The sequence below is a fragment of the Kitasatospora sp. NPDC034023 genome, from assembly GCF_055575795.1.
Genome location: NZ_JBVIRY010000029.1, coordinates 1 through 115,343, shown reverse-complemented (window position 1 = coordinate 115,343; position 115,343 = coordinate 1). Strand labels below are relative to the sequence as shown.

Sequence of the window (115,343 nt, the reverse complement as noted above, 5' to 3'; positions counted from 1 at the left end):
ATCGCCCACCGCAGTACGGAAGCCATGGCGACCTCCTCACCGCCGAGCGTTCGGAGCCCTCCCGCCCCACGGCGGGCGGCCCGACGCCGAACAACCTTGACACCGAGCCACTGAAGCTCTACGAGTGAGGGAGAGGGGTTTGGCCCAGGAATCCGCTCGTGCGGGAGGAGGCCCCGCGATGGCTCGCTCCGTCGGTATCGATCTGGGCACCACGAACTCCGTCGTCTGTGTCCTGGAGGGCGGCGAGCCCACCGTCATCCCCAACGCGGAAGGGGCGCGCACCACCCCGTCAGTCGTGGCGTTCGCCAAGGGCGGCGACGTGCTGGTCGGCGAAGTCGCCAAACGCCAGGCCGTCACGAACGTGGACCGCACCGCCCGCTCCGTCAAACGCCACGTGGGCGACCCGCACTGGCGCTTCCCCGACACCGGCGACGTCGAGGGGAAGCGGTACACCGCGCAGGAGATCTCCGCCCGTGTACTGCAGAAGCTCAAGCGCGACGCCGAGGCCTACCTCGGCGAGGACGTCACCGACGCCGTCGTCACCGTCCCCGCCTACTTCAACGACTCCCAGCGCACCGCCACCAAGGAGGCCGGGGAGATCGCCGGCCTGAAGGTGCTGCGCATCGTCAACGAGCCGACCGCCGCGGCCCTCGCGTACGGGCTGGACAAGGAGAGTGACCAGACGATCCTGGTCTTCGACCTCGGCGGCGGCACCTTCGACGTCTCCCTGCTGGAGATCGGCGAGGGCGTGGTGGAGGTGAAGGCCACCAACGGTGACACCCACCTCGGCGGCGACGACTGGGACCAGAAGATCGTCGACCATCTCGTCCAGCAGTTCAAGAACGGTTACGGCATCGACCTGTCGAAGGACAAGATGGCCGTGCAGCGGCTGCGTGAGGCCGCCGAGAGGGCCAAGATCGAGCTGTCCGCGACGAGCGAGACGACGATCAATCTGCCGTACGTCACGGCCTCCGCCGAGGGCCCGCTGCACCTGGACGAGAAGCTCACCCGCGCCCAGTTCCAGCAGCTCACCGCCGATCTGCTGGAACGCTGCAAGACCCCGTTCCACCAGGCGGTGAAGGACGCCGGGATCAAGGTGTCCGGCATCGACCACGTCATCCTCGTCGGCGGCTCGACCCGTATGCCGGCCGTCACCGGCCTGGTGAAGGAGCTGACCGGCAAGGACCCGCACAAGGGCGTCAACCCGGACGAGGTCGTCGCCATCGGCGCCTCCCTGCAGGCCGGTGTCCTCAAGGGCGAGGTCAAGGACGTCCTGCTGCTCGACGTCACCCCGCTGTCCCTCGGCATCGAGACCAAGGGCGGCATCATGACCAAGCTGATCGAGCGCAACACCACGATCCCCACCCGGCGCTCCGAGATCTTCACGACGGCCGAGGACAACCAGCCGTCCGTGCAGATCCAGGTCTTCCAGGGCGAGCGCGAGATCGCGGCGTACAACAAGAAGCTCGGCATGTTCGAGCTGACCGGCCTGCCGCCGGCGCCGCGCGGCCTGCCGCAGATCGAGGTCACCTTCGACATCGACGCCAACGGCATCATGCACGTCGCCGCCAAGGACCTCGGCACCGGGAAGGAGCAGAGGATGACCGTCACCGGTGGCTCCTCCCTGCCCAAGCAGGACATCGAGCGCATGATGCGCGAGGCCGAGCAGCACGCCGAGGAGGACCGCCGCCGCAAGGAGGCCGCCGAGACCCGCAACCAGGCCGAACACCTCGTCTACTCCACCGAGAAGCTCCTCCAGGACAACCCGGACAAGATCCCCTCAGACGTCACGTCCGAGGTCAACGAAGCCCTGGCGGACCTGAAGGACAAGCTCAAGGGCGAGGACACCACGGCCATCCGCACCTCGATGGAGCGCGCGGCCACCGTCGCACAGAAGATCGGTACCGCCCTCTACGCCCAGGCCGGCGGCCCGCAAGCCGCGGCCGGCACCGGCCCGACGCAGAGCGGCGATGAGGAGGAGGTCGTCGATGCGGAGATCGTCGACGACCAGACACCGAAAGGAGCCACCGGATGAGCCGGCCCGCCGACCCGGGCCGGGGCGACCGCCCTGGGGGGCGTCATACGTGACAGCGGCCACCCTCCAGCCGCGACGACCCGGCCCCGCTCCGACAGGCCCGCAGCGAGATGTGGTGCATGACGTCGGCGAACGGGACGATCAGGCGCAGTCCCGGCTCGCGTGCTCCGGTGATCCGGCCGAACCGGAAGACGACCCCCTTCTCGTACTGGCGGACGATACGGATCGACATCGCGAGCCCGATCAGGACCAGGATGACCAGCACCACCAGGACTGCGATCACGGCAGTCCTTTCGGCTTCCTTCGACTGCGGACCTGCGTCGACAGCCAGGTCCGGGAAACGCGTCGCCGCGAGCAGAGCGACCGGGAGGCGCGGGACCGGTTTTCGGTCCTACCGTGAGCCTTCCCCGCATCCGGTGCCGTTGACAGGGCCGAACGGGCCTGCTCCTGTCGTGACCGGCCGCCCAAGTGCAGGATCCTCTGCACCGACAGGTTGGCGATGGCGCCCCCAGGACGCAGCCGTCGCCGCAATGCGGACCGGATCGGGGCGGGCCGACGAACGCGAGTAGCCGTCGCCTCGCCCACAACCACACCCGGGGGCGACCATCCGCAGGCAACGCGTCGCACCCGAGTGGGGAGTACACAGCATCCATCCACCCCCCGGCTCGTGCCGATGCCCCGCCGCTGCGCCACTCGGCGTGGCACGACGGAGAGAAGCGGCGGCTCCGGCTTCTCCGGCATCGCAGCCGAGCACCGGGTCCGCCCGCGGACCACGAATCCCATCGAGACACCGCCCGCCACGGTACGGTTCGAACACGGACCGATGTCCTACCCGCTGTTCACCGGCATCCGTCGGACTGGCCGGCGTACTGGTCGTGCTCCGCCGTCCGGTTCCGGCACGGGGGCCGGTGCGCGCACCCCGCGCGACCGGGGCGAACCGCCGCCGACGGCCTGCGGTTCGCCCGGAGCGGATCGTCGTCAGTACTCGGAGCCGCTTCGCAGGTAGGTGCCCGCGGCCTGGAGCCATGCCCCGGGGCTGAAGCAGGCCTCGATCCGGTGGGGCGTGTCCTCGAAGACCCGCAGGACGCGCAGCGCACCACTCGGGTGCAGGTCGTACTCGAAGGTGACGCCGCTGTCCGTGTCGTCCTCGTACTGCAGGTCCAGCGGTCCCTTCGACGGCTCCGCCGGCGCGCGGGCGTCGGCCGAGAGCTTCACGTAGACGGACATCTCTGCGTCCCGCCTTCCTGTCCGCCCGAGGAGCCCGGCCCATGAGGGGCGTGCCTCAGGACTCTTCGCGCCCGGGACCGATGCCGGTGGCGACGAGGATCTGCCGTGCCGAGTCGGTTCCGTCGGCCTCGACCGCGCGGGCCATCGCAGCCAGGGCCGTCTCCTGGCCGCCGGGGACGACGAGCAGGATGAAGTGGTCGCGGTCGCCCCGCGTGACGATCACCGTGTCGTCACCGGTACCGGTCGATGTGCACCGACCGGCCCTCGACGACCAGCCGGGCCGGCGCGTCGTCCCAGGCTTCCGCGTCCAGCCCGACGCTCGCCGCGGGCCGGAGTGTTCAGTCAACGCCCTGACCAGACCGGGGAGTTCGGCGCCGACGTCCCGTGACCGCGGCCACCATGCGCCGTCGAGCACACCCTCGCGCGACTGTGTGGGCTCCAGACGCAGCAGGACGGTCCCCGGCTTCGCGGCCTGCCGGAACCGGTCCGGCAGAAGTCCCGGGAACACGGCACCGGTTTCGTCCGACATGGCGCGCCACCTGTCCGTGGACGCACGCCGGCCCCGCCGGGCGAGGGCCGACCAAGGGAACGGCGGCCGGGCCGCCCCATATCCCCACGGTACCCCGCCCGTACCCCGCCGACCCGGCCGGTGGGGACAGCCCGCGCGGGGTGCCGGCCTCTCAACGCCATTCGATCGCGAACAGGGCGGCATCGTCGCTCGTGCGACCCGCTGCTCGATGAGCGGTCCCGGAGACGTGAGCCCATATCCACGGCGAGGAGCGGAGCCCCGGCGTCTAGGAAGCAGGCTCGCCCCAGTTGACGCGTTCTACGGCATGAGGCGGGAACGACACCCGAGATCCGTCCGCCTGAGTGACGTGCACCCATCCGCGCTCGTCGATGCGAACTATGCCCTTGACCGACTCGCCCAGCGCGACGCCGGGGCTGACATATCCCGCCTCGTGGGCCAGATGCACCGTCCCGGGGTTCGCTTCGAGGCTTGCCATGACCCGATTGTCCAGGTCCGATCCCGGGTCCGCCACCGGAGCCCTGTCGTGCCGCGCACCCGTCCGACCCTCACGGCCCGCCCCCAGGGGACCCGGTGCCCACCCCCGTGCCCTGGTCAGGCCGGGCCGCCGTCCGGTGCGCCCGACCGCATCCGAGCGGAGCGCTGCGGATGCGTCGGTGCCGGTGCGGGCATTGGCCGGGTCGGGCGCCGCGGTCATCAGCCACTCGGCGGCGGCCGAGGCCCCGTCCTCGGGGGAATTACCAGGAGCTCCAGGCGGAGCGGGACGAAGGAGCACACCATCACCTCGTCCGCGTCCTGCTCCTGCTCGAACCATCCGACGTGGATGACGTGGCCTTCGACGGGACCCGCCGGGGGATGACCAGCCGATGTGTCGGATTCACGGTGACAGGTGTGATCTCCCCCCATGTGGGGCCAGTGCTGCCGCCAGCGGGGGGAGTTCGTGCAGGAGGTCGTGCGAGCGGGGCCGCCGGGCGCCGTCCAGTCGTCCCGGGGTGGCTCCTTCCGGTGTCAGTGAGAGGCGCACCGGCGGTTCCGGCCCCGGTGGCTGGGCAGCGGTGGGATCGGAGGCCGCCCGGTCATACCGAACACCCGTCCTGGACTCGTTGTTGTGGACGGCCTGGTGCGGGCGCCTGGCACCGCAGGAATCGCGCAGGTCGTCGACGGTGAGTCCTTCCACCGTCGGCTCCCTGCCTTGCCTCAAGATGGACCGGCGAACGTCTCACCAGCACCTCCCCTGTCCCGGCATGGCGCCGGCCCTGACCCGCGGCACTTCAGCCAGGCAGGATCTTGCCGCTGTCGGGTGCGGCCCAAGGTATTTATCGGATGACGGTCAAACATGAGCGTGCGGTAATTTTTGAAAAAGAATTCATGTGCAAGAGGTGCTCGGATTCCAGCAGCGCGGAGTATTCTGGAAAGTGCCGGGAGAAGTAACCGGTGGGACGATCGCGAGGAGGCGAATATGTGGATCAATGAGGCAGGATTCCTGGATCCGCGACTCGTGATCTCGCGAGTGTCTGCCCTTTCGGCGGGAAGATCATAGGGTTGCGGGGGCGTGGATTCAGATCCTGTTGTCCCGGCCGGTGTTACGTTTGCGCAGGCCGGAAAGGTCACCTCCGCAGCAATGCGGGGGCGGCCTTTTTTGTGGGGCGGTCGAGTGTAATGGTCTGCGTGGGAGGCCGGTGGCTCCCGTCACTACTGCCTGTCGGTGGACGATGCAGAATTCCTTGATCTGGAGGCCGACCGTCGCGGCCGCGCTGTTCCGAAGAGCGACATCGGGGGCTCTGGAGCGGAGGAAGTCTCATTGTCCTGGGTGAGCGGATCACTTTCGATCTCCCGCTCGCGTGCTGGCTCTCACGCGCTTCTCACGGATTGGGTGTCATGGGGTGGCATCAGGCGTCATGGAGGTTGGACGTGAAGGGCCCTGACCTGCGAGGCTTGGACTGGTGGACATTGGTCGGACATCCGTCCGACCGCTGGGGGTCAAGGGGTCGCAGGGTTCAAATCCTGTCGTCCCGACTGTAAAGTCGCAGGTCAGAGGCGGTTTACTCGCGTAGAGTAAGCCGCCTTTTGGCGGTTTTCGGACGCGGCATATCGGGCAATTGCCGCTATTGCCATCCTTCGATTGCTGGGATGTATCGCTGTTTTTCCTGTGGTGCGAAGGTATCAATCCCTTTCTGGAACGAATGCATGAACTCGGGCGCTGTGGCGCACTTGACCGCCCGAAAAGCGGGGTCAAGTGGGTAACGCACCCCTGAATGGGGCACGTTGACGGTTGATCAGCTGGGGGTGCTTTGGCGAGCGAAGGCGTCTTCCCGAGGGACTTGGATGCGCTCCGTTACCAGTGGCCGGGGATCTTCCCGGCGGCGCGGAGCTGCTCGGCGAGGTGCTTGGTGAACGCTTCGCCAGCCTTGGTGAGTTCGCGGAGGTCGGGGTGGAGGTAGCGCTGGGTGGTGGTGCTGTCCTTGTGGCCGGCGATCTGCTGGAGCATCGAAGGCAGGATTCCGGCGTCGGCCATCCAGGTCAGGCCGGTGTGGCGCAGGTCGTGGTGGCTCAGGTGCTCGTAGCCGAGGTTGCGGGTGACGTCGTTCCGGTGGGTGGCGTCGCGCAGGACGGCGGTGCTGATGCGGCCACCGCGGGGGCCGGTGTAGAGGCGGGCGTTCGGATTGCCGGGTCGCTTCGAGGCGGCAGATGATCAGTGGGCGCAGTGGTTCGATGATCGGGATGTAGCGGGCGGTCTTGCCTTTGGTGTGTTTGTCGACGAGGCCGCCGGGTGCGGGGGTGGTCTGCCGTCGGCAGGTGAGGAGCCAGGTGCGGACGTTGATGTCGCAGGCTCGGACTCCTGAGACCTCGCCGATGCGGGTGGCGGTGCAGGCGCCGTGGATGACGACGTCGCCCCAGCCGCGGTAGTCGCCCCAGCCGCGGTAGTGGTTGTAGGAGGCGTCGATCAGGGCTTCGGCGAGTTCGGTGAGGGCATCCCAGTCCCGCAGGGCGAGAAGGCGGGGGTCCAGCAGTTCGTCCTCGGCCTGCTGGTACTTCTGCTGCCAGCCTTTGACGTGGGCGGGCGCGTGCTCGATGAGGCCGTCCATGACGGCCTGCCCGAGGATGCGGTAGAGCATGGCGAGGGTGTTCTTGATCGTTGAGCGGCCGCAGCCCTCCGAAATCCAGCTGTCGACCGCGTTGGCGATCGTGCTGGTGGTGACCAGGCTGACCGGAAGGTGCCCGAGGTCGGGCTCGATCCGGTGGTGCCATCCGGCCAGGTAGGGGATATGGGTCGTGGTCTCAAGGTCGGCCAGGATGGCCGGGAGGCGGCGGTCGACGTACTCCGCCAGCGGCATCGAGGGCAGGGATGGGAGCAGCGGGCTGCCGGTGGCGTCGGCCAGAATGGTCAGCCATTGGGTGACCAGCGCCGGGTCGAGCCCGTTGCGGACGGCCTGCGCCAGGAAGTCGGCCCAGGCGTGCGTCTGGGCCGGGGCGACCGATGGCGGGGGCGTTGGCATCGGCCGGGGCATGGGTGCCTGGGTGAGGCGCGCGGTGCGCGACGGCCGGGCGGACTGCGGGGTCGGTTCTCGGGCGGGCGCCTTCGGTGGTGATGTCGATGTACTCATATGGCATAGTCGCGCTGAACCTGGCTTGACTGCTTGATGCCGTCATGGTGTCATCGCGGCATGCTGTACCAGACACCGGCGCTGCAGGAAGCCGATCAAGCCGTTCTGGACGAGATCGCGCAGATGCGCGACCGTCTGCGCCTGCACCTGCGCACACCCCGGCGCTGGGAAGGCCAGCTGAGGCGTAACCTCACGGCGCGGGCCATCGCCGGGTCGAACACGATCGAGGGCTACGCGGCGAGCGTGTCGGACGTCGAGGACATCATGGTCGGCGAGGCACCGATCGATGCGAACGACACCGTCGCGGTCGAGATCGAGGGCTGCCGCCAGGCGATGACCTACATCCAACGCCTGGCCGACGCCAGCGAGGACTTCGAGTACAGCAAGGGGTTGCTGAACGCGCTGCACTTCATGATGCAGGGCCACCACCTGCTCAAGCGGCCCGGCTGGTGGCGCACCGGCCCGGTCTACGTGACCTCGGCCGAGGACCCGACCATCGCCGCCTACACCGCACCTGGCGCCGATCAGGTGCCGGAGCTGACCGCCGAACTGGTGGACTGGCTCAACGAGGGCGACCTTGAGACCCCTGGTCTCGTGCGAGCGTCGATGGCACACCTGAACCTGGTCGCGATCCACCCATGGCCGGACGGCAACGGGCGGATGTCCCGCGCCCTGCACACCCTGGTCCTCGCCAGAGAAGGGATCATGGCGCCCGAGTTCTCCAGCATCGAGGAATGGCTCGGCCGCGCCCGCAACACCTACCGCTACTACGACGTCCTCGCTGAGGTCGGCGGCCCCGTCTGGACCCCCGACCGCGACACCCTGCCCTGGGTCAGGTTCTGCCTGCGCGCCCACCACCAGCAGGCCCAGAGCGTCGAGCGGCAGGTCAACACCACCCGAGACGTCTGGACCGCCCTCGACGAAGCGATCGAGCAGCGCGGCTGGCCCGACCGCATGCTCTACGCCCTCTACCCCGCTGCCATGGGCAACCGCCTGCGCCGCGCCACATACCAGGCCGATGCCGAAATCAGCGAACAGCAGGCCCAACGCGACATCCGTGAACTCGTCCGCGCCAGCTGGCTCACCGCCAAGGGCGAGGCCCAGGGCCGCTACTACACCGCCGGCCCGGACCTGCCCGAGGAAATCACGCGCGGAGTTCGTGAGCCCAGGCCGCTGCGTGACCCCTACGCGTGACTCAGCAGGTGCGGGGGACGCTCGAGCTCACCAGCGTCGGCCTCGGATCTTTCCGTTGCCGGGCCGGTACGCATCCTTAACGATCTGTGCGAGGTCGTCCTCGCTGAACATGCGGTGGCTGCCGATCTGCCGGTGAGGGATGCGGCCGGCGGCGGACTCCGAACGAAGCCAGGCGACGCCCACGCCCAGGCGCTTCGCGGCTTCCGTGACGGAGTGCAGCAGGGGTTCGTCGCTCTTGGGCGTGTCGTTGGCTGAGGGACCTGTGGGCTTGTGCTTGGGCTCGGGCAGTCCGGTGTGCACGTTGAGCGCGGCAGCCTCCGCGGCGGCGAGGAGCACGCCGAGTCCGCGCAGGCGAGCCGCGTCGCCGATTCCGTCGTTGGGCCCGGGCAGGCCCAGGGCGCGGCGGGCCTGTGTGGCCGGATCGTCGGAGGGCAGCAGAAGGGAGGCGAGTCGATAGTCCTCCTCGGTCATCGGAGCGTTGGCCTCGAATGCCTTGAAGAGTCGTAGTCGTTCGGTCTGCAGCGCGCCCTTGTCCAGGCTTCGGATACTCTCGCGCAGTTCTTCCCAGCCCGTGTGGGCCTGTACGGCGGCCAGAGCGTAAGAGGTCACATCCGTGCCCGGGTTGGCCTTCACCCGGCGGTGCTGGTAACAGACGTCCATCCCTGACTCGACCGGGACCTTGCATGGGAAGCCGTAGAACGAAGCGACCGGTTCGGGACAGCGCGGCCTGTCACGGGCGAGTGAACGGTCTGTTCCTGCCCGGATCTGGCGGATCTGCTCCGCCGCGTTCTTCAACGCCGGATTGGGGACACCCCACGCCTTCGCGGCCTCCAAGGGGCTGAGGTGATCCAGCCTGCGCATGCGCTCCATCGGCGTTCCTGCATCGCCCATGGGCCGTCCTCCGTGGTTGTCAGAGGTCGTATCGTTCCCGTCGCGTGATGCTGCCGTCCGGAGCTGACCGAGCTTGGTCGGCATATGCGTGAGGGCGCCTGCTCATAGTTCGTGTTGGTTCGTTCTCCAGCGAACCCTGCTCGTGGCGTGGGCAGCGGTGCACCGGCAACGACGCACTGGCCGAGCGATCACGTTCTGTGGCTGATGGGTGGTTGACCGTCGATGGCGTTGCGATAGCTCAGACGCATAGAGGGCCCCGCCTCCGCTTCCACGCTCAGGGCGCTACGGGTTCGGCCCACGCGCCCGTCGCCCAGCGCGCCGACGGCAACCACCGGTCGGTGACCGTCCATGTCTCGGACAACCAGGTCGACAGGCCGGTCCATGGTCCAGTTGTCGAGACCGATCCAGCGTTCGAAGCAGCGGACGCGAGTGCTGCCGTCGGGTACGGTGATCGGCAGAGCCGGGTCCGGGCCGCCGACAGCATTGGCGGAACCAGCCACGGTAGATACTTTCCCCGCCTTCCGGGGGCGCGTCAGTAGCGTGCCCACCAGCGGAACTCCACACCTGCCGCGAGCCCAAACGACCTTCTCCACTCCACGCTCAGGGTTCTCGCCAATGAGGCGCTGGCTCATGACCCGCCGACTCATCGGCGAGAGCACACCGACCTGGCACGGAAGATGAACCTCGGAATCAGGGTGAAACGCCCAGTGAGCCTCGCCGCCGTCGACGGTCCCACCACGTCGGCATCCGGCCCGGGGATGCTGCCGTTCATCACCAGAGGCTCTGCAGATCGGCCTGGAGCGACCCGCGTGCCGTTGTCCGGCGGGTGCCCGAGTGCGCCCGGAAAGCGACCCGAAGCCGCCCGGGCGGGGTGGTTGGATGGGAGGGCGGATCCAGCTTGTCGCCGCCGTCGGCGCGGTGCGATCCTCTCCGACATGCTGCACAGCGACCTGCCGGACCACGCGTCAGTTCTCAGGGAGGTGCGGGAATTGCGGCGAGTCGGCCTGGTGCGGCTGCGTGAGCTGGAGCTCCCGGCGCTGGCCCGGGCCGCAGACATGATTGACCTGCCGGCCGGGCGGGAGTCGCGGCCCGCCTCTGTGGAGCGGCTGCTGCGGCTGGCGGTGACGCGAATCGATCCCGGCAACCTTCACACGGCCGCCGAGTACAGCCTCGGCCTGGCCCAGGGCACTCGCGACTGGCCGCCCGCCGACCGTCGGAAGCATGCCGCGGGCGTGTACGGGGTGAGCGTGGAGCGATTCCGCAAGCACCACGAGGCGCTGGTGCTGGGTGAGGTCGCCGAGTAGGTGATTCGGATGGCCGCACGGGCGGGGCAGCCGGGTCGGGCAGCGCTGTCGCGCCAGGCGGACCAGGCGGGGGAGGCGGTGGACGTTGGGCCGCTCTCGCCCGCGTCGTCGGGTCACCGGTCGCTGCGGGTCCGGGTGGGCGATCGGACCGCGCTGGTGACGGTGCACGTCCACCCCGTCGATCTGTTGCGCGATGTGGACGTCGTTGTCTCGCCGACCAACACCTATCTGGCGCTGCCGGAGCCGTACAAGTCGTCGGTGTCGGCGTCGCTTCGGCGGGTGGGAGCGCTGCGCGGGTCGACCGGGGAGCTCGTCGAGGACCTGGTGCACGAGGAGTTGCGGAGGTGGGCCGTCCGGCACGGGGCGCCGGGCCGGGCGGTCCTGCCGGGAACCGTGGCGGCGGTCGGGGCGGGGGCGCTGGTGGAGCAGGGTGTTCGGCGGATCTATCACGCCGCGGTGGCGGTCCCGCGCCTCGGGACGAACGACTACGATGTGCTGCCGGCGGACGTGACCCGGGCGGTCGCCCGGGCGCTCGCCGTGCTTGCCGAGGAACACCGGCAGTTCGATCCTCCGCTGCGCTCGATCTGTCTTCCGTTGCTCGGTTCCGGCCGAGGCGGGCTGCCGTACGAGGTCAGTCTCGGCATGCTCTGGGCCGCGGTGGAGGCCGAACTGATCCGCGGTGCGAAGTGGGAGGTGCACCTCGTGGTGCGGCGGGCTGTCGCCGCAGATCTGATCGAACGTCAACTCATGGCCGTGAAGGCGGTCGACGGAAGGATCCGATGAACCCGTACCAGGTGCTTGCGGCCGCCGCCGCCGACTGGGACCGGTTGGCCGGCCTGCTGGAACCCGCGCCGGGCCGCCAACTGGAGTTGCGGCTGCAGGCGTTGAGATTTGCCGAGCAGAACGGGCCGGCCCGGCTGCAGGCGGCCGAGGAGGCGGCACGGCTGCTGCTGGAAGCGCTGCCGGACGCCGAGTCCGGACGGCTCGACGATGTGTCCGGTGCCCGGTTTGCCGGGGACCCGCAGGACCGGTCGTACCTCGGCTTCCAAGCGGACGACCTAGCCGTGCTGGTGCTCGACGGCCACCGCATGGTCGGCCCGGTGCTCGGTCCGATCCGGGTGAGGATCCTGGCCGTACCGGCGCTCGACCCCGACGAGGTGCGGCTGCTGGGCGGTGATCCAGGCGCTGCCGGGCTGCTGAGGTTGACCGGGCCCGGCGGGAGGCTGCGGCTGCCCGGCTTCCAGTTCGGCGTCGCGGGCACGCCGTTGCCGACGGTGGTGGAGGTCAACACCGTTCTGGACGCCGAACGCGACCCGTGGGGCGTCGCGGACTGGTGGCTGTCGGCCAATGCGTGGCTGGGCGGCAACCCCGCCGACCTGCTCGGCGCCGGGCGGGACGGCCAGCTCGTGGACGCGGCACGGTACCTGTCGGAGGAGGAGTAACCGGATGGCGAACACCAGGCCCCCGCGGGTGCTGCCGGGTACGCCCGCCAAGCTGACCCTGCCGGCCGGCACCCCGCTGTACCGGCTGCACGCGGCCCGCCACCCGGCGACCGCGTTCAATCCCGTACCCGCCCACTGCCTCTACGGCGGCGGCCGTTTCGACGCGACCAGGTGCGACCCGTTCGGCTATCTCTACGCCGGGCTCACCGCGGAGTCGGCGGTGTGCGAGTCGCTGCTGCGGTCGGTTCCGTTCGATCCGGGCGGGACGCCGCGGCTGGTGCCGAGGGTCGCGATGCGCGGCCGCCGGCTGTCCTTCCTGCGGCTGGCCGCAGAGCTGGACGTGGTGTCCCTGGTGACCGGCCGGGAGCTGGCGAGTGTCGCCCAGGACTCCTGGCTTGTCCAGGCGGAGGCCAACGAGTACCCGTTCACCCGTGACTGGGGTCATTGGATCCGTGAGCACACCGACCTGTGGGCGCAGGGCTTCCTCTGGCCGTCCAAGCGTGAGCCCGGCGACCGGGTGGTGGTCCTGTTCGGTGACCGCTGCGTGCCGGACGTGATCGAGGAGACGGGCGTCCCGCCGGTCGACTTCGACACCGCCGAGGGGGAGAGGCGGCTCAACTCCTTGCTGGAGCCCTACCACACGAGGATCGCCCCGTGACGCCGGAGCGGGCGATGGACCCGGACCCGGACCCAGACGAGGTCTCCGACGACGAACTGCGCGCCGAGCGGGACGAGTTGCTGGAGCAGCTGGCAGGTCTGCGGGCGGACGACCCACAGGTGCCGACGGCGTGGGCGGTCGCCGGGGACTTCAGCTACCAGCTCTTCCTGCGGCAGGCACGCCCGGAGGACCTGGACCTGGCGGACGAGGCGTTCGAGCGGGCCTTCGCCCGGCCCGGCGACGAGGGGATCGACGACGAGGAGATCTGGGACGCCTGGCGGATCCTCCGCGCTCGCGTGCTGCTGTTCCGGTACGACGGCTGGCCGCAACCCGAACTGCTCGACCGGGCCTGGGCGTTGCTGGTCGACGGCCTGGCCGAACCGGTCGCCGGGTCGTCGTTCGAGCACCTCAGGATGCTCGGCAGGTACCTGGTGGCCCGGCTCGCCCGGTTGCGGTGGGTGCAGGCCGACGACCGGCCCGCCCCGCAACGGGCGGCTCTGCTCTCCGAGGCGCTGCGCCGGTACGACGCCGCGCTCGACGACCACGCACCCGGCAGCCCGGAGGCCGCCGAACTGCACGGGGAGGCCGGTGCACTGCACCACGAGCGGTACCGGACCGGCGGTGACCTGCCCGACGCGCAGGCCTCCGTCCGGCATTTCCGCGCGGCTCTCGAGGCGGCCACGCCGGACAGCGACGTCCCGCTGCTGCGCTACGGACTCGCCACCGCCCAGATGGTGCACGGCCAGCGCGCCCGGGACCGGGAAATGCTGACGGAGGCCCGGACCCAGTTCGGCCGAGCGCTGGTCGAGGCGGGCGAGCCGCGAGATGCTGCACGAGACGCTCGGGCGGTGGCGCGAGACCCTGCTCGGCGACGACGAGGCCCGGGCCGCCCAGGTACGCCGGTGGCGTGCGGAGCTCGACAGCCTGCGCGCGCCGTCGGCCGCCGGCGAGTTCCCCCGGCTCTCGCAGGTGTCCCCGCAGTGGCCGCAGTTGGACGCCGTACTCGCCTCGGCCCGGGCCCAGCAGGCGATCTTCGCCAAGTACACCGCGATGATGGCGGGCGAGTCCGTCCCGTCCGAGCGGCTCGAGGACGCCATCGACGACATCCTGGACCGGTTGGTCTCGGAGTACGACAACGAGGAGCTGCCGCTCCGCCGCGACCTGGCGTTCAACCAGGCGGTGGTGGCGTGCGACGGCGACCTGGACGCCGCGAGGCACGCCGTGGACGTGGACTCCGCTTCGCTGGAGGAGACGCTCGACTACCTCACCATCCAGTCCACCGCGGCGCTCAACCCCTCGGCCATTGGTGCTTCGGCCTCCACCCAGCGGCTCGCCGTCGCCGCCTGCCACGAGTGGTTCGCGCAGGCCCACGCCGGCTTCAGCCGGGACTACCGGATGGCCGAACCGCCGGACGTCCACGCGGTGTTCGCCACCAGCCACACCTTCGGGGCCCAGGTCTTCAACCTGCCGCAGTGGGCGGGTTCGTTCAACACCCCGCTCCCAGCCCTGGAACAGTCGCTCGCCCAGCACTGGGACCAGCACACTGCCCCCTTCCTGGCCTCGCTGGCCTACCCGCTGACGCGCCAACTGGTCATGCTCGGCGGCGCGATCGCGCTGCTGCTGTTCGTCGTCGGCCCGATGAGCATCGCGGTCGCCCTCGGCCTGGCCGTCCTGGCCGGCAGTATCTGCGGACTGGTGCTGTACACCCGCTCCCAGGCCGCCCGGAAGGCCATGGAATCGGCCAAGCAGCTGCTGGCGCGCGCCAAGAACGACTCCATCCACCAACTGCGCGGCGCCTGCGCCGAGTACACGGACTGGAAGACCGCCTACCGGAACGCGGACCAGGTGGAGACCCGGACCCGCGAGTTCATCGGCTCACTGGCCGCCGCCGGCCACGCCCACAGCCCGTTCGACGGGCGCACCGTCCGACCCGCCGCCGCCACGCCGCAGTCCGGAGGAACGCCATGACCACGCCCTACCCCGCCCCGCCACCACCGCGTCGCCCCGCCGCCTCCCCGTGGGCGGCCAGCCCCAAGCCCACCACGGAGCGGGCCACCAGTCGGCTGCGCCGGATCGTCGAGGGCCTGCCGGACTGGGAACCGCTGCCGCCCGGCGAGGTGACGGTGCGCCGCCCCGGAAGCGGGCTGTGACACCGGCCTGGCGGCGGCGCGTGACACTGGCCAGGCAGCAGGCAGTGCGAACACCCGGACCACTCGGCGGCCCGTACCACGCCTGGGCCGACTTCCTGGAACGCTGGTCGGCGGGCGAGCCGGTCGACGACACCGGCCTGCCCGCACTCACGCCCACCGACTTCCCCGAGGACACCTGGCAGCGGCTCGGGGCGCGGATCAGGGAAGCGCTCCAACAGCGCCTCCAGGCATGGGCGGACGCGCTCGTCGCGGCTGTCAACGCGGCCGACGACGAGTTCGCCGCGGGCCGCGCCCTCACCCAGGCACGCACCGGGCTGCACCGGATCCGGGTGCTCGCCGGCCACCCGCAGCTCCCGGCCGACCTGAAGGAGAAGCTGACCGCGATCATCGACGAGCAGACCCGCCGGGCCCAGCAGGACTTGGAACGCGAGCTGGAGCGCCGGGCGTCGCGCGAGCACGACCGACAGGCCGTCGACGCCCGCCGCCGCACCCTGCGCGACAACCCGCTCACCGCCGTCATCACCGCCACGCCCCCGGCCGACCCGGGCGGCTGGTCCTACGACCCCGCCGACGGGCCGCGCCGCCGCATCGTGCCGGGCTGACCGCGTCTTCGACCCGCCGTCCTACCGCCGTCCCGCCGAACCGAGACCCGAGGCCCAGATGTCCAACTACGCCGAGAGCCGAGACGACCTCGACAACTACCTCACTGCCCGAGTACCGGTGATCGGCCTGCGTACCATCGAGCAGCAGCGGGCGCTGCGGCTGGTGAAGGAGGTGGCGACCCGGTCGCGCCGTAGCAGCCAGCCGTTCTGGATCTACACCAGGGCCACCGGCCTGCGCGACCTGCGCTCCAACGCCACCGTCCAGGACGACCGCTCCCTGACCGGTGCCATGGAGTTCGCCGCCGCCCAGTTCACCAGCCGCCCGCAGGCCACCCTGATCCTGGTCGACCCGGACGGGCTGGAGACCGACACCCACTTCACCCGGCACGTCGCCGAACTCGCCCGGCTGGCCGACGCCAACGCCGGCAGCATCGTCTTGATCACCGACAGCCCGATCTGGAGCGGACTGCAACGGCTCGGCATGAGCCTGCAGCTCGAACTGCCGGACGCAGACGAGATGTACGGCACCATCAAGAGCTTCCTCGACGACCACCACGGCGTGGTGCCGATCGAATGGAACGAGGACGACGCGCGCCGCGCCTCGGAGTTTCTGCTCGGCGTGACCGAGGCCGAAGCGGTCAACCTGATGGCCACCATCGTCGCCAAGGGATCGGTCCAGCGCGACGACGTCCTCGCGCTGGCCCGGGCCAAGGACCGGATCTTCAGCGACCTCGCCGGCCTCGAGCGGGTCCAGCTCAAGGCATCGGACTACTCCGTCGGGGGCCTGAGCAGCCTGCGGGGATGGCTCCAGCGCAAGCACGAACTGATGCACGCTGATCTGCGCGGCACCGACCTGCGGCCGCCGCGCGGCGTGCTGCTGGTCGGCGTGCCCGGCTGCGGCAAGTCGCTGTCCGCCAAGGCCATCGCCTCGCAGTGGCAACTTCCGCTCTACCGACTCGACATGGCGAGCATCCACGGCAAGTACCTCGGCGAGTCCGAGGGCCGGATGCGGGAAGCGCTGGAGACCGCCGACCGGGTGGCGCCGTGCATCCTGTGGATCGACGAGATCGAGAAGGGGCTGGCCGGCAGCCACGACATGTCCGGCGTGCCGCAGCGCATCATCGGCCAGTTCCTCTTCTGGCTCCAGGAGTCGGACTCCCGCGCGTTCGTCGTCGCCACCGCAAACGACGTCCGCAGCCTCCCGCCCGAGCTCCTCCGCAAGGGTCGCTTCGACGAACTCTTCTTCGTCGACCTCCCCGACGCACAGGACCGCAAGGAGATCATCGATCTCTACTACCGCAAGTACGTCAAGGTCGAGCCCGACCCGAACCAGGTGGACCGCCTCGTCGACCTCTCCGAGGGATTCGCCGGCTCCGACATCGAAGCCGCCCTCCACGAGGTCGGCGCCGAGGTACACCTCAACGGCGGAGCCGCCAAGCTGCTCCCGTCGTTCGTGCTCGACACCTTCGCCAACACCACGCCGCTCAGCCGGACCAACCCCGAACAGATCGAGGAGATCCGCACCTGGGGCCGCGACCGAGCCGTCCCGGCCGGCCGCACCACGACCACCACGACGTCCGGCACCTCCGGTACACCCCGCCGCGTCGTCTTCATGGGCGAGTAACCGACCGCCCATGCGTGCGCCAGGGGTCTGTACTTTGAAAGGCTCCGTCTCGTAATCGGTGGTAACCGTTTGTGATTCAGGCGAGGAGGATGCGGTGTCATAGCCAGGAAGTGGCCTTGTCGCTGCGCACCGCCCGCAGCGTGCCGATGAAGGCACCGGCGCCGGCTGCGAGGAACTTCTGGGCCCATCCCGTCATCTGGGGTGAAGTCCGGGGAGGCTCCCGAGGAACGGCAGGCGGCGAGCAAGGCCAGCGGGTTGCTGCGGGCCAGACTGCGCTGGGCGCCTGCACCGTTGAGCAACTTTACGGACCGACGCTCCTCGGCCCCGGCTTGGTTTCCGTCAGCCGTCGGGGCCCGACGGGAACGGCGGGGGCGCGACCCGCTGTACAGGTCCATGTAGAACATGTACTGCATCAGCTGTTGGAGCGTGTGGAAGGTACGGGCGAAGACGCCCTCACCGACCGTGACGGGCGGGGTGCATGACCTCGAACAGGTCGCTCAGCCAGTCGGCCGAAGGCGAGGATGAGATCCCGCTCGACGCAGTCCTCGTACCCGGCGTAGGTCGTCAGCGCGAGCTCCTCCTTCCTCGCCACCAGCCACTCCCGCAGGAACTCGCCACCGTGATGCGCCGGTCTTCGTACACCCCGCGCGGCTCACCGTCCAGCACCGCCTTCATCTCCCGGGCCGCCTCGGCGCGGGTGGCGACCCCCGCGCCGGCGGGTCTTCCGGTTCCCGTCCTCGGGGGCAAGTTCGGCACAGTACGTCCACTTGCCGTGCTTCAGATCCCCGGCCAGCCTCGGACACCACGGCCTCAACTGCCTCCCGGATCCGCCCGTACAACCACACCGCTGGTACACCCGACCACGCTGCGCACGCTGTCCCATGAGTTTCCCCTTCTCTCGGACTGAGTGGTGCCTCCGGGCAACAGCGGCTGTCGTGTCGGGTGTGGCGGCAGAGCGCGTTGGGCGGTGCGCGAAGCACATCAGAATCAACCGGCGAAGACACGCTCAAGACGCGCTCGGAAGATCACCATCCATGACCAGTGGGCAGGCGACCATGATCCGCCCGCAGGCCCGGCCCCGTGGGCCAGTGGGCGGCACCGGCGCAGGGGCAGTCGGGCTGGCGTGACGCCGCCTTCTGAAAGCCCGACAGATTTCGGTTACAGGCAGTACCTGCGGCGGGGTGGGTGGCCTGGGGAGCATTTTGGGACCACGCCAGATGAGCGCCCATGGACGCTGATGATCCGAAACGGACACTTATGCGCAAAGTAAACGCTGAGCCACGGTCAGCAGCTCGCGGCGCCGCTTCCATTGAGAAGTCACAACTCACCTGTATCTCATGGTAGTTGAATAACAAGAAAGACCGACACCTCAGGGTCTCGGCTTTCGACGCTAAGTCGACCCCTTGGCTGGGGGTCAAGGGGTCGCAGGTTCAAATCCTGTCGTCCCGACAGTGATGTCGGAGCCCCGCTGACTGGACGAAGGTCCAGGCCAGCGGGGCTTTTGCCGTTTCTGAGAGCAGGTCAGCGCACGAACCTCAGGTGGCGACCGGGGGTCTCCGGCGGGTGCGGGGGCCGATAAATCATCCGGCCTGCTCACGCGGCATGTCGGTACTCCTGCGGGGTTCCTCCGGGTCGGTCTCGTCGGCGGATCTGAAGGTGCCTGATCTGCGCTGGCACGTCGATCGGGTCGGGTAGGGGACGGAGCGGCGCGGCTTGCTTCAGTGCTCGGTGGGGCCGGTGCTCGTTGTCGTGGGTCTCGAACTCGCGGAGCGCGTGGAGGAGGTGGCGTTGGTGCCAGATCGAAGTGCGGTCCAGGGGCTCCCTGCGGCAGGTCTGTATCCAGCGCTCCATGACGGAGTTCATTCGCGGTATCCGGATGCCGGTGGTGACAACAGTGAGTCCGGCGTCGGTCAGCAGGGCGTCGAAGGCGGCGGTGAACTTGACGTCGCGGTCGCGGTCGCGGTCGCGGATCAGGAATCTGGCCCTGGCGCGGATGGAGCGGACGGTGGGCGGGCGCCCGCGACGCCTCGGTGCGCAGGTCGCGGCATGGCGCCGCTTGAGCAGGTCGCGGTGCCACCGCGGGACCGTGTCCGGGCGGACCAGCAGTAAGAGGTGCCGTAGCTGGCCAGACGCAGCAGCACGACAGATCATGATGCCGCTGGTGCCCTGTGCAGGTGAAGATGCCGGGGAAGCGCCGAGCGGATCCGAATATCGACGATCAAGGCCGCGACCTGCGCGGATGATGTATCGGCACCCGCAGTGTCGGGCGTGATGACCAGCGGACGTCGTGTCAGATGAGGTCTCCGACGGGGCGATACCGCTCGTGATGTCCCGTCAACTCTGGCGCTGCGGCGGATGCCGGCGGTGGGCTCCGGGCCCCTGGCGGGCGCCGTCGGCGCGGTGGGGGCCGGTGCGAAGACTTTCGGACAGTTCCCGGTGGCGCGATGCCCCTCCGCGGGGGGCGTTTGGGGCGGAATCGGGGGTGTGATCCACTGGATTTCCGCCGATTTTCCGGGAATTTCGCGCACTTTCTCGGCAAGGGAATGTTTGGCATGCCGGATTTCTGGGTAATGGCGATCTTGTCGCGTGTGTCTGAAACCCTCCCCCCTGGCTCAAAGTCGCGTAAGGCGCATCATGATCAGGCGTGATTGGTCTTGATCGATTGATGTGGACAGGATGATCAGCTGGATCTAGTATCCGGGGTGGCCCGGGCCGGTGAGGCCTCGTCAGGCCCGTGAAAATTACCCGGCAACTCATCGTTGACAATCGGGGGAGTCAATATGCCCAACCCTGCCGTGTGGAACGTCGTCTTCGACGCCGGAAGTGACGCCGATATCGTGCTCGCCGCCGATTTCCCGGTGACCGGCCGCAACGAGGGCGGGTTCGCCGAGCTGGCGCCCGGTCTGAATCCGGACTTCTCGCTCTGGCAGACGGTCGCGCCGGTCCGCGCCCCCGAGACCGGCGCCTCGCCGGACGAGTACCTGGAGGGCTGGCTCTCCGAGATCGAGGCGTCCGGACGGACGGTCCGGGCGGTCATGGGCTACTGCGCGGGCTCGGTGTTCGCGGGCGCCCTGGCCGAGAAGGTCGCCGAGCGCCAGGCCGTCGCCCCCGCGGTGATCGTGTTCGACCCCGAGCTGGTCGACGTGCCCACCGCCCACCTCCAGTTCGGGCGGGTGGTCGGCAACATGACGACCATCCTGACCGAGGAGGAGATCGCCAACCTGTCCGGGACGGCGGAACTGCTCGCCGCCAAGCCCGGCATCGAGCCGGCCGAGTTCGCGGCCGAGCTGTACTCGGTGTTCACGCCGATCGGCCGGGGCGCCCTGCTCCGGGCCGGGCTGGCCGAGGACTACGCCGACGAACTGGTCGCCATGGTCGGCTCGTTCATGGCCTACCTGTGCGCCGCCTCCGGCCTCGACCCGCGGCCGGGCTGGGCTCGCGCCACGGTGGTCACCTCCGGCAGCGAGCGCAGCGGCCTGAACCGGATGCGCACCACGCCGGGCGTGGCGCCCATCGTCATCGCGGACGAGCACCGCTTCGAGGTCGAGCACCGCGACCTCCTGCGCACCCCCGCCGTCGCCGAGACCGTGGCCGGCCTGCTGGCCGCCCGGCCGGAGGGCGGCGCGTGAGCCCCGACATACCGGGCGGGGCCGTTCGCGCGTCCCGCAAGGAGACCACCCTGTGGCTGCTCGACGAGCTGGTCCCGGGCAGTGGTGCCAACAACCTGTCGCTCGGCCTGCGGGTGCACGGCCGCCTCGACGCCGCCGCGGCGGCGAAGGCCACCCAGCTCCTGCTGGAGCGCTTCGAGGTGCTGCGGACGGTCTTCCACCGCAAGGACGCCGAGCTCACCAGGTCCGTCCCGGCCTCCCTGGCCGTCGACCTGGAGGAGGCCGACCTCGGTGAGGGCGAGGAACTCGCCGCCCTGACCGCCTTCGTCGCCCGCCCCTTCCTCGCGGACGGCAGCCCGCTGGTGCGGGCCCTGCTGCTGCACGGCCCGGACCACGACGTGTACTGCCTGGCCCTGCACCACGCCGTGTCGGACGTCCAGTCCACGGCGATCCTGCGCGCCGAGTTCGTCACCCTGTACGAGGCGGTGCTCGCCGGCGGGCACCCCGAGCCCGTCGAGGTGCCCGCCTGGCACGAGCCCGAGGCGTCGGAGAAGAGCCGCCGCTACTGGGCGCAGACCATGGCCGGGTTCCGGTCCTCCGGGCTGGAGCTGTGGTGCGAGCGTGCCGAGCAGCCGGTCACCACGCTGCGGGGCGACGAGGTCACCCACGTGCTGTCGCCCGAGGCCCACGCGGTGGTGCGCCGCCTGCAGCGGGAGCTGCGGGCCCCGGAGTCGGTGGTCCTGCTCACCGCCTACGCGGTGCTCCTCGCCGCGCACGGCGCCGGCCCGGACCTGACCATCGGTTCGCCGGTGAACTCCCGCACCCGGGAGGCGATGGACGCGATCGGCTACCACAGCAACCTGGTCACGCTGCGCCTGATGCTCGACCGGGAGGCGAGTTTCCGGGATCTCGCGGCACTGGCCCGTCGTACCTTCCTGGAGGCGATGGCCCACCAGGACGTGTCCGCCGACGATCTGCTCGACGTCGTCGAACGGGACGGTTCCGGTTGGCGCAACGTGCTGTTCAAGCACGTTTTCAACTACGTTCCCTACGTCGAGGACCAGCGCGCTTTCACGATTGCCGGAACCGACGCCGAGCTCGTCGTCGTGGAGAACGGCTTCAGCCAGTTCGACCTCGAATTCTTCGTTTCCGCCAGCAAGGACAAGGCCACCGTGCGCGCGGTGTTCTACACCGGTGTGCTGGATCGATCCGACGTCGAACTGATGGTCAGCCGGTACGACGCCCTGCTGGTCGCGGTGGGCGCCGAACCGGACGCGCCGATCGCCTCGCTGCCGACCTGGTCGGAGCGGGACCACGCGGTCATCGACGCCGCCAACGCGACCGACCGCGCCGTCGAACCGCCGTCGGTGCTCGCGGGCTTCGCCCGGCGCGCCGCCGCCGAGCCGAAGGCCCTGGCCGTCCGGGACGGCGACAGCGCGGTGACGTACGGCGCGCTGTGGTCGGCCGCCGTCGACACGGCCGCCCGGCTGACCGAGGCCGGCGTGCGGCGCGGCGACGTCGTCGCCCTGCTGCTGCCGCGCGGCGCGGCCCTCGCGGCCGCGGTGTTCGGCACCTGGCTCGCGGGCGCGGCCTACCTGCCGCTCGACCCGAACCACCCCGAGGAGCGGCTGGCCCACCAGCTCGACGACGCGGGCGCCCGCACCGTGATCGTCGGCGCGGGGATCACCGCGCCGGACGGCCCCCGCGCGGTGGCCGCGCCCGACTGCGCCACGGCCCCCGAGGTGCCGGTCGACCCGGCCGCGGTGACCGTCGGGCCCGACGACCTGGCCTACCTGATCTACACCTCGGGCTCGACCGGCCGCCCCAAGGGCATCCCGATCCCGCACCGCAGCCTGGTCAACCACATCGTCGACTACGCCGAGCGGTTCGGCGTGGCCGGATCCCCCCGGCCGACCGGCTGGCTGAGCACGTACAGCTTCGACACGTCCTCGCTGGAACTGATGATGCCGCTGCTGCACGGCGGCCACACCGTGGTGCTCCCCGACGAGGCGCGCACCGACGGCGCCCTCCTCGCGGCGGCCGTCACCGCCCACGACATCGGCTTCCTCCAGGCCACCCCGACCACCTGGCGGCTGGTCGTACGGGAGGACGCCGACCTGACGGCCGGCCGGACCATCCTGACCGGCGGCGAGCCGCTGCCCGCCGAACTGGCCGACACGCTGCTCGCGGCCGGCGCCGACCTCTGGAACGTCTACGGCCCGACCGAGAGCACGATCTGGGCGACGGCCGGCCGGATGACCGCCGACCGCACCGGCCGGGTGGACGTCGGCGCGCCCGTCGCCAACACCCGGATCTTCATCGCCGACCCGCACGGCCGCCCGCTGCCGATCGGTCTGCGTGGCGAGCTCTGCGTGGCCGGGATCGGCGTCGCCGAGGGCTACCACCGGCGGCCCGAGCTGACCGGCGAGCGCTTCGGCGAGAACGCCGAGTACGGCCGCTTCCACCGCTCCGGGGACGTCGGCCGCTGGCGCCCGGACGGCCGGATCGACCTGTACGGCCGGACCGACCGCCAGGTCAAGCTGCGCGGCAACCGCGTGGAACTGGCCGAGGTGGAGGCCGTGCTGGTCGGCCATCCCGACGTCGAGGCGGCGGCCGTGGTCGTCGTCGGAGACCCCGGGGCGGACGGCTCGCTGGCGGCGTTCGTCCGGGTGCCCAACCGGCCCGAGGCCGTCGACGAACTCTGGGACCACGCACACAAGTTGCTCCCGCGCTCGGTGATCCCGCACCGGTTCGTCGCGGTGGACGCCTTCCCGCGCACCGGCAGCGACAAGGTCGACTACCTGGCCCTCGCGGCCCTCGCGGCGCAGGACCAGGGCCCGGCCGCCGCCGGCCCCGCCGCGGCCACGGACGACGAGCTGACCGGGACGATCACCGCGCTCTTCGCCGAGCTGCTGGAGCGTCAGGACCTGCACGCCGGGGCGAACTTCTTCGCCAACGGCGGGCACTCGCTGCTGGCGGTCGTGCTCGCCCAGCGGATCCGGGACCTCACCGGCGTCCGGCTCGCCCTCACCGACATGTTCGAAAACCCGACCCCCTCCGCGCTGGTCGACCGGCTGCGCCGGACCGCCTGACCGGACCTCGAAGGAGCCACAAACCCATGGAGATCCTCAAGCTGGCCGTCAGCGGCTGGTTCGCCCGCGCGCTGGCCGTCGCCGCCCGACTGGAGATCGCGGACATCCTCGCCGACGGGTCGATGACCGCGGCCGAGCTGGCCGAGCGCACCGAGACCGACCCCGACGTGCTGTACCGCCTGCTGCAGATGCTCACCGTGCCGGGCATCCTGGAGCGCGACGGCGAGAAGTTCAGGCTCGCCGAGGCCTACGCGCCGCTGCGGGCCGACCACCCGTTCACCCAGCGCCACTTCGCGATCCTCTCCGCCGAGCTGTACGACGACGCCTTCGCCGGCCTGATGCACACCGTCAAGACCGGCCGCTCCGGCTTCCAGGAGGTGTTCGGGGAGTCGCTGTACGAGTACCTGGAGACCCACCCGGAGACCGCCGAGCTGTTCGACCAGGGCATGATCGACCTGGCCGCGCCGGTCGCCCACTGCCTGGTCCAGCAGCACGACTTCACCGGTGCCAAGACCGTCGTCGACGTCGGCGGCGGCAGCGGCGGCCTGCTCCCGGGCATCCTCGCCGCCAACCCCGGGCTCAACGGCGTCGTCGCCGACCGGGCCAGCGTCTGCAGCCGCGGCACGGCCGCCCTCGGCCGGGTCCGCGACCAGGAGGTGCTCGACCGGATCAGCTACGTGCCGAGCGACTTCTTCGCGTCCGTCCCCGCCGGGGCCGACCGCTACCTGCTGAAGAACGTGCTGCACGACTGGACGTACGACAACTGCGTGCGCATCCTGCGGACCATCGCCACCGCGATGGCCGAGAGCCCGGCCGACGCCCGGCTGCTCGTGCTGGAGCCGCTGGTGGAGAACGACATCGACGGCTGGCGCGCGATGTTCCAGGCGGTGGCGTGCGACGAGGGCACCCTCGGCCTGGACGAGCCGGCGATGCGCCGGGCCCTGGAGGAGGGCGGCTTCACCGTCGAGTCGGTGACCCAGCTGCCCACCGGTCACAAGGTCCTCGAAGCCGCCCTGCGCGCCTCCTGACCATGCTCACACCGGTCTTCCTCTTCGCGGGTCAGGGCTCCCAGTACCACGGCATGGGCAAGTGGCTCTACGGGGCCGACGCCGTGTTCCGGGACACCCTCGACTCCCTGGACGCCGTCGTCCGCGACACCCGGGGCGACTCCGTGGTCGCCGCCATCCACGGCGGCGACCACGGGCCCGAGCGGCCGATGACGCGGCTGTCGCTGACCCAGCCGGCCATCTTCATGGTCGAGTACGCCCTGGCGCGGATGCTGCGCTCGTACGGCTTCGAGCCGGCGGCGGTGCTAGGCGCCAGTCTGGGCGAGGTCGCGGCGGCCGCGGTGGCCGGCATCGTCGACCCCGAGGAGTGCCTGACCTCCCTGCTGCGGCAGGTGGAGCTCTTCGAGGCGGAGTGCCCCCGCGGGGGCATGCTCGCGGTGCTCGCCGACGTCGGCCTCGCCCGACGGGACCCCGTCCTCGCCCGGGCGCACGTGGCCGCGGTGAACTCGCCGGAGAACTTCGTCCTCGCCTCGACGGCCGGGGAGCTGGACCGGATCGAGCGCCACCTCCAGGCCTCCGGCACGCTCTGCCAGCGGCTGCCCGTGCTCTACCCCTTCCACTCACCGCTGATCGACCCGATGGAGGGCGCCTTCAAGGACCTGGTCGGCTCGCTGACCACCAGGCCCGCGACGACGCCGCTGATCTCCGGAACCACCGGGACGGCCGTGCAGATGATCGACCCGACCCACCTGTGGCGGGTGCTGCGCGACCCGTTCGACCTGACGAGGGCGCTCGGCCCGCTGCTGGCCCGGGACGACCTGCTCTTCCTGGACCTCGGTCCGTCCGGCTCGATGGCCAACCTGGTGCGCGCGGCCCTGCCGAAGGGCAGCTCGTCCCGGGTCATGCCGCTGCTGTCCCCGTACGCCCGCGAGGAGGTGCTCCACCGGGCCGTGCTCGACACACGCCCCGCGCTCGCCACCCCCGCACGACGAACCGAGGTGACACCCGTGACCGCTCCGACGGCAGTGCCCGCCCGACCCGCCGGCGACGCGAAGCCGCTCGACGCCGACCCGGGGACACTCGACGTCTGGGTCTTCCCCGGACAGGGAGCGCAGGCCAAGGGCATGGGCCGGGAGGTGTTCGACCGGTTCCCCGACCTGGTGGCCCGGGCCGACGCCGTGCTCGGCTACTCCGTCCGTGAACTGTGCCTGGAGGACCCGGGCCGCAACCTGCGCGACACCCGCTACACCCAGCCCGCGCTGTACGTCGTCAACGCGCTCACCTGGCTGGCGGCCGTGCAGGAGGGCGGCCGGCTGCCCGACTACGTCCTCGGCCACAGCCTCGGGGAGTTCGTCGCCCTGTTCGCCGCGGGGGTGTACGACTTCGAGACCGGGCTGCGACTGGTCGCCGAGCGCGGCCGGCTGATGGGCGAGGTCACCGGCGGCACGATGGCCGCGGTCTCCGGCGTCGACGCCGGGCTCGTCCGGCAGGTGCTCCGGGACCACGCCCTCGACGAACTCGACCTCGCCAACGACAACGCGCCCACCCAGACGGTGATCGCCGGCCCGGTGGAGGCCGTCAACCGGGCGCTGCCGCTGCTGAAGGAGGCGGGCGCCCGCTGCGCACCGCTCAACGTCAGCGCGCCGTTCCACAGCCGCTACATGGCGCGGGCCGCCGAGGAGTTCGGACGGCTGCTGGACGCCACCACCTTCGCCGCGCCCAAGATCCCGGTGATCGGCAACGTCGAGGCCAGGCCCTACCGGGCGGGCGAGGTGGCCGCCACGCTCCGCCGGCAGATCGTCTCGCCGGTCCGCTGGACGGACAGCATCCGGCTGCTCATGGCTCTGGGCGGGTTCCGGGTGCGGGAGCTCGGCCCCGGGCAGGTGCTGACCAAGCTGATCGACCGGATCCGGACCGAGGCCACCCCGCTCCCGGCCGCGGAGCTCTCGGCCGCGGGGTTCCCGGCGGCAGGGCTCCCGAGCACGGGGTTCCCGGCCGCGGGGCTTCCGACCGCGGACGACCGGGCCGCAGGGCTGCCGGCCGCGACGGCGCAGGCCGTCCGGGGCCCCGGGGAGCTGGGGTCGGCGGCCTTCCGCCGTGACTACGGGGTCCGCCTCGCCTACGCCGCGGGCGGGATGCGCCTCGGCATCGGCTCGGTGGACCTGGTCGCCCGGATGGCGCGGGCCGGCCTGCTCTCCTTCTTCGGCGCCGCCGGACTCCCCGCGGCCGAGGTGGGCGCGGCGGTGGCCCGGATCCGGGACCTCACCCCGGCCGGCGCGCCGTTCGGCGTCAACGTCACGCACGACCCCTTCGACCCGGGAGCGGAGGACGAGCTGGTCGACGTGCTGATCCGGCACGACGTCCGGTTCGTGGAGGCCGCGACGCACGTCGAGGTGACGCCCGCCCTGGTGCGGCACCGCCTCACCGGCGCCCGGGTGCTGCCGGACGGCACCGTCCACGTGCCCCGCAAGCTACTGGCCAAGGTGACCCGCCCGGACGCGGCGCGCCTGTTCCTCTCGCCGCCGCCCGCCGCGCTCGCGCGGCAGCTGGTGGCCGAGGGGCTGCTCACCGCCGAGGAGGCGGCGGCCGGCGAGCGCGTCGCGCTGGCGGACGACGTCTGCGCGGTCGGCGACGCCGGCGACCACTCCGACCTGGCGGCGCTGTGGGCGCTGCTGCCCTCGCTGCGCCGACTGCGCTCGGAACTCGGGGGAGTCGCGCGGGCCGTGCGGATCGGCGCCGGCGGCGGCATCGGCGCACCGGAGTCGGCGGCCGCGGCCTTCGTCCTCGGCGCCGACTTCGTCCTCACCGGCTCGGTCAACCTGTGCACGGCCGAGAGCGGGATCAGCCCGGCGGCCAAGGACCTGCTGCAGCAGGCCGACGTGCACGACACGGCGTTCGCGCCGTACGGCGGCCTGTTCGAACTCGGCGGCCGTGCCCGGGTGTTCCGCCGCGGCGTGCTGTTCCACGCCAGGGCGACCAAGCTCTACGACCTGTGGCGCAACCACGACTCCTGGGACGCCGTGCCCGCCGCGGTGCGCGCCAAGGTGGAGCGCGACTACCTCGGCGCCCCGTTCGACGAGGTGTACGCGCGGCTCGGCCGCGCCGCCGAACCCGGCACCGACCCCAAGCGGCGGATGGCGCTGGTCTTCCGCTGGTACTGCGCGCAGGCCAGTGCCTGGGCCATCGAGGGCGCACCGGACCGGGTCGCCGACTACCAGATCCCCTGCGGCCCGGCGCTGGGCGCGTGCAACCGCTGGCTGGAGCACACCCCGCTGCGCGACTGGCGGGACCGCCACGCCGACGAACTGGCCGACCGCCTGATGGCCGAGGCCGCCGCCGTCGGCACCGACACCGCCGCGGCCGCCTGACCGGCCGCCATCCACCACGCCGCGCCGGTCGTCCGACCTGCCGCGCCGCCCCGGCCGCCTGCCCCGGCCCGATCGAAACGCTGAACGAGGAGCGAGCTGACCCCATGACCGACACCGCCGTGCCCGAGCACCCGCACGACGCCGACGAACCCGCCGGTACCAGCGGACCGGACCCGCTCGCCAGCGAGTTCGACCTGTCCGACCCGGCGTTCATCACCGACCCCGCGGCGGGGGAGCGCTGGCTCTCGGCCCCCCGCCCGGTCTGCCGCGGCAAGTTCGCCGACGGCAGCGACATCTGGGTGGCCACCGGCTACCAGGACGTCAGGAACGTCCTGGGCGAGCCGACCCTGCGCAGCCGCCCGCCGGGCGACTCGCACCGGCAGAGCATGCTCAGCCGGGGCGTCCCCGAGGACATCGTCGACATGTTCGACTCGACCCTGCTGACCATGGACGGCGCCGACCACATGCGGGTGCGCCGGCTCGTCACCCGGGCGCTGTCCGCGCGCCGGATGCAGGCGCTGTCCCCGGCGATCGCCCGCGTGGCCGAGCGCCTGCTGGACGGCCTGGCGGCCGAGCCCGAGCCCGACCTGATCGCGCACTACGCCCACCCGCTGGCCATCATCGTCATCTGCGAACTGCTCGGCGTGGACGAGGAGTACCGCGAGCAGTGGCGCGAGTGGAGCGAGACGCTGGCCCAGGCCCTGCGGCCCAACCCGGAGCAGTTCGCCCCGGCCGTGCGCGGCATGGCCGACGTGACCCGCAAGCTGATCGACGCCCGCCGGGCCGAGCCCAGGGACGACCTGATCTCCGAGCTCGTCGAGGCGCAGGAGGACGACAGCGAGCGGCTGAACGACGACGAGCTGGTGGCGCTGGCCATGGTCCTGGTGCAGGCCGGCCACGAGACCGTCCGCAACCTCATCGCGCTCGGCGCCCTCACCCTCCTCCAGCACCCCGACCAGCTGCGGCTGTTCAAGGAGAACCCCGGGATCGGCGACCGCGCGGTGGCCGAACTGGTGCGCCACACCGCGCCGGTGAAGCACACCTTCCGCCGCTTCGCCACCGAGCCGGTCGAGATCGGCGGGGTGACGGTGCAGCCGGGCGAGGCCATCCAGGTGGTGCTGGCGGCCGCCAACCGCGACCCGGAGGAGTTCGAGCACCCGGAGCGCCTGGACCTCACCCGCGAGCACAACCCGCACCTGGGCTTCGGCCGCGGTGCCCACTACTGCCTGGGGGGCAGCCTCGCCCTCATCGAGGGCGAGATCGCCCTGACCAGCCTGTTCGACCGGTTCCCCGATCTGCGGCCGGCCGTCGACCCGGCGGAGATCGCGCCGCGCTACCTGCTGGCCATGCAACGGTTCCCGGTGCTGCTGTCACCGGAGGAAGAGAAGTGATGAGCGACGCCACCCCCACCCCCATCCCCACCGTCGACGGCCATCCGATGCGCCGAGGCAGTTGTCCCTTCGACCCGGCCGTGGGGCTCGCGGAACTGCGCGCGGAGCACCCGATCGCCCGGATGGTGTTCCCGGACGGGCACATCGGCTGGCTGGTCACCGGCTACGACGAGGTCCGCCGACTGCTGACGGAGCGCCGGATGAGCTCGCGCGGGGAGATCCTGCGCTCGCCCATCCCGCTGCCGATGGCCTCCTCCCGCATGGCGATCCCGCCGGGCATGTTCACCGCGATGGACCCGCCGGAGCACACCCGCTACCGGCGCCAGGTCGCCTCGTGGTTCTCGGCCCGCCGCACCCGGACGCTGGAACCGTGGATGACCGAGCTGGTGGACCACCACCTCGACGCGATGGTCGCCCACGGGGGGCCGGTCGACCTGGTCGAGGCGTTCGCCGAGCCGGTGGCCGTCGCCGCGATCTGCGAGCTGCTCGGCGTGCCGGCCGACCAGCGCGAGGAGTTCGGCAAGGCCATCCAGGCGCTGTTCACCGTGCACTCCAGCGCCGAGGAGGCGATCGCGGGCTGGCAGAACATCGGCGCCGCGCTGGCCCGGCTGGTCCAGACGAAGCGCGCCGAGCCCGCCGACGACATGCTCGGCACGCTCGTCGCGGGGGGCGAGCTCAACGACGAGGAACTCGCCACGATCGGCAGCGTGCTGCTCGTCGCCGGTTACGACACCAGCCTCAACATGATCGGCCTGGGGACCTTCGCGCTGCTCGAACACCCGGAGCAGTACGCCGCGCTGGCCGCCGACCCGGAGGGGCTGGCCCCGAAGGCCGTCGAGGAACTGCTGCGCTACCTGACGGTCGTTCACGGGGGCTCGATCCGCGCGGCCGGCGAGGACCTGGAGTTCGACGGGCACCGGATGGCGGCCGGCGACGCGGTCTCGATGTCGCTCGCCGCGGCCAACCGCGACCCCGCGCTCTGCGCCGACCCGGACCGGCTGGACATCACCCGGGAGTCGGTGCCGCACCTGGCCTTCGGCTACGGCATCCACCAGTGTGTCGGGCAGCAGTTCGCCCGGCTGGAGCTGCGGATCGCCTTCGAGCGCCTCGCCGCCCGACTGCCGGAGCTGCGCCTCGCCGTCCCGGCCGAGGAGATCCGCACCCGCGCGGAGATGATCATCTACGGCGTCCACGAGCTGCCGGTGACCTGGTGAACGGGGAGACCATGCTGTTCCGCGAAATGCTCAAGTCCAAGATCCACCGAGCGACGGTGCGACAGGCGGACCTGCACTACGTCGGCTCGATCACCATCGACGCCACCCTGATGAAGGCCGCGAACCTCTGGCCCGGGGAGAAGGTCGACGTCGTCGACGTCGACAACGGCGCCCGCCTGAGCACCTACGTCATCGAGGGCGAGGCGGACAGCGGGATCATCGGCATCAACGGCGCCGCCGCCCGGCTCATCAGCCCCGGCGACACGGTCATCATCATCGCCTACGCCTCGATGACCGAGGAGCGCGCCCGCTCGTACGAACCCAGCGTCGTGTTCGTCGACGCGGACAACCGGCCCCTCACCACCGGCGGCGACCCGGCCGACGTGCCCGAGGGCTTCGGCCTGGTCCGCGGCGACACCGTCAGCGCGTGAGCGCCCCCGACCCGGCTCCCGGAGAACGCACATGACTGCCACTCCCGAGATCATGACCGCCTTCACCAGCGGCCTCAAGGACATCAACCTCGACGAGTCCAGCGCGCCCCGCCAGGGCGAGAAGGCCGCCGGGATGAAGAAGGCCAGCGCCACCATCTACGACATGGCCGCCACCCTCTCCGGTGAGGGCGACCTGTGGAACTGGGGCATGTACGACGCCAGGATCGCCGAGGAGATCCGGGCCCTGCTGCCCGGGTTCGGCGAGCCGTGGACCGACGGCTTCAGCGAGCAGCTGTACTTCCTCGCCCTGCGCGACCTCCCGGTCGAGCTCGACGACCTGGCCGGCCGGGACGTCCTGGAGGTCGGCTGCGGCATCGGGGCGGGCCTGAACTTCCTCTCCAGGATCGTCCCCGAGGCCCGGATGACCGGCCTCGACCTGTCGCCCAGGGCGATCACCCGGGCCAACGCCACCCTCGCCCGGGGGAGCGGCCTGCGGTTCGTCCACGGCGACGCCGAGGAACTCCCCTTCGAGGACGCCTCGGTGGACGTGCTCGTCAACATCGAGAGCTCGCACACCTACCCCGACCTCGGCAAGTTCCTGCGCGAGGTCGAGCGGGTGCTGCGCCCGGGCGGTCACCTCAGCCACATCGACGTGTTCACCCGCCAGCGGTACACGGCGATGCGCAAGACCGCCGCGGAGATCGACGGGCTGGAGTGGACCACCGACCACGACATCTCCGCCGAGGTCCGCGCGGCGGTGCGGCGGCGGATGGCGCAGGGCAGCCACTTCCGCAAGAAGCTGGAGCGCCAGCGGCTCAACCCGCTGATGCGCCAGATCGTGGCGCACAGCCAGATCCTGATGTTCGGCGGCATGTTCGCCGGCTACCAGCCGAACTCCACGATCCGGGCGCTCAGCCGGATCGGCGTGGTCCCGTGGATGAGCGGGCTGCCGATGGAGAGCTACCGCCACCAGATCGCCGTCCGCCGATGACACCGTCCGGCGGGGCGCCGGCTCCCGGCGCCCCGCCACCCGGACCGAGAGAGGGAGACGTGAACGCACGGCTGTTCGCCGTCGCCGCCGACACCGGGGACCGGCTCCGGGCGGTGCTGTTCGCCCACCGGGCCCGGATCCTGGACGGGCGCGACCTGCCACCGCTGGCCCACTACTGCCGGGACGCCGCGACCGGCTCCGCCGGCCCGTGCCGGGTCGCCTTCGCCGTCGAGTCGTACGAGGAACTCGCCGGGCAGCTCTCCGAGCGGCTCGACGGGTCGAGCACGGCGGAGGGCGGCGGGAGCCTCCCGGAGGCCGCCCCCGACCGGCCCTCCGGGCTGGTGTTCGTCTTCGCCGGCCAGGGCGCCCAGTGGTACGGGATGGGGTGCGAACTGCTCGCCACCGAACCGGTGTTCCGCGAGGCCCTGCACCGCTGCGACCGGGAGGTCCGGGAGTTCGCGGGCTTCTCCGTCGTGGAGCAGATCGGCCTGGACAACACGGCGTCCAGGCTGGGGGAGATCGACGTCCTGCAGCCGACCATGGTGTCCCTGCAGATCGCCCTGGTGGCGCTCTGGCGCAGCTGGGGCGTGACGCCGGACGCGGTGGTCGGCCACAGCATGGGGGAGATCGCCGCCGCGTACACCGCCGGGGCGCTGTCCCTGCGGGACACCCTGATGATCGCCTGCCGGCGCAGCGGACTGCTGCGGCGGATCGTCGGCAAGGGGGCGCTGGCGACCACCGAGCTGCCGCCCGCCGAGGCCCACGCGGTGGCCGCGGCCAGCGGCGGCCGGATCAGCGTCGCCGGGGAGAACAGCCCCCGCTCGACGGTCCTGGCCGGTGACGCGGACTCACTCGCCGCGCTGGTCGAGGAGTTGGAGCGGCGGGACGTCTACTGCCGGGTGATCAAGGGCACGGTGGCCTCGCACAGCCACTACGTCGACGAGCTGCGGGACGACCTGAGGGCCGCGCTGCGCTCGCTGCGGCCGGTTCCGACGCGGGTGCCGATGTACTCGACGGTCACGGCCGAGCCGGTGCCCGGCACCGAACTCGGCGCCGGCTACTGGATGCGCAACCTGCGGGAGCCGGTCCGGCTCGCCGCCGCGGTGGAGGGGCTCCACGCGGCCGGCCACGAGGTGTTCGTCGAGGTCAGCACCCACCCGGTGCTGCTCAGCCCGATCCGGCAGACGCTGGAGCACGGGGAGCGGGCCGGTCGCCTGCTGCCCTCCGGCCGTCGGCGGGCCGAGCGCCGCTCGGTGCTCGACTCGCTGGGCGCGCTCCACCAGTGCGGGTTCCGGCCGGACTGGTCGGCGCTGTTCCCGCCCGCCGGGTCCGCGTCGGCGCTGACGCCGTACCAGGCGGCCGTGCTGGATGCGGTGCGCCGGCCGAGGCCGGTGCCGGCCGGGATCTGAGGGGCCGGGCCCGCTCGACGGGCCCGGAGGGGAAAGAGGCGGAAGGCCCCGCGTTCCGGGTGCGGGGCCTTCCGCCGGTCTTCATCCGGCGCTGCCCACGGGGGCGGCGAGCCGGTAGCGGTTGGACTCACGGGCCAGCAGCCCGTCGTCGACGAGGGCGCGCCGCAGCGAGACGGCGTCCAGCACGCCACCCTCGCACCAGGGCTGCAGGCGGTCGGTCACCGCGCGCTCGTCGTAGTCGTCGCCGGCGGCGAAGGTGCTCCCGGCGATGTGCCCGAGCACCGCGAGCCTCGCGTCGTCCTGCTCCGGCACGTCGACCAGGATGCCGCCGCGGATGTGCCCGCGCAGCTGCGGGTCGGGCTGGTCGGCCGCCATCTCCTCGGCCACCCGCCGGGCGGCGGTCTCCGCGGCCTCGGCGAGGGAGGCCTCGTCCAGGGCCAGCGAGCCGCGGCCCTGGACGAGCAGCCCGCTGCGGACCAGCTGTCCGATGGCCTTGGCGGCCTGCGGTGCGGCGAGCCCCGAGGCGGAGAGGATCTCCGAGGAGGTCGTCGCGCCGAGGGCGAGCGCCGAGAACACCCGGCGCAGAACCGGATCGCCCAGGTCGATGGCGAGTTGTTCGGGTGTCATGAGAGAACGCATCCTTTCCGAAGCCTGCCGGCCCGTGCGCCCGGCACGGGCCGGTTCCCATCCGGGGGTCAGCGGCCCTTGCGCTTGACCTTGATCTTGGACAGGTCGGTGGAGACCGACCGGAGGTCCCGGTAGGTGCCCCCGAGCTTGTGGATGGCGGCCGCGGCCAGCTCCTCGGCCTGGCCCAGCACGAGGTCCTCGGTGTCGTCGTCGGTCGCCGGGATGAGGACGCGGAACGTGAAGGTGAGCAGGGCGGGCTCGTACGTGACGGTGCCCTCCTCGGTGAACCGGGCCTTGAACAGGTCGTGCTCGCCGGCCTGGGCGACCAGGGAAGCCCGCTGTTCGTCCGTGAGCTCGGCGAACTTGCCGTGGGTGATGACCTGGTAGGTCGTACCGCTCATAACTGTGCTTCTCCAGGTGTGGGTTCGGTCACCGGCCCGCGTTCCACGGGCCCGCGCGGTGGAGTTGATTGCGCGTCAGTCGGTGACAGGGCAGCAGGTCAGCCTAGCAGTCGGGGGCGAACACCCCTTCGGTCGCCGAGGCTCACGCCTGCTGCTTCTCCGGCCGGTGGGTCCGGTGCGGCAGCAGGAACAGCAGGCCGGTGACCAGCACCAGACCGCCGGCCGCCCAGTACAGCGCCTCGCTGTAGGTGGCGATGAAGGTCTTGGAGCGGATCTCGTTCAGGGTGCTGCCGACCGTCTTGGCGTCGGCGCCGGAACCGGCGTCCTGGCTGCTGCCCGAGCTGCTCGCGAGCAGCGTGGTGCAGCTCTCGGGCACCTTGGTCAGGTCGGGCTGGCCGAGCGAGTCGGTCGCGCAGGCGCGGATCGCCCCGGCCTGGGCCGGTGCCACCGCCTGGACGGTCGGGATGACCTTGTCGGCCTGCGGGCCCGCGTTGCTCGCCAGGGCGGAGAAGAAGACACCGCCGATGATCGCCACGCCGAGGGCCGCGCCGAGCTGGCCGGTCGCGTTGATGATGCCGGACGCCGCGCCGGCCTCCTGCGGCTTGACCTCGCGCAGGATCAGACCGGTCAGCGGGGCCATCAGCAGACCCATGCCGGAGCCGAGCAGGAGCATGGACGGGACGGCGTGCCAGGAGGTGATGCCGTCCCCGGCGTGGTTCGCGACCCAGGCGTAGGAGCCGACGCCGAGCATCATCGCCACGGCGCCCGCCACCAGGGTGTACCGGCCGTACCGGGGGTAGAGCGTGCGCACCGCGATGGTGCCGACGATCGGGACCCCGAGCGAGAACGGGATCGCGGTCAGACCGGTGTGCAGCGCCGACCAGCCCAGGCCGCCCTGGAGGTAGAGCGTCCAGCTGAGGAAGAAGCCCGCCGGCACGGCGCTGAAGAGCATCTGCGCCGCGACGCCGGCGCCGAACGCGCGGACCTGGAACAGCGAGAGGATCACCAGCGGGGACCCGTCCTTGCGGGTCTTGTACCGCTCGTAGAAGACGAAGCCGACGAGGACGGGCGCGGCGCCGAACAGGCAGGTGATGCTCCAGGCGGGCCAGTCGAGCTCACGGCCGAGCATGAGCGGCAGCATCAGCAGGAGCAGGCCGACGATCGCGAGCAGCATGCCGATCAGGTCCAGCCGCATCGCGTGCGGGGACTTCGACTCCCTCATCCACTTCGAGGCCCCGACCAGGGCGGCGATGCCGACCGGCAGGTTGACCACGAAGATGGCGCGCCATCCGAGGTCGAACGGGCTCCAGTCGACCAGGGCGCCGCCGAGGATCGGGGCGGCGACGATGGCCAGGCCGATCATGCCCGCGTACAGGCTGACGACGCGGCCGATCTCCTTCGGGTCGAAGGTGACGTGGATGACCGCCAGGACCTGCGGAACCATGATCGCGGCGGTCATGCCCTGGAGGATGCGGGCGACGACCAGCATCTCGGAGTTCTGCGCGGCCGCGCAGAGGGCGGAGGACACCACGAACCCGGCGACGCCGGTCATGAACATCCGCTTGCGGCCGAAGATGTCGCCGAGCCTGCCACCGGTGATCAGGATGGCCGCGAACGCCAGGGTGTAGCCGGCGGTCACCGCCTGGACGACGACGGCCGACGCGCCGAGGTCGCCCTGGATGGTCGGGATCGCCACGGTGACGATGTTGACGTCCAGCAGGTCCATGAAGGTGGCGACCAGCAGGACGGCCAGCGCGAGCCACCGCTTCGGGTCCGGCGCGGGGGCGTCGGAGGCGACAGGCGGTTCGGCGGTCGGCTGCGCCGCCTGCCCAGCCTTGCTGCTCATGGGTTCTTCTCCGGCTTCTCGATCGGTGGCGTCCGGCCCTTGTCGGTCGGACGCCCGGGGGACGGGCGGGAGGCTTCGTTGGCGGGCGCGGGGTTCCGGGCGAGCGCGCTCCACGAGCGCATCAGCAGTTCGATGGCGTTCGCGACGGTGTCGATGTCGCTGTCCTCGGGGGAGATCACGCGCTGGATGGACAGTCCGTCGCCCAACGAGTGCACGACGAGGGCCAGGAACTCGACCGGGGCCGGGGGGGCCACCGAGCGGTCGGCGAAGCCCTGTTCCAGCGCCTGGGCGAGCGCGGCGCGCGAACGCCGCTCGCGGTCGGCGAGCACCGGCAGGAGCTTCGGGTCGCGCAGGCCGTAGAGCCAGAGCTCGGTGCGCAGGGCGAGCCAGCTGCCGAGGGTCTCGTCGCGCCGGCGGTACCAGGAGCGCATGTGGTCCATCAGGTCGTCGAACGACCCGGCGTCGCGGCTGAGCTCCTGTATCTCCTCGAGCTCGCGCTGGGTGCGCTGCTCCAGCAGGGCCAGGACGAGCTCGTGCTTGCCCTCGAAGTTGCCGTAGAACGCGCCGCGGGTGTAGCCGGCGCGCTCGACGATCTGTTCGACCGAGGTGCCGCTGACACCGTGCTCGGCGAAGAGTTCGGCCGCGGCCTGCAGCAGCTGCTCGCGGGTGAGTTCCCGGCTCTGCTGCCGGGTGAGCCGCCTGGTGATGGTGATCGCCTCCTGATGCGCCGTCGGATACAAGACTGTATCCCAATACGGCTCTGTATCTGAAATGGATTCCGGAACGACGAAGGGCTGCCGTCGCCTCCCGGGGGAGGCGACGGCAGCCCGAGGGCGACCGGTGGGGCGAATCCCGAGGTCAGTGCACGAAACGGCGCATCAGCCGGTCCAGTTCCGCGGCCGGGTCGGCGGTGATGCCGCCGTGCACCGGGCTGGGCTGGACGATCGCGCTGCGCGGCGCGGTGAGCCAGCCGAAGCGGGTCCGGGCGGTGCCGCCGGCGGCGGGGCCGGCGGCCCGGTCGCCGGTGCAGATCGCGCGGATCGCCTCCAGGGCCCCCGCGACGGCCACGACGTCGACCTCGGGGTCGAGGGCGCGCAGCCGCGCCTCGTCGAGGTGGATCGCGGCGCCGAGGTAGTCGGCCTCCTTGCAGTACAGCAGCGCGCCGACGTTGATCCGCTCGCCGCGGTCGACGCGGGGAACGGCGTACAGCAGCGCGTAGTCGAATCCGATGGACGGGGTCGTCTCAGTGCTCATGCCGGCCACCAGCCGCGCTCGCCGGCGCAACGGGCCGTGAGGTAGTCGCAGTAGCGCTCCCGCAGCACGTCGGGTTCGAGGCCGTTCGCGGAGTTCATGCCCAGGAGGAAGTGGTCGGGCACCATCCCGACGACCTCCTCGACGGTCTCGCGGGTCACCAGGGCCGCCAGTTCTGCGTCCAGGTCCCGGAGCTTCGCGTCGGAGACCTCGGACACCGGCTCGCTCAGGACGTGCGAGTCCATCGGGTACTTGCGGTTGGCCCAGGCGTCCACGGCCGGCCACGAGTGCTGGAAGATCAGCGCGGCGCCGTGGTCGATCGCCCACAACTGCCGGTGCCAGATCAGCAGGTTGGGGTTGGACCAGGTGCGGTCCACGTTGGCCGTCAGCGCGTCCAGCCAGTAGATCCGGGCGGCCTCCTCGGCTGGCGGCTGCCACTTGATGCCGTCGTAGTTCACCGAGCCGGGCAGGAAGTCCATGCCCAGGTTCTGGCCGGTGCTCGCCAGCAACAGGGCCTGGACCTCCTGGTCCGCCTCGCGGCGGGCCAGTTCGGGGTCTATGTCGAGGAGGACCAGCTCGGGAACCCGGATGCCCAGGCGCCGTCCGAGCTCGCCGCACACGACCTCCGCGACCAGGGCCGCGCTGCCCTGACCGGCCCCCCTGAACTTGACCACATAGGTGCCGTCGTTGTCGGCCTCGACGATGCCGGGTAGTGAGCCGCCCTCGCGCAGGGCGGTCACATACTGCGTGCCTTTCACGTTCCGTAACATGCTGGGCACCCTACTGGGGGCGGTGGTGTGCTCCAAAGCGCCGGCCGAATCCTCGCCGTCGGCCCGGGAGTTCGCGGTCGCGGCGGCCGACCGGCCGACCCGTTCCCCGGTGAATTCCCGAGCCGGCGGGCGTGGCTGGATTGTTGTCCCCGTCGATGGTTTTCGGCCGATCTCCGGGCAGGGCCGGACGGACCCCTCCGACGACGGTGGCCGGGTGATCCGTTCCGACCGACACCGCGATCGGTCGTAAGGCGGGGTGAAATGACCGTGCATCAGCTGGTCAGCCATCAGAAACGCCTGGTGGGGGCCCTGATGGAGAAAGATCGAAATAACCGGAATGAAATCCGCCGATGTGGGGAAGGCCTTGTCCGGTCCACCTGTCGAACGGGTGTCCGTTCGGCGTGGCGTGCGGGCGCGTCGCCGACGACTCCCGTCGTGAACGAACTGACACCCCTTGCGGGTCGTGGACATGATCGTTCATGATGATCGGCGTCGGGGGGGCGAGACCACGGGGACGTGGGAGGCGCGATACGCCTCTACAGCCGCCGACTGTTCTTCTTCGACGGGTTCCACGAATCGTGCGCGGGCGGTTTGCCGCGCAGCCTCGGAGCCCGCGCGACGACACATCAGGGACGGGGGATGTGGTGAACCGGCGCTGCCGAGAGATGTCATGCGCATGTCCGGAGGTGGGAGTCGGCGGTACGGAGCCGGACCCCCTCCTGCCGCCCGTCCCGGCCACCGGGAGGCCGGCGTGCTGAGCCGGTCGGTCGTCCTGGGGCTCCCCTCGCTGTCCGTCGGCGGACTGTCGGAGAACTGGCTGCTGCGCGAGGCCGGCGACCTCCACTGGGAGCTGATCGGCAATCACTTCGGCAGCAAGGTCGCCGACCTGGCGGACGGCGACGGCACCAGACTGCTGCCCGCCTTCGTCCGGGTCCGGCTCACCGCCGCCGACTCCCTGCGGTTCTTCGCCGAGCACGACCGGGGGCAGCTCGACGGCACCCTCGCCAGGCTGGACGACCAGGCCTTCGTCAGCGACGTCCGGTTCGCCACCGCCACCTCGCACGTCGAGGCCCGGCTGCTCACCTCCTTCGTCCGCAGGGGCGCGGGCAACTGGCTCTCGCCCGGCGCCCCGCGCAACCCGGGGCGGGCGCCGGTGGCCCAGCCGACCGCCGAACACCTGGAGTTCCAGGCCGAGTTCCGCGCCAGGAACGGGCTCGGCCCCGGTGCCGGCCCCGGGTTGTTCCAGGACACCTACGAGCTCAACCCGTTCGCCGACGTCAACGCGGCCGGACTGCTCTACTTCGCCTCGTACCCGCACATCAACGACCGGGGCGAGCGCAAGTACCTGCAGTCGCTCGCGCCGGGAGGGGAGTGGGCCGTCGAGGCCTGCACCCTCAGCCGGGACATCCTCTACCTGGGCAACTGCGGCATCGAGGACTCGGTGCGCTACCGGCTGGACGAGTGCCGCTTCGAGTCGGACCACCGCGCCGTGCTCACCTCGACCCTGCTTCGGGAACGCGACGGCCGGCCGCTCGCCCGGATCGAGACCGTCAAGCGCCTCGTCCACCCCGGTGTCTTCGCCGGCCTCTGGGACGGCGGGACGGCCTGGACCGGGACCGCCGCACCGGCGCCGGCGCCGGCCCCGGCTCCGGCTCCGGCGCCCGCCGCGTCCGTCCCCGACGACCTGGAGGCCGACCTCCTGCCGCTGCTGGAGGACGTGCTCGCCCGGCCCGCCGGCTCGCTGACCGCCGAGGACGACCTGCGCCCGTTCGGGCTGGACAGCCTGGCGCTGTCGGAGCTCGCCGCCCGGGCCGAGGACGACCTCGGGCTCGAACTCGACCCCAGCACCATGTTCCAGGCGTTCACGGCCGCCGCCATGGCCCGCGTGCTGCGCGGCGAGCGACCGGCGGCCGCGACCGGCCCGGTGACCACCGCGCCCCGCGACCCGTCGGCGCCGATCGCCGTGGTCGGCATGGCCGGCCGGTTCCCCGGCGCGGAGAGCGTCACCGAGCTGTGGGACCTGCTCGGCCGGGACGTGGACGCCGTCCGCGACATCCCGCTCGACCGGTGGGACACCGCCGCCCACCCCGACGTGGTGGGCAGGGCGGCCCTGCTCGACGACATCCGCCGCTTCGACCACGAGTTCTTCGGCATCAGCCCGCGCGAGGCGGCGCTGATGGACCCCCAGCAGCGGCTGCTCCTGGAAACCGCCTGGGCCACCGCCGAGGACGCCGGCTGGGACCCGACCGCACTGGCCGGCACCCGCACCGGCGTCTACGCGGGCGTCTGCCACTCGGACTACGCCGCCGTCCTCGCCGAGCACGCCGGCCGCGACGAACCGCACCTGAGCGTCGCCGTGTCGCCGTCCCTGGTGGCCAACCGCGTCTCGTACGCCCTCGGGCTGCGCGGCCCCAGCGTCGCCGTGGACACCCTCTGCTCCTCCTCCCTGGTCGCCGTCGCCCAGGCCGTCGCCGCGCTGCGCGCCGGCGAGTGCGACCAGGCCTTCGTCGGCGGCGTCAACGTGCTGTGCGACCCGGCCCGGCAGAACGCCTACCAGCGCACCGGCGTGCTGAGCCCGCGCGGCCGCTGCCACACCTTCGACGACGACGCGGACGGCTACGTCCGGGGCGAGGGCGTGTGCGCCCTGCTGCTCAAGCCGCTGGACCGGGCCCTGGCCGACGGGGACCGCGTGCACGCGGTGATCCGCGGCGTGGCCGTCAACCACGGCGGACAGGCCCAGTCCTTCACCGCGCCCAACCCGGAGGCCCAGGCCGACCTGCTGGTCGCCGCGCACACCGAGGCGGGCGTCGACCCGGCGACGATCGGCTACCTGGAGGCGCACGGCACCGGCACGCGCCTCGGCGACCCGATCGAGGTCTCCGGGATGGTCGCCGCGTTCGAGCGCCTCTACGACGCCTGGGGTCACCCGGGCCCGGAGCGGCCGCACTGCGGCGTCGGCTCGCTCAAGACCAACATCGGCCACCTGGAGGCCGCCGCCGGGATCGCGGGCATGATCAAGGTGATCCTGGCCATGCGCCACCGCACGATTCCGGCCACCCGCAACATCACCCGGCCGAACCGGATGATCAAGGTCGAGGGTTCCCCGCTGCGGCTCCAGCGGGAGCGCGGCCCCTGGGAGGAGCCGACCGGCGGCGGCCCCCGCCGGGCCGGCGTCAGCTCCTTCGGCATGGGCGGCACCAACGCGCACGTCGTGCTGGAGGAGGCCCCCGCGGCGCCGGCCGACCGGCCGCTCGACGGCCCGGTGGTCGTCCCCGTCTCGGCCCGCACCCCGCAGGCGCTGCGCGCCGCCGTGGCCGCGCTGCTCGCCGTGGTGCGCTCGCCGGACGCCCCGCCGCTCGCCTCCATCGCCCGGACGATGCGCACCGGGCGTGCCGCCCTGGCGCACCGCGTCGCCGTGGAGGCCACCGACCTCGCCGGACTCGCCGAGGGGCTCGCCACCGTCTTCGACCGCGAGCCCGCCGCGGAGCGGGAGTCGACCACCCCGGACGCCCCGCCGGTCTCGCTGCCGACCTACCCGTTCAGCCGCGACCGGCACTGGGTGGCGCCCACGGCCGGCGCCGAGTTCCTCACCACCACCTGGGAGGACGCGCCCGCCCCGCCGACCGTCCCCGCCGGTCGCCTCCTGGCGGTGACCGCCGACCGGGAGCTCGCCCGCCGGGTGCTCGGCGAGCAGGCCGTCGTGCACGTCCCGGGGGAGCCGCTGACCGACCCGGCGGGCCTGGCCGGGATCGTCGACCTGGTCGACTGGAGCGAGCCCGGCACCCGGGTGACCGAACGGATCGCGCTGCTCCAGCAGGTACTCGCCGCCAACACCCGGTCCGGACTGCGCTGCGTCCACGTGAGCGGCGCCGAGCGGTCCGTCCTCGCCGGGTTCTACCGGGCCCTGTCCGGCGAGTTCCCGGCCGTCCACTCACGGACCGTCCGGGTGGACGGCGACGACGACGCCCTCGCCGCCGCCCTGGCCACCGAGACGGCCGCGGTCGACCGCGAGACCGAGCTGCGCCACACCGGCGGCCGGCGCCGCCGCCCGGTGGCCGGGTTCGCCCCGGCCGCCACCGGCGCCGACCCGCTCACCGGGCTGGACCGCGGCGCGACGGTGATCACCGGCGGCCTCGGCGGGATCGGCCTGCGCCTGGCGGCCCACCTGGCCGACCGCGGCGCCCGGCACCTCGTGCTGCTCGGCCGCTCCCGGATGCCCGCCCGCAACCGGTGGGCGTCCCTGCTCGCGGACCCGGCCACCGACCCGGTGCTGCGCGCCCGGCTCACCGCGCTGACCGCGCTGGTCGAGCGCGGGGTGACGCTGACCGTGCGCACCGACGCGCTCGACGACGCGGCCCGGCTGCGCCGGCTGTTCGGCCAGGTCAGGAAGCAGTCCGGGGAGATCGTCGCCGCCTTCCACTGCGCCGGCGTGATGGACCGTCCGACCTCCTTCCTGGCCCGCGGGGCCGAGGAGATCGCCCGGGTGCTGCGGCCCAAGACCGACGGACTGCGGGTGCTCCGGTCCGCCTTCGGCGGGCAGCCGCCGAAGCTCCTGGTGCTGTTCTCCTCGGTGGCGGCCGCCTCGCCGCGGCTGGCGGCGGGCTACCTGGACTACGCGGCGGCGAACACCGCGCTCGACGACTTCGCCGAGGCCCGGGCCGACGAGCCCGGCTGGGTGGTGCGCTCGCTGCGCTGGCCGCTGTGGCGCGAGGTGGGGATGGGGGCCGACCGCACCAGTGCCAGCGCCGCGCTCGGCGTCCCCGACGTGGACGGGACGGACGCGCTGCGGCTGTTCGACCTCGCCCTGCGGGTGCCCGACGGGGCGGTGCTGCTGCCGTGCCTCGTGGAGCGCTCGTCGGTGGCCACGGCGGAGCTGTACCTGGCGCCGCAGCCGGCCGCCCCCGCGCAGCCGGCCCAGGCCACGCCGGTCACCCCGGCGGCCCCTGCGGCCGCGCCGGACCTCGGCTGGCTGTTCGCCGTCGTGGCCCGGACGACCAGGGTCGACCCCGCGCTGCTGGGGCCCGACACGACGCTCGGCGACGTCGGCGTGGACTCGCTGCTGATGGCCGAACTGGTGCGGGCGCTCGAAGCCGAGCTCGGCGACGTGGTCGACCCGAGCCTGCTGCAGGAGCACCCGACCCTCGGCGGGCTCGCCGCCGCCCTCGGCGCTCCGGCCGCCGCTCCCGCCGCTGTCGCTCCGTCACCCGCCGCTGCCGCCCCGAGCGCGACCCTCGCGCTCGCCCCCGCTCCCGCTGTCGCTGCCGCACCCGTTCCCGCTGCGGCCACCGGGCGTCCGACGCCCATCGCCGTGATCGGCATGGGCTGCCGCCTGCCCGGCGCGAGCGACCCGGACGGGCTCTGGCAGGCCCTGCTGGCCGGCCGTGACCTCGTCACCGACGTCCCGGCCGACCGCTGGGACACCACCGGGCTCTACCACCCGGACGGCGGCCACGGGCGCAGCCAGAGCAAGTGGGGCGGGTTCCTCGACGACGCCGACCTGTTCGACCCCGGCTACTTCGGTTTCGACGACGAGACCGCACGGCACCTGGACCCGCTGGTGCGCAAGACCCTCGAGGTCTCGGTGGAGGCCGTCCGGGACGCCGGGTACACCGACGCCGAGCTGCGCGGGCGTCCGGTCGGCGTGTTCGTGGGCGCCCGCACCGGCAACCACCGCCTGCACCTCCAGCCGCCGAAGCGCGAGTACATCGTCGGCGTGAACCAGAACTTCGTGGCCGCGCACGTCTCGCACTTCCTCGACCTCACCGGCCCCAACCTCGTGGTCGACAGCGCCTGTTCGTCCTCGCTGGTGAGCATCCACCTGGCGGCCCAGAGCCTGGCCTCGGGCGAGTCGTCGATGGCCCTGGCCGGCGGGGTCGACCTCCTCTTCGACGAGGAGCCGTACCTCATGCTCAGCGCCGGCAAGGCGCTGTCCCCCAGCGGCCGCTGCCGCACCTTCGACGAGTCCGCCGACGGGCTGGTGCCCGGCGAGGGCGCCGGGATGGTGCTGCTGAAGCGGCTGGACGACGCGCTGCGCGACGGCGACCGGGTGCTCGCGGTGCTGGAGTCCTCGGGCGTCAACAACGACGGCCGGACGATGGGGTACACCACACCGAACGGCCGCGCCCAGCGCTCCCTGGTCTCCGACGTGCTCACCCGCGGCGGAATCGACGCCCGGACGATCGGGTACGTCGAGGCCCACGGCACCGGCACGATGATCGGTGACCCGATCGAGCTCCAGGCGCTCACCGCCGTCCACCGCGCCCACACCCAGGACCGCGGCTACTGCGGGATCGGCAGCATCAAGAGCTCGATGGGACACCTGCTCAGCGCCGCCGGCGTCGCCGGGTTCATCAAGGCCGTGCAGACCCTGCGGCACGGCACGCTCGTGCCCACCCTGCACTGCCACCGCCCGAACCCGCGGTTCGCCTTCGCCGAGTCGCCGTTCTTCCCGGTGACCGAGGTCGCGGACCTGCCCGCCGGAAGCCGGGTCGCGGTGAGCGCCTTCGGCTTCGGCGGGACCAACGCCCACGCCGTCCTCGGCGCCGGCACGCCCGGAGAGCCCGGGCGCCCCCCGCTGCCGCCCCCCGCCTACCGTCGCCGCCGGTTCTGGCACCGGCCCGCCGCCGCCGTGACCACCCCGGCCCCGCGCAGGTCTGCCCGGCTCGACCTGACGCTCACCTAATCCGGCGCGCCCGCCCGCCGCCCGCCGAGCCGAACCGCCGATCACCAGGAGAGAACACGTGGACCGACGGTCCGTACGCTGTGCCTTACACCTGAACAGGGACAACCCGATCGTCGACGACCACCGTGTGCACGGGGTGCGCACCCTGCCGGGAGTGACGTTCCTCGACATCGTCCAACGGCTGCTCGCGGCACACGACTTCCCGCTGGAGCGCACCGGCCTGAGCGACGTGCTGTTCGTCGAGCCCGTGGTGACCACCGAGGCCTTCGACCGGGAGCTGACCGTCGAGGCCGAACCCGACGGCGGCGTCTACCGGGTGACGGCGACCAGCCGGCGCACCCACGACGGCGGCCCGGTCGACGACACCGTGACCACCCACCTGCACGCCACCCTGCACACCGACCTGCCGCCGCTCACCGGCGCGCCCGACCCGGCGCCGGCCGGCGCCGCGCGCGACGTCGCCGAGGTGTACGCGACCGGGCGTTCGGCGGGCATCGAGCACCGGGCGTTCATGCGGGTCACCGGCACCCTGCGGGCCTCGGCGGACCGGGTCCGGTCCGAGATCGCGCTCGGCGAGGAGGCCCGCGCCACGGCCGAGGACTTCCTGCTCCACCCCGCCCTGCTCGACGGCTCCACCATGCAGGCGTACGCGCTCGCCTTCGCGGGCGAGGACGCCGACGGGCGCCCGCTGATCCCGCTGCACATCGGCGGGTTCCGGGCGGTCCGTCCGCTCGGCGAGGCCTGCACGGTGGACCTGCGGTTCACCCGGGTGGCGGCCGGCGCCGACGTGGTGAAGGCCGACATCGACCTGTACGACGGCTCTGGCGCGCCCGCCGCCCGGTTCACCGGCCTCACCTTCAAGCGGATCCGCTCCACGGCGTCGATCACCCGGCTCACCACGGTGGCCGCGGAGCCGGTGGCCGCCGCGCCGGAAGCCCTGCCGGCCCCCTCCGCCCCCTCCGCCCCCTCCGCCCCGCCCGTCCGGTCCGCTCCGTCCGCCCCGGCGGCCGCCGGTGACGGGCTGGGCGACCTCCGGGCGGAGGTCGCCGGGCTGGTCCGCCAGGCCGCCGGGGATCCCGCCCTGGCGGTCGACGGCGACCTCGGCTTCTACGACCTCGGGCTGGACTCGACCCACCTGCTCTCGCTGGTCCGCGCCTTCGAGGAGCGGTGGGACATCTCGCTGTACCCGACCCTGCTGTTCGAGTACCCCACGGTCGACGCGGTCGCCGCCCACCTGCTCGGCCTGCTGCCCGCCGACCGGCGCGCCCCGGCCGCCCCCGCGGTGGACGAGCCGGAGCCCGACGCCCCCGCCCGCACGCACTGCCTGACCGGCGTCTGGCAGTCGGCGCCCCGCCCGGCCGCGCCGGAGCAGGGCCCGCTGCTGGTGATCGGCGACCTCCGGGTTCACCCCGGGCAGATCACCGTCCGGCGCGGCGCGGCCTTCCGCCGGCTGGGGCCCGACGCGTACGAGCTCCGCGCCGACGAGGCCGGCGACCTCCGGCGGCTCCTGGCCGAGCTCGGCACCGCGCCCGAGCGGGTGCTGCACCTGGCCGCGCCCGCCGACGACCTCCCGGAGGCCGTCGAGACGGCCTGCCGCGAGCTGCTCGCCCTGGTGCAGGCGCTCGCGCCGCAACCGGTGTCCGTGGTGCACGCCGGGCCGGGGCCGGTCGCGGCCGCGGTGGCGGGGCTGGCCCGGACCGTCCGCCTGGAGCAGCCCAAGCTCGCCGTGACCGCCGTCGAGTGCGACGGCGACGCCGACCCGCGGGCCCTGCTCGCGGAGTTCGGCAACGGAGCCGAGACCTGGGTGCGGCACTCCCGGGGGCGCCGCGAGGTGCGCCGCTACCGCGACACGCCGCTCGACGCCGGGCAGCGGATCCGCCCCGGCGGCGTCTACCTGGTCACCGGCGGCGCGGGCGGCATCGGCCGGGAACTCGCCGCGCTGCTGGCCGAGCGGGGTGCCACGGCCGTGCTGGCCGGGCGGACGCCCCCGGCGGAGCCGGTCGCCGGCCGGTTCGTCCGCGCCGACGTGACGGTGCCCGCCGACGTAACGGCCCTGGTCGCCGACATCCTCGACCGGCACGGCCGGCTGGACGGCGTCGTGCACGCGGCCGGGGTGCTGCGGGACGCCATGCTGCCCGGAAAGTCCGCCGTGGACCTCGCCGCGGTGCTGGCACCCAAGGTGCGCGGCACGGTGCTGCTCCACCGGGCGACCCGTCATCTGAGCCTCGACTTCTTCGCGCTGTTCTCCTCGGTGACGGGCGTCGCCGGGAACGTCGGGCAGGTGGACTACGCCGCGGCCAGCGCCTTCCAGGACGCCTACGCCCGCGAGCACGGGCTGGTCTCCTTCGGCTGGCCGCTGTGGGCCGAGGGAGGGATGCGCACCGACGACGCGGCGCGTGCGCTGTTCCGCCGGCAGGGGCAGGTCCCGCTGCCGACTGCGGAGGGCCTGGCCGTGTTCGAGCGGGCGCTGTCGCTCACCGGCGCGGAGGTCGTGGTGCTGCACGGCGACCCCGAGCGCGCCCGTGAGGCGCTGGCCCTGGCCCCCGCCGACATCGCCGCCGACGCCCCCGCAGACGTCGCCGCGGTGACCGAGCCGGCCTGGGCCGAGGAGGCCGCGCCCGACCCGACCGGGGACATCGCGGTGATCGGCGTCGCCGGCCGCTACCCCATGGCCGAGGACCTCGACCGGTTCTGGACCAACCTGCGGACCGGACGCGACTGCGTCACCGAGATCCCCAAGGACCGCTGGGGGCCGGACGGCTTCTACGAGCCGCAGCGCGCCCCCGGTCGGTCGACCAGCAAGTGGGGCGGCTTCCTCGACGGCATCGACGAGTTCGACCCCGGCTTCTTCCGGATCACGCCGCGCGAGGCCGAGGGCATGGACCCGCAGGAGCGGCTGTTCCTGCAGACCTCCTGGCACGCCCTGGAGGACGCCGGCCTCACCCGCGCGGACGTCGCCGGGCGCCCGGTGGGCGTCTTCGCCGGGGTGATGTTCACCCAGTACCAGATGCTCGGCCTGGGCGCCGAGGAGCGGCTGCCGGTGCTGCCGACGTCCTTCGCCTCGGCCGTTGCCAACCGGGTCTCCTACTTCCTCGACCTGCGCGGGCCCAGCCTCGCGCTCGACACCATGTGCTCGTCGTCCCTCACCGCGCTGCACCTGGCGTGCGAGAGCCTGCGCTCCGGGGAGTGCGAGGTGGCGCTCGCCGGCGGCGTGAACGCGATCGTCCACCCGTACAAGTACCTGCACCTCAGCCAGGTCGGCTTCGTCTCCTCCGACGGACGCTGCCGGGCCTTCGGCAACGGAGGGGACGGCTACGTGCCCGGCGAGGGCGTCGGCGTCGTCGTGCTCAAGCCGCTGGCCCGCGCGCTGGAGGACGGCGACCGCGTCCTCGGCGTGATCAAGGGCAGCGCCGTCAACCACGGCGGGCGGGCGGGCGGCTTCTTCGTGCCCAACCCGGCCGCCCAGGCCGACGTGGTGCGCCGGGCGCTCGCGCGGGCGAACGTCGACCCGGCCTCGATCGGCTACGTCGAGGCGCACGGCACCGGGACCTCGCTCGGCGACCCGATCGAGATCTCCGCCCTGGACCGGGTCTTCGGCGGGACGACGACCCGGATCGGGTCCGTGAAGTCGTCGATCGGCCACCTGGAGTCCGCGGCCGGGATCGCCGGCCTGACCAAGATCCTCCTTCAGCTGCGCCACCGCACCCTCGCGCCCTCCCTGCACGCCGACCCGGCGAACCCCGCCATCGACTGGGACTCCGTCGGGCTGAACGTGCAGCGCCGGGCCGAGCCGTGGCCGGCCGGGGTCGGCACCCCGCGCCGGGCCGGACTGAGCGCGTTCGGCGCGGGCGGGGCCAACGCCCATGTCGTCGTCGAGGAGTTCCCGGAGCCGCCCGGACCGGACACCGGCCTCTGCGGGCCGCAGGCCGTCCTGCTCTCCGCCCGCACGGAGGAGGCGCTGCGCGAACTGGCGTACCGCTACACCGACCTGCCGGGCGCCGACCGGACCGCCGAGGTGGCGGAGCTGGCCGGGCTGGCGGGCGCCGACCCGGACACCGCCCTCGACGAACTCGGCCTGGACGCGGAGGACCTGCGCCGGCTGGCGCTGACCCTCGGCGAGCGCTTCCCCGGCCGGACCCCGCACGTCGACGCGCGCTCGACGCTGGCCGACCTCGCCGCGGCCGTGCCGGCCGGCACCGGAGCCGGCGTCCCGCTGGCGGACCTCGCCTACACCACGCAGACCGGGCGGGAGGCCATGGCCGAGCGGCTCGCCGTGGTCGTCTCCGGGCCGGACGAACTCCGCTCCGCCCTCCAGGCCTACCTGAACGGCTCGGCGCCGGCCAACTGCTATCGGGGCACCGCCGCCGGACCGGGCGGCGTCACCGCCCCGGACTCCCTCGACCCGCACGAGCTGGCCCGGGCCTGGGTGGCCGGCGCCGCCCCCGACTGGCGGGCGCTGCACCGGGACCGCAAGCCGCGCAAGGTGCGGCTTCCCGGCTACCCGTTCGCGCGGGTCCGCTGCTGGGTCGACAACACCCCGGCCGCCCCGGCCACCCGCCCGGCGGCGGCCCCGGCCCCGGTGGCGCTCCCGGCGGACGTCCCCGCGCAGGCCGCCGCGGACGTCCCGATGGACCTCCCGGTCTGGGAGCCGTGCGCGGTCCCCGCCGGGCGACCGACCCCCGACGGCCCGGTCGTGGTGCTGCACGCCCCCTCCCGGGCGGGCCTGGCGGCCGAGCTGGCGGACCGTCATGAGGGTGCCCTGGTCGTCGAGTTGGGTGGCCAGGTGACGGCCAGGCCGCGCCTGGTCTACGTCCTGACCGGCGCGACGGAGGCCGCCCCGAACGAGGTGGACCGGGTCGCCCGGGCCGAGGCGTCCGGCGTCCGGGCCCTGGCCCGGTACGCGCGGGAGTGGTCCCGGATCCGGGAGCTCGACTGGGTGATCGTCACCGCCGGTGCCGCCGCCGCCCCCGGGCGCGGTGTCACCGACCCGTACGCCGCCGGGGTCGTCGGCTTCGCCCGGGTGCTGGAGAACGAGCACCGCGGCTGGTCGGTCGCGACCGTCGACCTCGACCCGGCCCACCCGTCCGCCGCCCTGGTGGCACCGGCCCCCCGGGGCACCCGCCTCGCCTACACCGGCACGGTCTGCCACACCCAGGTGCTGCGCCCCGCCCCGGCGGGCGGCGGAGCCGTCCCGCTGCGCCGCGGCGGCCGGTACCTGGTCGTCGGCGGCGCGCAGGGGATCGGCCTGGCGCTCGCCCGCCGGCTGGTCGCCGAGTGGGACGCGCGGGTCGTGCTGGTCGGCCGCAGCGAACGGCCGGCCGACGGGCTCGGGGACGGCATCCGCTACGTCCGGGCCGACGCGACCGACGCCCGCCGGGTGGCGGCCCTCCTCGACGAGGCGGGGCCGGTGCACGGCGTCCTGCACGCCGCCCTGGTCCGCCGCGACCGGCTGACCCACCACCTCTCGGACACCGACCTGACCGAGAGCCTGGCCGCCAAGTCCGGCGTCGCGGCGGTCCTGGTCGACGCCCTGCGCGGACGGCACCTCGACTTCCTGGTGTTCTTCTCGTCCGCGCAGTCCTTCCTGGGCGACCCCGGCCTGGCCAACTACGCGGCCGGATCGACCTTCCTGGACGCCTACGCCCACGCCCTCGACGCCCGCCTGCCGTACCCGGTGCGGGCCGTCGACTGGGGCTACTGGGGCACCGTCGGAGCAGTGGCCGACGACACCCACCGCGACCGTCTGACCGCCGCCGGCTTCGCGTCCATCGAGCCCGGGAGCGGCTTCGCCGCGCTCGCCCGGGCCCTCGGACAGCCGGCGCCCCAGGTCGTCGTGGTACCCGGCAGCGCAGCCCTGCGCGATCGGATGGGAGCAGCGAGAACGGAGACGACGCAGATGGTGCCCACCGGCCGCCCACTGACCGCCGGAGACCGCCGGGTGGTGGACGACTTCCACGCCCTCGACCGCCGCATGACGACGATCGCGAGCGGCGCCCTGCTCGCCGTCCTCGACGACCTCGGCGCGTGGCACGGCTCCGACCCGGATGCCGACGAGGTCGCCCGCCGGGTGGGGGTCGTCCCCCGCTACGACCGGCTGCTGCGCACCCTGCTGACCATGATCATCGAGGAGGGCCTGGTCGAGCTCCGCGACGGGCGCCACCGGCCGGTGCCGGGCGCCCTGGCCGCGGCCCGGGCCGACGGACACCTGCGGCAGCTGGAGGACCTCGCCGCCGAGCACCCCGAGCACGCGGTGTTCGTCCGGCTGCTCGCGCACTGCCTGGCGCACTACGGCGAACTGCTGCGCGGCGAACTCCTCGCCACCGAGCTGCTGTTCCCCTCCTCCGGCACCTCGCTGATGGAGGGCATCTACCGGGGCAACCCGATCAGCGACCTCTACAACGACCTGCTGACGGACCGCCTCATGGCGCACGTCGAGCGGCGGGCGGCCGAGCTGCCGGCCGGCGGGACGGTCCGCGTCCTGGAGGTCGGCTCGGGCACCGGCGGCACCTCCGCCGGCCTGCTCCGCGCGCTGGACCGGTACGGCGACCGGGTGGAGTACTGGTACACCGACCTGTCCGTCACCTTCCTCGCGCACGGCCGGCGGGAGTTCGGCGGACGCCACCCGTTCACCCGGTTCAAGCGCCTCGACCTGGACACCGACCCGGTCACCCAGGGGTTCCCCGCGGGCGGCTTCGACCTGGTGGTCGGCGCGAACGTCCTGCACGCCACCTCCGACCTGGGCCGCGCCGTCCGCCACCTGCGCGCCGTGCTGCGCACCGGGGGCGAGCTGCTGCTCAACGAGCTGACGACGGTCACCCTGTGCGGGACCGTCACCTACGGCCTGTTCGACGGCTGGTGGACGCACCACGACACCGCGCTGCGCCTGCCCGGCTCGCCGCTGCTGGACGTGCCGGGCTGGACGGCGCTGCTCACCGGGGCCGGCTACGGCCCGGTGGCCGCGCTGCCGGGCACCGCGGAGACCGGCCGCAACTTCCAGCACGTCGTCGTCGCCACGGCGGCGCCCGGCACCGCCCAGGACGGCGTCGCCGCGCCGGCCGGCGCCACCGCCACGGCGGCCGCCGGCACCGCCACCGCCCCGACCGGGTACGACCCCGCCGCCGCGTTCACCGACGAGCTGCTGGTGCTCACCTCCGACGCCTCGGGCATCCCGCGCGAGGAGCTGGACCTCGACCGGGCGATCGGGGACTACGGCTTCGACTCCGTCAGCTACAGCCTGCTCGCCACCCGGCTGAACGACGAGTTCGGCTTCGACGTGACCCCCGCGCTGTTCTACGAGACGGCCACCCTGCGCGCCCTGGCCGAGCGCCTGGTCCGCGACCACGGGGACCGGCTGCGCACCCGGTACGCCGGGCCGGCCGGGAACACCGCGCCGGCCGGGAACACCGCGGTCGAACACCGACCGGAGCCGGCCGCCGAGCCCGCCGTCCCGGCCCCGCGGGACGCCGCCCGCCCCGCCGGCCCGGGCCCGATCGCGATCATCGGCCTGTCCGGGCGGATGCCCGGCAGCCGGGACCTGGACGACTTCTGGCGTCACCTCGCGGCCGGCGACGACCTCATCGGCGAGGTGCCGGCCGACCGCTGGGACTGGCGCACCCTCCCGGAGGGCGTGCACGCCCGGCGCGGCGGATTCGTCCACGACGTCGACATGTTCGACCCGCTGTTCTTCGGCATCTCGCCGCACGAGGCCGCCGGGATGGACCCGCAGCAGCGACTGGTGCTGCAGGGGGTGTGGACGGCGCTGGAGGACGCCGGCCTGGCACCCGGCACGCTCGCCGGATCCGACGTCGGCCTGTTCATCGGCGCCGGGTCGAACGACTACGACGAGATCCGGCAGGCCGCAGGCCACCCGGTCGACGCCCACGCCGCCACCGCCACCACCCACTCCATCCTGGTCAACCGCGTCTCCTACCTGCTCGACCTGCACGGGCCGAGCGAGCCGGTCAACACCGGCTGCTCCAGCTCCCTGGTCGCGATCCACCGGGCCGCCGAGGCGATCCGGTCGGGGGAGTGCGACATCGCGGTGGCCGGTGGCATCAACCTCATCCTGACGCCGCACAACCACGTGCTGCTGAGCAGCACCGGCATGCTCAGCCCCACCGGGCGGTGCCGCTCCTTCGACGCGGACGCGGACGGCTTCGTCCGCAGCGAGGGCTTCGGCCTGGTCGTGCTGACCAGCGCCGACCGGGCGCGCCGGCACACCGTCCGGGCCTGGCTGCGGGGCAGCGCCGTCAACCACGGCGGCCGGGCCCGCTCGCTGACCGCGCCCAACCCGGCCGCCCAGGCGGCGATGATCGTCCGGGCGCACGAGCGCGCGGACGTCGACCCGACCACGATCGGCTACCTGGAGACCCACGGCACCGGCACCGAACTCGGCGACCCGGTCGAGATCAACGGCCTGCGGATGGCCTTCGACGAACTGCGCCGTGGCCGGGGCCTTCCCCAGCCGGCCGAGCCCCACTGCGGGGTCGGCGCGGTGAAGGCCAACGCCGGCCACCTGGAGTCCGCCGCCGGCGCCGCCGGGGTGATCAAGGTGCTGTTGGCGATGGAGCACGGCGTGCTGCCGCCGGTGGCCGGCCTCACCGAGCCCAACCCGCACCTGCGGTTCGACGGGAGCCCGTTCCACCTGGTGCGGTCGGCGACCGCCTGGCCGCGCCCGGCCGACCACCCGCGCCGCGCGGGCGTCAGCTCCTTCGGCTACGGCGGGGTCAACGCCCACGTCGTGCTGGAGGAGGCGCAGCCGGGCCCGGCGCCGCGGCGTCCGGCCGGCCCCTGGGTCTTCCCGCTGTCGGCGCGCACGCCGCAGGCGCTGCGCCGCTACGCCGCCGCCCTGCGCGACGGCCTGGACCGGATCGCCGACCTGGCGGACGCGGCCCACACGCTGCAGCACGGCCGCGACGCGATGGCCGAGCGACTGGCCGTCACCGCCGCCGACCGCCGGACCCTCGCCGCCGCGCTCGCCGCCGCGGCCGAGGGAGCGGACCACCCCGCGCTGGCCCGGCCCGGTGGCACGGCCCCGGCCGACCGCTGGGTCGCCGGGGAGCCGGTGGAGTGGCCGGACGGCGGCGTGCTGGTGGCGCTGCCCACCTATCCGTTCGAGCGCCGGCGGTGCTGGGTCGGCGAGCACGAGCCGTCCGCCGAGGCGGCCGTGCCCGGGACCACCGCCCCGGCCGAGGCCGAGGCCGTTCCGGTGACCCCGGCCGCGGCCGGCACCGCTGCGGCAGGAGTCCGACCGCTCGCGCCGCAGGCGGGATTCGAGGCGCCGAGCCCGGTGCTCGGCCGACAGGAGGTTCAGGTGGCAGTCGCGGGCACGGAAGACCTCCTCGCGGGCACCGCCGCCCCGGCGGCCGGGACGGACCGGGAACAGGGCGCCGGCGCGGCCGACGATGCCTGGCAGGCCGCCGTGGCGGGCGAACTGCTGGCGCTCGTCCAGGAGGTGGCCGGGGTCCTGCCCGGTGAGCTCGCCGCGGACGAGCAGCTCAGCCGCTACGGCTTCGACTCGATCATGTACACCAGGCTCAGCCACCAGGTGAACACCCGCTGGGACCTCGACGTGACCCCGGCATCCTTCTTCGGGGTCGCCACCGTCGAGGACCTGGTGGCCAAGATCCTCCGTGACCACGGCCAGGCCATCCTCGCGCAGGATCCCGCGGTGGCCGCGGCCGCGGCAGCGCCGCTGGCGGCGCCGGTGGCCGCGTTCATGGCCGCGCTGGTCGCCGTGCCGGCCGCCGTCGCCGCGCCCGCCATGGTCGTCGCGCCGGTCGCGCCGGTCGCGCCCGTGGCCACGCCCGCCGTGCCGGTAGCCGCCGCGCCCACCGCCGTGGCCGCGTCGGTCGCCGCGCCGGTCGCCGCGCCGACCGTGGTCGCCGAGCCCACCACCGCCGCCGCCGTGCCGACGAGCGCCCCGGCGCCGGTCGCGGCCGCGCTCGACGGCGTCGCGATCGTCGGCATGGCCGGGGTGCTGCCGGAGTCCGACGACCTGGACGAGTTCTGGGAGCACCTGGTGGCGGGCGACGACCTCGTCCGCGAGATCCCGGCGGACCGCTGGGACTGGCGCCGCATCGACGGCGAGCCCGAGCCGGGCGAGTTCCGCACCAACGTCCGGTGGGGCGGGTTCATGCGCCGGGTCGACCTGTTCGACGCGCGGTTCTTCGGCATCTCGCCGACCGAGGCCGTCGCGATGGACCCGCAGCACCGGCTCGTCCTGGAGGCCACCTGGAGCGCGATCGAGAACGCGGGCATCCGGCCGTCCGCGCTGTCCGGCACGGACACCGGCGTCTTCATCGGGAGCAGCACCTACGACTACTTCGAGCTGCAGCACGCCCTCGGCGTCCCGCTCGACGGCTACAACTCGGCCGGCCGGGCCCACGCGATCCTGTCCAACCGGGTGTCCTACCTGCTGAACCTCCGCGGCCCCAGCGAGCCCGTCGACACCGCCTGCTCGTCCTCGCTGCTCGCCGTCCACAAGGCGGCCGAGGCGATCCGGCAGGGCGAGTGCGAGGTCGCGCTGGCCGGCGGCGTGAACGTCATCGCCTCGCCGACGCTGTTCGTCGACATGAGCCTGGGCGAGATGCTGAGCCCGGACGGCCGCTGCCGCACCTTCGACGCGCGGGCCAACGGCATCGCCCGGGCCGAGGGCGTCGGCATGGTGGTGCTCAAGCGCCTCGACGCGGCGGTGCGCGACGGCGACGTCATCCACGGCGTCCTGCGCGGCAGCGCGGTCAACCACGGCGGCCGCACCAACTCGCTGACCGCGCCCAACCCGGACGCGCAGGCCGCCTGCGTGGTCGCGGCCCACCGCCGTGCCGGAGTGGACCCCCGGACGGTCACCTACGTCGAGACGCACGGCACCGGCACCGAACTCGGCGACCCGATCGAGGTCGAGGGCCTGAAGACGGCCTTCACCCGGCTGTACGCCGACCACGGCGCCCAGTGGACCGAGCCGCACGTCGCGCTGGGGTCGGCGAAGCCCAGCACCGGCCACCTGGAGGCGGCCGCGGGCGTCACCGGCCTGATCAAGGCGCTGCTCTCGATGCGCCACCGGGAGATCCCGGGCAACGTGCACCTCGAAACCCTCAACCCGCACCTGCGGCTGGAGAACAGCCCGCTGCGGGTGGTGCGCGAGCGCGAGCCCTGGCTGCCGGTGCGCACCGCTACCGGGGCCGAGGCCCCGCTGCGTGCGGGGGTGAGCGCCTTCGGGCTGGGCGGGGTCAACGTCCACGCGGTGGTCGAGGAGTACCGCGAGGCGCCGGTCGCCGGGCCCGCCGGCGACCAGCTGTTCGTCCTGTCGGCGCGGGACGCCGAGCGGCTGCGCGATTACGCCGGGAACCTCGCCCGGTGGGCCCGGCGCCACGAGGACGTGGACCCGGCCGCGCTCGCCCACACCCTGCAGAGCGGGCGGGAGGAGTACGCCGAGCGCCTCGCCGTCGTCGCCGACTCGCCGTCCTCGCTCGCGGCGGTCCTGGAGGCCTGGCTGGCCGACGGCACCGAGCAGCGGGTGTTCACCGGAAGCGGCCGGGACGCCACCACGTCGCTCCTGCTGGAGGGGGCGGAGGGGCTCCACTACCTGCGGGCCGTCGTGGACGCCGGCCGGCTGGACAAGGTGGCCCGGCTCTGGGTCGGCGGCGCCCCGATCGACTGGGCGCAGCTGTGGCGGGGGGCGGCACCCCGGCGGGTGCCCGCGCCGACCTACCCGTTCGCCCGGGAGAGCTACTGGCTCACCCCCGGCGACCGGTTCGACCGGGTGCAGGCCGCGGGCTCGGGGCTGATCGCGGCCGAGGGCGCCGCCGTGGCGCCGGCCGGGCCCGTGCCGGCCGAGCCCGTCGTGGCCGAGCCCGTCGCGGCTCCGGCCCCCGCTCCGGCTCCGGTGGCGGCGGCCGCACCTGCGGCCGCACCCGTGGCCGCGCCCGCTCCGGCGCCTGCTCCGGTGCCTGCTCCGGCACCGGTGGTGCCCGCGCCCGCCGAGGCCGCCGCGCCCGCCGCGGTCCCGCCGGTCGGGCCGGCACCGGCCGACGGTGACCCGGAGGCCGCCGTCCGCGAGCACGTGCGCGCCCTGCTGGCCGCGCACCTGGGGATGCGGATCGAGCGGCTCACCGTGGACCTGGCGCTGTCCGAGGCGGGGGTGGACTCGCTGGGCCTGCGCCGACTGAGCCGGCGCCTGGGCGCCGACTACGGCGTGAACATCCCGACCCGCATGTTCTCCGTGCGGCAGACCGTCAGGTCGGCGGCGCAGGCGGTGTTCGAGGCCTACGGGCCGTTGCCCGCGTCGCAGCAGCCCGCACCGGCACCCGCACCCGCACCCGCACCCGTGACCGCACCGCCGTCCACACCCGCACCGGCACCCGTAACCGCAGCGGCACCCGTGACCGCGCCGCCGTCGGACGGCATCGCCGCGCTGCTGGCGGGCCTGCGCGACGGCAGCCTCGGCGTCGACGCCGCGCTGGCCGCACTGAAGGAAGGGGCGGGCCGATGAGCACCGCACTGCGCGAACTGCTGGCGGCGATCGCCGCCGGCGAGGTGTCGGAGGACGTGGCGGGGCCGCTGCTGCGCAGCCTGGTCGAGGCCGCCCCGGCCGCTGCCCCGGCCGCCGCCGCCCCGGCCGCCGCGACGGCGCCCGTACCGGCCCCGGCCGCGGTCCCCGCGCCGACGGCGTACGACCCGAACCCCTATCCGCTCACCCGCGGCCAGGCCGCGCTGTGGGCCATCCACGAGGGCCGGCCGGACGCCACCTCCTACAACCTCCCGCTCGGCCTCTGGCTCGGCGAGCAGGTCGACCCGGACCGGCTCGCCGAGGCGCTGATCGCCGCGGTGGAACGCAACCCGGACCTGCGCATCGCCGTCCGGCTGGACGCCACCGGCCCGGTGCAGGTGATCACCGACCGCCCGGTCGAGGTGCCCCGGCTGGACCTCGGGCACGTGACCGACGGCGAGTTCACGGCCCGCGTCAACACCCTCGTCCGGCAGCCGTTCGACCTGGAGCACGACCCGCTGCACCGGTCCTGGCTGATCACCACGCCCGGCGGCGGGACCCTGCTGCTGCTCGTGTTCCACCACCTGATCACCGACGGCGTCTCCAGCCACCTCCTGCTGCGCGACATCGTCGCCTGCTACGACGGGCTGACCTCCGGCCGCGGGCTGCCGCCGGTCGAACCGGCCACGCCGTACTCCGAGTTCGTGCGGTGGCAGCGGGAGATGCTGGCCGGCCCGCAGGCCGAGGAGTACCGGCGCTGGTGGCTCGACCGGCTGGGCGGCGCCTCGACCGCGCCCGTGCTCCAGGCGGTCGCCGACCGCCGCCGGGTCGGCCCCGCCTCGCACACCAGCGGGGCGATGGTGCAGCTCCGGCTGCCGGAGGCCACCTGGAGCGCCGTCCGGAGCACCGCCCGCGCGGCCGGGGTGACCACCTTCGGCGTGGTCTTCGGCGCCTTCGCCGCGCTGCTGCAGCGGCACTCCGGCCACCGCGACATCAGCGTGATGGTGCCGACCGACGGCCGCCCCGAGTACCGCTTCGACCGCACCGTCGGCTACCTGATCAACCCGGTCGTCCTGCGGGTGGACTGCGACCCGCAGCTGAGCTTCACCGAGCTGGCGAACGCCGTCCAGGACGAGATGGTCCGGGCCGAGGACTACGGCGGCTACCCGTTCGCCTCGGTCGTCGACGACCTGCGCCGCGGCCCGGACGCCGGCGCGGAGTTCGGCATCGGCTTCTACCTGCAGCAGGGCGTCGGCGGGGACCAGGACATGGCCGCCGGCCAGACCGTCTTCCGGGACGCCCTCGACCTCACCCAGGAGAGCGAGAACGACCTCGTCGTCGAGGTGGTCGTCCGCGACACCGAGGCCCTGCTGTACGTCAAGTACGACACCGAGCTGTTCGACCGCCCCACCGTCGAGCGGCTGGCCGAGCACTACCGGCTGCTGCTCGAAGCCGTGACGGCCGACCCGAACCGGCGCGTCGCCGACCTCGACCTGGGCACCCCCGACGAGCGGGGCACCCTGGAGCGGGTCAACGCCACCCGCGCCGAGCGGCCGCGCGACGTCAGCACGGCCCAGCTGGTGCTCGCCCGTGCCGAACGGCACCCGGAGCGCACCGCCGTGGTGGACGCCGAGGGCGCGCTGACGTACGCCGAGCTCGCGGGCCGGGTGCGCGCCCTCACCGGGGTGCTGCGCGCCCGCGGGGTGCAGCCGGGCGACCTGGTCGGCGTGCTGACGGACCGTCGCGCCGTGCTGATCGTCGCGCTGCTCGCCGTCCAGGCCGCCGGGGCCGCGTACGTCCCGCTGGACCCGGACTTCCCGGCCGCCAGGCTCGCCCACATCGGCTCCGACGCCGGGCTGGCCGCCGTCCTGCTCGAACCGGGCCTGGCCGACCGGCTGCCCGCGGACGTCCCGGGCGTTCGGATCCCCGTCGACGACCCGGGCGCCGCGGCGCCGGCCGAACCGGTCGCCCGCCGCGACGCCGACCTCGCCTACGTGCTCTACACCTCCGGTTCGACCGGACGGCCCAAGGGCGTCGAGGTCACCCACGGCAACCTGGTCAACCTGCTGACCGCGATGGCCGACCGGCCGGGCTGCACCGAGGACGACGTGCTGCTCGCCGTCACCACCGCCGGCTTCGACATCGCCGGACTGGAGCTGCTGCTGCCGCTCACCCGGGGCGCCACCGTGCGCATCGCGCCCGCGGACACCGTCCGGGACGGGCTGGCGCTGGCCGAGCTGCTGGACGGCTCGGGAGCGACGCTCGTCCAGGCCACCCCGGCCACCTGGCAGATGCTGCTGCACGCCGGCTGGACCGGACGGGTGCGTCGGCTGCTGTGCGGCGGGGAGCCGCTGACCGCCGAACTCGCCACCCAACTGCTCGACCGCTGCGACGAGTTGTGGAACATGTACGGCCCGACCGAGACGACCATCTGGTCCTCCGCGCTGCGGGTGCGCCGCAACCGGCCGGTCACCGTCGGCACCCCGATCGCCAACACCACCTTCCGGGTGGCCGGTCCGGACGGCGCCCCGGTGCCGTTCGGCGCCGTCGGGGAGCTGCTGATCGGCGGGGAGGGCGTCGCCCGGGGCTACCGCAACCGGCCCGAGCTGACCGCCGAGCGCTTCCCGCGCGACCCGGCGACCGGCGAGCGGCTCTACCGGACCGGGGACCTGGCGCGCTGGTCGGCCACCGGGGAGCTGCTGCTGCTCGGCCGGGCCGACCGGCAGGTGAAGCTGCGCGGCCACCGCATCGAGCTCGGCGAGGTCGAGTCCGCCGTCCGGCGGCACCTCGAGGCCGGGGACGTCCGGGTGGTCGTGCGCGAGGACCTGCCGGGCACCCCGCAGCTGGTCGCGTTCGTGACCGCCGCCCCCGACGCCGCGGCCGCGGCCCTCCGACGGGCCGGCGAGCTGCTGCCCGAGTACATGGTCCCGGCCCGGACGGTCGCGCTGACCCGGTTCCCGATGACCCCCAACGGGAAGGTCGACGTCGGCCCGTTGGCGGACCTCCCGCCGGCCGAACTGCTGAGCCGGTTCGGGCACCCGCAGGAGCGGACCGCACCGGGTGCGCCCGCCGCCCCGGCCGCCCCGGCCGCGGCGCGGCAGGCCGCGCCCGCCGGCGACCTGCTGGCCCGGCTGCGCGAAGCCACCGCGGGCGTCGCGGGGCGGCCCGCCGAGGAGGTCCCGGTCGACCGGCCCCTGGGCGAGGTGGGCTTCGACTCCGTCGGCTTCACCCAGCTGGCCGTGGTCCTGCGGGAGCGGCTCGGCATCGCCGTGCGGCCCACCGTCTTCTACTCCCACCCGGACCTCGCCTCGCTGGCGGCCCACCTGACCGCGACCCACCCCGAGGCGCTCGCCCCGGTCGCCCGGGCGTCCGCGACCCCGGTCGCCGGGCCGGCCCCGGCCGCCGGTGCGCCCGCGGCGGCCGTCGGCTACCCGCCGGTCGCGATCATCGGGGTCGGCGGCCGGCTGCCGTCCTCGGCGAGCCTGGAGGAGTTCTGGGGCCACCTCACGGCCGGCCGCGACCTGACCCGCCCGTACCCGCTGGAGCGCGGCTTCTCCGCCCGGTTGTTCCCGGAGAGCTACCGCGGCTCCTTCGTCGACGACGTGGACGCGTTCGACCCGTCGCTGTTCCGCATCTCGCCCCGCGAGGCGGCCCAGATGGACCCGCAGCACCGGCTGCTGCTGCACGCCGCGCACGAGGCCCTGCTGGACTCCGGGCACGTGCCCGCCGAGCTGGCCGGCAGCCGCACCGGTGTCTTCGTCGGGCTCAGCGGCGCGGACTACCTCAGCCTGCTCGGCCCCGGCTCCCCGGAGATGGGCGACCACTTCCTGATCGGCAACGTCGCCTCCATCGCGGCCAACCGCATCTCGTACGTCTACGACCTGAGCGGCCCGAGCGCGGTGTTCGACACCGCCTGCTCCAGCTCGCTGGTCGCGATCCACCGGGCGGCCCGCGCACTGCAGTACGGCGACTGCGAACTGGCCCTGGCCGGCGGGGCGAACCTGCTGCTGGCGCCGCACGGCTTCGCCGGGCTGCGCCGCGCCGGGATGCTCAGCCCCGACGGCCGCTGCAAGACCTTCGACGAGCGGGCGGACGGCTACGGACGCGGCGAGGGCGTGGTCCTGCTGGCGCTCAAGCTGCTCGACCGCGCGCTCGCGGACGGGGACCCGGTGCACGCCGTCCTGATCGGCTCGGCGGAGAACCACGGCGGGCACACCCACTCGCTGACGGTGCCCAACCCGCAGGCGCAGCGCGAGGTCGTGCTGGCCGCGCACCGCGCCGCCGGGATCTCGCCGGACACCGTCGGCTACATCGAGGCGCACGGCACCGGGACTCCGCTCGGCGACCCGATCGAGGTCGACGCGCTCAAGGAGGCGTTCACCCGCCTCTACGAGGACTGGGGGATCCCGGTCGTCCCGGGCCGGACCGGCGTCGGATCGGTCAAGACCAACATCGGTCACCTGGAGGCCGCGGCGGGCGTCGCGGGCATCGTGAAGGTCATGCTGGCGATGCGTCACCGCACGCTCCCCGGCCTCGTGGACCTTCGGACGCCCAACCCGATGCTCGACTTCGCGGACAGCCCGCTGCGGATCCAGTCCGCGGCGCAGGCGTGGGAAACACCCGACGGCGCGCCGGCCCGAGCCGGCGTCAGCTCGTTCGGCATGGGAGGCAGCAACGTGCACGTGGTAATGGAAGAGGCGGGGGAACGTTGATGGGTGGCACCACCGAGGACCGAGCCGCTCGGCTGATCGTGCTGTCGGCCGACGGCCGCGAGCAGCTCGACCGCTACCGGGCCGAGCTGGCGGCCTGGCTGGACGCCCACCCGGCTGCCTCCCTGGACCGGATCGCGTACACCCTGGGGACCGGCCGCGAGCAGCTGCGGGAGCGGCTCGCCGTGGTCGTCACCGGGGTCGCCGAGCTGGCCGCCCGGCTGCGGGACGGCGAGGGCGTGCACACCGGGACGGCCGCGCCCGGCGCCGCCGACGGCCCGGTGACCGTCGACGACCCGGCCGCGGCGGCCCTGCGCTGGACCACGGGCGGGACGCTGGAGTGGCCCCGCCCGGCGGGCCGCCGGCCGGCCCGGCTCTCGCTGCCGCAGCCGCCCCGGGCGACCCGCGGCTTCTGGATCGACCCGCCTGCGGCGTTGGCCGGGGCCGTCCCCGAACGACTGCTGACCGGCGGCGAGTTCTACCTGCGCGACCACGCCCTGGGCACGGTCCGGATCCTGCCCGCCGTCGCGGCGCTGGAGTTCGCGGTGGACGCCGCCGCCGAGCGCGGGCACGGCCGGGCCACCGGCATCGTGAACGTGCTCTGGGCCCGCCCCGTGCTGGTCCGGGACGAGCCGGTGCGGGTGCGCCTGCACCTCGAACCGGCCGCCGACGGCGGGGTCGCCTACGAGCTGCGGCGGGTCGACGGCACGGCCGACGGCGTGCTCTGCTCGACCGGCACCCTGCGCTTCGACGAGGCCGCGCCCGCGCCCCGGATCGACCTGGAGGTCATCCGCGCCCGCCTGCCCAGGACGTCCACGGCCGAGGACTGCTACGCGGTGTTCGCCGCGCTCGGCGGCGGCTACGGGCCGAGCCTCCAGGGCCTGGAGTCGGTGCGGCACACCCCGGGCGAGGCGCTGGCCCGGGTGGCCGTCCCGGCGGCCGCCGACGAGCCGTTCGACCGCTTCACCCTGCACCCGTCGCTGCTCGACGCCATGCTCCAGGCCTGCCTGTGGACCGACCAGGACCCGTCGGCCCCCCGGGCGCGCGAGCTGCCCTTCGCCCTGGACGGCGTCGACATCTTCGGGCCGCTGCCCGAGCGGGGCCACGTGCACGCCGTGGCGACCCCGGCCGGCCACGACGTGGTGCTCGCCGACGACGACGGCCGGGTGTCCGTGCGGCTGCGCGCCGTGGTCACCCGGGCCCTGGACGGCGCCGCCGCGCCGGACGGCCCGGCCGCCGCCCACCTGCTCGTCCAGCGGTGGCAGGACGCCCCCGCCGGAGCGGACGCCGCCCGGCCGACCCGGGTGCGGCTGCTCGGCGAGGGCGAGCTGCCCGGCGCCGAGCGGACCACCGAGGACGCCGTCCTGGCGGGCGACGAGGACCTGCTCGTCGTCCGCACCACCGACGGCGACCCGCTGCCCGGACTGCTGCGGCTGTTCCGCTCCTGGGCGGCGCGGCCGACCGGGCGCCCGGTCCGGGTGCTCCAGGTCCTGCGGCCGACCGGCGGCGCCGACGACGCGCGGGTGCACGCCCTGGACGGCTTCGCGCGCGCGCTCGCCAACGAGCACCCGGAGTTCCGGGTCGCGGCCGTCGAGGCGGACGACCTCGCCGCCGCCGTCGCGGCCGAGGCCGGTGCCGCGCACGAGTTCCGCGTCCGGTACACCGCCGGGCGCCGACAGGTGCTCCGCTGGGAGCCGGTCGCCCCGGCCGCCGCCCCGATCGCCCCGCGCGGCACCGTGCTGGTGACCGGTGGCGCGGGCGCCCTGGGCCGCCACCTCATCGCCCACCTGGGCGCGGGCGCCCGCTACGTGCTGACCGGCCGTTCGGCGGAGGCCGACCTCTCCGCTCTGCGCGCCGCCGGGCTCGACGTCCACTACCTGCGGGCCGACCTGGGCGCTCCCGGTGCGGCCGCGGAGCTCGTCGGGCGGGTGCACACCGACTTCGGCCCGATCCACGGAGTGCTGCACCTCGCCGGCACCACCCGGGACGCGCTGCTGGCGCGCAAGTCCGACGAGCAGTTCGCGGACGTGCTCGGGCCCAAGGTCGCGGGCACCCTCGAACTCGACCGGGCCACCGCGGGCGACCCGCTGGAGTTCTTCGTCTGCTTCTCCTCGATGTCCGGCGCCGCCGGCAGCCCCGGACAGACCGACTACGCCTACGCCAACCGCTTCCTGGACGCCTTCGCGGCCTGGCGCCGGGCGAGCGACCGGCCCGGGCGCAGCCTCTCCGTGCTCTGGTCGCTCTGGGCGGACGGCGGGATCCGCGTCGACGCCGACGAGGCCACCGCGGCTCGGATGGCCCGTCAGGTCGGGCTGGTGGCGATGCCGACCGCCGCGGCGCTGGAGGCGTTCGACCGCGCGCTGGGCCACGACGGGGACCACGTGATGGTCGCGCACGGCCATTTGGCGCGGCTGCGGGAGGTCCTCGACGCACCGGCCCCGGCCCTGCCGTCGGTGGCGGCGCCCGCGGCCTCCGCCGCGTCCGCCGAGTCCGCCGCGTCCGCGCCGGACGGGCGGTCGCCGGAGGTGACCGGCGCCGTCGAGGAGTTCCTGCGCGGCGTGCTGGCCGAGGTGTTCGACTTCCCGCCGGAGGAGATCGACGCGGACACCGCGTTCGAGCAGTTCGGTATCGACTCGCTGCTGATCATGGATCTGACCCGGCGGCTGGAGGACCACTTCGGGTCGCTGCCGAAGACCCTGTTCTTCGAGTACCAGAACCTGCGGGCGCTCGCGGGCTGGTTCGCCGGGCAGTACGGCGACCGGTTCGCCCCGCGGGCGGCGGCGCCCGCGCCGGAGGCCGCCCCGGTGCCCGAGGCCGTGCCGGTGGTCGAGGCCGCCCCCGCCCCCGCCCCCGTCGCCGTCGCCGCCGCCCCCGCCCCCGCCCCCGTCGCCGTCGCCGCCGCGTCCGCGCCGGCTGCCCCCGCCGGCCCGATGCCCATCGCCATCGTGGGCGTGGCCGCGCGGTTCGCCGAGTCGGACACCCCGGAGGAGTTCTGGGCCAACCTGCGGGCGGGCCGGGACCTCGTCACCGAGATCCCCGCGGACCGCTGGGACTGGCGCGACTACGACCAGGCCACCCCCGCCGACCAGGCCGCCCGGTACAGCCGCTGGGGCAGCTTCCTGCGCGGCATCGACCGCTTCGACCCGCTGTTCTTCGGCATCTCGCCCCGCGAGGCCGAGATCATCGACCCCCAGGACCGGCTGTTCCTCCAGGCCGCCTGGCACGCCATGGAGAACGCCGGCCGCACCCGCGAGGACCTGCGCTCCCGCCGCGTCGGTGTCTACGTCGGCGCGATGTACGGGCTGTACCAGCTGCACGAGGCCGAGGACGGCCGGATCGGCGCCTCCTCGCACGCGTCGATCGCCAACCGCGTCTCGTACACCCTGGGCCTGACCGGCCCGAGCCTCGGCGTGGACACCATGTGCTCGTCCTCGCTGACGGCCATCCACCTGGCGGTGCGGGACCTGCGAGCCGGTGACACCGAGTTCGCCGTCGCGGGCGGCGTCAACCTCCACGTGCACCCGTACAAGTACCGCTTCCTCGGCCAGGGCGGCTTCACCTCGAGCGACGGTCGGTGCCGCAGCTTCGGCGCGGACGGCGACGGCTACGTGCCCGGTGAGGGCGTGGGCGCCGTGCTGCTGCGCCCGCTCGCTGACGCCGTCCGGGACGGCGACCACATCCACGGCGTCATCCTGGGCTCCAGCGTCAACCACGGCGGCCGGACCAACGGCTTCACCGTGCCCAATCCGGTCATGCAGGGCGGGCTGGTCAGCCAGGCGCTGGCCGAGGCCGGGGTGGACCCCGACTCGCTCGGCTACCTGGAGGCCCACGGCACCGGCACCGCGCTCGGCGACCCGGTGGAGATCCGCGGCCTCGCCCTGGCCCTGGGCGGCTCCGACCGGGCGCCGGGCAGCCTGCCGATCGGCTCGGTCAAGTCCAACATCGGGCACCTGGAGTCCGCCTCCGGCATGGCCGGACTCAGCAAGGTGCTGCTGCAGATGCAGCACGGCGAGCTGGTGCCCTCGCTCCACGCGGACCCGCCGAACCCGAACATCGACTTCGACTCGACCCCGCTGCGGGTGCAGCGCGAGCTCGCCCCCTGGCCCCGGCAGGACGGCCGGCCCCGCCGGGCGGGCATCAGCTCCTTCGGCGCGGGCGGTGCCAACGCCCACCTGGTCGTCGAGGAGTACGTCGCCGACCCGTCGGCCGCGCGGCCGTCGGCCGGCCAGGCCGGCCCCTGGCTGTTCCCGCTGTCGGCCCGGGCGCCGGAGCGCCTGCCCGTGCTGGCCGCGCAGCTCGCGGACGCCGTGGAGCGGGGGCGGTACGACCTCGCGGACGTGGCGTTCACCCTGCAGGCCGGGCGCGAGGAGTGGGCGGACCGGATGGTCGTGCTCGCCGCCACCGCCGAGGAACTGGTGGCCGGGCTGCGCGGGGACGCGCTGTCCGGCGTCTGGAACGGCAGCGCGCGCGGCCGGGCTTCGGCCCGGGCCGCGGCGCCCGCCGGCGACGACCCCGCCGAGCTCGCCGCGGCCTGGGTCGCCGGCGCCAGGATCACCTGGCCCCGGGGCAGCGGGCGGCGCGTGCCGTTGCCCGGCTACCCGTTCGAGGAGCTGCGCTGCTGGCTGACCGACACCATCTGGTCGCCGCCCGCCCGCACGGCGGTGTCGGGCCCCGTCCACCCGCTGCTGGACGGGGTCGACCCGGCCGACAGCCTCGACGGTCTGACCCACCGGGCCGTCTTCGGCCCCGAGCACCCGCTCATCGACGGGCACCGCGTCGGCGAGATCCGGCTGCTGCCCGCCGCGGCCATCCTGGAGATGGCCCGCGCGGCCGCCGAGGCGGCCGGCCTCGCGCAGCCCGTCCGGCTCGACGGCGTCCGGTGGCTGCGGCCGTTCACGGTGGCCGGCGCCGAGCGCACGGCCCGTCTGCGGCTGCGCCGCGGACGCGTCGGCCTGGAGTTCGAACTCCTCGGCGACGCCGACGAGTTGCTCGCCGAAGGACGGCTCGCCCAGCTGGCCGAACCGCGGCCCGGGGCCGTCCCGGTCGAGGCCCTGAAGGCCCGGCTGACCCGGCTCCACCAGGGCGCGGACCTCTACGCCGACCTCGCGGCCGCCGGGCTGCTCTACGGCCCCGCCCTGCGGACCGTCGAGTGGATCGCGTCGGGCGAGGGCGAGGCCCTGGTGCGCCTGCGCGTCCCCGCGGAGGCCGCCCGGTTCGCCGGCTGCGCCCTGCACCCCTCGGTGGTGGACGGCGCGCTGCACGCGTTCGCCGTCCTGCGCGACCGCACGGCCGGCTCCGCCATGGTGCCGTTCGCCCTCACGGCCGCCGAGGTGTTCGCCCCGGTGTCGGAGCTCGGGTACGCCCATGTGCGGGCCGTCGGCGCCGACCGCTACGACCTGACCCTGACCGACGACACCGGTGAGGTCCGGGTCCGGCTGCGGGACCTGTCGCTGCGGCCCGCCGGGGGCGCCGCGCCCACCGCCGCCCCGCAGGCGCCCGCGCCGCAGGCCGCCCCGGTGCCCGCGCCGGACGCCGCACCGGTGTCGCCCGACGAGCTGATGTTCGTCCCGCGCTGGGCACCGGTGGCCGAGCCGGGCCAGGCCCCCGCCGGGGGCACCACCTGGCTGGTCCGCGGCCCGGAGCACGCCGCGCTCGCCGCGGCCCTGCGGGCGGGCCTGGCCGGTACGGTCACCGAGCTGGACCCGAGGCAGGTCCGGGACGCCGGCGGCCGGCCCGACCACGTCGTCCTGCTCGCCCCCGCGGGCGGGCGCACCGACGACGTCGAGGCGCTCGAAACCGCCCAGGACCGGGGTGTCCTGACGCTCTTCCGGCTCGCCAAGGTGCTGCAGCGGCTCGGCTCCCCGATCCGGATCACCGTCGTCACCGAGGACGCGCTCACCACGGGCGACGAGCCGGTCCGCGACCCGTACGCGGCGAGCCTGCACGGGCTCGCCCTGTCACTGGCCCAGGAGCACCCGCGCTGGCGAGTGGCCGTCGTCGACCGGTCGTCCGCCGACGCGCCGACCGCCGACCTGCTCCGGGTGCCGGCCGGCGGCCCGTACGCGCTGCGCGGCGGCGTGTTCCACCGCCGCCGGCTCGTCGCCGCCGCGCCCACGCCCCCGCAGGAGCGGATCCGCCGCGACGGCGTCTACCTGGTCCTCGGCGGCGCCGGGGGCATCGGACTCGAACTGGCCGACTGGCTCGTCCGGCGCCACCGGGCGAAGGTCGTGCTGCTCGGCCGCAGCGAGCTGGACGCCGGGCGCCGCGCCCGGCTGCGCGCCATCGACCCCGGCGGCGAGCTGGTCTCCTACGAGCGGGCCGACGCGACGGACCCGCGGGCCCTGCGCGAGGCGGTCGCCCGCACCCGCGCCCGGCACGGCGCCCTGCACGGCGTCTTCCACGCGACCATCGTGCTGCGCGACCAGACCGTCGCCACCATGACGGAGGACACCTTCCAGGACGTCCTCGCCGCCAAGACCCGCACCTCGGTCGCCCTGCACGCGGCGCTCGCCGACGCGTCCGACCTGGACTTCGTCCTCTTCTTCTCCTCGGCGGTGGCGCTCTCCGGCAGCGCCGGGCAGGGGAACTACGCGGCCGGCTCGACCTTCGAGGACGCCTTCGCCCACCACCTCGACGGGGTGCTGCGGGCCAGCGTCGCAGTCATCAACTGGGGCTACTGGGGGACGGTCGGCATCGTCGCGGACGAGCGCCACCGGGCCCGCCTGGCGGCCACCGGCATCCACTCGATCACCCCGGAGGAAGGGATGGCGGCCGTGCACAGCGTGCTGGGACGCCCGGACCGACAGGTCGTCGTCGTCAAGGCCGACGCCTCCGCGCTGGCCGCGGTCGGCGTCGAGCAGGAGACCGCCGCGCCCGGCACCCCGGCCGACGACGTGTCGCTGGTGCCGTCCCTCGCGGCGCTCCGGCCGGTCGAGCGGTTGCTCACCGAGGACGACGACGCCCGCCTGGACGAGATCATGCTCGGCTGGCTGTGGACCCTGTTCCGCCAGGAGGGCGTCTTCCTGACCGAGGCCGAGCGGTGGACCCCCGAGGCGCTCACCGAGCGGCTGGGCGTCGTACCCGCGCACGGCCGGCTCTTCGCCGAGCTCCTGCGCCAGCTCACCGAGGCCGGCTTCCTGCGCGACAGTGGCGGGCGGCTCGCCCCCACCGGGCGCCCGGTGGGCGCCGACCCGGAGGGCGACCTGGTCGAGCTGTGCGAGCAGAAGACGGCGCTGAACCGCTTCGACCGGCTGCTCAGGCCCTGCATGCACAACCTCTTCGGCGTCATGCGCGGCACCGTCCGCGCGACCGACGTGATGTTCCCGGGCGGCTCGACCGCGCTCGTCGAGGGCGCCTACCGGGGCAGCCCGGTCGTCGACCGGGCCAACGAGCTCGTGGTCGGGGCCGTCCGCGACCAGTTGGACGGGCACCGCGGCCGGCTGACGGTCGTCGAGATCGGGGCGGGCACCGGCGGCACCACCGCCAGCGTCCTGCCCGCGCTGTCCGCCTCCGGCGTCGACGTGAGCTACGTCTACACCGACATCTCCCGGGCCTTCCTGCAGCACGGCCGGCAGCGGTTCGCCGCCGAGCACCCGTACGTCCGCTTCGAGCAGCTCGACATCTCGCGCGACCCGGTCGCGCAGGGCTTCCAGCCCGGCAGCGTCGACCTGGTCGTCGCCGCCAACGTGCTGCACGCCACGACCGACCTGCTCGCCACCCTGCGCGCCGTCAACCTGCTGCTCAGGCCGGGCGGCCGCCTGGTGCTCAACGAGGCCAGCAGCAACGTCATGACCGCGACCCTCACCTTCGGGCTGCTGGACGGCTGGTGGCTCCACCAGGACGCCGAACTGCGGCTGCCCGGCTCGCCGTTGCTCTCCGCCCCCGGCTGGCGCCGGGCCCTCGCGCTGGCCGGCTTCGCCCGCAGCCGGGCCCTGCCCGCCGACGAGGGGCTGAGCCAGCACGTGGTCGTCGCCGAGACGGCGGCGGAGGGTGCGCCGCGGGCCACCGCGCCGGCGGTCACCGCCGCCCCGGCCCCCGTGACCGCGACCGCCGGCCCGGGCACCCCGGCCGACGGGGACGCCGACGCGCTGACCGAGGCGGCCCGGGAGTACGTCAAGGACGCCTTCGTCGAGATCCTCCAGGTCCCGCGCGAGCGGCTCTGGCTCGACGAGACCTACGAGAACTTCGGCGTCGACTCGCTGACCGTGCCCCGGATCGCGGACCTGCTGGCCGAGCGGACCGGCGAACTGCCCGCGACCCTGCTGTTCGAGTACCCGACGATCCGCGAGGTCGCCGACTACCTGGTGGAGCGCCACCCCGCCGCCGTCCGCGCGCTGCTCCCCGAGCAGCCCGCCCCTGCCGCCGCCCCCGCCGTGGTGGCGGCGTCCCGGCCGCAGGCCGCGCCGCGCCCGGAGGCGGACCACCGCATCGCGATCATCGGCGTCGCGGGCCGCTACCCGCTCGCCGACGACACTGAGGCGTACTGGGAGAACCTGCGGGCCGGCCGCGACTGCGTGCGCGAGGTGCCGTCGGAGCGCTGGGACCACCGCACGCTGACCTCGGCCGACGGCCGGCCGGTCAGCCGCTGGGGCGGATTCCTCGACGGCATCGACGAGTTCGACCCGCGCTTCTTCCAGATGTCGCTGCGCGAGGCCGAGCTGACCGACCCGCAGGAGCGGCTGTTCCTGCAGACCTCCTGGCACGCCCTGGAGGACGCCGGCTACCCGCGCACCCGGCTGCGCGGCAGCCGGGTGGGCGTCTACGTGGGCGTCATGTACGGCCACTACCAGCTGTTCGAGGACGAGCGCGGCCTCGCGGGCGGCATGGGGTACTCCTCCATCGCCAACCGGGTCTCCTACGTCCTCGACCTGCACGGCCCCAGCCTGGCCGTCGACACCATGTGTTCCTCCTCGCTGACCGCCATCCACCTCGCCTGCGAGGCCCTGGTGGCCGGCCGGGCGGACTACGCGCTCGCCGGCGGCGTCAACCTCGCCCCGCACCCGCGCAAGTACCGCCAGCTCGCGGTAGGCGGCTTCACCGGCGACAGCGGACGGTGCCGCAGCTTCGCGGCCGACGGCGACGGCATGGTGCCCGGCGAGGGCGTCGGCGCCGTCCTGCTCAAGCCGCTGGCCGCGGCGGAGCGCGACGGCGACCGGATCCTCGGCGTCATCCTGGCCAGCGCCCTCAACCACGGCGGCAAGACCGGCGGGTTCGCCGTGCCCAGCCCCGCCGCCCAGGCCGAGGTCGTCGCCGAGACGCTGCGCGAGGCCGGCGTCGAACCGGGCAGCGTCTCGTACGTGGAGGCGCACGGTACCGGGACGGCGCTCGGCGACCCGGCCGAAGTGGCCGGGCTGGTCCGCGCCTTCGGCGACCTGCCGGCCGGCTCGATCGCCCTCGGTTCGGTGAAGTCCAACCTCGGGCACCTGGAGTCGGCGGCGGGCATCGCCGCGCTCACCAAGGTCCTGCTGCAGCTGAGGGCCCGTGAACTGGCGCCCTCCCTGCACGCGGACCGGCTCAACCCGGCCGTCGACTGGAACCGGGTGCCGTTCCGGGTCCAGCGCGACCTCGCGCCGTGGACCGGCCCCGGGCCGCTGCGCGCGGGCGTCAGCGCCTTCGGCGCGGGCGGCTCCAACGCCCACCTCGTGGTGGAGGAGTACCGGCAGGACGCACCGGTCGCCGCCCCGGCGGGCCCGGCCGTCCTCCCGCTCTCGGCCCGGGACGAGGAGGGTCTGCGCCGGGTCGCCGAGCGGACGCTGGCCTGGCTGCGCGCCGCGCGCCCGGCCGTCGACGTGGCGGACCTCGCGGCCGCGGCGGGCGTGCCCGTCACGGCGGTGGACGAGCCGCTCGACGAGCTCGGCCTCGACCCGGCCACCATCGTGCGGCTGATCGGTCGCACCGACGCGGTGCGCCCGGGGGCCGTGCACGGCGGGACGACGCTGCGCGAGCTGGCCACCCGGTCGGCCGGCGCCGGAGCCGGGGTCGACCTCGGCCGGCTGGCGTACACCCTCCAGGTCGGGCGGGAGGCCCAGGCGCACCGCCTCGCCGTCGTCGCCTCCTCGGCGGAGGCGTTCGCGGACGCGCTGGCGGGCTTCCTCGCCGGGCGCCCGGGCGGGTACACCGGCGTCGCGACCGCGGAGCCCGGCCCCGCCACCGTGCCGTCCGCCGACGCCGAGGACACCGCGCGCCGCTGGGCCGCCGGCGAGGCGTTCGACTGGGCGGGCGCCCACCAGGGCGCGGTCCGGCCGCTGTCGCTGCCGGGGTACCCGTTCGCGCGGACCCGCTGCTGGATCGACGCGGTCGCCCCGACCGCCCCCGCCGCCCCGGCCTCCGCCGCTCCGACCGCCCGGACGGCCGTGGCGGACGGCACCCGTGTGCTGGCCGCGGTGCTGCGCCTGCTGGGCGACGTCAGCGGCTACCCGGTGGCCGACCTCGACCCGGCCGGCTCCTTCCACGACCACGGCCTGGACTCGCTGAGCCTGGTCCGGCTGGCCGGCGAGGTCTCCGAGGCCTTCGCGGTGCCGGTCGGCCCGGACCAGCTGCTGGCCACCCCCACCCCGAAGGAACTCGCCGCCTGGCTGGCGCGCGAGTACCCGGACGCCCTCCCCGAGGCGGACCGGCCCGCCCCGGCGGAGGCCCCGGCCGCCCCGGCCGCCCCGGCCGTCGCGGTCGAGGCGCCGGTCGCGGTCACCCCGGCCGAGGACGACCCGGTGGTGATCGTGGGCATGGCCGGGACCCTGCCCGGGTCCGCCGACCTGGACGCCTTCTGGGCCAACCTGCAGCGCGGCGGCGACCTCTTCGAGAAGGTGCCCGAGGACCGCTGGGACGCCCGCGCCCACCACGGCGACCCGGCGCTGCACCCCGACCGGACCCGGATCACCCGGGCCGGCTTCATGCCGGACATCGACCGGTTCGACCCGCTGTTCTTCGGCATCTCCCCGCGCGAGGCCCGTTGGATGGACCCCCGCCAGCGCCTGCTGCTGCGCACCGTGTGGACGGCCCTGGAGGACGCCGGCATCGACCCGACCTCCCTCGCCGGCACCGACACCGGCCTGTTCGTCGGCGTCGGTTCCTCCGAGTACGCCGAGCTGGTCCAGCGCTCCGGCACCGCCACCGACGCCTACGCGTCGACCGGCCTGACCCCGTCCATGCTGGCCAACCGGGTCTCCTACCACCTCGACCTGCGCGGCCCCAGCGAGCCCGTGGACACCGCCTGCTCCAGCTCGCTGGTCGCCCTGCACCGCGCGGCCGAGGCCCTGTACCTCGGGCACTGCGACACCGTCATCGCGGGCGGCGTCAGCCTGATGCTGTCGCCGGTGACCTTCGCCTCCCTCGAACGGGCCGGGATGCTCAGCCCGGACGGCGTCGGCCGGGCCTTCGACGACGACGCCGCCGGCTACGTGCGCGGCGAGGGCGTCGGAGCCGTCGTGCTCAAGCGGCTCAGCCGGGCCCGCGCCGACGGCAACCCCGTCCTCGCGGTGCTGCGCGGCACCGCCGTCAACCACGGCGGGCGGTCCAACTCGTTGACGGCGCCCAACCCGCGCGCCCAGGCCGAGGTCATCGTCAAGGCGCACCGCGCCGCCGGCGTCGATCCGGCGACCGTCGGCTACATCGAGACGCACGGCACCGGGACGGTCATCGGCGACCCCGCCGAGACCAACGGACTGCGCCAGGCCTTCGCGGAGCTCTACCGCGACTGGGGCCACCCGGCGCCCTCGGCGCCGCACTGCGCCCTCGGCGCGCTCAAGAACACCATCGGGCACCTCGAACCGGCCGCCGGCATCGCCGCCGTCCTGCGGGTGCTGCTGTCGATGCGGCACGGCCGGATCACCGGCGACCCGCACGGGCCGCGGCCCAACCCCCACCTGGCGCTCGCCGGGACCCCGTTCGAGGTCGCCGCGGCCGGCCGCGACTGGCTGCCGTCGGCCCCCGACGTGCCGCGCCGCGCGGGCGTGAGCTCGTTCGGCTACGGCGGGGTCAACGCCCACGTCGTCCTGGAGGAGTACCGCGCCGACGACGAGCCGGCCGCGACCACCGCCCCGGTCGTCCTCACCTTCTCCGCGCGCGACGGGGAGCGGCTGCGCGCCCACGCGCAGGCGTTCCTGGACAGGCCGGAGAGCTGGACGCCGGACCTCGCCGCGACCGCGCACACCCTGCAGAGCGGCCGCGCCCTGCACGCCGAACGCCTGGCGTTCGTCACCGGTTCGGCCGACCACGCGCTCGCCACCCTGCGGCGGTTCCTCGCCGGGGACACCGCGGGCCTGCACCTCGGCCGCGTCGAGCGGGGCACCGACCCCGAGCCCTTCGACGGCCACGGTGACGACGAGGCGGCGGCCGCCGCCTGGGTGCGCGGCGCGACCGTCGACTGGGCCGCCCGGCGGACCGGGGCACCGGCGCTGCGCTCCCTGCCCGGCTACCCCTTCGCCGCCGAGCGGCACTGGTTCACCGACGGCGCCCCGGCGCCGGTGGCCGAACCGGCCGCGCCGGTCAGCCTGTTCGCGGCGGAGTGGGCGGCCGAGCCCGTGCCGCCGGCCGTGCCGCGCACCGACCGGGTGCTGGTCTTCGGTGACCTGCCGGTCCCCGGCGCCGTGCACGTCCGGGCCGGCACCAGGTATGCCGAGGACGGCGACACCGTCACGATCCGACCCGCCGAGCCCGAGGACTACGCCCGGCTGCTGGCCGTCCCCGCCGACCGCATCGTGCACCAGTGGCCGCTGCTCACCCCGGACCGCGCGGACCTCGGCACCGAGTCGGTGTTCCTGCTCGCCCGCGCGCTGATGGCCTCCCGGGCCCCGGCGCGGCTCCAGGTCCTGGTGCCCGAGGGCGCCATGGCGGAGGCGTGGGGCGGCTTCGAGGCCTCGCTGCGGGCCGCCCTGCCCGGCATGGCCGTCTGCGTGGTGCGGGTGGCCGGCCGGGTCGGCCAGGCCGCGCTGCTCGCCGAGGTCGCGGCCGAGCGCCTCTCCGGAGCCGCCGTCCGCCTCTCGGAGACCGGCCGGGTGGTCCGGCTGCTGACCGAGATCGCCCCGCGGCCCGCGCAGCCGTCCCCGCTGCGCCCGGGCGGCGTCCACCTGGTCACCGGCGGCACCGGCGGGCTCGGCCTGCTGCTCGCCCGCACCCTGCTGGCCCGCGGGGCCAAGGTGGCCCTCACCGGCCGGTCGCCGGAGGCGGACCGGGCCGCGGAGCTCGCCGAGCTGCGCACGCTCGGCGAGGTGCGGTACTTCCGGGCCGCGGTCGAGGACCGGGCCGCCATGGCGGCGGTCGTCGCCGCCGTCAGGGAGCAGTGGGGCGGGCTGAACGGCGTCTTCCACCTGGCCGCCACCGCCTCCCGCACGCCGCTGCCCGGCAAGGACGTCGCGGAGTTCCGCACGCACCTGCGGGCGCGCTTCGAGGGCACCAGGGTGCTCGACGAGGTGACCGCGGGCGAGTCGCTGGACCTCTTCGTGCTGTACTCCTCGCTCGCGGGCCAGCTCGGTGACTACGGCCTGGTCGACTACGCGGTGGGCGCCCGCTTCCTGGACGGCTTCGCCGAGGAGCGCGAGGCGCTGCGCACGGCGGGCGGCCGCAGCGGGCGCACCGTCTCGATCGACTGGCCGATGTGGCGCGACGGCGGCATGCACGTGGACCCGGAGGACGAGAGCCGCTACCTCGCCGCCACCGGCTTCCGCTACCTGGAGGCCGAGGAGGGCGAGCGGCTGCTCGACGTGGTGCTGCGCCTGGGCCGGCCCCAGGTGGCCGTGCTGCCGGGGGAGCCGGAGCGGATGCGCGAGCAGGTCGCGTCGATGCGGACCCGCGAGGTCCTGCGCCCGGCCGAGCCGGTCGCGGCGCCGACCGTGGTGCCGGTCGTCGAGCCGGCCGTGGTGCCGGCCGCCGTACCGGTGGTCCGGTCGGTGGGGGTCGACGCCGCGGGTGAACTGGCGGACCGGCTCCGGGAGATGATCGCGGAGAACCTGGGCCTGGCGCCGGCGGCGCTCGACCCGCAGGCCGGTTTCGGCGAGTACGGGCTGGACTCCTTCGGTCTCCAGTCGCTGTCCGCCGCGATCGAGGAGCGCTACGGCGTGTCGGTTCCGACCACGACGCTGTTCGGTGCGAACACCATCGGCAAGCTCGCCCGGCACCTCGCCGAGGAGTACCCGGGACTGGGCCGGCCCGCCGCGCCCGTGGCGCCCGCCGCACCGGTCGCGCCCGCGGCGCCCGCCGCACCCGCAGCGGTCCCGGCCGCCGCGGCACCGCGCCCGGAGGCCGTCGCCTCCGCGGTGCGGGAGGCGGCACCGGCCGAGGACGACGCGATCGCCGTCATCGGCATGGCCGGCCGGTTCCCGGGCTCGGCCGACCTGGACGGGTTCTGGCACCACCTCGCGGACGGACGGGACCTCGTGACCGAGACCCCCGCCGACCGCTGGGACTGGCGGGAGGTGTCCCGGCGCTTCGGCGGCACCGCCCGGTGGGGCGGCTTCCTCGACGACGTCGACCGCTTCGACGCGCGGTTCTTCAAGATCTCGCCGGCCGAGGCCGAGGTGATCGACCCCCAGCACCGGCTGTTCCTGGAACACACCTGGGCGGCGCTGGAGGACGCCGGCTGCCGGGCGGACCGGCTCGCCGGGCGCCGGGTGTGCGTCTTCGCGGGCGTGCAGTTCAACGACTACGAGGCGATGGTGATGGGCGGCGGGCAGGTCAACGCCCACGCCGGCACCGGGCTGGCGCGGACGATGCTGGCCAACCGCATCTCGTACCTGCTGGACCTGCGCGGCCCGAGCGAGAGCATCGACACCGCCTGCTCCAGCTCGCTGGTGGCGCTGCACCGCGCCGTCCGCGCCCTGCGGTCCGGGGAGAGCGACCTGGCCATCGCCGGCGGGGTGAGCCTGGTGCTCTCGCCGCAGACCGTGGTCGCGGGCAACCAGCTCGGCGTGCTCTCGCCGGACGGCCGGTGCAAGGCGCTGGACGCGGCGGCCGACGGCTACGTCAAGGGGGAGGGCGTGGGCGTGCTGGTGCTGAAGCCGCTGGCCCGCGCGCTCGCCGACGGCGACCGGGTGCACGCAGTCATCCGGGGAAGCGCCGTCAACCACGGCGGACACGCGTCCTCGCTGACCGCGCCGAACCCGCTGGCCCAGGCCGACCTGCTGGTGGACGCCTACCGCGACGCCGGCGTGCCGATCGAGACGGTGTCCTACGTCGAACTGCACGGCACCGGCACCCCGCTCGGCGACCCGGTGGAGATCGACGGCCTGACCCGGGCCCACCGCGCGCTCGCCACCGGCCCGGCCGCCGCCTGCGGCATCGGGACGGTGAAGAGCAACATCGGCCACCTGGAGCCCGCCGCCGGCATCGCCGGAGTGATCAAGGTGGTCCTGGCGATGCGGCACCGGACCCTGCCGCCGACCCTCCACCTGCGCACGCTCAACCCGCTGATCGACCTCGACGGCACGCCGTTCGAGCCGGTCGGCGCCGCCACCCCGTGGGAACCCGTGGACGCCGCCGGCGCGCCGCTGCCGCTGCGCGCCGGGGTGAGCTCCTTCGGCTTCGGCGGCGTCAACGCGCATGTCGTGCTGGAGGAGCCGCCGACCGCGCCGCCCGCCACCGCGACCGGGCCCGCGGCGGAGCACGAGGTGTTCGTGCTCTCCGCCCGGACCGAGGACGCGCTGCGCCGGTACGCGGCCGCGACCGTGGCGCACCTGGACGGCCTGCCCGAGGGCTCGGCGCCGTCGCTGTCCTCGCTCGCCTTCACCTCCCAGGTCGGGCGGGTGCCGATGGCGGTGCGGCTGGCCGTGGTCGCCGGGTCGACGGCGCAGCTGCGCGAGCTGCTGGCCGCCTTCCTCGCCGGCGGCTCCGCCGGCGGCGGCACCGCCGGGGACCACGTCTGGCTCGCCGAGCCGGAGGGCGCGAGCTACCTGGCGCGGCTGGTCCGCGAGGGCCGGCTCGACCGGATCGCCCGGCTCTGGCAGGACGGCGCCGACATCGACTGGAGCGCGCTGCGCGCCGACCGGCCGCCGCTGGTGTCCCTGCCGACCTACCCGTTCGCCCGCGTACGGCACTGGCTGGCGGGCGGCACCGCGCCCGAGCCGGTGCGGCAGCCGGACGCGCCGTCCTCGCTGCTGCTGGTGAAGGACTGGGTGGCCGCGCCGCTGCCCGGGGCCGAACTGCCGGGCGGGATCGTGGCGTTGGTGAGCGCCGAGACCGAGCCGCTGGCCCGGGCCGCGTTCGGCCCGGCGGCCGAGCTGCTCCGGCTGGACGGCGACGACGAGGCCGCCGGCGCGAAGCTCGCGGCCGCGCTCGGCCGGGTCGGGGCGGTCGTCGACCTGGTCGACGTGTCGACCGTGCCCACCGACGTGGTGGCGGCCGACCCGGCCCGGATCGCGCTCCTGCGCGAGCTGGTCGCGGCCCACCGGGCCGGAGGTTTCGCCTACCTCCACCTGACGCACGGCCTGACCACGTTCCGCGCCGAGCGGCCCACCCTGCGGGGTGCCGGGCTCGCGGGCCTGGTCCGGATGCTCACCGCCGAGTACCGCGGGATCCTCGCCCGCACGCTCGACGTCGACTCCCTGGAGCCGGCCGCGCTGCGGGCGGCGGTCGCGGCCGAACTCGGCGCGACCGACCCGGTGACCGAGGTCTGCGTGCGCGGCGGCGTGCGGCACACGCCGGTGCTGCGGGAGGCCGCCGAGGCCGCGCCGGGCACCGACTGGTCCGCGGACCTGGCCGGGCGGACGGTGGTGATCACCGGCGGGACGGGCGCCCTCGGCCGGCTGGTGGCGGCCCGGCTGCTCGACCGGGGCGCCGACCGGCTCGTCCTGCTCGGCCGCACCGAGCTGCCCGAGCGGGCCGCCTGGCCGGCCCTGCTGGCCGACCCGGCCACCGATCCCGCCCTGGCGGCCCGCCTGCGGGACCTCGCGGCGCTCGACCGCCCGGGCGTCCGGGTGGCGGTCGAGAGCGCCCCGCCGGAGCGGATCGGCGAGGTGATCGACCGCGCCCGGCGCGAGCTGGGCCCGATCGCCGGGATCGTGCACTGCGCCGGCCTCGGGGTGATGACCGACCCGGCCTTCATCGGCAAGCGGATGGCCGACGTCAGCCGGGTGCTCGAACCCAAGACGACGGGGCTCCAGGGCCTGCTGGACGCGTGTGCGCAGGACCCGCTGCGGTTCGTCGTGCTGTACTCGTCCGTCGCCGGGCAGGTGCCCGCGCTGGCGGTCGGCATGAGCGACTACGCGCTGGCCAACTCCACGCTGGACCGCCTCGCCGAGTACCGGGCCGCGACGGGCGGGCCGCTCGTGCGCTCCGTCCAGTGGCCGAGCTGGCGGTCGGCGGGCATGCCCGAGGTCGACACCGCGGCGTACCGCGGCCTCGGCCTGCGGGCCGTCGAGCCGGAGGTCGGACTGGACCTGCTGGACCGGGCGATGGCCGCCGCGGAGCCGGTCGTGCTGCCCTGCGTGGTGGACGGCGGGCGGTTCGACGCCGGCGCGCTGCTCGCGGTGCCGGCGCCCGGCCGGCCGGAGGCCGCTCGGGGCGGGAACGCCGCCCCCGCCGGGCCGTCCGGGGCCGCCGCGACCGCGGTGGCGCCGTCCGGCCGGGCCGGGGAGGACCTGGTCCGGCGGCTGACCGAGGTGATCGCGGGGACGCTGCGGATGGACCCCGCGCAGGTGGAGCCGGGCGCCGACTTCGCCGACCTCGGGGTGGACTCGATCATGATCGCCCAGATCCTGGCCGCCCTGGAGCGGGAGCTCGGGGTAGTCGCCGAGCCGTCGGCGGTGCTGGAGAACCCGACCGTGGCACTGCTCGCGGAGGCGCTGCGGGACCAGGTCCCGGACCTGCCCGCCGTGGCGGCGCCGGTGTCCGTGGCGGTGCCGACGTCCGCCGAGGTGCCCGAGCGTGCCGAGGCGCCTGCTTGCGCCGACGTGCCCGAGCGTGCCGAGGCGCCTGCTTGCGCCGAGGTGCCCGAGCGTGCCGAGGTGACGGCCTCCGCCGAGTCGTCCGGGGCCGCCCGGACGGCGGCGGCGCCGCGGGACGGCATCGCCGTCATCGGGATCGCCGCCCACTTCCCCGGTGCGCCCGACCAGTCCTCGTTCTGGCGGAACCTGGCGTCCGGGACGGACTCGGTGACCGAGGTGCCGGCGTCCCGCTGGGACCAGGAGCGGTTCTGGCGCCCCGCCCAGGAGCCCGGCACCACCATCAGCAAGTGGGGCGGCTTCCTGGAGGGCATCGAGCAGTTCGACCCGGAGTACTTCCGGCTGGACCCGGCGGGCGCCGCGCACATCGACCCGCTGGTCCGCCAGGTCCTGGAGACCGGCGCGGAGTGCCTGGCGGACGCCGGGCTGACCGCCGCCGACGTCGGCGGCCGGCGGGTGGGCGTCTTCGCGGGCGCCCGGGCGGCCAACTTCGGTGCGCACCACGGCTCGGGCGGACCGCAGGCGATCAGCGGGGTGGCGCAGAACTTCATCGCCGCCCAGCTGTCCCACTTCCTCGACCTGCGCGGCCCGTCCGTGGTGGTCGACTCGGCCTGCTCCTCGGCGCTGGTCGCGGTGCACCTGGCCGCGCAGAGCCTGCGGAGCGGGGAGTCCGACCTGGCGTTCGCCGGCGGTGCGGAGATCCTCCTCGACGAGGTGCCGTTCATCGGCATGAGCGAGGCCGGCGCGCTGTCGCCGACCGGCCGCTGCCACACCTTCGACGAGCGGGCCGACGGCATCGTCCTCGGCGAGGGCGCGGGCATGCTGCTGCTCAAGCGGCTGGCCGACGCCGAGCGGGACGGCGACCGGGTCTACGCGGTGATCGAGGGCGGGGCCGTCAACAACGACGGCCGCACCATGGGCATCACCACGCCGAACCCCCGCGCGCAGCGGGAGGTGATCGAGCGGGCGCTGGCGGACGCGGGCGTCCGTCCGACGCAGATCGGCTACGTGGAGGCGCACGGCACCGGCACGATGATCGGTGACCCGATGGAGCTGAAGGCGCTCACCGAGGCCTTCCGCGGCGCCACCGACGAGATCGGCTTCTGCGGCGTCGGCAGCGTGAAGACCAACATCGGCCACACCCTGAGCGCGGCCGGCATCGCCGGACTGATCAAGGTCGTGCTCTCCGTCCACCACGCGCAGCTGCCGCCCACGCTGCACTGCGCGACGCTCAACCGGCGCTTCCGGTTCGACGAGTCGCCGCTGTTCCCGGTCCGGGAGCTGCGGCCGTTCGAGGGCCACGAGGGCGTCCGCCGGGCCGCCGTCAGCTCGTTCGGGTTCGGCGGCACCAACGCGCACCTGGTGGTGCGCCAGGCGCCGGCCGGGCACGTACCGTCGCGGACGCCGCTGGATCCGCCCCGCTACCGGCGGCGGTGGTTCTGGTTCGACCGGGCGGCGCAGCCGGCGGCCCCCGCGTCCGGGCCGGTGCAGCCGGCCGTCCCCGCGTCCGTCCCCGCGTCCGTCCCCGCGTCCGCCCCCGCGTCCGCCCCTGCGACCGCCCCGGCGTCCGGGCCCGCAGTGCCGGCGCCGTTCTTCGAGCTCCAGTTCCAGTCCGTGCCGGGAGGAAAGTAATGATCGCGTTGGATGGCCTGACCTGCACCGTGGTGGTGCGAGGGGCCGACCCGGTGCTGCGCGACCACCGGGTGCACGGCACGCGCATCCTGCCCGGCGTGTCGTTCCTCGACATGATCTACCGCATCCTGCTGGCCCACGGGGTCGACACCGAGCGGGTGGAGCTGCGCCGGCTGCTGTTCCGCAACCCGGCGGCGGCCGGACCGGACTTCGACACCGAGGTGACGATCCGGTTCACCGCCGAGGGTGACGGCTACCGGGTGTCGGCCACCGGCACCCGGCGGCCGTCGGGCGAGGTGGAGCCGCTGTTCGACTGCCGGCTCCTGCTCGACCTGCCGTTCCCCGCGGAGTCGACGGACCTGGCCGCGCTGCGCGCGCGGGCCACCCGCACCGTCGACATGGCGGAGCTGTACGCGACCGTGCGGCGCACCGGCATCGAGCACGGGGACTTCATGCGGGCCCGCGGCACCCTGTACGTCGGGGCCGGGGAGATGCTGGCGGACCTCTCGCTGAGCCCGCAGGCCGCGGACTACGCCGAGTACTTCCATCTGCACCCGGCCGGACTGGACTCCTCGACGCTGCTGCCGACGGTGTTCGCCACCGCGGACGTGGGCGGCGGCGCGCGGCCGTACATCCCGATGCTGATCGAGTCGTTCCGCGCCCGCGGCCCGCTCGGGACGCGCTCCCTGGTGGTCGCGGCGCCGCCGCGCCCGGCCGGTGTGGACGGCGACCTGACCACCTGTGACCTGCGCTTCCACGACGAGCACGGGCAACTGCGGCTCTGGCTGCGGGGCCTGACGTCCAAGCGGGTCCGGGACGAGGCCGCGATCACCCGGCTGGAGGCCGCCGCGCCGGCCCGGGAGTCGGGCGAGGAGGTCGTGCGCCGACTGCTCACCGACCGCCTCGACCGGGCGGAGTTCGACGAGGAGGCGGGCTTCTACGAGCTGGGCCTGGACTCCTCGGCCCTGCTGGGCATCGCCGCGGACCTGGAGGGCGCGTTCGGCCGGGACTTCTCGCCGACGCTGCTGTTCGAGCACAACACCTTCGCGGCCCTGGCCGAGCACCTGCGGGAGTTCGAGCCGGTGGCGGGCCCCGTACCGGCCCCGGCCGCCCCGGCGGCGCAGGCCGCTCCCGCCGAAGAGCCGCCCGCCGAAGAGCCGCCGGCCGAGGAACCGCCCGCCGAGGTGGTCTGGTTCGCACCGCACTGGCGGGCGGCGCCGCTGCCCGCGGCCGCGCCGCCGGCCGCCGTGCTGACCGTCGACGCGACCACCCCACACGACTGGCCGGCCCTGCTCGCGGGCTCCGACGCCGCGGACGTGCTCTGGATCCCCGCCGATCCGCAGGACCTCGCGGCCGAGGCGGTCGCCCTGACCGGGTTCGCCGCGGCCCTGCTGCGCGCGCGCCGCGGGCAGGTCCGCCTCGCCCTCCACCTCGCCGCCGACGCACCCGTCGCGGCCGTCGCGGCCCTGTTCCGGACCCTGCGCCGGGAGCAGCCGGACGTCCGGGCCGGCGTGGTGCGCTCCCCGTACACGGCCGACGCGCTGGCGGAACTCGCCGCCGGCGTCCCGGACCCGGACGTGCGGTACACCGACGGGCGGCGCGAGGTCCGGGACGTCCGGCCGGTGCCGGCCCCGGAGCGCCCCGCGAGGCTGCGCGACCGGGGCGTCTACCTGATCACCGGCGGCCTCGGCGGGGCGGGCCTGGCCCTGGCCCGCCACTTGGCCCGGACCGTCCGGGCCCGCCTGGTGCTCTGCGGGCGCTCCGCCGCGGACCCGTCGGTGAGCGCCGAGCTGACCGCCCTCGGGGCGGAGGTCGCCGTCGTGGCGGCCGACGTCACCCGGGCCGAGGACGTGCGCCGCGTCGTCGACCTGGCGCTGTCCAGGTTCGGTGTGCTGCACGGGGTGGTCCACGCCGCCGGCGTGCTGCGCGACGGACTGATCGCGGGCAAGGCCGCCGAGGACGTCCGTGCGGTGCTCGCGCCCAAGCTCGCCGGCGCCCGCCACCTGTACGGGGCGACCCGGGACCTCGGGCTGGACTTCCTGGTGCTCTGCTCCTCCACCGCGGGGGCGTGGGGCAACCCCGGTCAGGCCGACTACGCCTGCGCCAACGCCTTCCTGGACGGCTTCGCGGAGGGGAAGCCGGGCGTGGTCTCGGTCGGCTGGCCGGCCTGGGCCGAGGGCGGGATGCCGCTCGACACCGCCGGGCTGCGGCGGATGGGCCTGCGGCCGATGGACACCCCGACCGCCGTGGACATCCTGCTGGCGGCGGTCGGCAGCGGCCGCCCGCACGTGGTCGCCCTCGTCGGGTCGGCGGAGCGGATCACCGGCGAGTTCGGGGCCGTGGCGGAACCGGCCGCCGAGCCCGTTCCCGCGCCGGCCCCCGTTCAGGCCGCCGCCCAGGCCCCTGTGCAGGCCGCCGCCCAGGCCCCTGTGCAGGCCCCTGTGCAGGCCGTCGGGCGCGTCCACGCCCAGGCCCCCGCGGCCGCCGTGGAGCGGACCGCCGCCCCGGACGTCCGGGACGACGCGATCGCCGTGGTCGGGATCAGCGGACGCTACCCGAAGGCCCGTGACCTCGACGAGTTCTGGGCGAACCTGCGCACCGGCCGCGACTGCATCACCGAGGTGCCCGCCGACCGCTGGGACCACCGGGCGATCCACACCGACACCAAGGGCCTGCCCGGCCGCTCCTACGGCCGCTGGGGCGGCTTCGTCGACGGCATCGACGAGTTCGACGCCGCGTTCTTCCACATCTCGCCGAACGAGGCCGCCGTCCTGGACCCGCAGGAGCGGCTGTTCCTCCAGGAGGCGTGGCACGCGTTCGAGGAGGCCGGCCACGCCCCCTCGGCCTGGCGCGGCCGGGACGTCGGTGTGTTCGCCGGGGTGATGTACAACCAGTACCAGCTGTACGGGGTCCAGGACGAACCCGGCCTGGTGCCGTCCTCGTTCGCCGCCTCGATCGCCAACCGCGTCTCGTACTTCCTCGACCTGCGCGGGCCGAGCATCGCCCTCGACAGCATGTGCTCGTCGTCCCTGACGGCGATCCACCTCGCCGTCGAGGCGATCCGGCGCGGCGACTGCGAGGCGGCGCTGGCCGGCGGCGTCAACCTGCACGTCCACCCCAACAAGTACCTGCTGCTGAGCCAGTCGTCCTTCCTGTCCACCGACGGCCGCTGCCGGGCCTTCGGCGAGGGCGGGGACGGCTACGTGCCCGGCGAGGGCGTCGGCGTGGTGCTGCTGCGCCCGCTGCGCGACGCGCTGCGCGACGGCGACCACGTGCACGCCGTCATCCGCGGCACGACCCTCAATCACGGCGGCCGCACCGGCGGCTTCTCGGTGCCCAACCCGGCCTCCCAGGCCGCGCTGATCGCCCGGTCGCTGGCGGACTCGGGCGTGGACCCGGCCGAGCTCGGCTACCTGGAGGCGCACGGCACCGGCACCAGCCTCGGCGACCCGATCGAACTCGACGCCCTGGAGCGGGCGTTCGACCAGGCCGGCGCCGGTCGCGGCCCCTGGCCGATCGGTTCGGTCAAGTCGAACATCGGCCACTTGGAGTCGGCCGCCGGCATCGCCGCCGTCAGCAAGGTCGTGCTCCAGTTCCGGCACCGGCAGCTGGTGCCCTCCCTGCACGCCGACCCGCTCAACCCCGCCGTGGACTGGGACGGTTCGCGCTTCCGGGTGCAGCGCGCCACCGAGCCGTGGGCGCCGCGCGAGGGCGGGCCGCGCACGGCGGCGATCAGCTCCTTCGGCGCGGGCGGCTCCAACGCCCACCTGGTGCTCGCCGAGCACCCCGCCGAGGCGGTCGCGCCGGCGCCGGCCGAACCCCGGCTGTTCGTGCTCTCCGCCAAGGACGTCACCCGACTCGACACCGTGGTCGAGGAGTTGATCGCCCACCTGGAGCGGACGGCCGACGGAGACACCGCGTCGGCGCTGGAGGCGATCCTGACCGAGGTGGTCGGCTTCCAGGCCGACCCGCGCGAGCCGCTGGCCGAACTCGGCCTCGACTACCCGCGGTTGGCCGAACTCGCGCACCGCGTCGAGGCGGCCTTCGGCGTCCGGCCGCCGATCGACGAGGGGACCACCCCCGCCGACCTGGCGGCCCGGCTCGCGACGCGGGCCCCCGCAGTGGACCTGGAGGCGCTCGCCTACACCCTCTGGGCCGGCCGCGACCACCTGGACGAGCGGCTCGCCGTCGTCGCCACCACCACCGCCGAGCTCATCGAGGCCCTGCGCGCCGGGACCGGCCACCGCGGCCGCCGCCGGCGCGCCGCGGCGCCCGTCGCGGCCGGCGACCTGCGGACCCTCGCCGGCGCCTGGGTCGAGGGCGCCGAGATCACCCTCGCCCCGCCCGCGCGCCCGCGCCGGCTGTCGCTGCCCGGCTACCCGTTCGCCCGCGAGCGCCACTGGGTCGAGACCGCCCCCGCGGGCGCCCGCCCGCGGGCCGAGGCGGTCGAGCTGGTCGAACTGGCCGACGGGGACGTGCTCACCGCGCGGACGTCCCGGGCGGACCAGCCCTGGCTGGCCGACCACACCGTGGACGGCACCGCCATCGTCCCGGGCGCCTTCCTCGTCGAGCTGGTCCTGCACGCCGGGGCCCGGCTCGGCCGCCCCCGGATCGCCGAGCTGGTGATCCAGGCCCCGCTGCTGTTCGACGACGCCGACCTGCGGGTCACCGTCCGGCCCGCCGACGCGGACGGCCGACGCGAGTTCGAGCTGCACGCCCGCCCGACCGGCGGCGCCTGGACCCGGCACGCCACCGGTGCCCTCGACCCCGCCCCCGCCGACACCCCGAGCACCCCGCCGCTGCCCGGCGACGCCGAGGAGATCGACGTCACCCGGCTCTACCAGGGCCTGACCGGGTACGGACCGGCCTTCCAGGGGCTGCGCCGGGCCTGGCGCGCCGGCGAGGCCGTGTACGCCGACGTGCTCGTGCCCGGCGGGGACGCCGGGCCGTACGCCCTGCACCCGGTGCTGCTCGACTCCGCCCTGCACGCGGTGGCGCTGACCGGCGTCATCGACGGCGACCGCCCGCGGCTGCCGTTCGCCTGGTCGGGCGTCCGGGTGCACAACCCCGGGGCGACGGCCGCCCGGGCCAGGGTCGCCCACCTGGGCCCCGACACCGTCGAGGTGCGGCTCACCGACCCGGCCGGCCGCCCGGTGGCGACCGTCGAGTCGGTCGTCCTGCGCCCGGCCGGTGCCCCCGCCGACCCGCTGTACCGGGTCGAGTGGGTCCCGGTGGACCCGCCCCGGCCGGAGCGGGCCGCCCGCTACGCGGTGGTCGGCGCCGACCCGGCCGGCGCCGCGGCCGCCCTGACAGCGTCCGGCGCCGAGGTCGTCCGGGCCGCGGAGCTGTCCGCGCTGGTGGACGTGCCGCCGGTGGTCGTGCTGCCCGTCGCCTCCGACGGGCCGGACGGCGCCGCCGCCCGCGCGCTCACCCGGCGGGTGCTCGACCTGATCCAGGAGTGGCTGGCGGGGGAGCGGTACGCCACCGCCCGGCTCGTCCTGCTCACCACGGCGCCCGACCCGGCCACCGCCGCCGCCTGGGGCCTGGTGCGCTCCGCGCAGTCCGAGCACCCCGGCCGGTTCACGCTGGTCGAGGCCGACGACCTCACCGACCTGCCGGCCGCGCTGGGCTCCGACGAGCCGCAGCTGTCCCTGCGGGACGGCGCCGTCCGGGCGGCCCGCCTCGTCCGGATGCCCGCAGAGGCCGCCGAACCCGGGCCGCGCGACCACGGCACCGTCCTGGTCACCGGCGCCGCCGGCGCCCTCGCCGGTCCGGTCGTCCGCCACCTGGTCGAGCGGCACAGGGTCCGTGACCTCCTGCTGGTCAGCCGCAGCGGCCGGGCCCCGGAGGGCCTGGCCGGCCTCGACGCCCGCGTCGAGACCGCCGCCTGCGACGTCGCCGACCGCGCCGCGCTCGCCGCGCTGCTGGCCGGCCGGACGGTCGGCACGGTGATCCACGCCGCGGGCGTGCTCGACGACGGGGTGGTCACCGCCCTCGACGCCGAGCGCCTCGACGCCGTACTGCGCCCGAAGGCCGACGGCGCGAGCCACCTGCACGAGCTGCTGCCCGACGCCGACCTGGTGCTGTTCTCCTCGGTCGCCGGCGTCCTCGGCGGCCCCGGCCAGGGCAACTACGCCGCGGCCAACGCCTTCCTCGACGCCCTCGCCCGGCACCGGGTCGCGGGCGGCGGCCGCGCCGTCTCGGTGGCCTGGGGCCCCTGGGCGACGGACGAGGGCATGACCGCCGACCGCGCCCGGCTCGCCCGGGCCGGCATCGAGCTGCTGCCGGCGGACGCCGCGCTGCGCCTGCTCGACGCCGCCCTGGCCGGCACCGAACCGGAGGTGGCCGCGATCCGCCTCACCCCCGGCCGGTCCGCCGCCGTCCCGCACCTGCTGCGCGCGCTCGTGCCGCCCGCGCCCGCGACGGCCGACCCCGCCCTCGCCGGGCTCGCCGCGCTCGACCCGGACGAGCGGCGCACCCGCCTGTCGGCCGTCGTCCGCGGCCAGGCCGCCGCGGTGCTCGGCTACGCCGACGCCGGTGCGATCGAGTCCGACCGCTCCTTCCAGGAGCTCGGCTTCGACTCGCTGAGCTCGGTCGAGTTCCGCAACCGGCTCGGCGCCGCGCTCGGCCTGACCCTGGAGGCCACCCTGGTCTTCGACCACCCCACCCCGGCCGAGCTGGTCGTCCACCTCGACGAGCGGCTCGGCGGCGCGGACCGTTCGGGCGACCTGCCGTCGCTGTTCGCGGCCTTCGACCGGCTGGCCGCCGAGCTCACCGCCGCCGCCACCGACGACCTCGCCCGCGACCGGGCCGCCGAACGCGTCCGCGGCCTGCTCGACGAGCTGACGCCGCACGCCGCGCCGGGATCGCTCGACCCCTTCGAGACCGCGACCGACGACGAGGTCTTCGCCCTGATCGACGCTGAACTCGGCAGCCCGCTGCCGGGACTGGAGGACCGTACCCGATGACCACCGACGACAAGCTGCGCGAGTACCTGCGGCGGGTCACCGCGGAACTCCAGTCGACCAAGCGCCGACTGCGCGACCTCCAGGACCGCTCCGCCGAGCCGATCGCGATCGTCGGCATGGCCTGCCGCTACCCCGGCGGCGTCGCCTCGCCCGACGACCTGTGGAAGCTGGTCGCCGAGGGCCGGGACGGCGTCAGCAGGTTCCCCGCCAACCGCGGCTGGGACCTCGACGCGCTCTACCACCCCGACCCGGACCACCCCGGCACGACCACCGTCATGCAGGGCGGGTTCCTGCACGACGCCGCCGAGTTCGACGCCGGGTTCTTCGGCATCTCGCCCAAGGAGGCCCACTACACCGATCCGCAGCAGCGGATGATCCTCCAGGCCTCCTGGGAGGCCGTGGAACGGGCCGGCCTGGACCCGACCGCCCTGCGGGAGAGCCGCACCGGCGTCTACACCGGCGTGATGCACCACGACTACCCGGGAGCCCAGGGCGCGGGCAGCGTCGTCTCCGGGCGGGTGGCCTACCAGCTCGGCCTGCGCGGCCCCGCCGTCACCGTGGACACCGCCTGCTCCTCCTCGCTGGTCGCCCTGCACCTGGCCGTCAAGGCCCTGCGGCGCGGCGAGTGCGACATGGCGCTGGTGGGCGGTGCGACGGTGCTGGCGACCCCGACCGCCTTCGTCGAGTTCAGCCGCCAGCGCGGGCTGGCCCCCGACGGGCGCTGCAAGCCGTTCGCCGCCGCCGCCGACGGCACCGCGTGGTCCGAGGGCATCGGCGTCCTCGTGGTCGAGCGGCTGTCGGCGGCGCTCGAGGCCGGCCGGCCGGTCCTCGCGGTGGTGCGCGGCAGCGCGATCAACCAGGACGGCGCCAGCAACGGCCTGACCGCCCCCAACGGCCCCGCCCAGCAGCGGGTCATCCGCGAGGCCCTGGTCGACGCGGGCCTCACCCCCGCCCAGGTCGACGTGGTCGAGGCGCACGGCACCGGCACCCCGCTGGGCGACCCGGTGGAGGCGCAGGCCGTGCTCGCCGCCTACGGCAAGGAGCGCGCCGAGCCGCTGCGACTGGGCTCGATCAAGTCCAACCTCGGGCACACCCAGGCCGCGGCCGGTGTCGCCGGGATCATCAAGATGGTCATGGCGATGCGCCACGGCGTGCTGCCCAGGACCCTGCACCTGGACGAGCCCAGCCCGTACGTCGACTGGTCGGCGGGCGCCGTGGAGCTGCTGGCCGAGGACTCGCCCTGGCCGGCCGGCGCCGAACCCCGGCGGGCGGGCGTCTCCTCGTTCGGCGTCAGCGGCACCAACGCCCACGTGATCCTGGAGGAACCGCCCGCGGCGGCCGACCGGGACGAACCCGCCGAGGACGCCCCCGGGCCGTGGACCTGGGCGCTGTCCGGCCGGTCGGCCGCCGGGCTGCGCGCCCAGGCCGAGGCGCTGACCGGGTACCTGGCCGCCCGGCCCGCGCTGCGGGAGGGCGACGTCGCCCTCTCGCTGGCCACCACTCGGGCCGCGCACGAGCACCGCGCCGTCGTCCGCGGCGCCGACCGCGCCGAGCTGACGGCCGGTCTGGCCGAACTCGCGGCCGGCCGCCCCTCGGCGGCCGTGGTCGAGGGCACCGTCGGCCCGGCCGGCGGGGTGGCCTTCCTCTTCCCGGGCCAGGGCTCGCAGTGGCGGGACATGGCGGTGGAACTGCTGGACACCGACGAGGTGTTCCGGGCCCGGATCGCCGAGTGCGCGGCCGCGCTCGCCCCGCACGTCGACTTCGACCTGGAGGCCGTGCTGCGCGGCGCGGGGGACCTGGAGCGGGTCGACGTCGTCCAGCCCGCCCTGTTCGCCGTGATGGTCGCCCTCGCCGAGGTCTGGCGCTCGCTGGGCATCCGGCCCACCGCCGTGGTCGGCCACAGCCAGGGCGAGATCGCCGCGGCCTGCGTGGCCGGCGCGCTCACCCTGGAGGACGCCGCCCGGGTGGTCGCCCTGCGCAGCCGGGCGCTGCCGGCACTCTCCGGCCGCGGCGGGATGATGTCCGTCGCGCTGCCCGCCGACCAGGTCCGCGAGCGGCTCGGCCGCTGGGACGGCCGACTGGCGGTCGCCGCCGTCAACGGCACGTCCTCGGCGGTCGTCTCCGGTGACGTCGACGCGCTGGACGAGCTCCTCGCCGCCTGCGAGGCCGAGGAGGTGCGGGCCCGCCGGGTCGACGTCGACTACGCCTCGCACTGCTTCCACGTCGAGGCCGTCCGCGACCAGGTCCTGGAGGCGCTCGCACCGGTGCGCCCGCGCGCCCCCGAGGTGCCGTTCTTCTCCTCCGTCGAAGGCCGGTGGATCGACGGCGACGACGCCTTCGACGCCGACTACTGGTACCGCAACCTGCGCGAGACGGTCCGCTTCGACGAGGCCGTCACCGCGCTGGTCCGGCGCGGTTGCACGACCCTGCTGGAGGTCAGCCCGCACCCGGTGGTCACCAACGGGGCGCAGGAGACCGTCGAGGCGCTCGACGCAGACGTCGCGGTCGTGCACACCCTGCGCCGCGACGAGGGCGGCCGGGCCCAACTGCTCACCGCGCTCGCCCAGTTGCACGTCAGGGGGGTGCGGCCGGACTGGTCGGCGGTGTGGCCCGGCGCCCGCCGCGTCGAGCTCCCCACCACCGCCTTCGTCACCGAGCCGTACTGGCGCGCCGACGACGACCCGGCCGCCTTGGGCCTGGACCTCGTCGACCACCCCGTCCTGCGGGCCTGCCTGGGCGGCGAGCAGACCGTCCTGACCGGCCGGCTCTCCCTGACCGCCCTGCCCTGGCTGGCCGACCACGTCGTCGACGGACTGGTGGTGCTGCCGGGCGCGGCCATCACCGAACTGGCCGCCCGGGCCGGCGACGAGGTGGGCTGCGCGGTCGTCGACCAGCTCACCCTGCTCACCCCGGTCGTCCTGCCCGAGGACGCCGAGGTCCGGGTGCGGCTCGACGTCGCGGCGCCCGCCGAGGACGGCTCCCGCGCACTGACCCTGCACACCCGCACCGGCGGGACGGATCACTGGACCACCCACGCCACCGCCGTCCTGCTGCCCGACGACGCCCGACCGGCGCCCACGCCGGTCGCCTGGCCGCCGGCCGACGCCGAACCGCTCGACGTGGAGGAGCTCTACGCCCGGCTGCGCGGCGCCGGGCTCCCGTACGGCCCGGCCTTCCGCGGTGTGCGGGCGCTGTGGCGCGGCCGCGACGGCGCCGTGTTCGCCGAGGTCGCGCTGCCCGGCACCGAGCCGGACGGCTTCGTGCTGCACCCCGCGCTGCTCGACGCCTGCCTCCACCCGGTGGCGCTCGGCGGCTTCCTCACCGGGCCGCCCGACCGGCCCTCGCTGCCCTTCGAGTGGACGGGCGTGCGCGTCCACGCCGTCGGCGCCGACTCCGTCCGGGTGGCCGTCACCGCGGCCGGGCCCGACGCCGTCCGGATCGAGCTGGCCGACCCGTCGGGCGCGCCGGTCGCCACGGTGGACACGCTCGTGCTGCGCGCGCTGCCCGAGGGCGCCCTTGGCCGGTCGGACAGCCGCGACCTGCTGCGCCCCGCCTGGGTGGGCCGCGCCCTGCCCGACGGCGCCGCGGTCGACTTCGCGGTGCCCGACCCGGACCTCGCCGCGCTGCTGAAGCGTCAGCCCGCCACCGGCACCGCGCCGTTCGTCCTGGTCCCGGCGCCGACCGGTGAGCCGGCCGCCGCCGTGGCGAGCGCGCTCACCACGGTGCAGGAGTGGCTCGCGGACGAGGGCTCCGCGGCCGCGACCCTCGTGGTGGTCACCCGCCGGGTGCGCGAGGACGTCGCCGAGGCCGCCGTGGCCGGCCTGGTGCGCTCCGCCCAGGTCGAGCACCCCGACCGCTTCCTGCTGCTCGACCTGGCCGACGACTCCGACGCCACGCTCACCGCGGTACCCGCCGCGCTGGCCGCCGGTGAGCCGCAGATCGCGCTGGCCGACGGCGCCGCCACGGTGCTCCGGCTGGAACGCACGGCGCCGACCGCCGACCCGGCCGAGGACCCGGCCGCCGACCCGGCCGAGGACCCGGCCGCGGGGCTCGGCAAGGTCCTGGTCACCGGGGCCTTCGGCACCCTCGGGCAGCTCGTCGCCCGCCACCTGGTCGACGCGCACGGCGTGCGCGACCTGGTGCTGGTCGGCCGGCGCGGCGCACGGACCCCCGGCGCGGCCGAGCTCGTCGACGCGCTGACCACCGCCGGCGCGACGGTCGAGGCGGCGGCCTGCGACGTCTCCGACCGCGCCGCACTGGCCCGGCTGGTCGACGGCGCCGGCTTCACCACCGTCGTCCACGCCGCGGGCGTCCTGGACGACGTCCTGGTCACCGACCTGACGCCGGAGCGCCTCACCCGGGTGCTGGCACCCAAGCTCGACGCGGCCCTGCACCTGCACACCCTGCTGCCCGACGCGCGGCTGGTGTTCTTCTCCTCGGCGGCCGGCCTGCTCGGCGGGTTCGGACAGGCCAACTACGCGGCGGCCAACGCCGGACTCGACGCCCTGATCCGGCTGCGCCACGCCCGGGGCCTGCCGGGGGTCTCCCTGGCCTGGGGCCTGTGGGAGGCCGAGAGCACCATGACCGAGGGGGTCGACCGCGACGGCTTCGGCCGCTCGGGCTTCCTCGCGCTGTCCGACCGCGCCGGCCTCGCCGCCCTGGACGGCGCCCTCGCCTCCGACGAGCCGGTGCTCGCACCCATCCGGCTCGACCCGGCCACCCTGCGCGCGATGGGCGACGGGGTGCCCGCCCCGCTGCGCGCCCTGGTCGGTGCGCCGGCCCGCCGCACCGCCGCCGGCGGCGGCGTGGCCGTCGACCCCGAACTGGGCGCCCGCCTGGCCGGCAAGACCCCGGCCGACCGGCAGCGGGTGCTGCTCGACCTGGTGGCCGCGCACGCCGCCGCCGTCCTCGGCCACGGCTCGGCGGACGGCGTCGACCCCGACCGGGCCTTCAAGGACGTCGGCTTCGGTTCGGTCAGCTCCGTCGAACTGCGCAACCGGCTCTCCGCCGCCACCGGCCTGCGGCTGCCCGCGACCGTGGTCTTCAGCCACCCCAACCCGGCCGCGCTGGCCCGCCACCTGGACGACCTGCTGGCCGGCGCGCAGGCCTCGGCGCCCGTCGCGGCCGCCTCCCGGCAGGCCGACGCGGACGACCCCGTCGTCCTCGTCGGGATCGGCTGCCGGCTCCCCGGCGGCGTCGCCACGCCGGAGGACCTCTGGGAGCTGCTGAGCGCCGAACGCGACGGCATCGGCCCCTTCCCCGAGGACCGCGGCTGGCCGGTCGACCGGTACGACCCGGACCCGGCCGCCGCCGGGCGCAGCTACGTCCGGCACGGTGGCTTCATGGCCGGCGCGACCACCTTCGACGCGGCCTTCTTCGGGGTGTCGCCGCGCGAGGCCGCCGCGATGGACCCGCAGCAGCGCCTCCTGCTGGAGACCGTCTGGGAGGCCTGCGAGGACGCCGGGATCGACCCGGCCACGCTGCGCGGCACCCGCACCGGCGTGTTCGTCGGCTCCATGTACCAGGACTACGGCCGCCTCCTGGAGGGCGCGGCGGCCGAGGGCTTCCTCGCCCCCGGCGTCGGCGGCGGCGTGCTGTCCGGCCGGGTCGCCTACAGCTACGGCCTGGAGGGCCCGACCATCACCGTCGACACCGCCTGCTCGTCCTCCCTGGTCGCCCTGCACCTCGCCGCCCAGTCCGTCCGGGCGGGGGAGTGCGACCTCGCGCTGGCCGGCGGCGTCACGGTGCTCTCGACGCCGATGGTGTTCGTCGAGTTCAGCCGCCAGCGCGGACTGGCCGCCGACGGCCGCTGCAAGCCGTTCGCCGCCGCGGCCGACGGCACCGCGCTCGGCGAGGGGGTCGGCATGGTGCTCGTCGAGCGCCTCTCCCGGGCCCGCGCCCTCGGCCACGAGGTGCTGGCCGTGCTGCGCGCCAGCGCGGTGAACTCCGACGGCGCGAGCAACGGCCTCACCGCGCCCAACGGCCGCGCCCAGGAACAGGTGATGCGGGCGGCCCTCGCCGCCGGCGGCCTGCGCCCCGCCGACGTGGACGCGATCGAGGGGCACGGCACCGGCACGGCGCTCGGCGACCCGATCGAGGCCCAGGCGGTGCTGGCGGTCTACGGTCAGGACCGCCCGGAGCCGCTCTGGCTGGGCTCGCTCAAGTCCAACCTCGGGCACGTGCAGGCGGCGGCCGGCATCGCCGGCGTCATCAAGGCCGTGCTGTCCATCCGGCACGGGCTGCTGCCGCGCAGCCTGCACCTCGACGAGCCGTCACCGCACGTCGACTGGAGCACCGGGAACGTCGCCCTGCTGAGCTCGGCCCAGCCCTGGCCCGAGCGGCCGGGCCCCCGCCGGATGGGCGTGTCCTCGTTCGGGATCAGCGGGACCAACGCCCACGTGGTGATCGAGCAGCCGCCGGCGGCGCCCGTCGCCGAGCCGGCCGGGCCCGACCTGGAGGGCGTGCCGTGGCTGCTGTCGGCGCGCTCCGAGGCGGCGCTGTCCGCCCAGGCCGCCCGCCTGCTGGCGGCGGACACCACGGACCTGCCCGCCGTCGCCCGCGCCCTGGCCACCACCCGGTCCGCCCAGCGGTACCGGGCGGCGGTGACCGGCGCGGACGAGTCGGCGATCCGTACCGCGCTGACCGCCCTGGCGGACGGCCGGACCGACCCGGGCCTGCGCCGCGCGACGGCCGGCCGGCCCCGGCTCGCCCTGCTGTTCACCGGGCAGGGCAGCCAACTCCCGGGCATGGGACGGGAACTGTACGAGACCTTCCCGGTCTACGCGCGGGCCTTCGACGAGGTCTGCGGGCTCTTCGACCTGGGCAGCCCGCTGCGCGAGGCGGTCTTCGGCGAGGAGGGGCCGCTCGACCGCACCGAGTACACCCAGGCGGCGCTGTTCGCCCTCCAGGTGGCCCAGTTCCGGCTGCTGTCCTCCTGGGGCGTGACGCCGGACCTCCTGATCGGCCACTCCGTCGGCGAGCTCTCCGCCGCCTGCGTGTCCGGCCTGATCCCGCTCGACCGGGCCGCCGCGCTGGTGGCCGCCCGGGGCCGGGTGCTCGGCGCCCTCCCGCCGGGCGGCGCGATGATGTCGGTCCGGGCCTCCGAGGAGGAGGTGCTCGCCCTGCTCGACGGCCGGGCGGACCGGGTGGCGATCGCCGCCGTCAACGGTCCCGCGGCCGTGGTGCTCTCGGGGGAGGACGAGGCCGTGACGGCGGTCGCCGCCGAGCTCGTGGCCCGCGGGCACCGCACCCGCCGGCTGAACGTGGGCATCGCCTTCCACTCGCCGCTCGTGGAGCCGGCGCTCGCCGAGTTCCGCGAGGTGGCCGCGGCGGTGCGGTTCGGGACGGCCGGGATCCCGGTCGTCTCCACCGTCCGCACCGACGCGCCGATGGACTCCGCCGACTACTGGGTGGACCAGCTGCGCGGATCGGTCCGCTTCTCCGACGCCGTCCGCCGCGCCCACGAGGACGGGGCGACCGCGTTCCTGGAGCTCGGCCCCGACGCGGTGCTGGCCCCGGCCGCCGCGGTGTGCCTTCCGGACCTCCCGGTCCGCCCGGTCGCCCTGCTGCGACGGGACCGGACGGACGTCCGCGCGGCCACCGAGGCGCTGGGCGCCCTGCACACCCACGGGGTGCCGGTGGACTGGGCGGCCGTCCACGAGGGCAGGCCGCTGCGCCGGGTGTCGCTGCCGCGGTACGCGTTCCGCAGCCGGCACTACTGGCCCGAGGTCGTCGTGCCGAAGGCCGTCGAAGCGGCGCCCGCGGTGCCCGAGCCCGTGGCGCCCGCCCCGGCGGACACCGTGCTCGCCCCGCTCTGGTCCGCCCTGGAGAACGACGACGTCGCCTCGGCGCTGGGCCTGCTCGACCTGCGGGGGGACGAGACGCCCGCCGAGATCCTCGCGGCGCTCGGCCGGCTGCGCTCCGGCGCCCGGCTCCCGGTCGTGCAGACGGCCCGGTGGCGGCGCGTCCCGGACGGCCCGGCCCCGGCCCTCGACCGGGACGTGCTGCTCCTCGCCCCGCCCGGGGGCGACGACGACCTGGCCGACGCGCTCGCCGGGGCCCTGGCCCGGCACGGCGCACGCGTGCGGACGGGCGGCGCCGAGCGGCCGGACCTCGTCGTCGCGCTGCCCGGGGCCGAACCGGTCGCGGCGCCCGGCGTCCCGCGGTGGGCCCTCGGCACGGACGGCGGCGACCCGGTCGGCGACCACCTGGTGATCCTGCCGCCGGTGGTCGACGCCCGGGCCCGGGCCCGGCTCTGCGCGGTGATCGCCGAGGGGCACCCCGAGGCCCGGATCGAGGCGGACGGCGTGTCCGTGCGCGAGTACCGGACGGTGGAACCGGCCGAGCGGTGGCGCCCGGCGGGCGACGTCCTGCTGGCCGGCCTCCCGGACGGGCTCGCCGGGGCGGTGGCCGAGGAGGTACGGCGTTTCGGCGCCCGCTGCCTGGTGGCGGGGGGCTCCCCCTGCCCGCCCGGTGCCGTCCGGCTCGCCGAGGCGGAAGGCGCGGTGGCGCCGACGGCGGCGATCGTCGGGGCCGGGGTGGACCCGGGGACGGTCGGGAGGGACGGGACGGTACCGCTGGTCGCCGTCGTGTCGGTGGGGGAGCGGGTGGCGGAGCCGTCGGCCGGGATCCTCGCCCTCGGTCGCTCCGCGGTCGCGGTGGCGGTCGCTCCGGGGCTGGACCCGCGGGCGGCGGCGGCCGGGCTGTTCCGGGCGCTGACGGCGGGTGAGCCTGCGGTCCGCCTCGTCGACGGGGACGCGCTTCCCGCTGCGACGCCGGGGGCTGCCGCCACCGGGACCGAGGCGGCGGGGGCCACGGCCCCCGCGCCCGAGGTCTCCGCGCCGGTTGTTTCCGTGGCCGTGGCCGTGGCCGTGCCCGTGGCCGTCGAGCCCGACGCCGCTCCCACCGCTCCCGCCGCTCCCGCCGCTCCTGCCGCGGACGCGGCGGATACCGCAGAGGACGAGCCCGAGGCCGGCCCCAACCGGGAGGCCGAACTCTGGCTGGCGCTGGCCGCGTTGCCGCGCGACCAGTGGCAGGACGCCGTCCTGGGCGGTGTCCGCGGACTGGTGGCCGCGGTGCTGGGGCACGAGTCCGTCGACGAGGTGGGCGTCGAGGACGAGTTCTTCGACCTCGGTCTCACCTCCGTCACGGCGATCGAGCTGCGCGACCACCTCGTCGCACTGACCGGCCTCGACTGGGCCGCCGACGTGCTGTACGAGAACCCGACGCCGCAGATCCTGGCGGACCTCGTCATCGACCGGCTGGCCGCCGCGATGGACTGATCCGCCGCTCCCCGGCCGACCCGCTCGCCCCGCCACCGCCCCCACCCCGGGGCGGTGGCGGGGCGAGCGGCGTCCCGTGCCGCACCCCCGGAGGTGGTGGCTTTGCGGGGGCCTTGCAGGACCGGCAGTTGATGCCGGAGTGCGAGGATCCCGATGTTTTCTCTCTGTCGCTCATCGGCAGGAGCCGCAGCAGCGCGAAGGTGTTGGTCTCGGCGAGGCAGGCCAGACGCAGCAGCACGACAGATCATGATGCCGCTGGTGCCCTGTCCAGGTGAAGATGCCGGGGAAGCGCCGAGCGGATCCGAACATCGACGATCAAGGCCGCGACCTGCGCGGATGACGTATCGGGACCCGCACAGTCGGCGGCCGTCCGTCATGCCCTGCGCTCGTGGGATCTGTTGAGCGACCTGCGGTGCGGTCGGGTGAGATGACTCAGCCTGCGATGCGATTTCCAACGCGGCACCCCTGTCCCGGCCGCGAGGGCGGTGGTTTCGCGCTCGGGGCCTTCAGTGCGGTCAGTCCCGGCCCGCGCCGGCCCGTTCGCGCGGCGGGGTGGTGCGGGTGAGGGCGCGACCGTTGTACTGCAGGGCTGTGGGGTTGTGGGGGCTGCGCAGGAAGCGGCCGACGAAGGGGGTGCTGTGACCTGGGGGCAGGGCGGAAAAGGTGAGGTCCGCGCGCGGGGTGACGGGGTACGTGGCGCCGCCCGGGAGGGTGAGGGTGAGGGTGCCGGAGTCCAGGCGCGCGGTGATGGCGAGTTCCCCGTTGCGGTACTCGCCGAGGCAGGGGGTGAAGTCCTCGACCGGGGCCTCGGGCGGGAGTTGGGGGCGGTGGACGCCGACGGGCAGGCCCGCGTCGGCGAGTTCGCGCAGAACGGCGTCCCACAGCTGTCGGCCGGTGGTGGAGTTGGTGGTAAGCGCGACCACGGTGCCGGACGTGGAGTCCAGACGCAGGTGGCAGGTGGTGCCGTCGTGGGTGCCGTCGTGGCCCCACCAGGCGGTGCCGGGCGTACCGAAGCGGCCGAGGCCCAGGCCCCAGCCGTCGGCGAGGCCGAACGGTTCGGCGCCGTCGACCGGGGTGGTCATCTCCTGCAGGACCTGCGGGTCGCAGAGGTCCGGCCCGTTCCCGAGGGCCAGCCGGGCCAGTGCGACCAGGTCGGTCGCGGTGCCGGCCAGGCCGCCGGCCGCGAGCGAGTCGGAGTCCGTGGTGCACGCGATGGCTGAGACGGTGCGGGTCTCGTGGCCGGCGGCCGGGGGCTGGATGTGGTGGCCGTGGACGGTCAGGGCCGGGGCGGTGCGCGGGCGCGGGCCCGGAAGGAAGCCGGCCCGGGTGTCGAGGGGGCTGAGCAGGTAGGTGTCGAGGGTCTCCGGCCAGCTCAGGCCGGTGGCATCGGCCACCAGCTGGGAGAGCAGGTGGTAGCCGACGTTGGAGTAGGAGAACGTGCCCGGGGCGGGCCAGGCGGTCCGGGCCGGGGGCGGCACGGCGGCGAGCAGGGCCCGTAGGCGGCGGGCCGGCGGATCGCCGCCCGCATCGTGCGACTCGTGGTCGGACGGCAGGCCGGCGGTGTGGCTGAGCAGTTGCCGTAGGGTCGCGTCCAGGGCCGGGTCGGCGCCGCCCACCCAGCGGCGGATCGGGTCATCCAGGGTCAGCAGGCCGTCGGAGACCAGCTGGAGCGCGCAGACGGCGGCGAAGGTCTTGGAGGTGGACCCGTACGCGAAGGCCGAACCGGAGTGGACCTCAGTGCCGCCGTCGACCTCGCGGCCGAACTCCCGGGTGTGCAGCGAACCGTGTGCGTGCACCGCGAGCTGGGCGCCCACCACCGCGCAGTCCCGGGCCAGTCGGCCGAACCGATCCAGCGCGGTGACGAGCGTTGCTCTCGATGGTGCCGCCGATGTGCCGTCCACCTCAGGTCCCTTCCCGTCGAACACTGCTCAGGGGAGAGTCTTCAAGGCCGGGCACGGCTACGGCAGATGGTTAAGCCGTGGCTGAAACACCCACGCCGGAGGGCCGGCTGACGCGGGCGGCCGCGCGGTCAGGCGCGCCTGGGGGGCAGCACCGCCACGGCGATCAGCAGCAGCAGGACACCGCCGTAGGCGTTCCACAGGCCGGTGTGCAGGTCGGTGATGTCGAAGGAGACCGGCGCCACCTCGAGGGACTTCTGGACCGTCCACAGCACGCAGGTGGCCAGGGCGAGCAGCCCGGCCAGGAGCATCACCAGCCGAGAGCGCACCAGCAGGGCGAGGGCCGCGATCGCCGCGCCGGCGGCCAGCGGGATCATCATGGACGTGCCGGTCGTGGCGGTGCGGTCGGGGGAGAAGCCCTGGAAGAGGTCTGCGATCGGCACCGACCGAGGATCGCTCTTCTCGTACCAGGGCTGGAAGGCGCTGAGGACCAGCGCGGCCGCTCCGGCCAGGGCCAGCAGACTTGCTACGGCGACGCGACGCATCGGGTGGAGTTCCTCGTTTCTTTCTCTGCCTACAACTACTGCCTGCCCTGCTGCCGGAACGGTGTCACACGCGCCGGAGTTCGGCCGGATGCCGCCTGCGCCGGAAGGACCGGCCCGGCAGCAGGTAGCCGGCCAGCGTGGTGACCACGACGGTCGACACGATCAACGCCACCTGCATTCCCGGCAGATAGGGCAGTGAACCGGCAAGTGACCAACTGAAGGCGGCCAGGGGAATGAGCGCCGCCAGGGCGCCGATCACCAGGCCGACCGTCATGACGATCAACGCCTCCACCTGGAGCATGCCACGGACCTGCCGCCGGCCGGCGCCGACCAGTCGCAGAAGGGCGACTTCCGGCCGCCGTCCGGTGACGATCAGGGCCAGGGTGCTCAGCACCGCGATCACGGTGAAGCTGCCGATCGCGGACACCGCGACCGTGGTGATCACCTGGCCGACGCCGCGGTCCTCCTCGCGCAGGTGCTCGGGGGACGGCTGGTCGGTCACCGTGGCACCGGGCGCGGCAACGGCCAACTCCCGCTCCACGGCGGCCCGCACGGCCCGGTGGTCGGAGCCCGGGTCGACCGCCAGCAGCGCCCGCCCGTTCGCCGGGGCGGCGGTGTGCGCGGCCAGTTCGTCGTGGGCGAAGAGGAACTCGCCGAGCGCCAGCTGCCGTTCGTAGAGCGCGACCACGCGCAGCGGCACGGCCGCGCCGTCGCCGTAGCGGATCGTCACCGTGGAGCCGACGGACAGGCTCAGATCGCGGGCGCGCTCGGTGCCGACCGCGACCGTGCCGCGGCCGAGCGTGCCGAGGTCACCGGCGGTCACCTTGGGGTCGAGGGTGGCGGGCAGGGCCTGCGGGGTGATGCCGAGCACCGGGAACCGGTCGAGCTTGGGATCGCCGACCTCGCGGTGTGCCAGCACGATGGTGCTGTACAGCACGCCGGTGGCCGCGCTCACGCCGTTCGTCCGGGCGAGCCGCTGCACCACCTCCTCGGGGATGCCCGCGCCGCCGGCGGTGACCGACAGGTCGGCCCGCATGGAGCTGCCGGCCTGCCGGCCGCCCTCGCGGTCCAGCGTGGCGCCGGCCGAGAGCTGGACCCCGACGAAGGCCACCACCAGCACGATCGGGGTGATCGCCGCGCCCAGGCGCCGGGAGTTCGCCCGGGTGGCGGCGTCGGCGAGGTAGCCGCCGGCCCCACCGAGGCGGCGCACCGTGCCACCGACCAGGTGGATGGCGAGCCGGGCGATCCACGGGCCGAGCAGCGCGCACGCGATGACCAGGGCCATCGCGGCCGAACTGGCGGCCGCGGCGGCGGTCTCGCCGCGCTGCAGCGAGGCCGTGCCGGCCGCGCTGACCCCGGCGAAGAGCAGGATGACGCCGGTGATCGTGCGTCCTTTGCCGGGCTGCTCGGGCTCGGTCTGGGCCTCGCCCATCGCTGCGGCCGGCTTCAGCTTGGCCGTCCGCCCGCAGGCGAGCGCGGCCGCGACCCGGGCCACCAGCAGGGTCAGTGCCCCGGTGAGGACCACCGACGCCAGCATCATCGGCGGCATGGACAGGTCGAGGCCGACGGGGATCGCGCCGCGCTGCTCCAACATGGCGACGAGTTCCAGGTAGACGGGGACGGCGCCGGCCGCGCCCAGCAGGGCGGCGGTGATGGCGACCATCGCGGTCTCGCGCCCCACGGTGACCCGCAACTGGCGGGGGGTCGCCCCGACGGCCCGGAGCAGCGCGAACTCCCGGGCCCGCTGGTGGACGGCCTGCGCCACGGTGCTGGAGACCACCAACACGGCGATCATGGTGACCACCACGCAGACCGTGGCCAGCAGCATCAGCAGCCCGATCCGGCTGGGCGCGGCTTGGAGGAACTCCGCGTTCCCGCGGGCGTTGCCGGTCAGCACCCGCAGGGCCGAGGAGTCCTGCGGCGCCCGCTCGCCGACGGCGTCGTGGGCCGCGGTGCCGCCGTCCAGGGCGGCGCGCAGCGCCGGGTAGAGGGTGTGGACGGTTGTGCCGTCCTCCGCGAGGACGCCGATCGCGTCCACCTGGCCGGGGTGGCCCGCCAGGTCGCGAGCCTTCTGGTCACTGAGGAAGACCGTGCCCTGGTGGGCCAGGCCGGTGCCGTCGCCACCGCCCCGGGGTGCGGCGATGCCCGCCACCCGGTAGTGCACGGGCAGGCCGACCGGCGACTGGAGGCCGACCTCGTCGCCGACCTTGGCCCCGGCACGGGCGGCCAGGGCGCCGTCCAGGACCACTTCCTGCGGCCCGTTCGGTTGGTGGCCCGAGCGCAGCGTGAAGGGCGCCAGCGCGGCGGTGCTCCAGCCGTGCGCGTAGACGGGGGAGACCCCGGACTCCGAGTCCGGCCCCGGGACGGCGGTGGTGCCGTCGGCCGCGGTCAGGGTGATCGGGACGGCGCTGTCCGGGATCGCCGCCGCGACGCCGGGGACGGCGGCCAGCCGGGCGACGGCAGATTCCGGGACGCGCACCCGCTCGGTGAGCGCGGCCGTGACGGACTTCGGCTTGCTGGCGAACGGGGTGGCCTCGTAGGTGGTGGTCTGATTGCCGCCGACGACCGCGACGGTCGCCGCGTAGCGCTCGACCCGGGCGTGCCCGGCGAAGGCGGACAGCGTGGCGAGGGCGAACGAGCCGAGCAGCAGGGAGGTCAGCAGCAGCGCGGCGAAGACCGCGCTCCACGCCTTGAGGTGCATCCGGACCGCGCGGACGGCCAGGAAGTGCGCCGTGCGGGCGGTCGCCTGGCCCTCGCCGCGGCCCGGGCCGTTCGGGCTCCGCAGGGCCCGGGCCGCGGCGAGGGGGACGGTGCGGGTCGCGGACATGGTCAGCAGCCCCCGATCTCGGCCATGACCTGGGCGACGTCGGCGGTCTGCGGCCGGACCATGGTGGTGACGATCCGTCCCTTCGCCAGGAAGACCGCCTCGTCGGACCAGCTCGCGGCGACCGGGTCGTGGGTGACCATCACCACGGTGTGCCCGGTGTCGTCCACGGCCCGGCGCAGCAGCGTGAAGACGTCGTTGGCGGTGGAGGGGTCGAGTGCCCCGGTCGGCTCGTCGGCGAAGATCACGGCCGGGTCGGTGACCAGGGCGCGGGCGATGGCGACCCGCTGCTGCTGGCCGCCGGACAGGTGCTGCGGGGAGTCGTCCGCGCGGTCTGCCAGCCCGACCGACTCCAGGACGCGCATCGCCCGCTCCACGGCCTGCGGGCTGTCCGGTCGCTCGCCGCCCAGCAGCAGCGGCAGCGTGACGTTCTCCCGCACGGTCAGCGACGGCACCAGGTTGAGCGACTGGAACACGAAGCCGATCCGGTCCCGGCGCAGCCGGGTCAGCGCCGCCTCGCTCAGCGAGCCGAGGTCGGTGGTCCCGATCCGCACGGTGCCGGCCGTCGGCCGGTCCAGGCCGGCGGCGCACTGCAGGAAGGTCGTCTTGCCGGACCCGGAGCGGCCCATCACGGCGACGAACCGCCCCTGGGGGATCTCCAGGCTTACGTCGTCCAGGGCGTTCACCGGCTGGCCGCCCCGAAGGTAGCGACGGGTCACCGACTGCATGGTCAGGGCGACCGGGCCGATCGGGTGGCCCTGCTCCTGCTCGACGGCTGAATCCGCCGCGTCCGTCCGTCCGATGCGCTGCCTGATCACCAGTGAACCCTCCCGGGCGTGCTTCCTGGCCGGCCGGCCGACACTGCGGTGGGCCGGCGTGGACGCGGGTCACCCGCGTCCACGCAACCGACCCTAGGATCTCCGCCGAGGGCGCCGCGATGACCTTTCCACCCGTCTTGGGGTTCAGCCAGCACACCCATGTGCTGGGGTGACAGAGACACCGCAGGGTGCGCTTCCGGTTCGTTACGGTGGGACGCAACCCCGTGGTGCGGCGGTCGCCGCAGTGCAACGCCAATCCCAGGAGGCCCTACCGGTGTCAGAGTTCGAGCCCCAGCCGGACACCGAGGAGGACACGTCGAGACTCGGCGCGGCCGTCCGCGACGCCCGGGACGCCAGCGCCTTCCTGTACATGGGCCTGCCGATGGCAGTGGTCTGCTTCTTCGGCTGCTTCGTCGTCCCGGCCTCGCTGTTCTTCACCGTGTTCCTGATCGGCGCCCCCGCCTGGCCGGAGGTGGTGCGGGCGCTGCGCAGCCTGGCGGGGCACGAACGGGTACGCGCGGGCGCCTTCCTGGGCACCACGGTGCCGGAGCAGTACCTGCCGCTGGACGGCTCGCTCTCGGACCGGTTCCGACTGGCGATGACCGACCCCGGCACCTGGCGCGACGCCCTGTGGTTGCCGGTGCAGACCCTGAGCGTGATGCTGCTCAGCCTGCTGACCCTGCTGCTGTGGCTGGTCGGCCTGCCGCTGGACGGCGTACGACTGGGCATGGCCGACGCGGTGGCCCGGCGCCGAGGCGTCCCGTCGCGGGCCGAACCGCTGGTGCTCAACCTGCAGAGGTTCCTGGCCGAGCGTCAGGCGGGCTGGACGGTACACCTGTTGCGCCCGTCCGAGTCGTCCCGGCTGGCAGAACGGGTGGCCGAGCTGTCGGAGAGCCGGGCCGGAGCCGTCGAGGCGCACAGCGCCGAACTGCGGCGCATCGAACGGGACCTCCACGACGGCGTCCAGGCGCAGTTGGTCGCCCTGTCGCTGCGGATCGGGCTGGCCAAACAGCAGTTGTCGAAGGACCCGGAGGCGACCGAAGCGCGGCTGGACGAGGCGCAGGAGGGGATCGAGCGGGTCCTGGCCGACCTGCGCCACGTCGTACGGACGGTCTACCCGCCGGTGCTGACGGACCGTGGACTAGCCGGTGCCGTCCGGGCACTGGCGGCCGGCTCGTCGATTCCGGTGGACCTGCAGGTGAGCGCGGTGGAGAACGGCCACCGGGTGCCCGCGTCCGTGGAGGCGGCGGCCTACTTCGTGATCGCCGAGGGGCTGACCAACATCAGGAAGCACAGCCGGGCGACCAGGTCCTCGGTACGCTTCCAGCGCAGCGGCGGACAGCTGACCATTACGGTCACCGACGACGGACGCGGGGGTGCCGACGAACACGGCGGCTCCGGTCTGGTCGGCATCCGCCGCCGGGTGGCCGCGCTGGACGGTACGGCGACCCTCACCAGCCCTGTCGGAGGGCCTACGGAGCTGAAAGTGGAGCTGCCATGCGGATCGTGATCGCGGAGGACAACGCCCTGCTACGGGAGGGGATGGTCCTGCTGCTCAGCAGCAACGGCCACTCGGTGGAGGCGTCGGTCGGCGCGGGACCGGAGATCCTGCCCGCGCTGCGCAACCACCGGCCCGACCTGGCGGTCCTCGACGTCCGGCTGCCGCCGTCGTTCCGGGACGAGGGGCTGCGGGCGGCGCTCGCCGCCCGGCGCGAACTGCCGGATCTGCCGGTCCTGGTGCTCTCCCAGTACGTTGAGGAGACGTACGCGGCCGAGCTACTGGCGCACGGGGCGAAGGGGGTGGGCTACCTGCTGAAGGACCGGGTGGGGCGGGTGGACCAGTTCCTGGAGGCGGTGGAGACGGTCGCCGGCGGCGGTACCGTGCTCGACCCGGAGGTGGTCACCCAACTGCTCAGCCGGCAGGTCGCGGCCAGGCCGATGCGCAATCTGAGCCCGCGCGAGCAGGAAGTGCTGGAGCTGATGGCGCAGGGCAAGGCCAACAACGCGATCTCGGAACAACTGGTGATCACCGAGCGGGCAGTGAGCAAGCACATCCGGAACATCTTCGACAAGTTCAACCTGCCGCCGGAGGGCGGCAGTGTGCACCGCCGGGTGCTGGCTGTGCTGACCTATCTCGGGCACGACGTCCAGGAGGCCTAGCAGGAACCGGCGTTCGTCGCGGGCCCGGAAACGGAAAGCACCGGGTGCCTGGGGCGGGGGGCCCCGGACACCCGGTGAGGGAGGTCGGAGTGAGCAGGCGGGGGTCCCGCCCACCACGGCCTCCGGTCCATGAGTGGCGGTGCGTCAGCCCGCCATGTCACCGGCGCTGGTGCAGGTGGAGCGCAGCGACTCAAGCCGCTTGTTCTGGCCCGCGACGTACACGGAGACGCTGCCGGGGTCGCGGTCCTTGAGCTTGGTGTTGCGCAGCTCGCTGGCGGTGTCGCTGGCGGCCTTCTTCAGCTTGTCATCCTTGGCCTTCTTCACCAGCTCGTCGATCTTGTCCGCGCGGTCGTTGACATCCTTGACCGCGGCGTCGGCGTCCACGGGGTGCGGGTTGAACAGCGCCAGGTCGGTGATCTTCAGGCACATGTCGGCCCGATCGAGCACCTCCTGGGGCGAGTTGCAGGAGGCGAGGCCGAAGACGGCCCCGATCGCGATGGTGGCGGCGACCGCCCGCAGGCCCAGGCTCCGCTGGTAGGCGCGGGCGGGCCGCCGGGCCGGGTCGGCCGGGAACGGTGTGGTCATGGTCGGGGTGCTCCTGGTCGCAGGATGGGACGGCCGGGTCACGGTCAAGGGGTCACTCACCGTTGCTCGCCTTGCGCCAGCGGGCGACGCCCCAGACCAGGGCGATCGCGTCCAGGACGAACCCGCCGATCATGACGGTGGTGTGGGTGCTGCCCGTCACGCCGTGGGAGACCACGGAGGTGAGCATGGCACCGATGAAGAACAGCACCAGCGGAAGGACGACCCAGCCCGATCCGGGCTTTCCGGCAGAACCGGCCATGAGAAGACTCCTCGAAACCCTTGTGAGACGCGGCCTCAACCGCGCCGCTGTACGTCTCCAAGTCTGTCCGCTCGGAGCGTTCCGGTAAGTACACCGCACACCCGAAGGGGGGTGTTGCCTGCACTACTCTTTCGAGTTCCAGGCGGCGCCGGCTCGATCCGATCGGACGTTCGACCAGCGTTGTTCCGTCCTCACTTAAAGATCTCCCGGTTGCGACAGGCCGGTGGCAGCATGCGCAGGTCAGAACAGGGCGGGCGGAGGGATCTCAGGGTGCCGGACGTCGAACAGTCGCAGATTCCAAGACCATTGGCGCGAAACCGCAACTACAACGTGGTGCTGGTCAGTCAGCTGCTCTCCGAAATCGGTGGCCAGGTCTCGCTGTTCGCGATCCCGCTGGTAGTGCTCGCGCTGACCGGATCCGCCGTCACCGCGGGCGCGGCCGGCACCGTGAACGCGATGGTCCGGCTGCTGGTGCTGATCCCGGCCGGCGCGCTGGTGGACCGGTGGAACCGCAAGCGGGTGCTGATTGCCTGTGAGCTGGTGCGCATCCCGGTCCTCGCCGCGCTCGTGCTGGCGCTGTGGCGGGGGGACGAGGGCCTGGGCCTGGTGTTCCTGGTGGCCGCCGTGGACGGCGCGGCGGCGGCGCTGTTCACCCCGGCGGAGGAGGCGTTGCTGCCCCAGCTCGTCCACCCGAGCCAGCTGCCGGAGGCGGTCTCGCGCAACGCGGCCCGCAGCTACCTGGCGACGCTGGTCGGCCCGGGGCTCGGCGGTCTGCTGCTGGCCGCGCGCCAGTGGCTGCCGTTCGCCGTCAACGCGGTCACCTTCGCCGCCTCCTTCGTGCTGCTGCTGTTCCTGCGGCTTCCGGCCGCCGTTGCGGCTCCCGCCGGGCAGGGCGGCTCGCTGGCCGGGGACCTCAAGGTCGGCGTGCGCTTCATCCGGGAGCGCCCGGTGCTGCGCAGCGCCCTGCTGGTGGCGGTGGCTGTCAGCATCGCGTTCAACGCGCTCTACCTGCTGGTGGTGACCCTCGCGAAGCGGTCGGGGGTGCCGGCCGACGAGATCGGCGTGATCGGGGCCATGACGGGCGTCGGGGGCCTGCTCGGCGCCGTGGTGGCGCCGGTGCTGCAGCGGCTCATCGCGCCGCGGGTCGCGATCGCCGGCCTCGGCCTGGTCGGCGCCGCGGTCACCCCGCTGCTCGTGCTCGGCACCAGCGCGTACCTCTTCGGAGCCGTGCTCGCGGCGATCGCCTTCTGCGCGCCGACCGTGCACGCCACCGTGGTGGTGTACCAGATGAGCGTCACCCCGGACGGCCTGCGGGGCCGGGTCGGGGCGGCGATGGCGCTCACCGGCGGCGTCGCGGGGGTGGCCGGCCCGCTGCTCGGCGGCGTGCTCGCCGACACGGCCGGGCGCGGGACGGCGGTCGCGGTCTTCGTCGGCCTCCTGCTGCTCGCTGCGGTGGGAGCCGGCCTCAGCCGTACGCTGCGGGCGTTTCCGGATGTCCGCAGCGCCGTGCCCGCCGCCGGTTCCGCCCCCGAACCCACCAGGTCGGCCGAGCCCGCCGAGAACATCGGCGACCCCGTGCCCTGACCGTGTCCGCTCCGCCTCCTGCCCCCCGGAGACCCCGGGCGGCGTCCCCTTCGGAAAGCTCCGGAAAGGCAGTCCTGTGGAAACCACCAAGTCCCGTAGCCCGCGCTGGGTGGTCACCCGGCCCCAGCGCCCGGCGGCCAGGGTGCGGCTGTTCTGCTTCCCGTACGCGGGTGGCGGCACCAGCGTGTTCCGGTCCTGGCACGAGTTCCTGGACCCGTCCGTCGAGGTGTGCCCGGTGCTGCTGCCCGGCCGGGAGGAGCGGATCAGCGAGCCGCCGGCGACCGTGATGGCAGACCTGGTGGTGCGGCTGGCCGAGCATCTGGAGCCGTGGACGGACAAGCCGTTCGCCTTCTTCGGGCACAGCATGGGCGGTCAGATCGCCTTCGCGCTGACCCGGCTGCTGGCCGAGCGCGGGGCGCGGACGCCGACCTGGCTGTTCCTGGGCGGCTGCGTGCCGCAGCGCACCGCGATGCGCCGGCACCTGCTGCCGGACGCCGAACTGACCGAGGAGATCCGGCAGATGAACGGGATGCCGACCGCGGTGCTGAACGACCCGGAGATCCTCGCGCTGCTGTTGCCGGTGTTGCGGGCCGATTTCGCGCTCACCGAGACGTACCTGACCGAACCGGGCGTCACTGTGCCCGTCCCGATGACGACCTTCGCCGGGGTGGACGACGCGGAGGCGCGGCCCGCCGACATGAAGGAGTGGGCCCGGCACTGCGCGGGCCCGAGCGAGTCCCTGGAGCTGCCCGGCGACCACTTCTTCCTCAACGAACCGGCGGCGATGCTTGATCTGGTCAACCGCAGGCTGCGGACGGTTGCCGCGCGATCCTGAGCAGGCACTCGGCGAGTTCGGCCGGAGCGGCGCCGGCCACCGCGTCGACGACCTGCCCGCGGTGGAGGAAGATCGTCGCGCGGGCGAGCGAGGCGGCGACCGGATCCCGTACGGCCATGACTGCCGCGACGTCGAACTGCGCGGTGGCGCGCCGCAGGACGGCGGCCCGGGCGCGTTCGGCGGCGGGGCTGGGGTCCGGGCCGGGCTCGTCGGCCAGCAGCAGTCGCGGGGCCCGGGCCAGTGCGTGGGCGACGGCCAGGCGCCGGCGGCCGGAGGCGGACAGCTCCCGGACCGGCCGCTCCAGACTGCGCTCCAGCAGGGTCGCCCGGTGGACCAGGTCCAGGTCGGCCCGGCCGGCCGGGCCCGCCGACCGGACGGCCTCGGCCACCGAGGCGGCCGGGTGGTCCGGTTGCGGTTCGTCCGGGAGCAGTTCGGCGGGGACCGGTTCGTCCGGGTCCGGTCCGGGGGCCCACCACGTCGAACCGGAGGTCGGCGGGACCAGTCCGGCCAGGCAGCGCAGCAGCGTGGTCTTTCCAGCGCCCGTCGGGCCCATCACGGCCAGAAAGCAACCGGAGCGGATTCCGAGGTTCACGTTTTTCAGTGCGAAAAGCGGCTCACCGGCACTGGGGAGTGCGACGGAAACCGCGTTGAGCGAGGCCACCACCTCGCCGGGCCGGGCCGGCGGTGGAACGGTTCGATATCGCCGCATTGACGCCCCTGTGGCTGCCTGTGGGTGTGCGACTTCCCACCCTGTTCGATCGATGGTCCGCACCATACCGAGACATGGTGGCGACGCACTATGCCGTCTGCAGGATGGATTCGGGTTCAGCTGACACTCCCCCGGGGGTGGGGTGCGGCAGATACCCACGTGGAGTGGTGGCTGACCCCCCTTGGTACCGCCTCCGGAGTGGGTGTTTGCGGCAGGTCTAAAACTCCTGTTCGAGCGAATTCCGGCGGTGAAGAATGTTTCCCGAGGCATCGCTGTGCAGTCGGGGTGGCGGGCCGGACCGACGCGTTCCGATACGCCGTCGGCCCCGGGGGACTTCGGATCGAACCCGGGGAAGAACATCGGGCCGCATCGGCGGAAACACACTCCGGCCGAGGCTGATGACGCGCCGTGCGCTCGACGGTCACAGGCGTCCACGAACAATTCCTCAGCGATTTGGGATACCGGCATGAAGTCTGGCATGTACTCGTCGTTCAATCGGTCGGCCATCGCCGGCACCACGCTCCACGGGCTGTTCGAAGCACAGGCCGCCCGCCGGCCCGGCCACCCCGCGGTGGAGCAGGCCGGCGTCAGCCTCTCCTACGGTGAGGTCGACCGGCGGGCCAACCTGCTGGCCCGCCGACTGGTGGCCGAGGGAGTGCGGCCCGAGAGCAGGGTCGGCGTCTTCGTCGAACGCGGCCCGCACCTGATCACCGGACTGCTCGCCGTCCTCAAGGCCGGCGGCGCCTACGTCCCGCTCGACCCCAAGTACCCGGCCGAGCGCCTCGCCTTCATGGTCTCCGACTCCGACATCAACCTCATCCTCACCGGGGACGCCGGCGAACACGCCTTCGGCGCCACCGCCCGGACCCTGCGGATCGACCAGCCCGACCAGGACGGCCCGGACACCGCCCCCGACGTGCCGGTGCTGCTGGACAACACCGCGTACGTCATCTACACCTCGGGCTCCACCGGCACCCCCAAGGGCGTGGCCGTCACCCACCGCGGCGTCGAGGCCCTCGGCGCCGCCCACGCCGACGCCCTCGCCATCGGCCAGGACAGCCGCGTCCTCCAGCTGGTCTCGCCCAACTTCGACGTCGCCATCGCCGACCTCGTCCAGACCTGGTACGCCGGGGCCACCCTGATCCTGCCCGCCGCCGACACCCAGACCGTCGGCGAGGGGATCGCCGAACTCCTGTCCACCACCTCCGTCACCCACGCGATGATCCCGCCGTCGGTGCTCGCCACCATCCCCCCGGTGGAACTGCCCGACCTGCGCGGCCTCGCCACTGGCGGCGAGCCCTGCCCGCCCGACCTGGTGGCCCGCTGGGCCCGCAACCGGCGCATGTTCAACGCCTACGGCCCCACCGAGGCCACCGTCACCACCACCGTCAACGGCCCCCTGCCCCCCGAGCTCGGCGAGGTTCCCGGCATCGGCCGTGCCGTGCCCGGCGTCCGGGTCATGGTGCTCGACGACAGCCTGCGCCCCGTGCCCGAGGGCGGCGTCGGCGAACTGTGCATCGCCGGCGACGCACTGGCCCGCGGCTACGTCAACCGGGCCTCGCTCACCGCCGAGCGCTTCGTCGCCGACCCCAACGCCGACGACGGCACCCGGATGTACCGCACCGGCGACCGGGTACGCCGACTCGGCGGCGAGCGGTACGAGTTCGTCGGCCGCCACGACCACCAGGTGAAGATTCGCGGACTGCGCGTCGAACTCGGCGAGATCGAGGCTGCCCTCAGCGAGTACGAGGGCGTGCTCCAGTGCGTCGTCGTCGCCCAGGGCCCCGAACCGCGCCGCCTCGTCGCCCATGTCGTCCCCCGCCTGCCCGAGGCCGTCCCCTCCGCCACCGAACTGCGTGACCACCTCGCCGGGCGACTCCCAGCCCACATGGTGCCCACCGCCTTCGGCTTCCTGGACAGCCTCCCCCTCACCCCCAACGGCAAGGTCGACCGCACCGCCCTGCCCGCACCCAGCCGCATCGCCGAACCCGCACACACGCCGCCGCGCACCGAACTGGAGCGCCACCTCGCCGAGATCTGGACCGAGATCCTCGGCGTCGAGCGGATCGGCGCCGACGACGACTTCTTCGCCCGCGGCGGCGACTCCATCGCCGGCCTGCGGATGGCCTTCCAGGTGGAACGCCGCCTCGGCCACCGCCCCGCCCCCGCCGACCTGTTCGACCACTTCACCCTGGCCCGGTACGCCGCCCGCCTGGAGCACCTGGAACAGCGCCCCGCCCAGACCGCCGCCGAACCGATCCCCGCCCTGGAGCGCGGCCGGCCACTGGGACTCTCCCCGGCACAGCGCCGGCTCTGGTTCCTCGACCAGTACGAACCCGGCGGCTCCGCCTACAACTGCGCCACCGGACTGCACCTCACCGGCCACCTCGACCACCCCGCGCTGCAGCGCGCCCTGGCCGCCCTCGTCGCCCGCCACGAGCCGCTGCGCACCGCCTTCACCGACGTCGACGGCGCCCCCGCCCAGGTGATCGGCGAACCCGCCGCCCTGCCACTGCCGGTGGCCGAACCGGCCGGGCTCACCGGCCCCGCCCGGGACGCCGCCGTCCAGGAACTGCTGCGGGCCGAGGTGTCCGCCCCCTTCGACCTGCGCTCCGGACGCCCCCTGCGGGCACTGCTGGTGCGCACCGCACCCCAGGACCACCTGCTGGTCCTCACCGCGCACCACATCGTCGCCGACGCCTGGTCGATGGACGTCATCGCTCACGACCTCGGTCTGCTCTACCGTGCGGCACTGACCACCACCGACCCGGACACCACCGCCGAGACACTGATCCGCCAGGCCGGGCTCGCACCCCTCGCCCTCCAGCACGCCGACGTCGCCCACTGGCAGCAGAGCCAGGCGGACAACCCCCGCCTCGCCGGCCAACTCGCCTACTGGCAGCGGAAGCTCGACGGCGTCACCGCCCTGGAACTGCCCACCGACCGGCCCCGCCCGGCCCTGCGCAGCTCCGCCGGCGCCCGCCACCTGTTCACCCTCGTACCGAGCACTGTCGAACGCCTGACCGTCCTCGGCCGGGACCACGGCACCACCCTGTTCACCACCCTCGCCGCCGGCACCCAACTGCTGCTCTCCCGCTGGTCGGGCCGCCGCGACATCGCCATCGGCACCGTCGACGCCGGTCGCGACCGCTTCGAACTCGCCGAACTGGTCGGCTTCTTCGTCAACACCCTGGTGCTGCGCGCGGACGTCGACGAGACGCTCAGCTTCGCCGACTTCGTCGACCGCACCCGCACCGACGTCCTGGACGCACTGGCCAACGACGACGTGCCCTTCGACCGCGTCGTGGACGCCGTGGTCGTCGAACGCGACCCCAGCCGCCCCCCGCTCGTCCAGGCCATGCTGGTCCTGCAGAACGCCCCGGCCCGGCTGCCCGACCTGCCCGGGCTCACCGTCACCGAGACCGTCCTGCCCCGCGAAGCCGCCCTGTTCGACATCACCCTGGAGTTCTGGCAGAACCCCGACGGCGGCCTCACCGGCTCGCTGGAGTACAGCACCGACCTCTTTGACGAGCCCACCGCCGTACGCCTCGCCGACCAGCTCGGCGTGCTCCTCGCCGGCCTCGCCGCCCGCCCGCAGCACCCGATGGCCGAGGCGCCGCTGCTCACCGACGCCGAGACCGAGCGCCTCCTGCACACCTGGAATGACACCGCGCGCAGCGTCACCGAGGCCACCCTGCCCGACCTGTTCGCCGCCCAGGCGGCCCGCACCCCCCGGGCCGCCGCCGTGCGCGCCGAGGGCGTCCGCCTGGACTACGCCGCACTGGACGAGCGCACCAACCGGCTCGCCCACCACCTGATCGCCCTCGGCGTCGAGCCCGGCGACCGGGTCGGCATCCACCTGGAGCGCGGCACCGACCTGATCGTCGCCCTGCTCGCCGTGGTCAAGGCCGGCGCCGCGTACGTGCCGCTCGACCCGGCCTACCCGCTGGGCAGGCTCGATTTCATGGCCGAGGACGCCGGCCTCACGCTGCTGCTCACCGACCGGGACTCCGCCGCCCGCTGGACCCCGGAGGGACCGGCGGTGGTCCTGCTCGACCGCGACCGCGCGGCCGTCGACGCCCGCCCGACCGACCGCCCGCAGGTGACGATCACCCCGGGCAGTGCCGCGTACGTCGTCTACACCTCCGGTTCCACCGGCCGCCCCAAGGGCGTCGAGGCCACGCACCGCGGCGTCGAGCGGGTCGTCCGGGACAACGGCTACCTCGAACTCGGCGGCGAGGACGTGGTCGCGCAGCTGGCCTCGGTCTCCTTCGACGCGGCCACCTTCGAGATATGGGGCGCGCTGCTGAACGGTGCCACCCTGGCCATCCCCGCGCCCGGGGTGCTGGACACCCGCGAGCTGGGCGCCTTCGTGGCCGAGTACGGGGTGACGACGCTCTGGCTCACCGCCGGCCTGTTCCACGAGGTCGTCGACTCCGGCATCGAGGCGCTCGGCGGGGTGCGCCGGCTGCTCGCGGGCGGCGACGCGCTGTCGCCGCGGCACTGCCGGGCCGTGCTGGAGCGCTTCCCCTCGCTCACCCTGCTGAACGGCTACGGGCCCACCGAGACCACCACCTTCGCCGCGGTCTGCCGGATCACCCCGGCCCACCTCGACGGCGACACGGTGCCGGTCGGCCGGCCGATCGCCGACACCCGGGTGTATGTGCTGGACGGCTGGCTGCGGCCGGTGCCGCCGGGTGTGGTGGGTGAGTTGTACGTGGCCGGCGGCGGTGTCGCCCAGGGCTACGTGGGTCGGCCGGGGCTGACGGCGGAGCGGTTCGTCGCGGACCCGTTCGGTGTGGGCGGCCGGCTCTACCGCACGGGTGACGCGGT

General features: G+C 74.5%; 51 protein-coding genes and 1 pseudogene. 29 read left to right on the top strand and 23 right to left on the bottom strand.

Annotation, left to right across the window (positions count from 1 at the left end; translation table 11 throughout):
• Positions 1–178 precede the first annotated feature (178 nt).
• Complete coding sequence (gene dnaK, locus ACZ52R_RS31620; RefSeq protein WP_465626268.1) at positions 179–2,035, top strand: molecular chaperone DnaK; 1,857 nt, start codon at positions 179–181, stop codon at positions 2,033–2,035.
• Positions 2,036–2,078: 43 nt separating this feature from the next.
• On the opposite strand, the gene ACZ52R_RS31615 is transcribed toward dnaK, so the two are convergent.
• The 6 genes from ACZ52R_RS31615 to ACZ52R_RS31590 all read right to left on the bottom strand — a co-directional run bounded on the left by ACZ52R_RS31615 (position 2,079) and on the right by ACZ52R_RS31590 (position 7,285).
• Complete coding sequence (locus tag ACZ52R_RS31615; RefSeq protein ID WP_465626270.1) at positions 2,079–2,318, bottom strand: SPFH domain-containing protein; 240 nt, start codon at positions 2,316–2,318, stop codon at positions 2,079–2,081.
• 695 nt (positions 2,319–3,013) lie between these two features.
• Positions 3,014–3,262, bottom strand: a complete 249-nt coding sequence (locus ACZ52R_RS31610; protein ID WP_465754569.1) for a hypothetical protein — start codon at positions 3,260–3,262, stop codon at positions 3,014–3,016.
• Positions 3,263–3,317: 55 nt separating this feature from the next.
• On the bottom strand, positions 3,318–3,791 hold the full coding sequence (locus ACZ52R_RS31605; RefSeq protein ID WP_465754568.1) for a DUF5994 family protein: 474 nt from the start codon (positions 3,789–3,791) through the stop codon (positions 3,318–3,320).
• Positions 3,792–4,056: 265 nt separating this feature from the next.
• Complete coding sequence (locus ACZ52R_RS31600) at positions 4,057–4,266, bottom strand: hypothetical protein (RefSeq protein WP_143685673.1); 210 nt, start codon at positions 4,264–4,266, stop codon at positions 4,057–4,059.
• A 399-nt stretch (positions 4,267–4,665) separates the two neighbouring features.
• A complete protein-coding gene (locus ACZ52R_RS31595) occupies positions 4,666–4,812 on the bottom strand; it encodes a DUF5994 family protein (protein ID WP_465754576.1) in 147 nt (48 codons plus the stop codon).
• 1,252 nt (positions 4,813–6,064) lie between these two features.
• A complete protein-coding gene (locus ACZ52R_RS31590; protein ID WP_465754567.1) occupies positions 6,065–7,285 on the bottom strand; it encodes a hypothetical protein in 1,221 nt (406 codons plus the stop codon).
• A 168-nt stretch (positions 7,286–7,453) separates the two neighbouring features.
• Between ACZ52R_RS31590 and ACZ52R_RS31585 the strand changes: the two genes are divergently transcribed.
• Positions 7,454–8,587: a Fic family protein gene (locus ACZ52R_RS31585; protein ID WP_465626279.1), complete on the top strand. Its 1,134-nt coding sequence runs from the start codon at positions 7,454–7,456 to the stop codon at positions 8,585–8,587.
• 27 nt (positions 8,588–8,614) lie between these two features.
• Here ACZ52R_RS31585 and ACZ52R_RS31580 read toward each other — a convergent pair whose 3' ends face one another.
• Positions 8,615–9,478 (bottom strand): helix-turn-helix domain-containing protein, encoded by an 864-nt coding sequence (locus ACZ52R_RS31580; protein ID WP_465626281.1) that lies wholly within the window; start codon positions 9,476–9,478, stop codon positions 8,615–8,617.
• A 188-nt stretch (positions 9,479–9,666) separates the two neighbouring features.
• On the bottom strand, positions 9,667–9,978 hold the full coding sequence (locus tag ACZ52R_RS31575; protein ID WP_465626283.1) for a hypothetical protein: 312 nt from the start codon (positions 9,976–9,978) through the stop codon (positions 9,667–9,669).
• A 435-nt stretch (positions 9,979–10,413) separates the two neighbouring features.
• Between ACZ52R_RS31575 and ACZ52R_RS31570 the strand changes: the two are divergent.
• The 3 genes and pseudogenes from ACZ52R_RS31570 to ACZ52R_RS31560 all read left to right on the top strand — a co-directional run bounded on the left by ACZ52R_RS31570 (position 10,414) and on the right by ACZ52R_RS31560 (position 12,882).
• A pseudogene (locus tag ACZ52R_RS31570) lies at positions 10,414–11,565 on the top strand (macro domain-containing protein).
• Complete coding sequence (locus tag ACZ52R_RS31565) at positions 11,562–12,224, top strand: hypothetical protein (RefSeq protein WP_465754566.1); 663 nt, start codon at positions 11,562–11,564, stop codon at positions 12,222–12,224. The pseudogene ACZ52R_RS31570 and the gene ACZ52R_RS31565 overlap by 4 nt, the downstream one beginning before the upstream one ends.
• Positions 12,225–12,228: 4 nt before the next feature.
• Positions 12,229–12,882 (top strand): RES family NAD+ phosphorylase, encoded by a 654-nt coding sequence (locus ACZ52R_RS31560; protein ID WP_465754565.1) that lies wholly within the window; start codon positions 12,229–12,231, stop codon positions 12,880–12,882.
• Here the strand turns inward: ACZ52R_RS31560 and ACZ52R_RS31555 are convergent.
• Complete coding sequence (locus ACZ52R_RS31555; RefSeq protein ID WP_465754564.1) at positions 12,858–13,622, bottom strand: hypothetical protein; 765 nt, start codon at positions 13,620–13,622, stop codon at positions 12,858–12,860. The genes ACZ52R_RS31560 and ACZ52R_RS31555 overlap by 25 nt on opposite strands.
• Before the next feature lie 85 nt (positions 13,623–13,707).
• Here ACZ52R_RS31555 and ACZ52R_RS31550 point away from each other — a divergent pair, with 85 nt between their 5' ends.
• The 4 genes from ACZ52R_RS31550 to ACZ52R_RS31535 are packed head-to-tail and all read left to right on the top strand — an operon-like array spanning position 13,708 to position 17,258.
• The gene (locus tag ACZ52R_RS31550) at positions 13,708–14,850 is read left to right on the top strand and encodes a hypothetical protein (RefSeq protein WP_465754563.1); all 1,143 of its coding nucleotides are present in this window, start codon (positions 13,708–13,710) and stop codon (positions 14,848–14,850) included.
• On the top strand, positions 14,847–15,032 hold the full coding sequence (locus ACZ52R_RS31545) for a hypothetical protein (protein WP_465624057.1): 186 nt from the start codon (positions 14,847–14,849) through the stop codon (positions 15,030–15,032). The genes ACZ52R_RS31550 and ACZ52R_RS31545 overlap by 4 nt, the downstream gene beginning before the upstream one ends.
• Before the next feature lie 44 nt (positions 15,033–15,076).
• A complete protein-coding gene (locus ACZ52R_RS31540; protein ID WP_465754562.1) occupies positions 15,077–15,634 on the top strand; it encodes a hypothetical protein in 558 nt (185 codons plus the stop codon).
• Positions 15,635–15,692: 58 nt separating this feature from the next.
• A complete protein-coding gene (locus ACZ52R_RS31535) occupies positions 15,693–17,258 on the top strand; it encodes an AAA family ATPase (RefSeq protein WP_033354984.1) in 1,566 nt (521 codons plus the stop codon).
• A 1,593-nt stretch (positions 17,259–18,851) separates the two neighbouring features.
• Here the strand turns inward: ACZ52R_RS31535 and ACZ52R_RS31530 are convergent.
• Complete coding sequence (locus tag ACZ52R_RS31530; RefSeq protein WP_465754561.1) at positions 18,852–19,409, bottom strand: integrase core domain-containing protein; 558 nt, start codon at positions 19,407–19,409, stop codon at positions 18,852–18,854.
• Between the two features lie 629 nt (positions 19,410–20,038).
• On the opposite strand from ACZ52R_RS31530, the gene ACZ52R_RS31525 reads away from it, so the two are divergent.
• The 9 genes from ACZ52R_RS31525 (at position 20,039) to ACZ52R_RS31485 (ending at position 33,769) form a co-directional block, all read left to right on the top strand.
• Positions 20,039–20,887 carry a carbohydrate kinase family protein gene (locus tag ACZ52R_RS31525; protein WP_360493112.1) on the top strand — a complete coding sequence of 283 codons (849 nt, stop codon included), beginning with the start codon at positions 20,039–20,041 and terminating at the stop codon, positions 20,885–20,887.
• Positions 20,884–23,958, top strand: a complete 3,075-nt coding sequence (locus ACZ52R_RS31520) for a non-ribosomal peptide synthetase (RefSeq protein WP_465624051.1) — start codon at positions 20,884–20,886, stop codon at positions 23,956–23,958. Before ACZ52R_RS31525 ends, ACZ52R_RS31520 begins: the two co-directional genes overlap by 4 nt.
• A 26-nt stretch (positions 23,959–23,984) precedes the next feature.
• On the top strand, positions 23,985–24,986 hold the full coding sequence (locus ACZ52R_RS31515) for a methyltransferase (protein ID WP_360493106.1): 1,002 nt from the start codon (positions 23,985–23,987) through the stop codon (positions 24,984–24,986).
• A gap of 2 nt (positions 24,987–24,988) precedes the next feature.
• Positions 24,989–28,333 carry an ACP S-malonyltransferase gene (fabD, locus tag ACZ52R_RS31510; RefSeq protein ID WP_465664392.1) on the top strand — a complete coding sequence of 1,115 codons (3,345 nt, stop codon included), beginning with the start codon at positions 24,989–24,991 and terminating at the stop codon, positions 28,331–28,333.
• A 104-nt stretch (positions 28,334–28,437) separates the two neighbouring features.
• Positions 28,438–29,724, top strand: a complete 1,287-nt coding sequence (locus ACZ52R_RS31505; protein ID WP_391492864.1) for a cytochrome P450 family protein — start codon at positions 28,438–28,440, stop codon at positions 29,722–29,724.
• Positions 29,724–30,938, top strand: coding sequence for a cytochrome P450 (locus tag ACZ52R_RS31500; protein WP_360493098.1), 1,215 nt, complete (start codon positions 29,724–29,726; stop codon positions 30,936–30,938). The genes ACZ52R_RS31505 and ACZ52R_RS31500 overlap by 1 nt, the downstream gene beginning before the upstream one ends.
• 14 nt (positions 30,939–30,952) lie before the next feature.
• Positions 30,953–31,369, top strand: coding sequence for an aspartate 1-decarboxylase (gene panD / locus ACZ52R_RS31495; protein WP_360493574.1), 417 nt, complete (start codon positions 30,953–30,955; stop codon positions 31,367–31,369).
• Positions 31,370–31,400: 31 nt separating this feature from the next.
• Positions 31,401–32,360: a class I SAM-dependent methyltransferase gene (locus tag ACZ52R_RS31490; RefSeq protein WP_360493096.1), complete on the top strand. Its 960-nt coding sequence runs from the start codon at positions 31,401–31,403 to the stop codon at positions 32,358–32,360.
• A gap of 59 nt (positions 32,361–32,419) precedes the next feature.
• Complete coding sequence (locus ACZ52R_RS31485) at positions 32,420–33,769, top strand: acyltransferase domain-containing protein (protein ID WP_465754560.1); 1,350 nt, start codon at positions 32,420–32,422, stop codon at positions 33,767–33,769.
• A gap of 81 nt (positions 33,770–33,850) precedes the next feature.
• On the opposite strand, the gene ACZ52R_RS31480 is transcribed toward ACZ52R_RS31485, so the two are convergent.
• The 6 genes from ACZ52R_RS31480 to ACZ52R_RS31455 all read right to left on the bottom strand — a co-directional run bounded on the left by ACZ52R_RS31480 (position 33,851) and on the right by ACZ52R_RS31455 (position 38,652).
• Positions 33,851–34,396, bottom strand: a complete 546-nt coding sequence (locus tag ACZ52R_RS31480) for a DUF2087 domain-containing protein (RefSeq protein WP_360493090.1) — start codon at positions 34,394–34,396, stop codon at positions 33,851–33,853.
• Positions 34,397–34,464: 68 nt separating this feature from the next.
• Positions 34,465–34,797, bottom strand: a complete 333-nt coding sequence (locus ACZ52R_RS31475) for a DUF6204 family protein (protein WP_360493087.1) — start codon at positions 34,795–34,797, stop codon at positions 34,465–34,467.
• 142 nt (positions 34,798–34,939) lie between these two features.
• Positions 34,940–36,643 carry an MFS transporter gene (locus tag ACZ52R_RS31470; protein WP_465664393.1) on the bottom strand — a complete coding sequence of 568 codons (1,704 nt, stop codon included), beginning with the start codon at positions 36,641–36,643 and terminating at the stop codon, positions 34,940–34,942.
• The gene (locus tag ACZ52R_RS31465) at positions 36,640–37,383 is read right to left on the bottom strand and encodes a TetR/AcrR family transcriptional regulator (RefSeq protein ID WP_465624040.1); all 744 of its coding nucleotides are present in this window, start codon (positions 37,381–37,383) and stop codon (positions 36,640–36,642) included. Before ACZ52R_RS31465 ends, ACZ52R_RS31470 begins: the two co-directional genes overlap by 4 nt.
• 118 nt (positions 37,384–37,501) lie before the next feature.
• On the bottom strand, positions 37,502–37,897 hold the full coding sequence (locus tag ACZ52R_RS31460; protein WP_391492856.1) for a DUF3037 domain-containing protein: 396 nt from the start codon (positions 37,895–37,897) through the stop codon (positions 37,502–37,504).
• Complete coding sequence (locus tag ACZ52R_RS31455) at positions 37,894–38,652, bottom strand: HipA family kinase (RefSeq protein WP_465624036.1); 759 nt, start codon at positions 38,650–38,652, stop codon at positions 37,894–37,896. Before ACZ52R_RS31455 ends, ACZ52R_RS31460 begins: the two co-directional genes overlap by 4 nt.
• 763 nt (positions 38,653–39,415) lie before the next feature.
• Between ACZ52R_RS31455 and ACZ52R_RS31450 the strand changes: the two genes are divergently transcribed.
• The 6 genes from ACZ52R_RS31450 to ACZ52R_RS31425 are packed head-to-tail and all read left to right on the top strand — an operon-like array spanning position 39,416 to position 98,293.
• Positions 39,416–45,346, top strand: a complete 5,931-nt coding sequence (locus ACZ52R_RS31450; protein WP_465664394.1) for a beta-ketoacyl synthase N-terminal-like domain-containing protein — start codon at positions 39,416–39,418, stop codon at positions 45,344–45,346.
• Between the two features lie 58 nt (positions 45,347–45,404).
• Complete coding sequence (locus ACZ52R_RS31445; RefSeq protein ID WP_465754559.1) at positions 45,405–57,836, top strand: SDR family NAD(P)-dependent oxidoreductase; 12,432 nt, start codon at positions 45,405–45,407, stop codon at positions 57,834–57,836.
• Positions 57,833–62,545: an amino acid adenylation domain-containing protein gene (locus tag ACZ52R_RS31440; protein ID WP_465754558.1), complete on the top strand. Its 4,713-nt coding sequence runs from the start codon at positions 57,833–57,835 to the stop codon at positions 62,543–62,545. The genes ACZ52R_RS31445 and ACZ52R_RS31440 overlap by 4 nt, the downstream gene beginning before the upstream one ends.
• A complete protein-coding gene (locus ACZ52R_RS31435) occupies positions 62,545–82,044 on the top strand; it encodes an SDR family NAD(P)-dependent oxidoreductase (RefSeq protein WP_465754557.1) in 19,500 nt (6,499 codons plus the stop codon). The genes ACZ52R_RS31440 and ACZ52R_RS31435 overlap by 1 nt, the downstream gene beginning before the upstream one ends.
• Positions 82,044–89,012 carry an SDR family NAD(P)-dependent oxidoreductase gene (locus ACZ52R_RS31430; RefSeq protein ID WP_465754556.1) on the top strand — a complete coding sequence of 2,323 codons (6,969 nt, stop codon included), beginning with the start codon at positions 82,044–82,046 and terminating at the stop codon, positions 89,010–89,012. Before ACZ52R_RS31435 ends, ACZ52R_RS31430 begins: the two co-directional genes overlap by 1 nt.
• Complete coding sequence (locus ACZ52R_RS31425; RefSeq protein ID WP_465754555.1) at positions 89,009–98,293, top strand: SDR family NAD(P)-dependent oxidoreductase; 9,285 nt, start codon at positions 89,009–89,011, stop codon at positions 98,291–98,293. The genes ACZ52R_RS31430 and ACZ52R_RS31425 overlap by 4 nt, the downstream gene beginning before the upstream one ends.
• Before the next feature lie 515 nt (positions 98,294–98,808).
• On the opposite strand, the gene ACZ52R_RS31420 is transcribed toward ACZ52R_RS31425, so the two are convergent.
• The 4 genes from ACZ52R_RS31420 to ACZ52R_RS31405 form a co-directional block, all read right to left on the bottom strand.
• Positions 98,809–100,194, bottom strand: coding sequence for a serine hydrolase domain-containing protein (locus ACZ52R_RS31420; RefSeq protein ID WP_465754554.1), 1,386 nt, complete (start codon positions 100,192–100,194; stop codon positions 98,809–98,811).
• Between the two features lie 128 nt (positions 100,195–100,322).
• Positions 100,323–100,736, bottom strand: a complete 414-nt coding sequence (locus ACZ52R_RS31415; RefSeq protein ID WP_465624023.1) for a hypothetical protein — start codon at positions 100,734–100,736, stop codon at positions 100,323–100,325.
• 64 nt (positions 100,737–100,800) lie between these two features.
• Complete coding sequence (locus tag ACZ52R_RS31410) at positions 100,801–103,563, bottom strand: FtsX-like permease family protein (RefSeq protein ID WP_465754553.1); 2,763 nt, start codon at positions 103,561–103,563, stop codon at positions 100,801–100,803.
• 2 nt (positions 103,564–103,565) lie between these two features.
• The gene (locus tag ACZ52R_RS31405; RefSeq protein ID WP_465754575.1) at positions 103,566–104,375 is read right to left on the bottom strand and encodes an ABC transporter ATP-binding protein; all 810 of its coding nucleotides are present in this window, start codon (positions 104,373–104,375) and stop codon (positions 103,566–103,568) included.
• 373 nt (positions 104,376–104,748) lie between these two features.
• On the opposite strand from ACZ52R_RS31405, the gene ACZ52R_RS31400 reads away from it, so the two are divergent.
• On the top strand, positions 104,749–105,888 hold the full coding sequence (locus tag ACZ52R_RS31400; RefSeq protein WP_465664408.1) for a sensor histidine kinase: 1,140 nt from the start codon (positions 104,749–104,751) through the stop codon (positions 105,886–105,888).
• Positions 105,876–106,538, top strand: coding sequence for a response regulator transcription factor (locus ACZ52R_RS31395; RefSeq protein ID WP_360493050.1), 663 nt, complete (start codon positions 105,876–105,878; stop codon positions 106,536–106,538). Before ACZ52R_RS31400 ends, ACZ52R_RS31395 begins: the two co-directional genes overlap by 13 nt.
• A 144-nt stretch (positions 106,539–106,682) precedes the next feature.
• Here ACZ52R_RS31395 and ACZ52R_RS31390 read toward each other — a convergent pair whose 3' ends face one another.
• Positions 106,683–107,123 carry a hypothetical protein gene (locus tag ACZ52R_RS31390; RefSeq protein ID WP_465664402.1) on the bottom strand — a complete coding sequence of 147 codons (441 nt, stop codon included), beginning with the start codon at positions 107,121–107,123 and terminating at the stop codon, positions 106,683–106,685.
• A 52-nt stretch (positions 107,124–107,175) separates the two neighbouring features.
• Positions 107,176–107,382, bottom strand: a complete 207-nt coding sequence (locus tag ACZ52R_RS31385; RefSeq protein ID WP_350516285.1) for a hypothetical protein — start codon at positions 107,380–107,382, stop codon at positions 107,176–107,178.
• 270 nt (positions 107,383–107,652) lie between these two features.
• Between ACZ52R_RS31385 and ACZ52R_RS31380 the strand changes: the two genes are divergently transcribed.
• Both ACZ52R_RS31380 and ACZ52R_RS31375 read left to right on the top strand, forming a co-directional pair.
• A complete protein-coding gene (locus tag ACZ52R_RS31380; protein ID WP_465624017.1) occupies positions 107,653–108,966 on the top strand; it encodes an MFS transporter in 1,314 nt (437 codons plus the stop codon).
• Positions 108,967–109,042: 76 nt separating this feature from the next.
• Positions 109,043–109,801 (top strand): thioesterase II family protein, encoded by a 759-nt coding sequence (locus ACZ52R_RS31375; RefSeq protein ID WP_360493042.1) that lies wholly within the window; start codon positions 109,043–109,045, stop codon positions 109,799–109,801.
• On the opposite strand, the gene ACZ52R_RS31370 is transcribed toward ACZ52R_RS31375, so the two are convergent.
• Complete coding sequence (locus ACZ52R_RS31370) at positions 109,764–110,393, bottom strand: ATP-binding cassette domain-containing protein (RefSeq protein ID WP_465664404.1); 630 nt, start codon at positions 110,391–110,393, stop codon at positions 109,764–109,766. The genes ACZ52R_RS31375 and ACZ52R_RS31370 overlap by 38 nt on opposite strands.
• 583 nt (positions 110,394–110,976) lie before the next feature.
• On the opposite strand from ACZ52R_RS31370, the gene ACZ52R_RS31365 reads away from it, so the two are divergent.
• The coding region (locus tag ACZ52R_RS31365; protein ID WP_465754552.1) for an amino acid adenylation domain-containing protein at positions 110,977–115,343 on the top strand (4,367 nt) is incomplete at its 3' end.

What these genes read in the sequence shown, in the direction of transcription:
- dnaK (WP_465626268.1), top strand. Translation starts at nt 179, where the DNA reads ATGGCTCGCTCCGTCGGTATCGATCTGGGCACCACGAACTCCGTCGTC.
- ACZ52R_RS31610 (WP_465754569.1), bottom strand. Translation starts at nt 3,262, where the DNA reads ATGTCCGTCTACGTGAAGCTCTCGGCCGACGCCCGCGCGCCGGCGGAG.
- ACZ52R_RS31605 (WP_465754568.1), bottom strand. Translation starts at nt 3,791, where the DNA reads ATGTCGGACGAAACCGGTGCCGTGTTCCCGGGACTTCTGCCGGACCGG.
- ACZ52R_RS31600 (WP_143685673.1), bottom strand. Translation starts at nt 4,266, where the DNA reads ATGGCAAGCCTCGAAGCGAACCCCGGGACGGTGCATCTGGCCCACGAG.
- ACZ52R_RS31590 (WP_465754567.1), bottom strand. Translation starts at nt 7,285, where the DNA reads ATGCCAACGCCCCCGCCATCGGTCGCCCCGGCCCAGACGCACGCCTGG.
- ACZ52R_RS31585 (WP_465626279.1), top strand. Translation starts at nt 7,454, where the DNA reads ATGCTGTACCAGACACCGGCGCTGCAGGAAGCCGATCAAGCCGTTCTG.
- ACZ52R_RS31580 (WP_465626281.1), bottom strand. Translation starts at nt 9,478, where the DNA reads ATGGGCGATGCAGGAACGCCGATGGAGCGCATGCGCAGGCTGGATCAC.
- ACZ52R_RS31565 (WP_465754566.1), top strand. Translation starts at nt 11,562, where the DNA reads ATGAACCCGTACCAGGTGCTTGCGGCCGCCGCCGCCGACTGGGACCGG.
- ACZ52R_RS31560 (WP_465754565.1), top strand. Translation starts at nt 12,229, where the DNA reads ATGGCGAACACCAGGCCCCCGCGGGTGCTGCCGGGTACGCCCGCCAAG.
- ACZ52R_RS31550 (WP_465754563.1), top strand. Translation starts at nt 13,708, where the DNA reads ATGCTGCACGAGACGCTCGGGCGGTGGCGCGAGACCCTGCTCGGCGAC.
- ACZ52R_RS31545 (WP_465624057.1), top strand. Translation starts at nt 14,847, where the DNA reads ATGACCACGCCCTACCCCGCCCCGCCACCACCGCGTCGCCCCGCCGCC.
- ACZ52R_RS31535 (WP_033354984.1), top strand. Translation starts at nt 15,693, where the DNA reads ATGTCCAACTACGCCGAGAGCCGAGACGACCTCGACAACTACCTCACT.
- ACZ52R_RS31530 (WP_465754561.1), bottom strand. Translation starts at nt 19,409, where the DNA reads ATGATCTGTCGTGCTGCTGCGTCTGGCCAGCTACGGCACCTCTTACTG.
- ACZ52R_RS31525 (WP_360493112.1), top strand. Translation starts at nt 20,039, where the DNA reads ATGCCCAACCCTGCCGTGTGGAACGTCGTCTTCGACGCCGGAAGTGAC.
- ACZ52R_RS31515 (WP_360493106.1), top strand. Translation starts at nt 23,985, where the DNA reads ATGGAGATCCTCAAGCTGGCCGTCAGCGGCTGGTTCGCCCGCGCGCTG.
- fabD (WP_465664392.1), top strand. Translation starts at nt 24,989, where the DNA reads ATGCTCACACCGGTCTTCCTCTTCGCGGGTCAGGGCTCCCAGTACCAC.
- ACZ52R_RS31505 (WP_391492864.1), top strand. Translation starts at nt 28,438, where the DNA reads ATGACCGACACCGCCGTGCCCGAGCACCCGCACGACGCCGACGAACCC.
- ACZ52R_RS31500 (WP_360493098.1), top strand. Translation starts at nt 29,724, where the DNA reads ATGAGCGACGCCACCCCCACCCCCATCCCCACCGTCGACGGCCATCCG.
- ACZ52R_RS31490 (WP_360493096.1), top strand. Translation starts at nt 31,401, where the DNA reads ATGACTGCCACTCCCGAGATCATGACCGCCTTCACCAGCGGCCTCAAG.
- ACZ52R_RS31480 (WP_360493090.1), bottom strand. Translation starts at nt 34,396, where the DNA reads ATGACACCCGAACAACTCGCCATCGACCTGGGCGATCCGGTTCTGCGC.
- ACZ52R_RS31475 (WP_360493087.1), bottom strand. Translation starts at nt 34,797, where the DNA reads ATGAGCGGTACGACCTACCAGGTCATCACCCACGGCAAGTTCGCCGAG.
- ACZ52R_RS31470 (WP_465664393.1), bottom strand. Translation starts at nt 36,643, where the DNA reads ATGAGCAGCAAGGCTGGGCAGGCGGCGCAGCCGACCGCCGAACCGCCT.
- ACZ52R_RS31460 (WP_391492856.1), bottom strand. Translation starts at nt 37,897, where the DNA reads ATGAGCACTGAGACGACCCCGTCCATCGGATTCGACTACGCGCTGCTG.
- ACZ52R_RS31440 (WP_465754558.1), top strand. Translation starts at nt 57,833, where the DNA reads ATGAGCACCGCACTGCGCGAACTGCTGGCGGCGATCGCCGCCGGCGAG.
- ACZ52R_RS31435 (WP_465754557.1), top strand. Translation starts at nt 62,545, where the DNA reads ATGGGTGGCACCACCGAGGACCGAGCCGCTCGGCTGATCGTGCTGTCG.
- ACZ52R_RS31430 (WP_465754556.1), top strand. Translation starts at nt 82,044, where the DNA reads ATGATCGCGTTGGATGGCCTGACCTGCACCGTGGTGGTGCGAGGGGCC.
- ACZ52R_RS31425 (WP_465754555.1), top strand. Translation starts at nt 89,009, where the DNA reads ATGACCACCGACGACAAGCTGCGCGAGTACCTGCGGCGGGTCACCGCG.
- ACZ52R_RS31415 (WP_465624023.1), bottom strand. Translation starts at nt 100,736, where the DNA reads ATGCGTCGCGTCGCCGTAGCAAGTCTGCTGGCCCTGGCCGGAGCGGCC.
- ACZ52R_RS31410 (WP_465754553.1), bottom strand. Translation starts at nt 103,563, where the DNA reads ATGTCCGCGACCCGCACCGTCCCCCTCGCCGCGGCCCGGGCCCTGCGG.
- ACZ52R_RS31400 (WP_465664408.1), top strand. Translation starts at nt 104,749, where the DNA reads ATGGGCCTGCCGATGGCAGTGGTCTGCTTCTTCGGCTGCTTCGTCGTC.
- ACZ52R_RS31395 (WP_360493050.1), top strand. Translation starts at nt 105,876, where the DNA reads ATGCGGATCGTGATCGCGGAGGACAACGCCCTGCTACGGGAGGGGATG.
- ACZ52R_RS31390 (WP_465664402.1), bottom strand. Translation starts at nt 107,123, where the DNA reads ATGACCACACCGTTCCCGGCCGACCCGGCCCGGCGGCCCGCCCGCGCC.
- ACZ52R_RS31385 (WP_350516285.1), bottom strand. Translation starts at nt 107,382, where the DNA reads ATGGCCGGTTCTGCCGGAAAGCCCGGATCGGGCTGGGTCGTCCTTCCG.